General features: G+C 57.1%; 97 protein-coding genes and 1 tRNA gene (2 of these 98 only partly in view). 62 read left to right on the forward strand and 36 right to left on the reverse strand.

The genetic code is table 11. The features are described 5' to 3' along the window. The 11 genes from E9954_RS28445 to E9954_RS28495 form a co-directional block, all read left to right on the forward strand. On the forward strand, positions 1-270 hold the 3' portion of the coding sequence (locus E9954_RS28445; RefSeq protein ID WP_136082682.1) for a hypothetical protein. The gene continues 558 nt to the left of window position 1, outside the view; 270 of the gene's 828 nt are visible here — the last part of the coding sequence; the start codon falls outside the window, past its left edge; it ends in the stop codon at positions 268-270. Between the two features lie 75 nt (positions 271-345). Next, positions 346-421, forward strand: a tRNA-Thr gene (locus E9954_RS28450). Between the two features lie 657 nt (positions 422-1078). Continuing rightward, positions 1079-1375 (forward strand): hypothetical protein, encoded by a 297-nt coding sequence (locus E9954_RS28455; protein ID WP_136082683.1) that lies wholly within the window; start codon positions 1079-1081, stop codon positions 1373-1375. Beyond that, on the forward strand, positions 1376-3517 hold the full coding sequence (locus E9954_RS28460; protein WP_136082684.1) for a class I SAM-dependent DNA methyltransferase: 2142 nt from the start codon (positions 1376-1378) through the stop codon (positions 3515-3517). After that, entirely contained in the window at positions 3514-4728 is a 1215-nt protein-coding gene (locus E9954_RS28465; protein WP_136082685.1) for a restriction endonuclease subunit S, read from the forward strand. Before E9954_RS28460 ends, E9954_RS28465 begins: the two co-directional genes overlap by 4 nt. Beyond that, on the forward strand, positions 4725-7979 hold the full coding sequence (locus E9954_RS28470; protein WP_136082686.1) for a type I restriction endonuclease subunit R: 3255 nt from the start codon (positions 4725-4727) through the stop codon (positions 7977-7979). The genes E9954_RS28465 and E9954_RS28470 overlap by 4 nt, the downstream gene beginning before the upstream one ends. Further along, a complete protein-coding gene (locus E9954_RS28475; protein WP_136082687.1) occupies positions 7979-9850 on the forward strand; it encodes a DUF4209 domain-containing protein in 1872 nt (623 codons plus the stop codon). Before E9954_RS28470 ends, E9954_RS28475 begins: the two co-directional genes overlap by 1 nt. Further along, positions 9804-10946 (forward strand): nucleoid-associated protein, encoded by a 1143-nt coding sequence (locus E9954_RS28480; RefSeq protein WP_136082688.1) that lies wholly within the window; start codon positions 9804-9806, stop codon positions 10944-10946. Before E9954_RS28475 ends, E9954_RS28480 begins: the two co-directional genes overlap by 47 nt. Further along, complete coding sequence (locus E9954_RS28485) at positions 10897-12408, forward strand: hypothetical protein (protein WP_136082689.1); 1512 nt, start codon at positions 10897-10899, stop codon at positions 12406-12408. The genes E9954_RS28480 and E9954_RS28485 overlap by 50 nt, the downstream gene beginning before the upstream one ends. A gap of 14 nt (positions 12409-12422) precedes the next feature. Then, entirely contained in the window at positions 12423-12749 is a 327-nt protein-coding gene (locus tag E9954_RS28490) for a hypothetical protein (protein WP_136082690.1), read from the forward strand. After that, complete coding sequence (locus E9954_RS28495; RefSeq protein ID WP_187357971.1) at positions 12746-13735, forward strand: DUF4268 domain-containing protein; 990 nt, start codon at positions 12746-12748, stop codon at positions 13733-13735. The genes E9954_RS28490 and E9954_RS28495 overlap by 4 nt, the downstream gene beginning before the upstream one ends. Positions 13736-14365: 630 nt before the next feature. Here E9954_RS28495 and E9954_RS32805 read toward each other — a convergent pair. Beyond that, positions 14366-14509: a hypothetical protein gene (locus tag E9954_RS32805; RefSeq protein ID WP_168442664.1), complete on the reverse strand. Its 144-nt coding sequence runs from the start codon at positions 14507-14509 to the stop codon at positions 14366-14368. Positions 14510-15468: 959 nt separating this feature from the next. On the opposite strand from E9954_RS32805, the gene E9954_RS28500 reads away from it, so the two are divergent. Continuing rightward, a complete protein-coding gene (locus E9954_RS28500) occupies positions 15469-16833 on the forward strand; it encodes a tetratricopeptide repeat protein (RefSeq protein ID WP_168442665.1) in 1365 nt (454 codons plus the stop codon). A 107-nt stretch (positions 16834-16940) separates the two neighbouring features. Here the strand turns inward: E9954_RS28500 and E9954_RS28505 are convergent, their stop codons facing one another. The 7 genes from E9954_RS28505 to E9954_RS28535 form a co-directional block, all read right to left on the reverse strand. Next, complete coding sequence (locus E9954_RS28505; RefSeq protein WP_136082693.1) at positions 16941-17225, reverse strand: hypothetical protein; 285 nt, start codon at positions 17223-17225, stop codon at positions 16941-16943. Between the two features lie 36 nt (positions 17226-17261). After that, entirely contained in the window at positions 17262-18491 is a 1230-nt protein-coding gene (locus E9954_RS28510) for a hypothetical protein (protein ID WP_136082694.1), read from the reverse strand. Then, on the reverse strand, positions 18466-18714 hold the full coding sequence (locus E9954_RS28515) for a hypothetical protein (RefSeq protein WP_136082695.1): 249 nt from the start codon (positions 18712-18714) through the stop codon (positions 18466-18468). Before E9954_RS28515 ends, E9954_RS28510 begins: the two co-directional genes overlap by 26 nt. Then, entirely contained in the window at positions 18707-18988 is a 282-nt protein-coding gene (locus E9954_RS28520; RefSeq protein WP_136082696.1) for a hypothetical protein, read from the reverse strand. Before E9954_RS28520 ends, E9954_RS28515 begins: the two co-directional genes overlap by 8 nt. Then, positions 18981-19271, reverse strand: a complete 291-nt coding sequence (locus tag E9954_RS28525; RefSeq protein WP_136082697.1) for a helix-turn-helix transcriptional regulator — start codon at positions 19269-19271, stop codon at positions 18981-18983. Before E9954_RS28525 ends, E9954_RS28520 begins: the two co-directional genes overlap by 8 nt. A 104-nt stretch (positions 19272-19375) precedes the next feature. Further along, the gene (locus E9954_RS28530) at positions 19376-20158 is read right to left on the reverse strand and encodes a hypothetical protein (protein ID WP_136082698.1); all 783 of its coding nucleotides are present in this window, start codon (positions 20156-20158) and stop codon (positions 19376-19378) included. Positions 20159-20160: 2 nt separating this feature from the next. Next, positions 20161-21534: a tyrosine-type recombinase/integrase gene (locus tag E9954_RS28535; protein ID WP_136082699.1), complete on the reverse strand. Its 1374-nt coding sequence runs from the start codon at positions 21532-21534 to the stop codon at positions 20161-20163. A 516-nt stretch (positions 21535-22050) separates the two neighbouring features. Between E9954_RS28535 and E9954_RS28540 the strand changes: the two genes are divergently transcribed. The 5 genes from E9954_RS28540 to E9954_RS28560 all read left to right on the forward strand — a co-directional run bounded on the left by E9954_RS28540 (position 22051) and on the right by E9954_RS28560 (position 30131). Beyond that, positions 22051-23100: a LacI family DNA-binding transcriptional regulator gene (locus E9954_RS28540; protein WP_136082700.1), complete on the forward strand. Its 1050-nt coding sequence runs from the start codon at positions 22051-22053 to the stop codon at positions 23098-23100. Between the two features lie 106 nt (positions 23101-23206). After that, positions 23207-24304 carry a hypothetical protein gene (locus tag E9954_RS28545; RefSeq protein WP_136082701.1) on the forward strand — a complete coding sequence of 366 codons (1098 nt, stop codon included), beginning with the start codon at positions 23207-23209 and terminating at the stop codon, positions 24302-24304. A gap of 64 nt (positions 24305-24368) precedes the next feature. Then, positions 24369-26651 (forward strand): GH36-type glycosyl hydrolase domain-containing protein, encoded by a 2283-nt coding sequence (locus E9954_RS28550; RefSeq protein ID WP_136082702.1) that lies wholly within the window; start codon positions 24369-24371, stop codon positions 26649-26651. An 85-nt stretch (positions 26652-26736) separates the two neighbouring features. Next, positions 26737-29088: a GH36-type glycosyl hydrolase domain-containing protein gene (locus E9954_RS28555; RefSeq protein WP_136082703.1), complete on the forward strand. Its 2352-nt coding sequence runs from the start codon at positions 26737-26739 to the stop codon at positions 29086-29088. After that, complete coding sequence (locus tag E9954_RS28560) at positions 29088-30131, forward strand: glycoside hydrolase family 26 protein (protein ID WP_136082704.1); 1044 nt, start codon at positions 29088-29090, stop codon at positions 30129-30131. Before E9954_RS28555 ends, E9954_RS28560 begins: the two co-directional genes overlap by 1 nt. A gap of 14 nt (positions 30132-30145) precedes the next feature. Here the strand turns inward: E9954_RS28560 and E9954_RS28565 are convergent, their stop codons facing one another. From E9954_RS28565 to E9954_RS28585, 5 genes are all read right to left on the reverse strand, one after another. Continuing rightward, positions 30146-31333 (reverse strand): ATP-binding protein, encoded by a 1188-nt coding sequence (locus E9954_RS28565; protein WP_168442666.1) that lies wholly within the window; start codon positions 31331-31333, stop codon positions 30146-30148. Positions 31334-31419: 86 nt separating this feature from the next. Beyond that, the gene (locus E9954_RS28570) at positions 31420-33954 is read right to left on the reverse strand and encodes an alpha-L-rhamnosidase-related protein (protein ID WP_136082706.1); all 2535 of its coding nucleotides are present in this window, start codon (positions 33952-33954) and stop codon (positions 31420-31422) included. Positions 33955-34035: 81 nt separating this feature from the next. Next, positions 34036-34950: a hypothetical protein gene (locus E9954_RS28575; protein ID WP_136082707.1), complete on the reverse strand. Its 915-nt coding sequence runs from the start codon at positions 34948-34950 to the stop codon at positions 34036-34038. A gap of 25 nt (positions 34951-34975) precedes the next feature. Beyond that, complete coding sequence (locus E9954_RS28580) at positions 34976-35893, reverse strand: hypothetical protein (protein ID WP_136082708.1); 918 nt, start codon at positions 35891-35893, stop codon at positions 34976-34978. Between the two features lie 101 nt (positions 35894-35994). Beyond that, a complete protein-coding gene (locus E9954_RS28585; protein ID WP_136082709.1) occupies positions 35995-36678 on the reverse strand; it encodes a PEP-CTERM sorting domain-containing protein in 684 nt (227 codons plus the stop codon). A gap of 212 nt (positions 36679-36890) precedes the next feature. Between E9954_RS28585 and E9954_RS28590 the strand changes: the two genes are divergently transcribed. Further along, positions 36891-38354, forward strand: a complete 1464-nt coding sequence (locus E9954_RS28590) for a hypothetical protein (protein WP_136082710.1) — start codon at positions 36891-36893, stop codon at positions 38352-38354. Between the two features lie 63 nt (positions 38355-38417). Here E9954_RS28590 and E9954_RS28595 read toward each other — a convergent pair whose 3' ends face one another. From E9954_RS28595 to E9954_RS28605, 3 genes are read right to left on the reverse strand one after another with little or no spacing between them, the layout of a single operon-like run. After that, complete coding sequence (locus tag E9954_RS28595) at positions 38418-42146, reverse strand: carbohydrate binding domain-containing protein (protein ID WP_136082711.1); 3729 nt, start codon at positions 42144-42146, stop codon at positions 38418-38420. 11 nt (positions 42147-42157) lie between these two features. Beyond that, a complete protein-coding gene (locus tag E9954_RS28600) occupies positions 42158-43834 on the reverse strand; it encodes a sialate O-acetylesterase (protein ID WP_136082712.1) in 1677 nt (558 codons plus the stop codon). Further along, positions 43831-45420, reverse strand: a complete 1590-nt coding sequence (locus E9954_RS28605) for an MFS transporter (protein WP_136082713.1) — start codon at positions 45418-45420, stop codon at positions 43831-43833. The genes E9954_RS28600 and E9954_RS28605 overlap by 4 nt, the downstream gene beginning before the upstream one ends. A 154-nt stretch (positions 45421-45574) precedes the next feature. Between E9954_RS28605 and E9954_RS28610 the strand changes: the two genes are divergently transcribed. Further along, positions 45575-46771 (forward strand): glycoside hydrolase family 130 protein, encoded by a 1197-nt coding sequence (locus E9954_RS28610; RefSeq protein WP_136082714.1) that lies wholly within the window; start codon positions 45575-45577, stop codon positions 46769-46771. Continuing rightward, positions 46764-48257, forward strand: coding sequence for a sulfatase-like hydrolase/transferase (locus E9954_RS28615; protein WP_136082715.1), 1494 nt, complete (start codon positions 46764-46766; stop codon positions 48255-48257). The genes E9954_RS28610 and E9954_RS28615 overlap by 8 nt, the downstream gene beginning before the upstream one ends. A gap of 79 nt (positions 48258-48336) precedes the next feature. Here the strand turns inward: E9954_RS28615 and E9954_RS28620 are convergent, their stop codons facing one another. Continuing rightward, positions 48337-48912 carry a hypothetical protein gene (locus tag E9954_RS28620; protein WP_136082716.1) on the reverse strand — a complete coding sequence of 192 codons (576 nt, stop codon included), beginning with the start codon at positions 48910-48912 and terminating at the stop codon, positions 48337-48339. A gap of 202 nt (positions 48913-49114) precedes the next feature. Here E9954_RS28620 and E9954_RS28625 point away from each other — a divergent pair, with 202 nt between their 5' ends. The 5 genes from E9954_RS28625 to E9954_RS28645 are packed head-to-tail and all read left to right on the forward strand — an operon-like array spanning position 49115 to position 54844. Next, positions 49115-50725 (forward strand): MotA/TolQ/ExbB proton channel family protein, encoded by a 1611-nt coding sequence (locus tag E9954_RS28625; RefSeq protein ID WP_136082717.1) that lies wholly within the window; start codon positions 49115-49117, stop codon positions 50723-50725. Positions 50726-50729: 4 nt separating this feature from the next. Beyond that, entirely contained in the window at positions 50730-51944 is a 1215-nt protein-coding gene (locus tag E9954_RS28630) for a hypothetical protein (RefSeq protein WP_136082718.1), read from the forward strand. Positions 51945-51962: 18 nt separating this feature from the next. Beyond that, entirely contained in the window at positions 51963-53114 is a 1152-nt protein-coding gene (locus E9954_RS28635) for a PEGA domain-containing protein (RefSeq protein WP_136082719.1), read from the forward strand. A 15-nt stretch (positions 53115-53129) separates the two neighbouring features. After that, positions 53130-54206, forward strand: a complete 1077-nt coding sequence (locus tag E9954_RS28640; RefSeq protein WP_136082720.1) for a hypothetical protein — start codon at positions 53130-53132, stop codon at positions 54204-54206. Beyond that, positions 54203-54844 (forward strand): hypothetical protein, encoded by a 642-nt coding sequence (locus tag E9954_RS28645; protein WP_136082721.1) that lies wholly within the window; start codon positions 54203-54205, stop codon positions 54842-54844. The genes E9954_RS28640 and E9954_RS28645 overlap by 4 nt, the downstream gene beginning before the upstream one ends. A 223-nt stretch (positions 54845-55067) precedes the next feature. Here E9954_RS28645 and folE read toward each other — a convergent pair whose 3' ends face one another. The 6 genes from folE to E9954_RS28675 all read right to left on the reverse strand — a co-directional run bounded on the left by folE (position 55068) and on the right by E9954_RS28675 (position 61448). Further along, complete coding sequence (gene folE, locus E9954_RS28650; RefSeq protein ID WP_136082722.1) at positions 55068-55610, reverse strand: GTP cyclohydrolase I FolE; 543 nt, start codon at positions 55608-55610, stop codon at positions 55068-55070. Between the two features lie 80 nt (positions 55611-55690). Beyond that, positions 55691-57385, reverse strand: coding sequence for a carbon starvation CstA family protein (locus tag E9954_RS28655; RefSeq protein ID WP_136082723.1), 1695 nt, complete (start codon positions 57383-57385; stop codon positions 55691-55693). A gap of 46 nt (positions 57386-57431) precedes the next feature. Then, positions 57432-58433, reverse strand: coding sequence for an ATP-binding protein (locus E9954_RS28660; RefSeq protein WP_136082724.1), 1002 nt, complete (start codon positions 58431-58433; stop codon positions 57432-57434). Further along, entirely contained in the window at positions 58430-59437 is a 1008-nt protein-coding gene (locus tag E9954_RS28665; RefSeq protein ID WP_136082725.1) for a sensor histidine kinase, read from the reverse strand. The genes E9954_RS28660 and E9954_RS28665 overlap by 4 nt, the downstream gene beginning before the upstream one ends. Beyond that, positions 59434-60441, reverse strand: coding sequence for a sensor histidine kinase (locus E9954_RS28670; protein ID WP_136082726.1), 1008 nt, complete (start codon positions 60439-60441; stop codon positions 59434-59436). Before E9954_RS28670 ends, E9954_RS28665 begins: the two co-directional genes overlap by 4 nt. Beyond that, positions 60438-61448, reverse strand: coding sequence for a sensor histidine kinase (locus tag E9954_RS28675; RefSeq protein WP_168442667.1), 1011 nt, complete (start codon positions 61446-61448; stop codon positions 60438-60440). The genes E9954_RS28670 and E9954_RS28675 overlap by 4 nt, the downstream gene beginning before the upstream one ends. 139 nt (positions 61449-61587) lie before the next feature. Between E9954_RS28675 and gcvT the strand changes: the two genes are divergently transcribed. The 12 genes from gcvT to E9954_RS28735 all read left to right on the forward strand — a co-directional run bounded on the left by gcvT (position 61588) and on the right by E9954_RS28735 (position 72506). Then, entirely contained in the window at positions 61588-62664 is a 1077-nt protein-coding gene (gene gcvT, locus E9954_RS28680) for a glycine cleavage system aminomethyltransferase GcvT (RefSeq protein WP_136082728.1), read from the forward strand. 84 nt (positions 62665-62748) lie between these two features. Next, on the forward strand, positions 62749-64095 hold the full coding sequence (gene gcvPA, locus E9954_RS28685; protein ID WP_136082729.1) for an aminomethyl-transferring glycine dehydrogenase subunit GcvPA: 1347 nt from the start codon (positions 62749-62751) through the stop codon (positions 64093-64095). A gap of 309 nt (positions 64096-64404) precedes the next feature. After that, positions 64405-65253, forward strand: a complete 849-nt coding sequence (locus E9954_RS28690; RefSeq protein ID WP_136082730.1) for an FRG domain-containing protein — start codon at positions 64405-64407, stop codon at positions 65251-65253. Further along, entirely contained in the window at positions 65254-65805 is a 552-nt protein-coding gene (locus E9954_RS28695; protein ID WP_136082731.1) for a tetratricopeptide repeat protein, read from the forward strand. A 69-nt stretch (positions 65806-65874) separates the two neighbouring features. After that, a protein-coding gene (locus E9954_RS28700; RefSeq protein ID WP_407947718.1) for an IS3 family transposase occupies positions 65875-66995 on the forward strand; the annotation gives its coding sequence in 2 pieces (ribosomal slippage) (positions 65875-66138 and positions 66141-66995; 1119 coding nt in all). Continuing rightward, the gene (locus E9954_RS28705) at positions 66992-68767 is read left to right on the forward strand and encodes a tetratricopeptide repeat-containing serine protease family protein (protein WP_136082732.1); all 1776 of its coding nucleotides are present in this window, start codon (positions 66992-66994) and stop codon (positions 68765-68767) included. The genes E9954_RS28700 and E9954_RS28705 overlap by 4 nt, the downstream gene beginning before the upstream one ends. Next, a complete protein-coding gene (locus E9954_RS28710; protein ID WP_136082733.1) occupies positions 68768-69178 on the forward strand; it encodes a hypothetical protein in 411 nt (136 codons plus the stop codon). Further along, positions 69171-69362 carry a hypothetical protein gene (locus E9954_RS28715; RefSeq protein WP_136082734.1) on the forward strand — a complete coding sequence of 64 codons (192 nt, stop codon included), beginning with the start codon at positions 69171-69173 and terminating at the stop codon, positions 69360-69362. The genes E9954_RS28710 and E9954_RS28715 overlap by 8 nt, the downstream gene beginning before the upstream one ends. A 32-nt stretch (positions 69363-69394) precedes the next feature. After that, positions 69395-70843: an aminomethyl-transferring glycine dehydrogenase subunit GcvPB gene (gene gcvPB / locus E9954_RS28720; RefSeq protein ID WP_136082735.1), complete on the forward strand. Its 1449-nt coding sequence runs from the start codon at positions 69395-69397 to the stop codon at positions 70841-70843. 93 nt (positions 70844-70936) lie between these two features. Beyond that, positions 70937-71146: a hypothetical protein gene (locus E9954_RS28725; protein ID WP_136082736.1), complete on the forward strand. Its 210-nt coding sequence runs from the start codon at positions 70937-70939 to the stop codon at positions 71144-71146. Between the two features lie 106 nt (positions 71147-71252). Further along, a complete protein-coding gene (locus E9954_RS28730; protein ID WP_136082737.1) occupies positions 71253-71834 on the forward strand; it encodes a histidine phosphatase family protein in 582 nt (193 codons plus the stop codon). A 102-nt stretch (positions 71835-71936) separates the two neighbouring features. Continuing rightward, positions 71937-72506 (forward strand): metalloregulator ArsR/SmtB family transcription factor, encoded by a 570-nt coding sequence (locus E9954_RS28735; RefSeq protein ID WP_136082738.1) that lies wholly within the window; start codon positions 71937-71939, stop codon positions 72504-72506. On the opposite strand, the gene E9954_RS28740 is transcribed toward E9954_RS28735, so the two are convergent. The 3 genes from E9954_RS28740 to rsmI form a co-directional block, all read right to left on the reverse strand. After that, on the reverse strand, positions 72496-73950 hold the full coding sequence (locus E9954_RS28740) for a PP2C family protein-serine/threonine phosphatase (RefSeq protein ID WP_136082739.1): 1455 nt from the start codon (positions 73948-73950) through the stop codon (positions 72496-72498). The genes E9954_RS28735 and E9954_RS28740 overlap by 11 nt on opposite strands. 8 nt (positions 73951-73958) lie before the next feature. Beyond that, positions 73959-74495: an STAS domain-containing protein gene (locus E9954_RS28745; RefSeq protein ID WP_136082740.1), complete on the reverse strand. Its 537-nt coding sequence runs from the start codon at positions 74493-74495 to the stop codon at positions 73959-73961. A gap of 100 nt (positions 74496-74595) precedes the next feature. After that, a complete protein-coding gene (rsmI, locus tag E9954_RS28750) occupies positions 74596-75273 on the reverse strand; it encodes a 16S rRNA (cytidine(1402)-2'-O)-methyltransferase (protein WP_136082741.1) in 678 nt (225 codons plus the stop codon). A gap of 92 nt (positions 75274-75365) precedes the next feature. On the opposite strand from rsmI, the gene E9954_RS28755 reads away from it, so the two are divergent. The 7 genes from E9954_RS28755 to E9954_RS28785 all read left to right on the forward strand — a co-directional run bounded on the left by E9954_RS28755 (position 75366) and on the right by E9954_RS28785 (position 85890). Continuing rightward, on the forward strand, positions 75366-76667 hold the full coding sequence (locus tag E9954_RS28755) for an MFS transporter (RefSeq protein WP_136082742.1): 1302 nt from the start codon (positions 75366-75368) through the stop codon (positions 76665-76667). A 63-nt stretch (positions 76668-76730) separates the two neighbouring features. Further along, positions 76731-76964 carry a hypothetical protein gene (locus tag E9954_RS28760; protein ID WP_136082743.1) on the forward strand — a complete coding sequence of 78 codons (234 nt, stop codon included), beginning with the start codon at positions 76731-76733 and terminating at the stop codon, positions 76962-76964. 149 nt (positions 76965-77113) lie between these two features. Then, complete coding sequence (gene rsgA, locus E9954_RS28765; RefSeq protein WP_136082744.1) at positions 77114-78196, forward strand: ribosome small subunit-dependent GTPase A; 1083 nt, start codon at positions 77114-77116, stop codon at positions 78194-78196. A gap of 6 nt (positions 78197-78202) precedes the next feature. Continuing rightward, entirely contained in the window at positions 78203-78613 is a 411-nt protein-coding gene (locus tag E9954_RS28770; protein WP_136082745.1) for an acyl-CoA thioesterase, read from the forward strand. A gap of 211 nt (positions 78614-78824) precedes the next feature. Next, complete coding sequence (gltB, locus tag E9954_RS28775; protein WP_136083056.1) at positions 78825-83420, forward strand: glutamate synthase large subunit; 4596 nt, start codon at positions 78825-78827, stop codon at positions 83418-83420. Between the two features lie 23 nt (positions 83421-83443). Then, a complete protein-coding gene (locus tag E9954_RS28780) occupies positions 83444-84916 on the forward strand; it encodes a glutamate synthase subunit beta (RefSeq protein ID WP_136082746.1) in 1473 nt (490 codons plus the stop codon). 95 nt (positions 84917-85011) lie between these two features. Continuing rightward, a complete protein-coding gene (locus tag E9954_RS28785) occupies positions 85012-85890 on the forward strand; it encodes a transposase (RefSeq protein ID WP_136082747.1) in 879 nt (292 codons plus the stop codon). A gap of 4 nt (positions 85891-85894) precedes the next feature. Here E9954_RS28785 and E9954_RS28790 read toward each other — a convergent pair whose 3' ends face one another. Next, entirely contained in the window at positions 85895-86179 is a 285-nt protein-coding gene (locus E9954_RS28790) for a hypothetical protein (protein ID WP_136082748.1), read from the reverse strand. Positions 86180-86271: 92 nt separating this feature from the next. Between E9954_RS28790 and E9954_RS28795 the strand changes: the two genes are divergently transcribed. Further along, positions 86272-87063, forward strand: coding sequence for a dihydrodipicolinate synthase family protein (locus tag E9954_RS28795; RefSeq protein ID WP_168442669.1), 792 nt, complete (start codon positions 86272-86274; stop codon positions 87061-87063). A gap of 57 nt (positions 87064-87120) precedes the next feature. Here E9954_RS28795 and E9954_RS28800 read toward each other — a convergent pair whose 3' ends face one another. From E9954_RS28800 to E9954_RS28825, 6 genes are all read right to left on the reverse strand, one after another. Continuing rightward, positions 87121-87885: a transporter substrate-binding domain-containing protein gene (locus E9954_RS28800; protein WP_136082750.1), complete on the reverse strand. Its 765-nt coding sequence runs from the start codon at positions 87883-87885 to the stop codon at positions 87121-87123. Between the two features lie 61 nt (positions 87886-87946). After that, positions 87947-89245, reverse strand: a complete 1299-nt coding sequence (locus E9954_RS28805; RefSeq protein WP_222847358.1) for a hypothetical protein — start codon at positions 89243-89245, stop codon at positions 87947-87949. Further along, positions 89242-89595, reverse strand: coding sequence for a four helix bundle protein (locus tag E9954_RS28810; RefSeq protein ID WP_136082751.1), 354 nt, complete (start codon positions 89593-89595; stop codon positions 89242-89244). Before E9954_RS28810 ends, E9954_RS28805 begins: the two co-directional genes overlap by 4 nt. A gap of 40 nt (positions 89596-89635) precedes the next feature. After that, positions 89636-90418 (reverse strand): outer membrane lipoprotein-sorting protein, encoded by a 783-nt coding sequence (locus E9954_RS28815; protein WP_136082752.1) that lies wholly within the window; start codon positions 90416-90418, stop codon positions 89636-89638. A 71-nt stretch (positions 90419-90489) separates the two neighbouring features. Next, on the reverse strand, positions 90490-93444 hold the full coding sequence (locus E9954_RS28820; protein ID WP_136082753.1) for an efflux RND transporter permease subunit: 2955 nt from the start codon (positions 93442-93444) through the stop codon (positions 90490-90492). A gap of 68 nt (positions 93445-93512) precedes the next feature. Beyond that, positions 93513-93839, reverse strand: a complete 327-nt coding sequence (locus E9954_RS28825; protein WP_168442670.1) for an ArsR/SmtB family transcription factor — start codon at positions 93837-93839, stop codon at positions 93513-93515. Between the two features lie 219 nt (positions 93840-94058). On the opposite strand from E9954_RS28825, the gene E9954_RS28830 reads away from it, so the two are divergent. The 17 genes from E9954_RS28830 to E9954_RS28910 all read left to right on the forward strand — a co-directional run bounded on the left by E9954_RS28830 (position 94059) and on the right by E9954_RS28910 (position 112514). Continuing rightward, positions 94059-94589, forward strand: coding sequence for an RNA polymerase sigma factor (locus E9954_RS28830; RefSeq protein ID WP_168442671.1), 531 nt, complete (start codon positions 94059-94061; stop codon positions 94587-94589). Beyond that, positions 94579-95085: a glycogen-binding domain-containing protein gene (locus E9954_RS28835; protein ID WP_136082756.1), complete on the forward strand. Its 507-nt coding sequence runs from the start codon at positions 94579-94581 to the stop codon at positions 95083-95085. The genes E9954_RS28830 and E9954_RS28835 overlap by 11 nt, the downstream gene beginning before the upstream one ends. Next, the gene (locus tag E9954_RS28840) at positions 95078-95767 is read left to right on the forward strand and encodes a hypothetical protein (protein WP_136082757.1); all 690 of its coding nucleotides are present in this window, start codon (positions 95078-95080) and stop codon (positions 95765-95767) included. The genes E9954_RS28835 and E9954_RS28840 overlap by 8 nt, the downstream gene beginning before the upstream one ends. Before the next feature lie 279 nt (positions 95768-96046). After that, the gene (locus tag E9954_RS28845) at positions 96047-96292 is read left to right on the forward strand and encodes a hypothetical protein (protein WP_136082758.1); all 246 of its coding nucleotides are present in this window, start codon (positions 96047-96049) and stop codon (positions 96290-96292) included. 65 nt (positions 96293-96357) lie between these two features. Further along, positions 96358-97002: a DUF2202 domain-containing protein gene (locus E9954_RS28850; RefSeq protein ID WP_136082759.1), complete on the forward strand. Its 645-nt coding sequence runs from the start codon at positions 96358-96360 to the stop codon at positions 97000-97002. A gap of 152 nt (positions 97003-97154) precedes the next feature. Beyond that, positions 97155-97772 carry a DUF2202 domain-containing protein gene (locus E9954_RS28855; protein WP_136082760.1) on the forward strand — a complete coding sequence of 206 codons (618 nt, stop codon included), beginning with the start codon at positions 97155-97157 and terminating at the stop codon, positions 97770-97772. Between the two features lie 81 nt (positions 97773-97853). Next, positions 97854-98144, forward strand: coding sequence for a hypothetical protein (locus E9954_RS28860; protein WP_136082761.1), 291 nt, complete (start codon positions 97854-97856; stop codon positions 98142-98144). Between the two features lie 80 nt (positions 98145-98224). Next, positions 98225-99187: a hydrogenase small subunit gene (locus E9954_RS28865; protein WP_136082762.1), complete on the forward strand. Its 963-nt coding sequence runs from the start codon at positions 98225-98227 to the stop codon at positions 99185-99187. A 17-nt stretch (positions 99188-99204) separates the two neighbouring features. Then, positions 99205-100659 (forward strand): nickel-dependent hydrogenase large subunit, encoded by a 1455-nt coding sequence (locus E9954_RS28870; protein ID WP_222847359.1) that lies wholly within the window; start codon positions 99205-99207, stop codon positions 100657-100659. After that, entirely contained in the window at positions 100656-101123 is a 468-nt protein-coding gene (locus E9954_RS28875) for a hydrogenase maturation protease (protein ID WP_136082763.1), read from the forward strand. The genes E9954_RS28870 and E9954_RS28875 overlap by 4 nt, the downstream gene beginning before the upstream one ends. Further along, positions 101120-102913, forward strand: a complete 1794-nt coding sequence (locus E9954_RS28880) for an LVIVD repeat-containing protein (protein WP_136082764.1) — start codon at positions 101120-101122, stop codon at positions 102911-102913. The genes E9954_RS28875 and E9954_RS28880 overlap by 4 nt, the downstream gene beginning before the upstream one ends. A gap of 26 nt (positions 102914-102939) precedes the next feature. Beyond that, a complete protein-coding gene (locus tag E9954_RS28885; RefSeq protein WP_168442672.1) occupies positions 102940-104352 on the forward strand; it encodes a sigma-54-dependent transcriptional regulator in 1413 nt (470 codons plus the stop codon). Further along, a complete protein-coding gene (locus tag E9954_RS28890; protein ID WP_136082766.1) occupies positions 104349-105440 on the forward strand; it encodes a hypothetical protein in 1092 nt (363 codons plus the stop codon). The genes E9954_RS28885 and E9954_RS28890 overlap by 4 nt, the downstream gene beginning before the upstream one ends. A 14-nt stretch (positions 105441-105454) precedes the next feature. Then, a complete protein-coding gene (locus E9954_RS28895; protein WP_136082767.1) occupies positions 105455-106882 on the forward strand; it encodes a sensor histidine kinase in 1428 nt (475 codons plus the stop codon). Positions 106883-107069: 187 nt separating this feature from the next. Continuing rightward, a complete protein-coding gene (locus tag E9954_RS28900; RefSeq protein ID WP_136082768.1) occupies positions 107070-107531 on the forward strand; it encodes a hypothetical protein in 462 nt (153 codons plus the stop codon). Positions 107532-107629: 98 nt separating this feature from the next. Beyond that, complete coding sequence (locus E9954_RS28905; RefSeq protein ID WP_136082769.1) at positions 107630-109798, forward strand: beta propeller repeat protein; 2169 nt, start codon at positions 107630-107632, stop codon at positions 109796-109798. 166 nt (positions 109799-109964) lie between these two features. Beyond that, positions 109965-112514: a PKD domain-containing protein gene (locus tag E9954_RS28910; protein ID WP_136082770.1), complete on the forward strand. Its 2550-nt coding sequence runs from the start codon at positions 109965-109967 to the stop codon at positions 112512-112514. A 62-nt stretch (positions 112515-112576) separates the two neighbouring features. On the opposite strand, the gene E9954_RS28915 is transcribed toward E9954_RS28910, so the two are convergent. The 3 genes in view from E9954_RS28915 to E9954_RS28925 are tightly spaced (at most 40 nt apart) and all read right to left on the reverse strand, a layout consistent with a single transcriptional unit that may run on beyond the window. Next, positions 112577-113140: a peroxiredoxin gene (locus E9954_RS28915; protein WP_136082771.1), complete on the reverse strand. Its 564-nt coding sequence runs from the start codon at positions 113138-113140 to the stop codon at positions 112577-112579. 13 nt (positions 113141-113153) lie between these two features. Beyond that, on the reverse strand, positions 113154-114173 hold the full coding sequence (locus E9954_RS28920; protein ID WP_136082772.1) for an aldo/keto reductase: 1020 nt from the start codon (positions 114171-114173) through the stop codon (positions 113154-113156). Between the two features lie 40 nt (positions 114174-114213). Beyond that, positions 114214-115343, reverse strand: partial view of a TonB-dependent receptor domain-containing protein gene (locus E9954_RS28925; protein WP_168442673.1) — the 3' portion only. The gene runs 976 nt beyond the window's last position; only the last 1130 of its 2106 coding nucleotides appear in the window; its start codon lies beyond the right edge, outside the window; the stop codon is at positions 114214-114216.

Genomic DNA, 115343 nt, shown 5'->3' on the forward strand with positions numbered 1-115343 from the left:
GCCTACATCACCGAGGCCGACCTCAACGTCAAGTCCGGCACATTGATCAAGCGAAAGGTCATCCAAACCATCGCCAAATGCGGCCATGTCAAACTCGCCTCCGGCCGCGCCATGCGCGACTTCCGGTTGGAAGTGTTCCGCATCGAAGGCTCCGGCGTCGCCACCATTCTCGACATGGCCGACAGCAATGGGGAGTATCCCGAGTTTGCCACCGAAAACCTCTGGCAGGATCTCAACCTGAACCTGCACCAACTCTCCGAGCACCGGTAGCGGCAACAAAAAAGCCACAGATCCGAATTGACCCGGAACGCCCATTTTCGTAAACACGTTCCCTTCTTTCGAGAGGCCAATGTAGCTCAGCTGGTAGAGCAGCTCATTCGTAATGAGCAGGTCGTCCGTTCGAATCGGATCATTGGCTCCACTCTTTCCCTAATAAAATCCAATGTTTTCAGGGGTTTTGAGGTAAATCCCTCATTCCTATGTGTCTACTGCTGTCTGGACGTGTGCCTACCGTTGAACCCTTGATAGTGCATCCGTAATACATCCGAGATGTGTTATCCGGGGAATTTCCGGTGCTTTCGCTTAAACAACGGGCTCCTTTGCTGATGAAAGGCTATGGAATGCTTGCATGTGCCGGGAGAATTGGGAGCGTGGTGCATTAAAAAGTCTAAATATCCCTAAATGAGGAAATGGAGAAATGGATATTCCGGCGCACTTTTTTTACGATCGATTGGTAGCAACCAGAGACCCTATGGGGCACCCCCAAGGGGTAGCTCCCGGGCGGCACCATTTATGACGAATGGGTTTATGCGCTCTCCCCGTCCCTGATACTATAATTTCAGAGTATGCAAGGTGGCTAAGGGAGTTTAAGCCCGGGCATTAACCCTCACCGCTGAGCGGAAACGAGGATTTTGGCCAAACTGGATTGGTGGCACCCACCAGGCCGGGGCTCAGGTGGTGGCTGGTCTAGTAGAAAATACTAGTTGATTTCTTTTGAAGGGTTGCTTGTGAAGGGCGGATTCCAAGCCTATCATTTAAAGGTTATTAATGCGTGTAGTGATTTGCTGGGGGAAGCAGCATGGATTTGGAAATGCAGCGGGTGTGTGAGTGCCTGCAACGGAATAAGACCAGGGCGACGTATGGGGCTGTTGGGGAGTATACGCATACGCCCCACCGTTCCGTTAGCGGTCGGCTTGGGCGCAAATGCCCTCTGGCCTCTTGGGTTGTACGTGCTGACACAAAAAAGCCCAAAGGCTATGCCCCCACCCAGCTTGATACCGATTTAGAGAGCAAACCCGACATCATTACAACAGGTGATGAGCTGGGATTATTGATGCGGCAGGATTTTGAACAGCAACAACAGGAAGAGAATTAAATGGCGCAGTTAGAGAATATTGAGGCGATTGAGAAGCGGTTGTGGAGTGCGGCGGATTTGCTGCGTACAGGCTCCAACTATGCGAGTAATGAATATTTTATGCCGGTGATGGGCTTGGTGTTTCTGCGTCATGCCTATAGCCGCTTTCTGAATGTGAAGGATGATATTGTGGCCTCATTGCCGAGCCGGGGCGGGAAGACGCGGGATTTGACGAAGGCGGACTTTTCGCAGAAGGGGGCGATCTTTCTTCAGGAGAAGGCGCAGTTTGACTATCTGGTGTCGCTGTCGGACGACAAAGACCGTGCGGCTGCGGTGGTGGAGGCGATGGAGTCCATCGAGGCGGACTATGAAACGCTTTCGGGCGTGCTGCCGAAGGCGGAATACCACGAGCTGGATAACGAGGTGCTGGGCACGCTGCTGCGCACCCTGAACCCGGACGAGCTGAAAAAGGCTTCGGGCGACATCTTCGGGCGCATCTATGAATATTTCCTGACGCAGTTTGCCAACGACAAGGCGCATGACGGCGGGGAGTTTTTTACCCCGGTTTCGCTGGTGTCGCTGATTGCCCATGTGCTGGAGCCGGAGCGGGGCAGCGTGCTTGATCCGGCCTGCGGTTCGGGCGGCATGTTTGTGCAGAGCGCGAAGTTTGTGGAGCAGATGAAGGCCAACCCTTCGGAGCGGCTGACCTTCTACGGGCTGGAAAAGAATCCAACCACGATCCGGCTGGGCAAGATGAACCTTGCCGTGCATGGGCTGGAGGGCGACATCCGCAAGGCGATTTCCTACTATGAAGACCCGCACGAGCTGCTGGGCAAGGCCGACTATGTGATGGCCAACCCGCCGTTCAATACCGACGAGGTGGACGCGGAAAAGGTGAAGCGCGACCCGCGTTTGCCGTTTGGCCTGCCGGGCGTGAACAAGAAGGAGAAGGTTTCCAACGGCAACTATCTGTGGATTTCCTATTTCTATAGCTACCTGAGCGAAAAGGGACGGGCGGGCTTTGTGATGTCGTCGCAGGCATCGAGCGCAGGCGGCGAAGAGGCCAAGGTGCGGCAGAAGTTGATTGAGACGGGTGCGGTTGAGGCGATGATTGATGTGCGTGGCAACTTTTTCTATACCCGCTCCGTGCCGTGTCAGCTCTGGTTCTTCAACAAGGACAAACCCGCCGAGCACAAGGACAAGGTGCTGATGGTCGATGCCCGCAACGTCTACCGCAAGGTAACGCGCAAAATCTTCGACTTTACCCCGGAGCAGGAAAAGAACCTCAACTCCATCTTCTGGCTCTACCGTGGGCAGAATGAGCGGTTTATTGAGCTGGTGCAGTCGTATGTGGATCAGGTGTTGAACGAGGCGCATAGCTGCTTTGTGAATCAGGGCAACACGGTATCTGCGTCCGAGCCGTTGCCGGATTTCATCAAGGCGGTCAATAAGTTGTTTGATGCTATGAAGCCGTTTTTAGATTCGCTGCCGGAAGACGGGGCACAGGCCGAAACGGATTCCGAGCTGAGGAAAGCACTCGGTGATTTGGACAACCATGTCGGCGCATATGATGGATTGCGACAGGATACTCAGAAGCAATGGAACGAATCGGATTCTAATACAGTCAAGGAACTGCACTTTTTTGCCGATGAACAGAGCAGCCCAGCTCTATTGGCCGAGGGCAGTCGCGATCTGGTGAAGCTGGCCGACCATGCCTATAAGTTGGCGACGCGTTTGATTGAGCTGTGCGAAAAGGAATTGGATGCCAAGAGTTCCGACCTTTGGAAAAGTGCCGAGATCAACGGGGCACGGAAATCCAACCTTCGGAAAGAGGCGGAGGCAGCGCGGAAGGATGCGGTCGAGCAGTTGAAGCGGGTGCGTTATTTTTATAAGCAGGCGCATTGGCTGCTGTCGCGCTTTCCTGATGGCGAGCTGCGCGATGTGGAGGGGCTGGTTAAGCTGGTGAATCACACCGAGTTGGCTTCCAATGATTGGAGCCTCACGCCGGGGCGGTATGTCGGCGTTGCCCCGGAAGAGGTGGACGAGGATTTTGATTTTGAAGAAGCCCTGCGCGATATCCATGTGGAGCTGGCCGGACTTAATGAAGAAGCCGTTGATTTGGCCGCGAAAATTGCCCGTAACTTTGAGGAGCTGGGGGTATGAGTTTTCGTTCCGGGGCAATAAAGGATTATGCTCTTGGCATATACGATGGGCCGCACGCGACACCAAAGGAGTCCGATGACGGACATATTTTCTTAGGGATAAAGAACGTTACGCCTGATGGGCGGTTGGATTTTTCCGACATTAAATATGTTTCAGATCAAGAGTTCCCTCGATGGACGAAGCGCGTAACACCAACGGCTGGCGACGTTGTATTTTCGTATGAAGCAACGCTTCATCGTTACGGAGTAATTCCTGAAGGCTTCGATGGATGCTTAGGCCGGAGGATGGGACTAGTCCGCCCCGACCCAAAGAAACTCCTGTCACGCTATCTCCATTTCTATTTTCTCTCTCCAGGCTGGAAGTCGTATGCGGATACGAAGGTCATCGTCGGCGCAACGGTGAATCGTCTTCCAATAAAAGATTTCCCTGACTTTGAGGTAAAGTTCCCACCATTGGAAGTACAGCAGCGCGTGGTTGATGTTCTGGGAGCCTACGACGATCTGATAGAAAACAATCGGCGGCGGATTGCGTTGCTGGAGGAGTCGGCGCGGCTGCTGTACAAGGAGTGGTTTATCCATCTGCGCTTCCCCGGCCATGAGCAGGTCAAGGTGGTCGATGGCGTGCCGGAGGGGTGGAAGAAAGGAATTATATCTGACTTTTTCGATAGTACCTCTGGGGGCACACCGAGTCGAAAAGTTCCCGAATACTACACGGGAGATATTAACTGGGTTAAGACTCAAGAGCTTAATGAACTTTTCATTTTAGAGGCAGATGAAAAAATAACGGAAGAGGCTATTTCTAAATCTGCCGCAAAGTTGTTTCCGGTCGGAACCCTCCTTGTTGCAATTTATGGAGGAACAAATATTGGGCGAACAGGATTGTTGGCCGCCCCGTCAGCATCCAATCAAGCATGTGTTGCGTTCTTTCCGAGACGGAGGCTGGAAGACAATTTATTTCTTCAAAAATGGGTGCAGGAACATAGGGAATATCTAATTGGCCTGTCGCAAGGTGCGGCTCAGACGAATATTAGTCAACAAACGCTGAAGGCGCTCGACTTTATAATGCCAAAGCATTCCATGCTGGATGAATTTATCGACTACATCTTGCCTATCTATGACCAGATAAAAAATATAGTGGCTCAAAACCGAAAATTGGCTGAAGCCCGCGACCTATTACTTCCCCGCCTGATGAATGGAGAGATTGAGGTATGAGCGCGTACACCGAAGATACCCTAGTGCAGCAGACGACGGCAGACTATCTGCGCGATGATCTGGGGTGGCGTTCGGTGTTGGCCTATAACCATGAGACCTTTGGCGCGGGCGGTTTGCTGGGGCGGGAGAACGACAAAGAGGTCATTCTAAAGCCGTTGCTTCGGGAAAAGCTGGAGGAATTGAATCCGGACTTGCCGGAGCTGGCGTATCAGGATGCGGTGCGGCAGGTGGTCGAGTCGATGATCAGTCAGACGCTGTTTTCGACAAACCGCGAAAAGTATGAACTGCTACGCAACGGGGTGCGGGTGGCTTTCCGCAATGACCAGGGCGAGCAGAAGAAGCAGACACTGCGGGTGTTTGATTTTGATGAGCCGACGGAAAACGATTTCCTCTGCGTTCGCGAGCTGTGGGTGCGGGGCGATCTTTACCGCAGGCGGGCGGATATTATTGGTTTTGTGAACGGGATTCCGCTGTTGTTTGTGGAGTGCAAAAATGTGCACCGCGATCTGGAGGTGGCGTTCCGTGAAAATCTGGCGGACTATAAGGATACGATTCCGCATCTGTTCCACCATAACGCGATTGTGATGCTGGGCAACGGCATTGAGGCGAAGGTGGGGACGATTACGAGCCAGTATAACCACTTTGCGGATTGGAAGCGCCTTGAGGAGGATGAGCCGGGCGTAGTGGACATGGAGACGCTGCTGAAGGGTATCTGCGATAAGCGCAATTTCATGGACTTGATCGAGAATTTTATCCTGTTCGATGATTCGACGGGCAAGGCGGTTAAGATTCTCGCCCGCAACCATCAGTTCCTTGGGGTGAACCGTGCGATTGAGTCGGTGGAGCAGCGGGAGGAGCGCGAGGGCAAGCTGGGGGTGTTCTGGCATACGCAGGGATCGGGCAAGAGCTATTCGATGCTGTTCTTTACGCGCAAGGTGCACCGCAGGCTGGGCGGCAACTTTACGTTTGTGATCCTGACCGACCGGGATGACCTTGACGGGCAAATCTATAAGACCTTCGCGGGGTGCGGCGTGGTGAATAATGACCGCGATCCATGCCGGGCGGCGAACGGGAAGCATCTGGAACGGTTGCTGGGGCAGCACAAGTCGTATGTGTTCTCGCTGATCCAGAAGTTTAATCAGGATGTGGAAGAAGATGCGTTCTATTCGGAGCGCGACGATGTGATTGTGATTACGGACGAGGCGCACCGCACCCAATACGGCACGCTGGCGCTGAACCTGCGCAATGCCTTGCCGAATGCGAGCTATATGGGCTTTACGGGTACGCCGCTGTTTTCGGATGACGAAATTACGCGGCGGGTGTTCGGGGAGTATGTTTCGACCTATGACTTCCAGCGGGCGGTGGAGGACGGCGCAACCGTGCCGCTCTATTATGATGCACGGGGCGAGCGGTTGAAAATCGCCACCAACGATTTGAACGAGCGGATTGCCGAGAAGCTGGAAGAGATTGAGTCCACCATGGATATCAATAAGAAGCAGCGGCTGGAGCAGGCGCTGAAGCAGGACTATCATATTATCACCGCTCACGAACGGCTGTCTCAGGTGGCCGAGGATTTTGTGGAGCATTATTCGACGGGCTGGGAAAGCGGTAAGGCGATGCTGGTGTGCATCGATAAGATTACCTGCGTGAAGATGCACGAGCTGATTTCCAAACGCTGGAAGGAACGCATTGAAGAGCTGAGCGCACTATTGCCTACCGCAAAGGATGAGCAGGATGAGCTTTACCGCCTTCGTCAACTGGCATGGATGCAGGAAACGGAAATGGCCGTTGTGGTGAGCGAGGAACAGGGTGAGATGGAAAAGTTCCGCAAGTGGGACTTGGATATTACCCCGCACCGCCGACTCATTAAGGAGGGATTCAGTATTCCCGAAAAGCTGCGCGACCGCCCGGAGTTCATGGGGATGCAGCATCTGGATATGGATTCGGCTTTCAAGGAGCCTGCGCATCCGTTCCGCGTTGTGATTGTCTGCGCCATGTGGCTTACGGGCTTTGATGTACCGAGCCTTTCAACGCTCTATATCGATAAGCCGCTTAAAGCACATACGCTGATGCAGGCGATTGCGCGGGCAAACCGCGTGAGCGAGGGCAAGAACAACGGCCTGATTGTGGACTACTGCGGGATTCTGAAAAACCTGCGCAAGGCATTGGCTACGTTTGCGGGAGCGGGCGACGACGGACGCGGTGGCGGTGGCGGAGGTGCTGATCCGGGACGGCCTAAGGAAGAGCTGCTGGAGGAGCTGGGCGAGGCGATTGGTTTTGTCCGTTCGTTCCTTGATGAGCGCAACGCCCCGCTGGATGACATTAAGACCGCTACCGGCTTCGGACGCAACGCGGCGATTGTGAGGGCCAAGGAAGCGGCCAACGAAAACGATGAGAGCCGCAAGCGGTTTGAGATTATGTGCCGTGCGGTGTTCAAAAAGTTCAAGGCATGCATCAATGATCCGGGGGTGAATGCCTACCGCCCCGACCGCGATGCGATCAATGTGGTCTATAAGCATTTACAGAAGGACAAGGAGAGCGCGGACATCAGCGATATTATCCGCATCCTGCATGGGGTGGTTGATGAGGTGGTGGAAACCAAGCCTTCGGGATTTGGTAACGGCAAAGCCGATTATGAACCCTACGATATCAGCAAGATTGATTTTGAGCGGTTGAGGCAGGAGTTTGAACGCAGCCCGGCCAAGAAAACGACGGTGCAGTGCATGAGTGATATGATTGAGCAGCGGCTTAAAAAAATGCTCGAACGGAATCCTCTGCGGACAGATATGCAGGCGCACTATGAAAAGATCATTGCCGAATACAATAGCGAGAAAAGCAGGCTGACCATTGAGCAGACGTTTGCCGAGCTGCTGAAGAAAGTCCAGGAACTGGACGAAGAAGAAGACCGTGCTGTGCGGGAGGGACTGAACGAAGAGAGCCTTGCCATATTCGACCTGCTGAAAAAGCCGGAGCTTGGCGCGGCGGAGATCAAGCGCATTAAAGCCGTAGCCGAAGAGCTGCTGGAAACCCTCAAGGCCGAGGTGCTGAAAATTCACCATTGGCAGGAGAAGGAATCCACCCGCGATGCGGTAAGCATCACGATCCACAATTTCCTATATGACGGTGAGCACGGCTTGCCGGAAAATAGCTATACCGAAACCGATGTGAGCGACCTGACCTCTGCCGTCTACCGCCACATCTACCGCGCCTATCCAGAAGTGCCTTCGCCTGTTTATGGGGAGGTGGGGTGATGAGCGACCAACGCTATCCCGAGGACTTGATTGTAACGGCAGATGATTTCCAGTCATCAGGGTGGGAGGCAGCTATTGATGGTGCGGAAGACTACATGGACTATTGGCAAAAGCTTTCGCAGGTTGCTAGGGAGGCTATTGAGGCAGGAGAGAGCGCTAAGGGGAAAGTGCTATGGCTTATAGCAGATGCATGCGCAATGGATTTCAATGCTTCAAGTATTCATAATCCGTTCGTTTCTCGATGTGGAATATCAGTTGAAATTGCAACGGCAATACCTGAAATATTCACTGCCGAGGATGTGAGTTTTTTTAACGGTGTCATCCCTCAAGTAGATGATTGCTTTATCAAAGCCCGGCTCGCTGATGTGCTTTGGCTAATCGAAATTCCTAAGAATCCTGCCAACGCATTCACAGCAATTGAGGCGTATCAACAATTCCCACTCGATCAAGATTCTCTCGTTCGTGATAGCGAGAGTGCGTGGGAGCGGGCTATCCGCTTGTGCTATTTGCTGCGGAGAGGTTCTGAGGCTCATCTGGAAACAATTCGCGAAACATTATTTTCCAAACTTCAAGAACTTACATATGAGGGGCGCTACCAAGCTTTATGGATTGCTCAGTTACTTGGATTGGCATGTGTTGAAGTAGAGCAGTCAATAGTTGTATGTAATAAATTGGAAAGCATTGCTACGACGGCAAAAAATCAAAATGATTGGAATTGCACAAGGTCATACATAAAGCATTCGAGAGAGTGGCATACTAATTTTGATCGAATTGAAGAAAGCCGCGCGCTAACAGTAGAAATTGCTGAGAGCTGGGCAGAAGAAGGTGCTGCCCGATCAGCGGAGTTTATCGCGGTAGGCCATTGCTATGAAAATGCAATCCACGAATATCGAACTCTTCCTAATCGATTCAGACGCGAAAATAATATTGTAGACCGCCTGACAGAATTAAGACGATTGCTGAACGAAGCTAATGCAAATGCTGTGGAAGATATGCAGGCAACCATGATTCCAGGCTGTGATATTAGTGAATCGATAGAGTCTGCCAGACAATTTGTGGAAGGAAGAGAATTTCCTGATGTAATACGTGCATTCGTGAATATTTTTCAAGGAGCGGACGCCACCGCAATTCGAGCAACTGCTGAGCGTAATATGGGACGTTATGTTTTAAGCAGCCTCTTTGGCTCAACTCATCTTACGCATGATGGACGAGTGCGTGCGCGCTCACCGGGGATTGATATTTCTGATGTCGCTAGCGCAAACACACAATTAGAACTCAGAGCAAGTATGGTGCAAAACTATAATTTGCATATCGATCTCGTTATGCAAGGAGCCATTATTCCAGCCTTCCATATTATTCAGGAGGAACACCGTTTTACGGAATACTTGATGCGCTCTCTTTGCTCCAGCTCTTCAGCAGTGCCGAAAGATAGAGTTAGCTTGTGGGCTAAAGGTTTATTGTTCGGCTTTGAGGAGGATTTTGCTGCTGCAACCCATTTATTGGTTCCGCAAGTTGAGCATTTGGTGCGAGTTATTTTCAAGGAAAACGAAATCATCACAACTCGGCTTGATCCAGTATCTGGAATTGAAACCGAAAATGGTCTCGGAACTTTACTTGATAATCCGAGAGCGGCGGAAGTCTTGGGTGACAATATAGCTTTTGAGTTGAAAGTTCTACTGACGGATGAGTTTGGGGCAAATCTACGTAATCAGATAGCACATGGTCTTTTCAATGATGGAGCGGCAGCTTCCACTTTTTCTGTTTATGCATGGTGGTATTGCCTGAAGTTAGTAATTAACTCCATTCCTTGGCCGGATCGCATGCGTGAAGAAGATGCTGCTGAAGGCGGAGATGCAACAGAGCAGGAATAGAAAAAATAACCTAGGGGACAAGATGACCGATTTAGATATTAAGCACTCAGCATTTCACGCGATTGATTATCATAGGGCTATTGCGGATGTCCCGGAGGCATCATTCAATAATGCTGAAGTTAAAAACTACATTCAGGGCATTATTCCTTTTCTGCATAAAAAGCGAAATAACCGAGCGTTTCAATTCTCAAGTGATACTGGAGAGACATCTACTTTAACCAATAAATATGCATCCATTGCCGACTGTGATTTTGATGCAACCTCACTTGCTCTCGCGACTAGATTAGCGAAGGAGGAACAAAAGGCTAATCAGCGATATGGGCATCTCAACCAATTGCATGCTGGAGGCTTGGTTCAGGTGGTTTATGAGGCGGAAGATCAGTTTGTAATTTTAATAGCTAAGGTTGACTACAATAACTTTTTGGATAAGTCGGATTATACAAGAAGGTCGGGCTTACCTTTTGAGCGATACGTGCTGAAAGCTTTTACCATGACGTTCGATATTGATTCCGAAACTGGGGAAATGAATGAAACACCGACCCTTTCAGTCTTCGACACGAATGCTTCTATCTCGAAGTATTGGTGGCGTGAGTTCCTTGAGCTTGAAGAGTTAAATACTAATGAAGCAAATACTGTAACCGCACTTGACGCTCATTTGCGACTTCTTAAGCTTAAGCTATCCAGAAATTATAAAAGTGATTATACGTTGCTTCGGAATAGAGTGATTTCTTATTTCAAAACATGCTCGGATTATAAGCATGATGATGCTTTGGATATTATTTTCAGAGGGTATCATCCCCTGAATACAGAATTGCAAGGTGAGAAGTATGACCGTTTATTGGTGGCTGCCACAACCTTACCTGATCAAAAGGGGTTTGATCGGCAATTTTCAGTGGTAGCTGACAAGGTCAAAGCAAAGATGGGTCATAGAATCCCTCTTAGGCCCAATATGGAGCTGAGTTTGCTTGGAGAAATTGATGACTTAGAAAATGTTGTAACAGCCTCCGAGAGCGATGGTAGAAAATATATTACTATCGAATCTGAAAGTGGATTTGAGTATTTCAAGAAAAATGGAATCGATGCACCCAATTCGTAAACTAGAGAACTACTTAGGATTCTCCTCTAATGACTTAGAAGTTAAGGAGAGTTTGACCTTGCTCAAAGCCAAGGCTGAACTGTCATTTAACTCTTCCTGTGAGTGGGAACAGCTTGCAGAGAGTATTGCTACTTTTCCAAAGAGAGATGTGGTGTCTATTACGCTTAGTGTTGGTGAGTGGGAGCATACTATAACATCTAGCACTATCGATGCCGCTCAAAGTTTCCATGGTGAATATGAAGAAGCAGTTGGTGAGCATTCAGATCAGAACATCAGTCTCGCCCTTAGAGTCGATAAGAGGGTTGAAGATGGGGTGGTTTCTCTTTATTTTCCCATCGGTTATGGGAAGGCATTTTGTAGCGAGGATTTTTATGAGCGTCTACTAGAGCTTAATAATATGATTGGATCGCACAAGGCTCTTGCTATCCAGCTATTCGATGATACTCCGACTATTGCAACGGCCTCATTGAAATTTACATCTGTTCCCGCTGATCTGGAACCGCCCTCTTCAGATGTCGAAATGCGTGAATCGTTCATTGAGCAGCAACAGGAGTATTGCCATTTTGGGCAAGCTTCCATGCTCACAATTTCGCCATACGATTTGTGTCCTACCATTGTGGCAGATTCAGGAAATCCGATTATCGAAGCACTGCAAAAAGCATGCTTAGTTCTGTCTGCAATCTATCTGTTCGATGTTACCGAACTCTCTAAAGAAAAGCTTACATTTAAGCTGAAGGGGAAAAAGACTAAGTTCCACGATGTCATCCACTCTTCATGGACACCTTCTGAAGAGATGACCCTGTTTCGTATTTTTAAGTGGGCATATACAGATGGCAATCTGTCAGATAAGCTATACCTCGCAAGAAACATTATATCGATGCACATGCCGCATGATGCCGCTAGCGCGTTACTTGTGCCGGAAGATTGCTATTACTCAATTCAGTCCGGTTTTGCAATTTACCTAAAAGACAATGTCGCAGAGTACATTGGGCTAAAAAATTCGCTGTCGGAGTTTCTGCAAAAAGCGTTCAGGCAATCACTAGAAGTTGCTGATGGGATGGCCTCGTCCATGAAAGCCAACTTCTTTGCGATACTCACTTTTTTCTTTGGCGTTATCATCGCTGCATCGATTAAGGGTGCAACGCTAGGAAGCTTCTTTACTAAGGAGGCAGTTATTTTAACAGGCATTCTTGTGGCGGGTTCGTTCGCTCACCTTTTGGCTTCAAGTTGGGAAACCAGACGAAAGCAAATATTGTTTTCAGAGTCATACGCGAGGTTAAAGGCTCGTTATGATGACGTTCTGGATGGCGTGGATATGGAAAATATCACGGGTGACGATGCCGAGTTCAATAAGTGCGTTAATTACATTAAGCATCGGCGAATAGCATATTTCTTTATCTGGTTCAGCTTTTTAGCCCTCATCGGATTTTCGGTTCTCATGATTTACAGCGATGTTTGGTAGATGGAGAGATAGACATGCCATTCACAAGATTACACCTGATTGAACGGATGGGGTTGGATGAGCCTTGGGAGGGGGAGCCGGGGTATACGAAAACGGGCTATTGGGCGTTTACCAAGGAGCAGGCAGAGTCCTTTGTCGGGTGCTTCCTTTTTCTGCATAAAGGTCAGTTGGAGCCCGCCCGATACGCTGGTGAGATTGTGGATGTGTTCCTACAGACGGAAGGGAAATATGTCAGTCGTTTTGTGTTCAAGGTGAAAGATGAACCGCGACTGAATGGGATTGCGACCATGGTTGATGGCTGGGATCGATGGTGGAAAGCGGATGGATGGAGACAAGAATGAGTTTGGGTAGATTGGAAAAAGTTGAGTTGCGGGATGTGTGGAAAACGGAGGCGCAGGATTTTACGCCTTGGCTGGCGAAGGAGGATAATCTTGCTTTACTGGGTAATACCATTGGCCTCGACCTTGAATTGGAAGCGGTTGAAAAGAATGTGGGTGCGTTCAGGGCGGACATCCTTTGCAAGGATACTGCTACCAATGCCTGGGTGTTGGTGGAAAATCAAGTGGAGCGTACCGACCATACCCACCTTGGGCAGCTGCTAACCTATGCAGCTGGTCTGAACACCGTGACGATCGTATGGATTGCAAAACGCTTCACCGATGAACACCGCGCAGCGTTGGATTGGCTGAATGAGGTGACTGGGGATGATATTAATTTCTTCGGGATTGAAATTGAGCTGTGGCGCATTGGTGAGTCAGCCATTGCCCCGAAGTTCAACATGGTATCGAAACCCAACGAGTGGACAAAAGGAAAGGGTGGAACCTCGGCTGTTGTATCATCGGAGAAGGAGTTGTCGCCTACCCGGAAATTGCAGTTGGAGTTCTGGCAACTGTTCCGGGAATATATGGAGGACAACAGCTCCATTATGCGTCCGCAAAAACCAAACCCCTGTCATTGGATGAATTTCAGCATAGGAACAAGCAAGGCTTTTCCTGCCGCTTTGCTGAACATGCAATCGGGTCTTATTTCAATAAGCTTGCAGATCAATAAGGGCGAAGACCGTTTCGCAATTTTCAATTTACTCAAGCAGGACAAGGTTGCTATTGAAGAAGAAATGGGTGCTGCTTTGGATTGGGAGGAAAAACCGGAGAATAAGTGCAGTTATGTATTCTTGCGAAACCCCCAACTTGATCCGAAGAAAAAGAACGATTGGCCAATGCAGCACCAATGGCTGCTGGAAAATCTTGAAACGTTCCATGCCGTTTTCTCTTCCCGCATTAGGGATATGGACACGGGCGATTGGCAACCGGATGATGACGGGGAATGATAAGCCCGGCGTAGGGGCTATATTTCCGCACCCATCTCTATTGCCCCCCGTCCCCTCTCCCAGGGAAAAGTTCCAATGTCTGGAAGACCCACTTGCCCCGCAGGGCAGCCGCTGGGTGGCCGTTCCGTAGCGCGATACTGGAGAACCTGAGCGCGTGGAACTACTTCTCGGGCGGGGGCCGGGGCGTGACCAGCAAGCTTGCGAGATGGGCGCGCTTTGGCCGGGTGGGCGGGGGATGCGGTGGCCGGAGGCGATAGCCGGAAGCCCCCGCAACCACGGCCGCCCCGCCCGCCCTGTAGGTGTGGCATGAATTTGACACCGACACGAGCCAAGCTCGCATAATGACTTGTTATGTTGGGTGGTTGAAATTCTGATTTCCAAAACCCACTGAACATAATCAAGCATTATGCGGGTTTGCGAGCTTGCCCCCCGCCAGCGCGACCTTGGGAACGATGCCGGTGGCAGCAGGGAAGCATGGGACGTGCGAGGAACGAACCGCCCCTTGATTCCGAACTATCAGGGAGAACGCGCAGCGGGCGATGGAACAACCCGGCAAATTTTGCAGAGCGTTTCCGGCCACTCGGGGAGTCAGTCCGATAATCGTGCATCGGAGATGCCGCAGGCTCACGATTATTCGTACTGACCCCACTCGCTGAAAGCGGAAACGTGGCGAAACTGCCGCCGGGGTGCGGCCGAAGGCTCCATAGCCCCGCAGGGCAGGCCGTAGGCCACCGGAGGGAGTCCGCCCGGGAAGGTGATGCGACATCGAAGCATGACCTTTCCGGATCAGCGGGCGACCGGAGTAGGTAGAGCGCTTGAGCCGGGTTTGCGTGGAGCTCCCCGTAGGGCGAAGGCCGGGCAGGCTGGCGGGATCAGGCGATGATGCTTCCGAGCGCCGCGAAGGATAGCATCAGCGCCCCCGCCTTGGCTGGCCGGCGAGCGGAATGCAAAGGCGGCTGAAGCGCGACGTGGCGGTAATAGCCGCCACCCACACCGCGCTGACAAAGGAGAATTTGTGAAGGAAGCTGAATGAGGAGACCGGGAACGGACAGCGCCTTCCGGAATCATCGATCCCGGCTACAGCGACCGAACAAAGGACGGGGTGGAACCCGACCCTCCACTTGGCGGCGCTGGGAGTGGACGGATCGACGATTGAAGCTGGATGAACAATTTCTTCTTTGGCACTAAGCGCGGCGTACATCCCCCCGTTGCGGGGGGCTTGGGGGGTAACACGAAGCAGCGCGAGGTGAACTTTGTGGATGACGGTGAGCAAAGGGATGCAGGACGGCCATCGTAGATGATGTGGCCTGCTCCCGTCGCGAACCGGAAGGAACAAAGGGCGCCTGGCGGTGCGGCGTAGGTCAGCTGGAAACGTGACCGTGTTCTGCGTAGCAGGTTCTGAGCGCGTTTGCTGCGTAGGAGTGGGCAGAAAAGCAGGATGGCCGATATGCATTGTATTCCCAACTGCCGTGAACTGTACTCTTGATTCCGGTCTTTTTCGGCGTATGGTCATGACTTAATAAAACAGATAAAGACAATTTAGCATCAGAAGTATAGTCGCTCTTCAGAAATCGCCAGTTTCAATACACGCGAGCGAACCATGCGGAGGATGCGCCCACTCGGGCGCGCCTCCTGTGTTGTGTTCGCGTGTGGGCTCTGGCGAGCCTCTGGAGGGCATGGCCGGGGGGTTGCGCCTCTTTTTTGTGCCACGGGATATAACCGCAGGGGATCATATGAAAAAAACAGCATTCTTGATAGCAACCATCGCCCTACTCGGACTTCCTCTCTTGAGCTTTGCGGCTGACGACATCGCAACGCTTCAGCAAAAGGCCGAGCGTGGGGATGCAGAGGCTCAATGTTCTTTGGGCTCATTGTACTATGAGGGCAGCGGTGTATTGCAAAGCTATGAAGATGCCGCAAAGTGGTATCAGCTATCTGCCACACAAGGAAATGCGGAAGCACAGTTCCTACTGGGTCTATGCTATTCCCTTGGTTCTGGTGTTCCCAAGAGTAAGGAATTAGCGGGAGAGTGGTGGCATAAAGCCGCTGAGCAAGGACACGAGCGAGCACGAGACTGGTGGGATATAAACTTTGGGAACGAGAAAGAATTTTACGCGAGAACATTTGCTGACCCAGAGGCGGCAGAAAAACAGATTAGTTCTATTGCAGAAAGAATTGGTGCTCTCAACAGGCAAGAGTTGTTCACTGCCGCCGAAAATGGAGATCCAGAAGCCCAGTATGAATTGGCTGGACTTTATCGTGATGGGAAGGTGTTCGAAAAAGATCGCGACAAAGCCATAAAATGGTATCGGCTGGCGGCAGCACAACAACACAAAGAAGCATTGTTCGCCCTCGGCCTTATCTACTCGACATCTATGCAGGGGGGAGATGAGTCTGAAGCCACAGTTTATTTTAAACAAGCTGCTGAAGCAGGCCACACGGTAGCTCGGCGTATGATGGGCGCATTTTGCTACGAAGGGAGTTTGGTTCCACAAGATTATAAAAAAGGAGCTCGCTGGTTCCATTTGGCCGCTCTTGATGGCGATATGTTATCCCAACATTGTATTGGTCTGGCTTATCTATATGGAAAAGGAGTGCCACAAAATTCCTCAAAAGCAACTGCATGGTTTATAAAAGCGGCGGAGCAGGGAGACGTCAAATCACAGCGCTTTCTAGGGCATATCTACCGAGATGAGAAGACAGCAGCCGGGATCTCGCAGAACTACACAGAAGCGATAAGGTGGTATCTTAAGGCGGCTGAACAAGATGATCTAGAAGCTCAAATGGGGCTCATATTGATTTTTTCGGAATTGGAGGAGTTTGATAAGGCGATCCCATTTGCAGAAAAGCTTGCCAGAAAAGGGGTAAAAGAGGCTCAATATTTATTAGGGAGTGCATATGCCTTTGGAAAAGGCGGCTTAAAAAAGGATTTGGTTCAAGCCTATGCTTGGTTGAATGTTTCGGCAGCATTGGGACATGAAGGTGCGGCGGAGCTTCGAAGTGAATGCGCCATAGAAATGTCTATTGCTCAACTAGAAGAGGCTCAGCGTATTTCCAAGGAATACTACAAAAAATATGCCCACCCGATTGACTATTAATTGTATTAGTTGGGATGAGATCTTACAGAGCCCCGTTATCCGTTTCTATACCACAAAGGGAGAGCCTAAGCGCTTCTTCAGGGCGCGGCGGGATTGATTGAACAGCGCTAGACAATGCGCTGGATAACGATGACGGGCTCGCCGCGGTGGATCTCGTAGCGATGCACAAAATGGCAGTCCGCAAACGAGCCGGTATGGCGGCGGTTGTAGCGGCACTTTGCCTGGACAAGCCGCTTCCGGTTTTGCGGCGTGTCGGGATAAATCAGACAGTCGCCTTTCGTGCCGTCTTTCGAGCAGGTCAACCCAAGGAACTCTGGAAAAATTATGTGTCCCCTGCCCCGTGCATGGGTTTGGGGGGGTATCTGCTGATCGGGTATAATTTTGTGGTTCATTAGTCGTTCTCCGGATTCCAACGGAACAAACTCGGTTCAGGGCTCGGAGGGAGCGGGATGGGATAAAATCCATTCATAAACAGCAGCTTTACCTCTTATCAAATTTCCATTCCGGTCGGTATGGTGGCGAGTCCCTGGTTGTATCCGCCTGAGTATGCCTGCCGAAATAAACTTCTCGATTAGGCGGGCCACTTGTTGGGTATCAAGTCCCATTCGGTAACCGGTGTACGTTTGGGGTATCCCAAGGGTGCGGCCTTCGCTGCACTCGCAGAGCGATAGCCCCCGGCAAATCCGGAAGAAGGTTTGTTCCCGTTCATCACGGTTGTCATAAAAGGATCGTTCTCGTTCGCTCAATCTTTCTGGATAGCTTCGCATCATTCCGTTGTAGTGGGCGCGTGCGTCTTTCATGTGCCGCTCCAATGTGTCCTCGAACACATTTGCATGAAGCCGGTAGAAAAGCTCTGCAAAGGACATGGCGACTTCTTCACAAACTGAATCGAAGGCGAAGGTAACAAGAGCAACCAGTTCGGTATTGCGGCGGCCTTGCTCGGCGGAGACTCGGTGGGCTATCAGTTTTTTGTAGAGACGGGCAATTTCCGGGGAGGTCGTTTTGAGTTCATGCCATGCTTGACAGGCTCCCTCGTTTTCTCCCCTTGTGGTTCCCCTAAAAGAAGACTCTTCTCTATCTCTATGACATTGCCTTTCCTTTATGACATCTTGCCTGGCTATCCAATCGGTCAATGTTTTCAGGGGTATTCGCGAATTTGTGGCCTCCACTTTCTGGTCTGTTCTTTGGTCTCCGTCACTACGCACACCAAACGGCAACCTTGAGAAGCTTATTCGGTTGGTCAGTGGCTTCGGATCGGCTTTTGGGAAAATCAGCAAAAGGTCTCTTGCTATTCGCTCCCAAGTGATGGAATCGACATCTTCTTCTAGCCGAATGTAGGTATGGATCGACTTGCCGCCAGAAAACACCCGCAAGGTATGCGGCGTATCATCGAGCCGCCACATATCGCGCTGATGGGTAATCGGCATTTTTTCATCATGTTCAATGACCCAAGTATGCAGACGGACAATGTTGTCGCGGCGGCGGGTGCTACCGGCAGAGAACGAGTTGCCGATGCAAAACTGCTTCTTTGGCTGTACCGTAATTTTGCGAGCTAGGCGCATAGGCTTCTTCTCATACACGGTGTCGGCCAGTAGAATGTACTCATCATCATCCCACAACAGGCGGCGAACCTTAATCCAGTCGCTGGGTGTTTGCATGGATGGCTCCTTCGGCGCGGTCGCGCATCAGAGATTGGAAATCACGTTTTGAGATGTAGGGTCGCCCCTTGCGGCAGGCTCCGCACTCGGCGCAACAATTCCCGATCCCGGCAGCCAGGGCGGTCTTGAATGTTGTTCCGGTGTCGGTGCCGCAACGGTGGCACCATGCGCGGACGTGTGGTGCGGGGATATTTGGAACGGTCGGCTCCTGAAAATTATTCATGACAGCCTTCTTTGCCCTCTGTCTTTGGCCTATACGGGCGATAGGGAATTAGGGGACAGGCTGTGCCTGAACATTCGCGGATAGCGGCGGTATCGCAGGATGTGCATTCGTTGCATTTGGCCGTGATTGCTGCCCGCAACGAATTTCCTTCATAAGCGCGCTTAAAATGATTTAGTCGGCTTGGGTGATGCTCCGACACCACTTTGAGCATTGCTTGCTGTTGGAGAATCGTAGAATGCGGCTCAGGCGGGTTTTTTTGTGGTAATTTACTCATGGCCGACTCCTTCCCGTGCAAGACGCAATATTTCGGCCTCATCGAACCGGATACGCCTTGATGTGAATCGGATTTCACGGATCAAACCTTGTTGGATGTAGCGATCAACGGTTTTTGTTGAAATACCACCGAGAAGCTCAGCCACCTGACGGCGATTTATTAAACGCGGCCTGCGACCGCGTCCTTGTCGGCTGAGAACATCCAGTATTTCCTTGCGGGTGTCGTCGGGAATGGTCTGATCATTCTTGACCATCAGTTTGATTACTTCTGTATTTCCGGTCATCTCTCTATCTCCTGTCCAGATTCTGCTTTTCTAGGCGCAGAAAAATGCCCTCAGTTCTTGTTGAACTAAGGGCAAGATAAGACAGGAAGGACGGGACTCTCTATTTAGTCTGTCCCTGGTTTTTCATAGCCGCTTGTATGGCGCTGGATTGTTTTCAAGCTCACGCCGTATTCTGCGGCACAGGCTCTTTTCCCCTCAGTAATGCTATGCTTTGGATTCCGTCCAAAGTAATCATCAAGGAACGTCGGATATTTCTTCCATTCATCTTGACGGGGCTTGTCTTTCCGTTCCCGAAGTTCGGCATAGGTTGAGTGGATTTTATTTCCTGTAACAACCTTAGGCAACTTCTCTTCGAAAAGGACATCCCCCAATTTTTGCTCAACCGCCAAACATTTCTTTGTACCTACGAAGACAGGATCGGCTAACACTATTTCCATGCACGTTTTTAACAGTGAGGCTCTATCCCCTTCAGGATTCGGCATCCGATCAAATACCCGTTTCATATTTTGCTCCAGGAATTGCTCGATGCCTTCAAATGGGCTAGGTGATTTATCGGAGTTCCCCTGCGAACAACTCTTGGCTGCTCGCAACACCAAATCCGTGTAGAAACCTGTCTTTTCGTGGTTTGGTTGTATGTTTTGAAGCATAAAAACCTGTTCAATCAACAATCTCTGATCCCGTTCGCCTAAAGCTTCAAAAGCACTAATCAGCTGATCCAAGGCATCTTGATTAATGATACCATTGTTGCCGCCATGGTGCAGGAAAAATGCTTGATATGTGATTATTTGAATCGGTTCAATGATGCTATCTGTCAGATGCTCGTCATCTTGCTTCAGCAGTTCTTTTAGTTTCTCAATGGTTTCATCATTCAATCTATGCGGTTTCATGCTTAACCTTGGGCTGTCAGTTCATCTCGTATTTCTTCCCAGCTTTTAGCGGTCATGCTCTTAAGCTTTTCGAGTGCCCACTTGGGCAAGGGCTCCTTATTCTCTGGGGCTTGGATGAAGCCTTTGTTTCCGTTGGGGAGGGCGTGGGGGATGTTAGCGGCCAAGGATGCAACTAGTTTTTCATCGAAGGCGGTATAGTGGTCGATCATTTGTTCCGAAGTGTGGCCTGTGATTTTCATTATGAGGGCATCGGGGAAGCCAGCCAGCCGGGCAATGGTGACAAAGGAGTGCCGCAGGCTGTGCGCCCCGGTTTCGACTATGGCTTGTCCCGTTTTTATGTCCGTCTCTTTGTGTGCGTTCAGTTTGGCGGCATCAAAGATTTTGCGGATTCGTTTCGTGATGGCCGACCTGTCGCGGTCGTAGGCTTCCACGAGTTCGGGAAGGACGTAGCGGCCATTGTGCATGATGCTTTGCAGTTCTTCCCTCAACTGGGGAAGGATAGGGATATAGACCTGCTTGCCTGTGCGCTTGGCGGTCTTGGCGGGGGTAAGGGTTATGATGTTCTTTTCGTAGTCGATTTCCTTCCATTGGAGCTTTACGCCGTCCACAAGGCGCTGTCCGGTACATACAAGAATGATTAGAAGCGTCCTATAGTCACCCTCTGCCTTCTCAATGACCTTGTTGACTTCCTCCAAGGTCAATGCCCGCTTTTTCCGGATCGTGGCTTCTGCCTTGATGTTTTTGCGCTGTATGCCCGTTCTGCTCTTCTTGTCCCAAGCAAATGGATTCTGCGTGGTGCGGGCTTTCTTTTCGAGCACAGCCCAGACCATGGCCAAGGAGTTCAAATAGATGTTGAACGATGAAGGGGATAGCTTTTTTGATTCCAGATGGTCGGCATAGGCTTCGGCATGCTCTGTGCCGACTTCCCTCAACTCTTTGACATCGGGATAGCTCTCCTTTATCCAGTCATGGAAGGCACTAATGCAGGCCTCATAGCGGTGCAAGGTGCGTTCCCCGGATTTTGGGCGGTTGTGGGCTTTCTTGTATTCAGTCCAGGCATCGGCAATGCGGAGTGCTGGTTTTGCATCAATGATTCGTGCGGTCTCGCCCTTTGCGGCTTGAAGCATGGCCTCCAACTGACGCTCTGCATTCTCTGCTTGCAAAGGGGCTACAATGCGCATCTGCGCTTCTACTGCCTCTTCCTTGGTGTAGAGCTTGTTGCCGTGTTCGTCGGTGAGGCAAACCTTCTTCCGCTTGCCGTTGATTTTATACTCTAGATAATAGGGTGCCTTGACCTTTGACCCGGCAGGCAGTTCCTTACCGTTGCTGCGTTTGTAGAGTCTGCCAAGACCCTTCTTGGTTCTCGTCGCTGTCATGTGTGCCTCCTATGCATTTGTCCATTCCTGTCCAGAAAGGTAGCAATAGAAGGCCTGTGAACCAAGGATAATACATCCAAAACACATCATATATTCAATATACACCTGTAATACTGCAATAAATGCTCATTCGTAATGAGCAGGTCGTCCGTTCGAATCGGATCATTGGCTCCACTCTTATCTAACTTCTTATTAGAGGGTTAGATGATAATTCACTGTCTGTGCGATCCTTGAAACTGCCGCAAATCCTCCCGGAGGAAAGGTAGTAGAATGAAGATCGAACTAAGGTGGGCAACTCGTTTTCTTTCGCATGTCCATTCCCGCTGGTCTCAGAATGCATTTTGAGAACCGCAGGGAAATCTCCCAAAGCCAACGTAACGGCGAGGCTCAAGCCACACGGTGCAGCCCGACACTTCGCTCGATGTGCTGGAGCGCGCCTATCTCACCGCTCAGGCTTGCGGAAGCTATAGCTAAATAGGTACAGTCTGGCGTTTTGGGGTTGGAAGGGAGTTCGTTATGGCCAATATCAAGGATGTCGCGAAGCGCGCCGAAGTCAGTGTGACCACCGCCAGTTTTGTACTGAGCGGCAAAGCCGCCGAATTTCGGATCAGTGAAACGGCTGCGCAGCGGGTGATGGAGGCCGCCGATGCCCTGGACTATCGCCCCAACTACCACGCCCGCACCTTCAAGCGCGGCCGGTCGGACGTTTTGGGTTTTCCGATCGTCCTGCAGGATCCCAACCGATATCTTGTCGGCTTTTGGCAAGGCATGCTCACCGGCGTCGACCTCCGGGCGCGCGAAGATAAATGCGATGTGCTCATGATCGGCAGCGACACCCCGAAGGACACCGCCCTGCGCGCGTTCGAAAGCGTGCGCAAGTGCCAGGTCGATGCGCTGGTTGCGCCAGGTTTCATGACCTATTTCCTGAAGGATCGGCCGGGCTACAAAAAAATGCCCATCGTCTTTCTGTCGCCCGACCAGGTGACGGAGCATCCGAGCGTTCAGCTCGATCCGATGCCCGGCCTCCAGACGGCGGTGGATCATCTCAAAGAACTCGGACATGCTTCCATCCACTATGTCGCCGTCCACGGCAGCGACGAAACACCGGTTCGCGGCAACCTGCTCAAGGGCTTGGCGGAGCAGGCCGGATTGTCGTTTTCCATCGGAAACATTTGGTCGAAAACGCTCGGCAGGGAAACCGAGGTTTCAAGCTACATCGACCTGTGCCGAATAAACTATGCAGCCCAGCTCGATTCCGACCATCCGCCCACGGCGATCATTTGTCGGAACGATTTGGTTGCGATCGGAGTGCAGGCGGCCTTGCAGGATGTAGGACTCCGCGTGCCCGCCGACGTCTCGATTATCGGCTTCGACAACATCTACGCCCAGAGCACCTACCCCCGCATGACCGTCATCAGCCATATGCTCGAAGAGATGGGCGAGGTGGCCTGCGAGCTGGCGCTGAGCATGGTCGGCAAGGACAAGGTGTTCAAAGCGCTCCGCGGTCATGTTGCGCAGGTTCCTTCGGAACTCATCGTTGGAAAAACAACCGCTAAGGCTCGCTGACCCTGTAGCTCGCTTATCAGGAAACGCGGATCGGATATCCGCGCCACTTTAACGAACTAAACATATTTAGCTTGAGGCGCGAGCCGTTGGTTGCTAGCGTTTTGCCATGAATAAAAGATTCTTTTCGGACGATAGTTTTTGGAACCAGAAGGTGGGCGGGGAGGCAAAAATCCATCCCCGAAGCGGGGAGTGGATTGCGTTGCTGGAAAAGGTGGATGGAAACAGCGGTTTCTATCTCAACCTGAACGAATGGACGGTGCCCGTCTACGAAGCGACGGCGGATACGCCTGTTTGTTCCATCGAAAAGCGGCTGCCCCATTTCGAGTCGGGCTATGAATATTTTTTTCTCAATTCCAAACCCTATATCAGCGACGGCCATCCTGTTGGTCACGGCGAAGGGTTCGGCGAGGCGGTTCCGATTCCGCCCGAGGCGGAGCCGGACTGCTCCAACGATGCGCACATTGCAGTGATCGACCGCGAGCGGGGTATGGCGTGGGACATGTGGGCGGCACAGAAAAAAGACGACGGAACCTGGTGGTCGTGCACCGGCATGAAATACGACCTCTACGGATCGGGCGTGTTTAATCCAACGCAGTTCAAAATCCACAATGGGGAGAGCATCCATCTTTATGGCCCCTCACGCGCATCCGGCGTCCCGATCATTGCCGGCCTGATCATGCATCACGAAATTCTGGCCGGTCGCATCGAGCACAAGCTGGCCTTTGCCAGCGATTGCGCCGGGTTGCTGGAACATGTGTTCCCTCCGGCGGTTTGGACGGATGGCGGAACGCCGGGCGGGATCCCGGAAGGTGCAGTGCTGCAGCTCGATCCTTCTCTTGACCTCGATTCGCTCGGGCTGGGGGAGTCCGAAAAAGTGGTGGCGCGGGCGATGCAGGAATATGGATTGGTGCTGGTCGATGTCGCCGATGGTGCTTCGCTCTATGGCGAAGGGCTCTGGGGGCATGAAGGCCTTTCATGGGATGGGCTGTTGTCGCAGGAGGGACTGCGCGGGATTCCATACTCCAGTTTCAGGGTGATCGAGCATGGTATGTCGGTCGAAAAGGGCATGGTTCCCATGGCGCACCACAACATTAACCGCAACTACCATTTTTACACTGGCGTCCCGCACACCGACGGCACCATCCCGTCCGGCATGGAACGGAGAATAGAACCGCAGAATATCGAACAGGGAACCGCAGAATGATGAAGATTCTTATTTCGAAATTCGAAATTCCTTGTTCGGTATTCGATATTCAAGGGAACCGATTATGACTTCCATCGAACAGTATGGCCGCTTCATCCCGGAAGAGGGGTGCTTTGAGCTGACCGCTCCGCCGCCGCGCAAGTGGATCAACCTTCACTACAACCTAATCGGCGATAACGAAATCTATTCCGAGATCACCAACATCGGCGACGGGCGCACCGTCTGCCGAGACCACGCGGGCAATACCTGCGTGCTCGTCGATTGGGATCACAAATATTGCTACATCCGCGACGAGAAATCCGGCACCGTTTTCTGTCCCGGTGGCGAACCCGCACCGCAGCAGGTCGATAACGTCGTTACCAAATACTATCCGGCCAAGACCATCACGACCGGCGAGTGCATCGGCCTCAAGGTGGAACAGCGCGTCTTCGTTCCGCTCGACCATCCGATGGAAGTGCGCACGGTTTGGGTTGAGAATGCGACCGCTGAAGAGCGCGAGGTTTCCGTCTTCATGTATGCGATGTTTCAGCTCAATGGCTGCGATTCCGAAAGCAACACGGTTTGGAAAGACAACCTCTCCTTTATCGAACCGGAGATCAACGGCGTTCTGGTGGTGAATCGCCATGCGGATGTGCCGACCGGCCGCTACAAAGGCTATGTGGTTGCGCTTAACCACTACCATGGTGCCAGCGGCTACCGCGACTATTTCACCCGCTCCGATTTTTCCCTCGGCACGCCGAAAATTCTGTGGGGCTGGGATGCCGATAACAAACCGGGCATGGGCCCCGACTGTGCGGGCGTTGTGCAGGTGAAGATAAAGATCCCCGCCGGAGCCAAAGGGCGCGCCGATTTCCTGTTGGGGCAAACGTCCTCGCTCGACGAGGTGAAGGGCATTCTTCAGCAAACCAATGAGCAAACCGTCGATGGATGGTGTGCCGCGCAGGAGGCTGCCGAGGCCAAGCGCACCAATGCGTTTACGGTCGATACCGGCAACGAAAACTGGGATGGGTTGCTGAACACCTTTGTCAAAAAACAGCTCTATTCCTATCTGCTGAATAAGGCGGGTTTCCGTGACAACCTGCAATGCGACTGCGCATTGGCGCTGTGCGACTATGAAGCGGCGAAGGGCAACCTGTTGCGGGCGCTCTCTTCGCAATACGCCAACGGTTCCGTGCCGCACGGCTTCCGCCCGCTCAACGACCTGCTCTATTCCGACCAGCCGGCCTGGATTTTCCTGACGGTACCGTGGCTCATCAAAGAGAGCGGCGACTTCTCGTTGCTGGATGAAACGGTTCCATACCTTGGAAGCGATGAAACGGGAACAGTGTGGGATCATATGCTGCGCGCCATGCGCTACCTCGCCAACGACACCGGCGCAAACGCCCTGTGCGACCAGCACTATGCTGATTGGAATGACGGGCTGGAAGCGACGAAGGAAGCCGGCGACCGCGAATCGGTGATGGTGACGATGCAGTTTTGTTTCGGCATGAAGGAATTTGTGGAACTGGCGCAACGACGAGGCGATTCCGATGTGGCCGGGGAGGCGCAGGGCTATTACGACACCTTTGCCGCACGTCTGAACGATGTCGCCTGGGATGGCGAATGGTATGTCCGGACGATCTGCGGCGACGGCTACCGCATCGGTTCTGCAGCCGGCAAGGAAGGGCGGATCTTTATGAACACGCAGAGCTGGGCGGTGCTGGCCGGCGTTGCTTCAGACGAGCGGGCGGAATTGTGCATGGCGGCGGTGGATGAGCATTGCGAAAAGGAGGTCGGCTTCCAGGTCTGCGCACCGGGGTTTTCGAAATACGATCCGCGCGTTGGCCGCAACTCCGGCAGCCTGCCGGGCACCGGCGAAAACGGCGGGTGCTACAACCACGCCGCCGGATTCAAGGCCGTGGCCGACTGCATGATGGGGCGCGCCGAAGAGGCGTGGCGCACCTTTGAAAAGGTTGCGCCGGACAATCCGCTCAACCCGGTTTCGAATTCCGAGTGCGAGCCGTTTTCCTTCAACAACTTTTATGTGCAGGTGCCGGGGTTCATGGGCAAGTCGGGTTATCCGTGGCGCACGGGCACCTCCGGTTGGTTCACGATGCTGATGGTCGAATGGATCCTCGGCGCGCGCCGCCACTACGGCGGCCTGCTGATTGATCCGTGCCTGCCGAAGCACATTAAAAGCGCGGGCATCCAGCGCACCTATCGCGGAACGGTGTTCAACATCAAACTCGACAACACCTCAGGGCGCTGCAAGGGCGCCGTGGAGATCCGGGTGGACGGTATTCCAATGGTTGGAAATCTGCTGACGTGCATCGATGGCGGAACGCACGAAGTGCATGTGATGATTTAAGGCAAGTAGCTCGCATATCCGATGCGAGTTAACGCGGATCGGATATCCGCGCTACGGCGAAATGCAGAAACAATCTGAGGGAAATATGCAATACGGATACTTTGACGACGAAAACAAAGAATATGTCATCACCCGCCCCGATACGCCCAAGCCGTGGAGCAACTATATCGGCAGCGCGGAATTCGGCGGGCTGGTGACAAACAACGCGGCGGGTTACACCTTTTATAAATCGGCGGCGCAAGGGCGTCTGACCCGCTTCCGTTTTAACAGTCCGCCATCCTCGTTCCCCGGCCGCTATGTCTATTTGCGCGACCGCGAAACTTTCAAACATTGGAGCAATTCGTGGATGCCCGGCGCTCCGCCCATCGAAGAATTCGACTACGAGTGCCGCCACGGCACCGGCTACACGAAGATCAAGTCCGGCTTCCAGGGATTGGAAAGCGAAGTGCTCTATTTTGTTCCGCCGAATGCGACACACGAAGTGTGGAAAATCACGGTGCGCAATCCCGGCGATGCCGACCGCTCTGTCAGTGTTTTTCCCTTCGTGGAACCGCAATGCAATTGGAACGCCGAAGACGATGGCACCAACCTGCAATACACGCAGTACATTGCCGCCACGGCTTATGAAGATGGAGTGATCGATATCGGCTCCAACATCAACATGCCGACCGATCCCGAACATTTTGAAAATAAAGACCAGGCGCGTCACACCTTCTTTGCGTTGGATGGAGCCGATGTTGCCGGATTCGATACGGATCTCGAATGCTTCCTCGGTGCGCATGGCTCCTATGCCGCACCGCAGGCCGTGGTGGAGGGGGCGTGTCGCGGCTCGTTGTCTGCGGGCGATCTGCCATGCGCGGCATTCCAGGTTGATCTGGATCTGGCTCCCGGAGAGGAGCAAACATTTTCTGTTTGCTTTGGTGTGAACGAAGTGCCCCGCGCAATGGATATAGAAAACGCCTTTGCTGGCGTGAAGCAGCATTGGCATTCGCGCCTTGGCGAACTGAAGGTGGAGACGCCCGACGCCGGATTCAATTCGATGCTCAATGTCTGGGCACCGTACAACAATCTGATGACCTTTTATTGGTCACGTGCTGCGAGCATGGTTTATGCGGGCGAGCGCGATGGACTGGGCTACCGCGATACGCTGCAGGATCTGGTGGGTTCGGTTTCGCTGATTGCCGAGGAGTCGCTGGAGTGTCTGGAGCTGATGCTGACGGGGCAGTATGCCAACGGTGGTGCCATGCCGGTGGTGAAGCCGTTTGCCCACTCGCCGGGCAGCGAAGGGCCTCCGCCGCACTACCGCTCCGACGATGCACTATGGCTCTTCAATGCCGTGCCGGCCTATGTGAAGGAAACGGGCGACTTCGATTTCTACACCAAGGTGCTGCCCTATGCCGACCAGGGCGAGGCTTCGGTCTTCGGGCATCTGCGCCGCGCCATTGAATTCAACCTCGAACGCTCCGGCGCGCACGGTCTGCCGTGTGGGCTGCATGCCGATTGGAACGACTGCATCCGGTTGGGCGAAAAAGGCGAGACGGTCTTTGTGGCCCTTCAGCTGCGATATGCCCTGCGCGAATACGTTGAGATTGCCGAACGTTTAGAGGAAGGTGCCGAGGCCGGTTGGGCGCGGGAGCAACTGGCGAGCCTGGATAAAAACATCGAGGTGCACGCCTGGGATGGAGAATGGTATTTACGCGCCTACCGATACGACGGTCTTAAGTTCGGGTCACGCGAAAACGACGAAGGCTCGATCTTTATGAATCCGCAAAGTTGGGCGGTGCTCAGCGGGCATGCAACGGGCGACCGCGCGACGCAGGTGATGGAGTCGATGCACAACCAATTGGCCACCGACTATGGCGTGATGATTTGCACTCCGCCCTATGTGAAGACAGATCCCGAGGTGTGCCTCGGCCGACTCTTCAATCCGGGCATGAAGGAAAACGGCGGGGTGTTTAATCATACGCAGGGCTGGGCGGTGATGGCCGCCGCCGAACTGGGCATGGGTGACCGTGCCTGGGAATATATGCGCAACGTGATGCCTGCCAGTTATAACGACCGCGCCGAGATCCGGCAGGTTGAGCCCTATGTCGTTTGTCAGAGTACACACAGCCTGTTCAGTCCGCGCTATGGCGCCGGGCGGCTCTCCTGGCTTTCGGGATCCGCCGTCTGGAACCATGTGGCTATGACGTCTGCCATACTAGGCCTGAAGTCGGAATATGACGGCTTCCGAATTGATCCCTGCATCCCGTCCGAATGGCCGGGTTTCAAGGCCGAGCGCATGTTCCGGGGAAGGAAGCTAAACATTGAAGTCCGCAATCCCAATGGTGCGCAGAAGGGCGTAAAGGAACTCATGCTTAACGGCGAGCAGTTGAGCGGAACCCTGATTCCCGGTGATCTGTTGAAAGACGAAAACGAAATTGTTGCGGTGATGTAGTGGAACACCAACCGGTAAACCCGAACGCATCGGATTCCGCGAGGGAACTGCTGGAAAAACTATATGCTTTGCGCGGTAAGACGATCCTTTCGGCACAGCACGATTATATCGGTAGCGGAACGCGGTATAATGATCAGGTTGCTGAACTTGTCGGTCGGTCGCCATCGATCTTCGGCGGCGATTTCAGTTTTACCTATTGCGGGGAAAAACCGGAGGCCATTCACCATTGCGGCCCGGCCAACCTGACCGAACCTGGGCATGGGATTGACCAATGGGAGTACCGTCCCGAAAAGGTATTCGCGCCGGAATCACCTCCGCAGTTTCTGGATGTGGATTTGCGCGACTCGCGTCAGGCGCTGGTGGAACGCTGCATTGCATTGCACCGGGCGGGACGTCTCATCACGCTGATGTGGCATTGCCCGACGCCCGACAAGGGCGATGTGAGCGGCAATGCCGACCTTTGGTCGCACGGAGCTTTCGCGGAAGAAAAGTGGCAGGAAGTTTTAACACCGGGCACAAAGCTCCATCGCCAATGGGAAGAGCAGGTGGATCGCATGGCCGTTTATCTGAAACAACTGCAGCAGGCCGATGTTCCTGTTCTATGGCGACCGTATCATGAAATGAATGGTGGTTGGTTCTGGTGGGGGAACCGCTCGGACTTTTCCCGCTTGTGGCGACAACTCTATGTCCGCTTGACCGAGGTGCACGACCTCAACAATCTTCTTTGGGTGTGGAATCCCAATGCACCGCGCGATACGCCGGGTGATGAAGCCGGAGCTTATGCGGATTGTTATCCGGGTGGCGATGTGGTGGATGTGCTGGCAACGGATGTTTACCACAACGATTACCGCGACTCGCATTATACGGATCTGCTGGAGCTGGCAGACGGTAAGCCGATCGCATTGGGTGAAGTTGGGCATCTACCGGAGCCGGACTTGCTGAAGCAGCGACCGCTTTGGTCGTGGGTTATGCCGTGGGGCGGTCTCCTCTTCCGCTTCAACAGCGAGGAGCGCATTCGCGAAACTTATTCCGCGATCAGCTGACGGCGACAGAGCGGCTATAGTAGCTGGGAAAGCAGGGTTTGCGCAGGCACAACGGCCGGAGCTTTGACTGAGAAGCAGTCGATATCCTGATAGGGAAGATTGATTACGGCCTGCAAGGCGTGTGGTGCTCCGGTTATTTTCTGGAAATAATCAAGGTGCGGAGATAAATCCGTTTCAGATGTTTTTGCCTCCAGGAGAAGCCACGCTGCATTATCCTTCGTGATCAGGAAATCGACTTCCCGCTTTTCCTTGGTGCGTACATAGTGGAGGGAATAGCTGCCTAGTCCAGTATCGTTCCAACCTTCAACGGCCTTGAGCAATGAACAGGCAATGAAGTTTTCATTGCGCTTGCCTGGGTCGGCAATGGCAGACCAATCGCCAAGGTAGAGTCTGGGTTCCTTTGCGATAGAGCGTGCGATGTTCTTTGTCCAGGGGCGTATGGTAAAGCAGTAGGACAATTGTTGCAGCAAGGTGATCCATCGCTGAATGGATTCCACCGAGGCGCGAACGCTTCTCGCATAGGAAGAGTGGTTGAGCGAGCTCGATGCGTTTAGCAGGATGAGCTCGGCAAGTAATTCGATCTTTGCCAAATCATAAGCACCCCCCAATGTGCGTATGTCTTCCTGGAACAGTCGATCTTGGCGGGTACGCCGCCATTGCCGATGAAAACGTTTTTCGGCTTTCAGAAGTGGTTGGGGAAACCCCCCGAATTCCAGCAGGGCTTCCCATGCTTCGGCATCGATTTTTTCCGGCGAATGCACATCCTGAGGAGAGAACTCGGTGCGCGCCAGCTCGGCGGTGGAAAGTGGAAACATCTGAAGATGAAAGTAGCGCCCCAGCAGGCTGTCACCGCCTTTGCGATAGGTATCCAATCTGGTGCTACCGGTAACAATGGTCTTCCACGCAAGCGGCCGGTGGAGGTCGTAGAATCCTTTGATGAAGTTTTTCCAGTCCGCAAATTTATGGAGCTCATCGAAAACAATGGTCTGGCCGACCGAAGCTCCCAAACGATCGGACAAGTGCCTTTGCCCTTGGATAATGTCGGATCGGTCTTCCTGCACATCCCAATCCAGATAGAGTCCCTCCGTCGCAAATCCTCGTGTTGTCGTGGTTTTGCCCACCTGCCTTGCGCCTGAGATAAACAGCATCTCCGCATTGCGTTGGAAATGATCTGTTATGATGGATTCATATATCCGTTTCATGTCCGCCATTATTCGGCGGATCTGAAAATAGTCAAGACCAGGTTTCGATTGATCTTAAAATGGTCAAAGCACGGTTTGGCAATGTATTAGATGGGTGTGGATTCCACTTCTATTCCTCTAGGAGCGCTTAGTGAGATCTCAATCCTGCCATCCACCTTTTTCCACTCAACGCGGATGTCGCCTTTGGGGTGGGGGTAGGTGCCTCTTGCCCAGTCGATGGTTTCGACGTTGGGGGCGATGACCAGCTTGTCGGGATTGAGCGGGTCGCGTTGTCGGACGCCGAGGGTGTGGCGGATGGCGGTTACGAGCGGAGCGCCCGCCCAGGAGTGGCAACGGCTGCCGACCTGCCGCATGCCTCGGCTGAAGCATTCCCAAAGGGTACCGGAATCGTTTTCGAGCATGAGTCCCCAATGATCTCGGATGAGTTGCTCCGCAAATGCGGCTTCCCCGTTTTGATAGAGCGCTTCGAGGGCATAGAATAGAAAGTAGTATTCCGCCTGTCCGTTCTCTCTGGTCAGGTTTGTATTGAGTTGTTCTTTTACGTAACTGCAGACTTTCCGCGTGTCGCCAATGTTGAACAGCAACGCAAGGATGTTGGCGTGCAGGGCGGTCGTGCTTTCGCCAAGGCTCGGTGCATAGCGGCCTTCCTCTTCGATCCAAAGGTTTTTCACAAACGCTTCACGCACCACCAGGGCTTCAGAACGTAATTCGCGAGCGCGATCTTCCGGCGCTAGCGCGGCGGCGTTTTCCAATGCCCGGATGCGGAAGGCGTTGAGCGCTGCGTTGCCTTTGCCCCTGCGTTCGCCGGGAAGCACGCCCCAGTCGATGAAGAGGTTGAGATGATCGGCATTCCATAGCCCGGTTTCGTCTGCCTGCCATTCGGGGCTGGCGAGAATGGTTTCCACGGTTGGCCACAGTTCCTCAACCAGCGAGGAGTCCTGCGTCATGACCCAGTAATCGTGCAGGCAGAGGATCCAGATGAGCGTGTAGTCTTCCAGTGAAGTCTGCATCCACGACGGGGCGGACGAGGGCATCTGGCCGTTGCCAAACTGCGATTGCGCGAAGAGGCGGAGGAAACGGTTTTGTATGCGGGTGTCGCAGTTAAGCATGCGGTGCATGTGGATGTTGACGTAGCCGTCGCCGAGGTAGGTTCCGCGTTCGCGCCACGGGCAGTCGGAATAGGAATCCTCGGTGGAAACCTCCAGCGTGCGGGCGCTCATGTTCCAAACCTTGGAAAGGATGGGGTCGGAACACTCGAAACTTCCAATCATTGGAAATTCGGGATTGGCGCTGAGCACATGGACGTCGTTGATGGTGCCCTGGCCGGTGAGCGTTAGTTGAAGGTAGTGCCCGCCGCGCACATGAAATCCTTGTATCCGTTGTGTGCCGCCTTTGAGGATGTAGCGGTCGATGGTGTTAACGAACGGGTTGGTGCCATAGAGGTTGATGAGTCCATCATCGCGCAGCCAGTCGTCGTAGCCAATGTCGAGGATGGCACCTTCCGGGGCATCGACCTCCACCACCACGAAGCCGTCGAATTCGTTTTTAAATTCATAGACCCAGCTTTGAATGCCCGTTTCTTCTTTTTCAACGGGCAGATCCCACGCGCGTATCCGCGCAGGCAGTTGCGGCTCAGCATCGATAGGAACGGTTTTCCAATCGTTGGAATGACTGTCGGCGGAAGGCAGAAGCTCGGTATGGCGCAGGTCGCGGACGGTAAGGCCGGCGTTGCGGGGAATGCCGAGGAAAAATCCCCAAACTTCTTCGAGTTGTTCCACTTCGCCGTTCAGTTGATTCCAGCCTTTGGAAAGATGAAGCGTGGTGTTTTGACGGTTGCCGCGCCGTTCATCGTTGCGGCATTCGAGCGGTTGCCCGTTCAGGAAATGGTTGCCCCAGAAAATGCCGATTTCCACGGTCTGTTCTTCGGAGGAATGGATCTGGCATTCGTAGCGCGTCCAACGGCGCTCTTCGGCCTCAAGGTCGAAGGCAGGGTCGTATTGACGGAAGCCGATGATCTGTTCGTCGTTGGCGATATTGTATGGGCCGGTCAGCGCATCGGGTTTTAGTTTTTCAAGTGATGGGTAGGGCACCGAGCGCGGCTCACGTTTGCCCCAAAGCTTCTGGTTCCCGACCGGGCAGGGCGGATGCCATTCGTTTGAATCTTGTTTCCGTGTATCGAGGATTTCGGCGGCCCCGAGGGCAAACGTGAAAGCCGGGGCTTCGGAGTCCCAGGCATCGGATGTACTGCATTGCCAGTTGCCGGGCGTGGAGAGATCGATGCCGGCGACCTCGCCCCATGCGATGAATCCTGCCCGGCTATCGCGCGTGCTTTGAAAGGTGTTCGAGCCAAAGGACGTGACTTCGACCAGGATGGTATTGTCGCCCTCTGTGAGATGGGGGGCAAGGTCGTAGGTGTCGTACTCGGGGTGCGCAGGAACGAAGCGGACGGGGCCATAACCGATGAATGTGCCGTTGACCCATAGGCGGTAGCGCGAGTCGGCGAAGAGGTTGATGGTTGCCGAGTCAGAAACAGCATCCAGCTCAAACTCCTGTCGGAAGCGGCAAAACCGGTTGCGGCCGGAGCCTGAAGGTTCGTGCCAGATGAAGAGGTCTGTTTCCATAGTCGTAGCGCGGATATCCGATCCGCGTTTCCTTACGCGGGAAGACTCGTATCGGATATACGAGCTACCAAGGCTCTACGCCTAGTCGATATATTCAATGTTGAAGAATGCCCTTTTCGTGGCATCGTGGAGTTCGATATAGATTGAATAATCGCCGTCTACGATGGTGGAGTAGGCGAGGTTGGTAACCATGAACGGCCCGAAAGGACTTGCTGAATGCGCGATGCTTCCCCACGGATCAGTTGTTAGATTGGCTTTGCTTACGGGGTAGAGCGTGGATGGGAAACCATCTTCGGTTTGGATCACCATGTTGTAGACTTTTGTGGAATCGACGACTGTGGCAGGAACAATCAATTCCGGCACTATCGGGTCAACCTTATCTTCAACAGTGCCTGTCAATGTGATGGCCGAAGGTTTGGGCCATCCGGCGTCGTTGTTATCGCTGGATACGCCGGCCCAGAACCATTCGTTCTTCACGTCTGCCATGCAGATCCGAAACTCGAGATTGCCCGTAACCGTATCGAAGGCGGTTCCGCTGACATCGATGCTCGCAGAAATGTATGTTCCGCCAATAAGATCTGTGCCGGATGCGACCGGATTGGCAAAACTGTCGATACTGGAGTAGATCGCCCAGTCAGGCGTGTTTTCGGGGTCGGCTTGAACGGAAAAAAACATATCCAGTGTGGCGAGGTTAAGTTGCTTTTCTGGATCAATGCCTATGTTGAACGTTATGTATTCGCCGGAGGCAAGGGCGGAAGCCGGAGTCGGCTGAGTCCATCCCTGTGGGACGAAACGCTGATTGACTATGTTTGCGCTGAGTTCCGCCGATGCAGTGAGATCGCTGGTGGTCAGGTATGTGACTCCGGGCGCGGAGTTGGAGACCGAGGTTGCGCCCGGGGGAGTGGCCACGGTTCCGTAGTCAACCAGTATTTCTGCGGAGGCAGCGGCAGCTGTGAAAAGGCTTGCAACCAGAGCGATGGTGTAGATTGATTTCATGGCAGTTTCCTTGTGATTAAATGGGTTATCTCAGGTCGAGGCCGAAGGTCTTCGTTGCGCCTTCCCCCTGGACATAGAAGACATAGTCGCCACTGGTCTGGTCTGAATAGGTGAGGTTGGTCACCACGAACGGGCCATAGGGATTATCGGAGTGGGGTTCATCCGTCCAGGGGCCGCTGGCAGCGTTTTGGGTGCTGATGGGGTATAGGTTTTGCGGGGCACCCGGGGCATCGGTGGTCGTTACGATGAGTTCATATACCTGAATGGTTTGAACGCCTGATTCGACAATTATGAGATTCGTTGGTGGTTCGGGATCCGGGTCTACAGGGGTTGAGGGAGTAACCCATTCATCGCTGACCGTAAAGTTGGTAATGGAGGCGGCACCGCCCGCCGAATTGTATTCCTGTTCCACCAGAATTTTATCCACGGTGAAGGAAACAACCAGATTGCTCACGGTCACATCGGCCGTGCCTTCTGTTGCGTTGGTTGCGTTCGCCCCGATGAAGATTTCGGCGAAGCCTTTGTTCCATGCGTCGTTGGATAGCTTGATGACAAAGTCGAGGTCGCCGCCAGCCAAGGGCGTGAGATTGATCTGGGTTCCGGCAGCACCGACCCAGTAGCCCCAGTTTGCATTACCCCGCTGGTTCCCGAGCGAGACCACGTTACCGTCGAGACCGACTCCATCGTCGTCAATTAAGGAAATCTTGAAGCCGGCTTGCCACAAAGCATAGTTGGCCTGGATGGTTCCGGCATAATAGGTTCCAACGGTTCCGACGTCTGCGCTGTTTGGGTTGGTGAATATCCCGACACCGGAAAGATCGTTGGTCATGGAGACTGAAGCGTCGATCGTATACTCCCCGTTAATGGCAGGGATGTTATAGAGGGGGGCTGCTGTAACCTCTGCAACAACGAGCATAAAGGCAAATGCGACTATAGTTTTCATGGTAAAATTCTCCTGTTTCAACTTAGTGGATCCTTTGTAGCTAAATAAGTTTAGTCTGGCGATCAAAAAAAGCGCCCGATCTCCGGGCGCAGGTCAAATGATTAAACCATGAAGATTCTGCGGATGAACAGGATTCCACCACCGAACAGCCCGATCATACCCATGGTGGCCGGTTCCGGGATGGCCACCCATTCATCACCGACAGCGAAATTGGAAACCGTGGCGGTGTTGCCACTTCCGCTATTATAGTTGATGTCCACGGCAATGGATGAGATGCCGGAAATTACGAGGTCGTTGAGCGTAATATCCGCCGTTCCTTCCGAAGCGGCGGTTGCATTTGCACCGAAGAATATTTCGACGGTTCCTTTGTTCCATGCCTCGTTGGAGACTTTGATTTGGTAGTCCAGGTCGCCAGCTGCAACGGTTTGAGACAAATCTACCTGGTTGCCGGCTGTTCCTACCCAGTAGCCCCAGTTGTTATCGCCTCGCTGGTTCCCGATGGATATTACATTCGCATTTCCACTATTCAGAAGCTGCAGTTTAAAGCCTGCCTGCCAGGATGCCGGGTTGTAACCTGCGCTGATCGTGCCGGTATAATACCTTGCAACGGTACCGATATCCGCCGTGTTCGGATTGGTGAAAATTCCGACTCCACTTAGTGCAGAGGGTGTATTGCCTGTGGCATCGAGAGCGTATGTCCCATTGATTGCCGGGGTGTTATGGATAATTGTGGCCGATGCAATGGAAGCCGCCATTGCCGAAACGAGGATTAGTTTACCTTTCATATATTTGCTCCGCCCTTGGTTGAAATCGTGAAATACATCGAGTTCTGCTAGTTGTATAGCTAAACAGGTTTAGTCTTTCCAGAAAAAAGCGGAACTATTTAGCTCCCATGCGAATAGGGCATGGGTTGAAAGGTATCCCGAAATAAGAAGAACCATTAATAGACCAAGTTGAATCTTGTCTTTGCTATATATATTTAGCATGGTGCGGGGCAATGAACAGAACCTGTCCCATTTCAAGAAGGGTTGCGCTTGCCATCACAATGCTGAGCCTTGTTGCCGGCGCCGTTGCCCGCATGCCGATCGGTTCCAACTTCTGGAACATCAGCTGGCACCAATGGAACGATGTTTTTGCCAATGGCTGGAACAACGTGAGCGGCGATAATCCCTGGAACCCGCAGTTCCTCACGGAGACCGACTTCTACAAAGTGCTGCGTTTCATGGACTGGGATGAGATCAATAATTCCACCCGCGTCAACTTTTCCGAGCGCACGCTCAAGAGCGCATCATCGCAGAACCCGGTCGCCTACGAATGGATGATCGACCTTTGCAACCGCAACCGCGCCGATCTCTGGCTCTGCATCCCGCACCAGGCCACGCTCGACTATTCCCTGCAGCTTGCCCGCCTCGTGAAGTACGGCAGCAATGCCTCCGGCGTATCCTACACCTCGGCGCAGGCCGATCCCGACAACCCGCCGCTCGATGCGCAGCTGAAGGTCTACGTTGAATATTCCAACGAAACCTGGAACGGCGGATTCTCCCAAAACCCCTATTGCAGAACCATGGGCGTTGCACTTGGGCTTCCCGGGCAGAATGGGCAGCCGGTCAATGAATACTATCAGGGCTGGGCATACCACGTCTACCAGGGCATCCGCCACTTCGAACAGTTCGAGTCCGTTTTCGGCGCCAACAGCACCCGCGTGATCAAGACGCTGGCGGGGCAGGCCGGCAACGCAACCGTGGCCGAACACCATCTCTACTGCCTGACCAACTCCCTGTGCAATCCGAACGGCGTGTCCGTCGATGCCTACGCCATCGCTCCCTATTTCGGGAAGGATGTCGATGGCAACGACGCCGATGCCCTCGATCAACTGCGGGACGACATCACCAACGTTGCGCAACGTTGCGCCGCCCACGCCCAACTGCTCGAAGGCTCCGGTATTGAACTCATCTGCTACGAAGGCGGGCAGCACGTCACCTCCGGCTCCTACGTCGTCAACCAGGATCCCGAAATGCATTCCATCTACACCGACTATCTCGAAGCCATCGACGACTATGTCTCCGGCGCGTTCGCCCACTATGTGCACGTCGGCAGCGCCGGCCTCCAACACAGCTGGGGGGCCATGGAATACACGGGGCAGCCGGTAACCAACGCCCCCAAATATCACGCGCTCGTCGATTACTACAGCAGCGGCATCCAGATTATTTCGAACGCCGTCATGCAAACCCTGCCCGTCTTCAAAATGACCGTCCACCCCGGCACCAACCAGACGTCGGCCTTGCACCCGGTCTCCACCACTAATCTCGTCGATGGAAGCTGGACGGCTGTTGAACACGCCGACAATCCCTACGGTGCCTACACCATCACCAACCTAAGCCATTCCGTCTCCGATGAAGCCGGCTATACCATCTACCTCAAGGTTGAGGAAGATACCGAACTCTTCGGGGTTGCGAAGTAGCACGGATATCCGATCCGTGTTCCGTTCTTCCGGGATACTCGCATCGGATATGCGAGCTACTCCTCAATTCGCCATCCGCCCCGTCACGACGAGGTCGGAGCCTTCGAGCTTGCCGATGCCGCGGGGATCCTTGCCCCAGAGGTAGAGGCGGAATTCGACGGGCTCCTTCAGCTTTTGCAGCTCCTTGATGCCGCTGAGGTCGGCGATGGCCGGAACGCCCTGGCCGGAGTGAAAGGTGTGCCCCTTGATTTCGTCATGGGGTTGGATGTCAATTTCGCGGAAGCGGCCGCCGATGCTGTAGCGCAGCTCGAATTCCAGGGGTTCTTTGCCGAAGTTCCAGAGACCGATCTTCAGCTGGTCGAGCGCGAGCGCCATGTTTTTGCGCGGCTGAATCGTAAAGCCGATGTATTCTTTTTCATCGGCCTCGGTGGTTTCCTTCCAGAACTCCTTAGGCATGGCGGCGAGGCCGTCGTTGTTATAGTAGGGATTATCGGTTGGCAGAAATCCTTCGCCGAAGGAGAGCACGGGTTTTTCGATGGCGCCCATGAAGCGGGTGGCCGCCAGGGTTTCCGCTTTCGGGAGCCAGACGTCGGTTTTTTCCAAGGGTTGGAAATCCCATGAGGCGACGGGAATCTGTTTGCCTTCGGGCACGGTGTATTCCACCACGGCGCTCTGCCGTCCGCACTTGAGCGCAACGCTGCCGCTGCCGCTCATGTTGTCGACCGCTACATCGTAGACCGTGCCGTAGCTTCCTGGTACCGGCTCAACCGACGCCGTGCGGTTGGCGCCCGATGTGCCCGCCACCTGAAGCTCCTGCAAGTTGCCGCTCGGTAGCGCCACGCGGAAGCGGATCGGATCGGCCTGCGTCTTGGCGACCTGTCCGGGGGCAAGGTTTACGAAGGTCGCATCATCTCTCCACTTGAGCCATTCGACATCCTCAAAGACGTAGAGGAAGGTCGAGGCGGGCGGCAGGCCGCGCGCATCCGCGCCGGTCGTTTCGTTTACAGATAAGTTGGGGGAATAGGTTTTGGCATCAAGTTCAATGCGTTCGACCTTCACTTTGTCGGAATCGAGGTTGTGGTCGGCCGGCATGCCGGTGGTGCGGTAGAGCGTGATGCCTTTTGCCGAGCGGAAGGGGAGCTGGATCTGAACGGGGCTGAAGCCGTCGCTGTCGGTCTCCGGGTAGCCGTCGACCTTGCGCGAGAGCACAAACAGGTTGCAGCGGTTGCCGTCTTTGGTGGCATAGGCCGAAACCAGCGGATCGGTCAGCGACTGCACCATCAGGAAGTCGCCGGTTCCCTCGTTGTTGAAGAGCGAGAGCAGCTTCCACGAGGGATAGGCCTGCCCGCCGTTTTCCATGCGCGCGTGGCTCGTCCAATAGTTGCGGTTGCGCTCGAACGTGAAAAAGTTCTGCAGCTTGAATCCGAGCAATCCTTGCGCGAGGAAGGCGTCGAGCGTGGCGGTTCCGGCGGCGAGCGATTTCATCGTCTGCGCTTCCTGTTCGACCTGCTCCATCGTCATGTCCACGCCGTTGAGTCCATTTATGTTGTAGCCGGGGCCACCTTCGTAGGTGCCGAGCGCGGCTTTAACGCCGGCGGCTTTCATCGAGGAGTTGAGTGTGAGCGCGCGCGGGATGGACGCGCGCTCGGCAATTCCCAGCGCGTCGGAATAACCCTTCGGCCCCGGTTTGGCGGGCGGGGCGCCCTCGTCCCATCCGCCGTTGTACGCGGCAATCAGCACATGCTCCGAGCTGGGGCTGAAGCGTGCCGCCGCCTGGCCGTAGCCGTTGGTGTCGGTTTGCGATGCCCAGCCGCCCAGCACAAACTCAAACTTCTCTTCCGCTGTTTTCGACCAGTGCGGGCTGCTGCGGAAGAGGTCGATCACATATTCCTGGAAGAGGCCGTAGACTTCGCCGTTGATATATTTCCGCCCTGAGGCTTCGTCAACCAGGGTGACGCCGTTGAAGATCCATGGCTTGAAAATCGGGTTCCATGTTTCGTTGCCGACCTCGAAAATGATGCGCTCAAATTCATCGAGATAAGGTGCGGCCTGACCCTGCTGATGGCGTTTGAAAGCCCATGGTTTGGCATCGGCGGAATCCTTGGCGGGATCGAACGGGGCGCACATATATTCCACGAAGCCCTGCCACTCGGTTTCATCCATGCACATTTCAATCTGCAGCCATGGATCCAGCCCGGCCTTTTTCATGATGGCCAGCTGGTTGGGCAGGGTGTTGAAGCTGTTGGCCTTTTTTCCGCGCCATTCAATGCCGCCCGCCGGATTGGTGAAGCCGTCCATGCTGTAGCCGTGCTCGGTTTTGATGTGCGCGTGGGAGCGGAAGGCCGACATGCCCGATTCACGGAGCGCTTCGTAGTCCTCCGCCGGATAGTCCATGAAAGCCGTGCCTTTTTCATAGACGCGCCAGTTATCGATCCAAATCGTTCCGGGGCCATTGAAGGCCAGCGCCATCAGGCCGACGCCCGCCGCTTCGTCGCCCTGCAGTTTTTCCGCCACGCGGAATTCGCCGGTATGTTTTTTCCAATCATTGGAAAGCGGATATTCCAGCGGTTGGAAACTATCCTCCAGCGGCCCATCTAAACGGAAGGTCGCCGACGGCTTTGCGAGGCCGTCATGCTTTGCCCAGAATTCGACCACGTATGTCTTTTCGGGGTCGAGCACGGGATACCAGTTTTGCTTCAGGCCGGCATGGTTGTGTTTGCGCAGCGCCAGCTCCTCGGAATCCTCCACCTCGATGCGGACGCAGGTGCGGCCGGAGTGTTTCAGCTCCTCGGGCGCGTCGGCGCTGTGCGGCTCCAGTTTCCAACGGCGGGTCGGCGTATCCTTGAAGTAGGGCTGTTTGATCTGTTCCGGGATGGCGTCGAGCACGCGGTTGCTCATCATCTTGTCGCGGTCAAACTCAAGGATTTCGTGGTCAACGAAAATCAAATCGTCGGTCTTGATGTGCTGGGCCGGATCCGCCGGGGAGGTTTCGAGGTAGATATGGTTGCCGCGGTGCGTGGCCGGGTTGTAGTCGGTCTTGGCAATCTGGTAGCCGATAAGGTTTGGATCGGAGACAGCATCCCACTTCATGCGGATTTCGCCGGTGGCCGGATTGAGCTGCGCGCGGAAGTTGGACGGGGCGCCCGGAACGGTTGCGCCGACCGGCTTCCAGGGGATGCGCTGGGGAGCAATGCGGTTTTGCGGTGTTGTTGGCGTTGAAGGATAATCTTCCGGAATTTGGATGCGAACGGCGTTCGATACAGGTGAACGGTTGCCGTCCTTGTTGACTGCCACAACGGCGAACCAGGCATCGCATCCCTTGCGCGACCATTCGGCGATATGGGTCGAAGCCTGGGTGGCGGAGGGGGCTACCAGCTTTCCGGCATAAAGGCCTTCGACCCCGTAGTTCCAGTCTTCGACCACATATTCCTTCACACGGTCTTCGCGCACCTTCATGAGCTTGCCGTTGCGCACGCGGTAGATGCGCACCTTCGCGCCGTCATAAAACCCCGTGTGCTTCGAGTCGTAGTAGCTCATGATGTTGCGGTCGATCCGGATATCGTTCGGCGAGTCCGCCAGCGCGTGCCATTTGGTGCGTAGCGAGATCGGCTCAAAGTTGCCGCACTTGAGCAGGGCATTCACGGGGCCTTCCGCCACGGTGAAGGTGTAGGCGCCCGGATTTTCCGCCACCACCATCGGCAGCACCCGGAACCGCGCTTCCGAGGTGGTTTCTGCAATGCACGTCGTTGCCAGCACACCCGCAAGTGCGCCGGCCGAATACCATTTGCTCATGCAAAACTCCTTTAGGGCTGGTGGGTTTTCACCTTGTAGAATCCAGCCGATTCCACGCTGTGAACCGTATCGGTGTAGATGTCCGTTGGGAAGGCCAGGTTGGAGGCAATGCAGCTGAACGGATCTTCCGCAAGGTCGCCCGTCCAGTAGACATCGAACACCCAGTTCGACTTGGCTGTCCAGCCGATGATGCCGGCGGAAACAATGGTAAGGTCAATTTCGGGCGCAACGACGTTGAGGAACGGTGCGGCCAGGCGGTTGCCGAACGTGATCTGCCCTTCGCCGTCGAAGTGCCAGGCATCGGTCATGGGGAGATCGTCCGTATCAACCCACGTGGTATCGGCAAAAGCGGTTTGCGCGGCGCGGATGTCGGCCAGCTGCTGGCTGTACCAAATGGGGCCGCGTAACTGGGTGTCGGAAATATAGTCGCCCTGGGTGTAACCGCTGCGGTCGACGCCGGTGGGGCGGATGACGGAGGGGTCGAGCTGGAAGCTGGTGCGACCCAATACAATCGGAAGGTCGGGAGTGCCCAGTTTGGTGCGGACTTCCGCGAAGAGGTTGGTGGTATTATTGATGTAGGCCGCGTTGCCCTTGAGCGTGCCGTTGGAGTCGTCTTCGCCCTGCATCCAGAGGAAGCCGCTCCATTCATAGCTGTCGATGTCGCCGGCGGTAACCTGCGCATTCAGACGTGCCTCGATATCGTCGATCCGATCCATCAGCGCGAGGTAGCCCACGTGCTCGCCCCATTGGCCGGCAACGGCACCAGGAGCCCAGTAGGCGGATGATGTTCCGCCTTTGAACACTTTTACGATGGCGATGCGGTTGGAAATGAACGAGCCCTGAATGGCGGTTGCAAACGACATTTCGGGCCCGAAGGTTCCGCCCGCGACTTCCAGCTGTCCCCAGTCGGTGGCGGCGGTGCCGTTGGTGATGGCGGGCACGGAGGCTTCGTCGTACCAGATGGTTGACCGGGCATCGACCAGCGAAGGATCGGTGAGGTCGGCCGCATGGCCGTGGCCTTCCATATTGGACTGGCCGGCCATCAGGAACACCTTCACATGTTTCGGGTCTTCGCCGCCGGGGCCTGCAAGATCCACGGTGCCGTGGAGCGTTGCGGCGGACGGCTTTGGCCAGCCCACAAAATTGCCATCGGTCGAGAGCCCCGCCCAAACCCATTGGTTCACACCGCCGAAGGCCACGCGGAACTCAAGCGGAGCGGTTATGGCGTCAAAGGCCGGCGCGCTTAGATCAACGTTTGCCGTTGTGTAAATGATGGTTGGGATATCCGTGCCCGATGCGAGTGCGGTTGTGAAGTTGTCCGCGCTGCTGTACACCGCCCAGTCGGTATTTCCATCCTGAACGGAGAAGACAAGATCGAGCGAGTCGAGATCGAGCTTGTAGCCGCTGTCGGGCGTTACGGTGAAGGACATATATTCGCCATTGGCGAGGGCGGCGGCGGGGGTGGCTTGCGTCCAGTCCACGGCAACGAAGCGGTTGGCCACCTTGTTGTTGTTTGCCGAGGTCATGGTGAGGTCGCTGGCGGTCATGTTTGCCGCACCGGCGGTGTCGGAAACGGAGGACGATCCAACAACAGTCGCTCCTTCGGTGTCGTAGCGGGTCAGGGTGTCGGCCTGGGTGGTGGAGAGGGCAAGCAGTCCGGCGAAGAGGGTTTGTATTATTTTTTTCATGATGCGGTTCCTTCGGTTTTACGTTTGGCAAGTTCAGCTTTTATCTCCTGCATGCGCGCGGCGGTGAGGGGATAGTTGTGGAGTACAAGCAGGGCGGTGGAGAGCATGACGGCGGGGACGATGCTGTAGAGAATGCGCATCCAGAGGAAAACACCGTCCGCCTGGGCCGTTCCTGCTTCGGCATTGAAGCCGGTGGCAACGAGCACCGCGCCGGCTGCAATGAACTGCAGCGAGCCCATGCCCTTCATCATAAAGGCCATCACCGCGCCGAACATGCCTTCGCGGCGGGTGCCGGTGGCCAGCTCGTCCACGTCGGTGACGTCGGCCATGAGGGTGCTGAGCACGGTGTAGACGCTGGAGATGCCAAGCGAAAAGAAGAAGGGCAGGATGTATTGGTATTCGGGATGGTCGGGATTGATGGCGTACCATTTGAGGGCGGAACCGATGATCATCAGCACGATGGCGGCGCGCAGGGCGTTGTGTTTCCCGACCTTTTTGCACATCCAGGTAATGAGCGGGATGGCGGCGAATCCGAGCGCCCAGCCGAGCGTGCCGATTTTTCCGGTCATGGCGGCACCGCCGAGTTTGTCGCCGTCGAACACATAGTAGATGTTCAGGAAGATGCCGAGCTGCATGAAGATGCCGATGGAAAACTGGAAGATCAGGTAGAGTACCAGGATTTTCAGGAAGTGGACATTCCTGAGCGTGAGACCGATGGATTTGAAGATTCCGATATGGTTTGCATCCGTCCGCTTCGGAGGTGCCGCGTGGGTACGTTCCTTCGAGAAGCGGAAAAGCAGCACGGTGGTCAGAGCCATGATGCCGGCGGCGATCATGGAGAAGGCCGTGATGCCCCGGATCGCGTTGGCGAAGAAGGGCAGCATGCAGAACGGCAGGATCCATGGGTTGATCAGCCCGGCAATCTGCTGGAACGCCGCGCGCCAGGCAACCACCTGCGTGCGGCCGTGGTAGGAGGGGGAAAGCTCGATGCCGAGCGCATAGTAGGGCACCGAAAAAACAGTCTGTGCGGTGGCCAGCAGCAGGGTGGCGAAGATCATATAGAGGATGACCGTGCGCTCGGCTTCGGTACTTTCCCCGAAGGCGCCGAAGCCTTCGGCCGTCTTTGTCCAGACCGATTTGCGACCGGCCTGTTTCGGCGCGGGTTTTTCTGCTGCCGGCTTTTCAGTTTCGACCGGTTGTTCGGCGGCCACCTGTTCGATGACGGGTTCCGGCTTTTCGTTCGGTTCGATCTGGATGTCGCCCGTCGGCAGGAAGAGCCAGATCAGCATGAAAATGACCGACATGGAGAGGCCGCCGCCGAGAATGAACGGGCGCCGACGGCCGCGCTTGCTTTTGGCATTGTCGGAAATGTAGGCCATCACCGGATCGGTCACGCCGTCCCATAGCGTTTTGAGGGCAATAATCAGGCCGACGAGCAGGGGGTTGATATGGAGCGCAATGATCAGGATCGGGGAAACGATATAGAAGAAGTTCATGCAAAGCTGGTTGCCCAGCCCGCCGACTCCATAGCAGATGACCTCTTTGCGGGGGGCGTCCTGCTGCTCGATTTTGGTCTCTTCAGTCATGCATAATCCGAATTTGCTAAAATAGTTTAACTTGACTATGTGTACGGTCTGGATATGGTCATTGCAAGCTAATTTAAACGAACTAAACAAATTTAGTTGAACAATGCGCCGTTTCGGCCTACAACGTTTATTCAATCGCTAGACAGGAATATTTATGGATCTATTCAATCTGCCATTCGAGGAAAAACGGGCTCTCTTGAAGGCCGGGCACAAGAAGCTGCTTTCATGTCCGAACCGCTTGGACGATTCATTTTATAACGGCATCTACCAACGCTTTAAAAACCCGGTGCTGACCCGCAACCATGTTCCGCTGGAGTGGCGCTACGATCTCAACCCCGAAACCAACCCGTTCCTGATGGAGCGGCTCGGCATTAACTGCGTATTCAATGCGGGCGCCATCGAGCACGAGGGGAAAATCCTGGTCGTCACCCGTACCGAAGGCAACGACCGCAAATCATTTTTTGCCATCGCCGAGAGCGACAGCGGGATCGATGGCTTCCGTTTCCGGGACGAGCCGGTCGACCTGCCGGAAACCGATGTGCCCGATACCAACGTCTATGACATGCGGTTGGTGAAGCACGAAGACGGTTGGGTCTACGGCCTCTTCTGCACCGAGCGCAAGGATCCCGCCGCTCCGGCGCACGATACCTCGTCGGCCGTGGCCATGTGCGGGCTGGTGCGTACGCGCGATCTGAAAACATGGGAACGGCTGCCCGATCTCGTTTCGGAATCGCCGCAGCAGCGCAACGTGGTGCTGCACCCCGAATTCATCGATGGAAAATATGCGCTCTATACCCGTCCGCAGGACGGTTTCATTGAAACCGGTTCCGGCGGCGGCATCGGCTGGGCGTTGTGCGACTCCATGGAAAATGCGGTCATCGGCACCGAGAAGGTGATTGAAGAACGCGTCTACCATACGATCAAGGAATCGAAGAACGGCCAGGGGCCGGCTCCGCTGAAAACGGCCGCAGGCTGGCTGCACCTTGCGCACGGTGTACGCAACACCGCCGCCGGCCTGCGCTATGTCCTCTACCTGTTCATGACCGCGCCCGACGATCCATCCCGCGTCATCCACCGCCCGGGTGGGCATTTCATCGCGCCGCTCGGAGTCGAGCGCGTTGGCGATGTTTCCAACGTGGTTTTTTCCAATGGTTGGATCCTGCGCGATAACGGCGAGGTGCTGATTTACTATGCGTCGAGCGATACCCGCCTGCATGTGGCCGCTTCAACCATCGACCGGCTCGTTGACTATTGCATCAACACGCCGGAGGATCCGCTGACCACGCGCGGCTGTCTGGAGCAGCGGCAGGCACTGATCCGCCGCAACCGGGCGGGAGGGTTCTGTGAATAGGCGGGCGAAAAATCTGATCATCCTGCATTCCGATGAGCTGCGCGCCGACGCGCTCGGCTTCATGGGCAACCCCGATTGCAAAACGCCGAACCTCGACCGCTTTGCCCAACGCTCCACGGTATTCAACCGGCATTTTTCCGTCTCGGCCAAGTGCGTGCCCAGCCGGTGCGCCATGATGACCGGGCGCTACGCCCACGCCGACGGCATCCGCACGGTCAACGAAACCAACCTGCTGCCGCCCAACCGCCCGAACCTGTTGCGCCGCCTTTCGCTGGCAGGCTATGAGACGGCGGTGTTCGGCATCAACCATGTCTGGGAAAACTTTTACGGCGACAATAATAGGAAGAGCTCCGGCGTCGTTGATTACCAGTCGTTCGAGCCCAACGATTTCAAGCCGCTGCTTTCCAAATCCTGGAAGGTGCAGCAGCCGACCGAAGAGAGCCGGTCGATCACCGTGAACGGCGGGGCGGTCAACCTCGAGGTCTACCGCCGCACCAAGCCGCTTGAATACTTTTGCGACGACAACCGCGCCGAGCAGGCCGTCCATTACCTGGAAAATGTACGCGACCGATCCAGGCCGTTTTTCATGCAGCTCAACATCAGCGCACCGCATCCGCTTTACGAAGTGGAGGAGCCGTATTTTTCGATGTACGATCGCGAGGCCATCAAGGCCTACCCGCATGAACTGCCGGAGAACCCGCCGCTGTGCATCGAGAAGATGCGCGAGATCCGTGCCGGCAAGCATGCCTCCGAAGCCGACTTCCGGCAGATCCAGGCCGTCTACTACGGCATGGTTACCAAGGTTGATGAGCTGATGGGGCGCGTGCTGGACGTAATCGAAAAGCAGGGCCTGCTCGATGATACCGTTGTTGTGTTTACCTCCGACCACGGCGACTTTGCCGGGCAATACGGTCTGCCTGAAAAATGGGATACGGCGATGCAGGACTGCCTGCTGCACGTTCCGTTCGTCATGCATGTTCCGGGCATGGAAGAGGGCCGGCGCATTGAAAGCATGAGCGAGCACGTCGATTTTACACCGACCGTGCTGGAGCTGTTGGGGCTGGACGGCGACTGGAATATCCAGGGCGAATCGCTGCTGCCGATCATCGCCGGCGAGAAGCGCAAAGAGGCGGTCTTTGCCGACGGCGGCCATGAGGCGCCGATGCGCGAACGGTTCAACGTGCCGCTGACCGAGGCGCACGACGGCATCGAACGTCCGGCCACACAGGGCAAGCAGGAAACCTATTCCAAATATCCCGACACCATGGCGCGCACCCGCATGATCCGCACCGACCGTTGGAAGCTCATCATGCGCGAGACCAACGACTCCGAGCTCTACGATCTCGAAAACGATCCCGACGAACTTTCCAACCTCTGGAACCGGCCCGGCCTCGAAGCTGTCTCTCACGACCTGCTCGTGAAACTCCTGCGCTGGAGCATCCGCACCGCCCCCGAGGGCCGCTACCAGGAAGACGTCGGCGCCTAACCCACTTCCGCGGTATAAAACAAAAGCCCGCAACCGATCAAGGTGGCGGGCTTTTTCGTGTTGCGTGGTTCGGGGGAACCTATTCGGCGGGATTCTTGGGTTGTTTCTTTTTCTTGGGAGCGTCTTTTTTCGGCTCCTTCTTCTGCTCGGCCTTTTTCTTCTTGTCGGCTTCGATCCTGGCCTTTTTCTTTTCCGCCTCAAGCTTGGCTTTCACTTCGCGGTCGCGTTCCGCCTTGTGGCGTTGCATCAAATCCGCATACCGCTCCCGCTGGGTCTCGATCAATTTCTGGCGTTCCATGTGGTGTTTCTCGGCTAGCTTTTGGTGTTCCATTTGGCTTTGCTCCACCATGAGCTGGCTCTGCATCTGCTGGCGTTCAGGGGTGGAGAGCTTTCCGTCGCGGTCGAAATCGAAGCGGCGCAGCATTTCCCGCTGGTTCTTTTCGGCGGCGGCCTTGCGCTTGGCACGTTCCTGCTGTTCGCGTTTTTCACACTTTTCGCAAACGGATTTCCCGGCATGTTCCTTTTTCGCATGCTCTTTCTTGTTGGGTGCGTCCTTCTTCCCTTTCCCGTCCTTGTCGCCATAGGCGGTTGGGATGGTTCCGGCGAATGCCGTGAGCAGGGCGGTTGCCACGATGGTTTTGCATACTTTGTTCATAGGGTCTCTCCTTGGTTGACTGTGTCTATACAACGTCCAGGCGCCCGGGGTGTTGGACACGGCCGGCCGGCGCTTTCAGATCTTAACAAATATTGGATTTATCATGGCAACAAGGATTCATTCTGCCATAGTGCGCGGCATTGTCGTAGTGTGGCGGCGTGTGGCGCGGCATGGCTCACGCCTGTAGAAGAGAGGTTGATACATGGCGAAGAAGAACGTTTCCCCGATCATGACGTGGACTTTCTGGAGCATCCTGGTGCTCGCGGCTTTCCTGCTGATTACCTGGGATCACTTTGTTGAGGCATTCACGCTGGACTCGAGCAAGATCACATGGCTGATCATGGGCTTCTTCATCTATGGTTTCGGCTCCTCCTTCTTTGTGGCGCTCTATCTCCAGTCGGAATTCAAGGCCCTGCTGGCGATGGACGATGCGCAGCACATTGGCGATGCCAATTCATCCGATGTCGCCGCCATGTTCGATTCCGCCATGGAGCGCATCCGCCGCAGCGAGCGCATCGAGGTGCGCACCCTGGTTTCGGCCTATGGCGCCAAGATCAAGGCCAGGGTCGACAACATCCATGTGGTGGCCAGCATGCTCATCACCATCGGCCTGCTCGGCACCGTGGTTGGGTTGATCATGACCGTCAACGGCCTCGACCAGGTGCTGCAATCCAATAGTGCCGATTTCGCCACCATGAAGATGGGGCTAACCGATACGGTTTCCGGCATGGGCACCGCCTTCTACACCACCTTCATCGGCGCCCTGCTCGGCGGCGTGGTCTTGAAGGTGCTCGGTTCCGAAATGCGCAAGTCGGGCCTGAAACTCGTGGCCGACACCCTCGCGTTCAGCGAACTGTTCATTTCCCCGCAATTTGCCAGGAAGGCCTCGGAATCGCTGGTTGAAATGGAGGCGCGCATCTCCACCCTCGGCGAACAGCTGGGCAAACTGGGAACCAGCCTCGGCAGCACCATCGAAACGCTCGATTCCAAGCAGGCCACCCTGGCCGAGGGGCTGGGCAATCTGGTTGAGACGGTCGACAAGACCAGCCGGCAGGCCAACGAAAGAACCGAGGCCCTCGTGGCCACCGTGGCCAGCTCCATCGAAGAGACCTCCCGCCGGGCCGACGAACGCCTCTCCACCATCACCACCGCCCTCGCGGAATCCAGCGCGAACAACGCCGAGAGCACCCATGCCCTGATCACCGCCATCGCAGAATCCGTCGAAGGCACATCGCGCCGCGCCGACGAGCGGCTCGGCACCATCTCCACCACGGTCGGCGGCGCGATCGAGCAGAGCGCGCGCCACGCCGCCGAACAGCTGGAAACCATCGTCGGCTCCGTCCAGGAAAACTTGGCCGCCTCCACCGGCCGGATGGCCGGGCAAGTCAAGGAGCTGGTCGAGGCCAGCAAAAGCACGGTCGAGGAAACCAGCCGGCTCGCCGACGAACGCGCCACCGCTACCGCCGAGCGCATCGGCGCGATGGTCGATACGGCAAACCAGCAGGCCGACGAGCGGATCAAACTGCTCGCGGAAACCGTTGGAAAGAACGCCGACGAAGCCAACCGGCTTGCCGACGAACGCCTCCAATCACTATTGAGCTCCATCCGCGCCACTCACGAGGAGGCCGACAAACAAATGGCGGGCTTCGTGGAGAACGTCGAAAAAGCGGTCGAAAAAACCCGGCAAGATGCCGAGCAGCGCCTCAATGCCAAGGCCGCCGATCTGGCCAACAAGTTGAACGAAGCCGCAACCATGCTCTCCGGACTGGTGGCCGCCACCGCGGAAGAGCCCAAGGAAGCCAAAGGGGAATAGGGTCGTGATCGACGAGTTCTCAGACGAACAGGAGGACGGCTCCATTTTCGAGTCGTTTTCGGATATTGCGCTTTGCACGCTGGCCGTGGCGTTGCTGCTGGTGACCTTGCTGGCCATCAGCATTACGCAGAACGTCAACGTACAGATCAACCGCAGCAAGTTCAGTGGCGGCGTGATGCGCCCCTCGCTGCACCTCGAGTGCACCGTGCCCGACTTCGGCCAAACGACCACCGAGTCGCTGGCGGTCGAACGCATCCTGTTTGCCGGCAAGCCCTACGTGGCGGTGCACCTCTTCAGCCCTTCGCTGGCGCTGATTGCCACCGATGTGCGCGAAGGGGGCACCGTTGCCCTCGGCGAAGACCAGACCTTTGCCCTGCAGCAGGACCTTTCGCTATACCAATTCATGCAGCTCGCGCCCGGCATCGAGCCGGGATCGTTCGAGGCCGACGGCCAGGAAACGGCGCTGCTGCTGCCCTCCATCCTCGACAAGCAGATGGTCTACGAGCCGAGCAAGGACAAGGGCTACCGGGTCAATGCCGACCGCTACCTGACCAAGCAGTTGCTCGCCTCCCTCTGGCCCGTCTACCGCAAGCCCACGTTCGCGATGCGCCGGCCGGAGGAATACAGCAAGGCCCGCACCCGCGTCTTCGTGGAAACCCAAACCATCGACCGCGGCGAAGGAAGGGAGGACCACTATGTGGTGATCGGTCATTCCGCCTACAAGCTGCCCGATGCCCTCGACGATGGATCGCTGGCCTGGCTCGGCGGCTTTTCATCCGGCCTGACCGAAATTGTGTTCCTGGGCGAAACCTGGAGCAACGCCGACCGCCGGACCAACAAGCGCATCGAGTTTTTCGAGGCCGAAGGATTCCGCGCGGCCGCGGATGCCTACCGCGACTATGCGTTCCCGACCATCGGAACCCCGGAGCTGACGGCGGTCTACGCCAAGCTCATCGAGGCCGGCTATTCCCGGGAACGCGCGGAGCAGCGTTCCCGCTATGCCATGGCCCAGCTCAAGGTTTCCGAAGCACTGCTCGCCGGCGAGCTCGAGGCCGCGCCCGGCGAACTCTATCCGCCCCTGCTCGCCCATCCCAATGCCTGGAAATCCTATGTTGAACATTTCGAGAAAGAACAACCCGATCCGCCAAAATGGTTCTATCGGGAATTCCTCGACCGGCTCGGCTTCGACCGGATGGCCATCGAAGCCACGATCCAGTAGGGGGGGGGGGAGGTTTTTATGAAAGAAAAAACATGGAATGGCTTGGTTCGCGGCGCACTGCTGCTGGCATTGCTGGGGACGTTCGGTTGCACGTCGTTCGTGCTCACCTCAACCCCGAGCGCCACGATCTACGAAGATGGCCAAAAGATCGGGCAGACCCCCTATAGCTTCAACCTGATGTCGGGCTACCGCGCCTTCACCCTGAAACGGTACGGCTATGTGGAGGAGGAGTTCACCGTAACCTCGCTCGACCCGAAGACGCTCCACTTCGACCTCCAGTGGGTGGGCCGAACGCGCATCGACTCGCGCCCCCCCGGGGCCCAACTGCTCCGCAAGGAGGATGGCGAAATCCTGGGCACTACGCCCTGCGGCCTCCACCTGGCGAGCGGCGAGCGCGTGGTGGTTCAGCTGAAGGGCTACGAGACCGTCGAGCGCGACCTGGTGCCGAACGAAACCTATATGGTTGAGCTCAAGCCCACCTCCGGATACAAATCGGCCTACTACAAGGATATCATGTTTGTCTCCGATCAGGGGTCGGTCTCCATCTACGACCGCGTTGCGGGCGAGCGCATCGGCGTGACGCCAGCCCGGCTCAATGTCGAGGCCGGCGCGGCCTTGGAATACCGGCTGCCCGGGTTCCGTTCAAAGTATGCGCTGGTCAGCCGCAATGCGCCGCACCGCATCGTGATCGAGCTGGAGCCGCTCACGCAGGTTACCATCTCGGGGCCCGCCGGGGCACAGGTCTACCGGGCCGGCGGCATCGAAAAGCTCGGCGAAGTGCCCTATACCGTCCAGGTTGATGGCGATGCCTTGTTCGAAGTCAAAAAACAAGGATGCTACGACCGGTCGGTGGCGGTGTCGGCAGACTCCCCTTCGCGGCTCTTGGTCGACCTCGAAGAGGTTCCATACAAGACGATTGTCACCGATCCGCCGGGGGCGGATGTCTACCGGCTGGGCGGGCTCGAAAAGCTGGGAACGTCCCCCTTCACGACCGTGATTGACGGCGAGCGCGTCTTCGAGATCAAGAAAAAGGGCTACCGCCCCTACGTGATCGGCATGGGCCCCAGCTCGCCCCAACAGTTGAGTGTGCCGTTGTCCCAAGTCCCGCGCGACGACCCCGACGCCGCCGCCATCGGGACGATCGACAGCGATGTGGTCGAATCCTTCTAGCTCCGGAAAGGTGGCATGAAACGAACGATTGGAATGGTACTTATCGGCCTCGCCCTTATTGTACAGGCCTCACCGCGCACTTGGACGAGTCTGGATGGGAAGACCGCCGAGGCCGAGTTCCAGGCGCTCGAAGGCGGAACCTTGGTGCTCGACCGAAACGGCAAGGCCATCCGGGTTCCGCTCGAAACCTTTTGCGAGGAAGACCAGGCCTTTGTCCACAAGCACCTGGAGGACCTGAAGGCCGCGCAGGCGAAGCTCGCGCAGGAAAAGCGCGACCGGATGAAGGCGTTGCTCGGGCTCCGTTCCGGCGCACCCATCACCGAGCGCCGCTGGGCGGATTGGAAGGACTATTACTCCGAATCATCCTGCGGGAAAAAGGTGCTCGATTTCTTCAAGAACGAAGCCAGTATTGTCGATGTGCGGGATCAGGGCGTGTTCGTTTCGCCCGAGCATGCGGTGCGCCCGCCGGACTATCGCCCGACCATGTTCGCCTATTGCCCGGAGGAATACACCGGCGAGGAAAAACTCGGCGTCTACATCCATATTTCACCCGGCAACAAAGGCGTTTCCCCCAAACCCGGCTATCAGGCCATGATGGACAAGCATCGTCTGGTCTATGCTTCGCCCAATGGCGCCGGCAACAAGGAATCGGATATGCGCCGCTGCGCGCTGGCCCTCGATACGCTTGCGCAGTTGCGGAAGGATTTCAACATCGACGAACGGCGCGTCTACATCGGCGGCACCAGCGGCGGCGGTGCGGAATCAACCATCGCCACGTTCCTTTATCCCGGGGATTTCCGTGCGGCGTTCAACTCGGTGCGCAGCTTTTCGCTGACCTCCTCCACCTGCTTGCCGTTTGCCGACGAAGGCGACATCGACGATGTCCAGGACCATGGACAACCCTATGCCTTCATCAGCGGACCCGGCGACTTCAACTATAAATACATGCCGCGCACCGTACAGAGTTTCGAGGAGCACGACTTCGTTGTGCGCTTCTTCGATATTCCGGACATGAAGCACCAGATGGCATCGCCCGAAACGTTCGACCAGGTCATCCGCTGGGTCGAGGCCAATAATCCCAGGCTAAAATGAAACGACCCCATCTTTTCATCCTGCTGGCGGCCATCGCCGCCTCGGTGGCGGCCGCCAACGACTTTTTCGGAATCCCGATCCTGGCCGAACCAAAGGATGACATCAACGCGATCATCCAAAACCTGATCAAGGGGGAGTCCGAAAAAGCATCGCTCCACTTGAGGCATCTGGGCAAGACCGCACCCCAGCTCGCCAAGAAGATTAAGCTTTCCGGTCTCACCATCCCGTGTGCCGACTGCTCCGCCGAAAAAAAACCGGAGTGCGAAGCGTGCAATGGAAAAGCCCAACGGCTCGATCCCCACTCGCTGCGCTACCTGCAATACAAGTTCGATACCGCCATCGAGGGGCATCTGCCCGTGGAAAAAGCCTGGGCCGGCTCCATCGCCGCCTTCAATCTACGCAAGAAGCAGGTGCCGGAGCGGGGAATATTCCAGGGGCGGATCATAGAGATCGGGCAGGTTGCCTTTGTGATCAAAGGCGAGGATGGTGAAATCTTCAATCTCATGGGATGCGTCACCAATGGCGCCCGCGTGGGGCAACCCTATATGGGCTACTACTGGCCCATGCCCCAATGCCCGCACACCTACCAGGGCAGGAAGATCAAGTCGTACACCCTCAACCTTTGGTGGGACTACTGATCCCCGTTCCAGACGGGATGGCCCAGAGCAAAGGGAAAGGGGGAATTGGAACAACAGTCAGGAACCGACGTTCCCCTGGGGATTAATTTCACACATTTAAAGGTGTGAAATGTAATAAAAGTCACATTTTAGAGGCATTTATTGAATATTAATTCACACCTTTAAAGGTGTGAGCACAAGAGTCTGTATAGATCTTGAGGCGGATGTTCTTGCCGAAGGGGGGCTATTTCCCGATGAGTTTTAGGAATTCGTTGCGGGTGGAGGATTCGCTGCGGAAGCTGCCGAGCATGGCGGAGGTGACCATGCAGGAGTTTTGCTTCTCGACCCCGCGCATCATCATGCAGAGGTGCTGTGCCTCGATGACCACGCCGACGCCTTCGGGGGCGACGGTGTCCATCAGGGTGGTGGCCACTTGGTTGGTGAGGCGTTCCTGAATCTGGAGGCGACGGGCGAAATGGTCGACGATGCGCGCGAGCTTGCTGACGCCGAGCACCTTGCCTTCGGGGATGTAGCCGATGTGGCATTTGCCGAAGAAGGGCAGCATGTGGTGCTCGCACAGGCTATAGAGTTCGATGTCCTTGACGATGATCATGTGGTTGTCTTCCACGGTGAAGATGGCGTCGTTGATGACATCTTCGAGCTTTTGGCGGTAGCCTTTGGTGAGGAATTCCATGGCCTTGGCCGCGCGGTTAGGGGTGTCGAGCAAGCCTTCGCGTTGCGGGTCTTCGCCGATTTTGGTCAAGAGGTCTTTGTATAGGTTGTTCATGGGGAGCTCCGTTACGTACTGCGTTTTACCTATGCCGAACGTACGTAGTTCTGGAAGCAATACGCAATACGCAATACGCACTATTTTAGCTTCAGCCGCACAAGCACAATGATGCCTTCGGCTACCATCCAGGCCTGAAGGAGGCTGATGATGGCACCGATGCCGAAGAGGAGCCATTGGGCGTTGGCATGGAAGTCGACGAGGTTGATCTTCATGGCCCAGGCGGTCATGGCGATCATGAAGACCATGGGGATTGCGGTGAAGATGACGGGCACTTTTTTCTTGGCGAGCCATACGGTGATGACGAGCAGGGCGAGGCCGCCAAGCAGCTGGTTGACGGCGCCGAAGAGCGGCCAGAGGGCGAGCGCACCTTTGCCGTCGCCCCCGCTGGAGAAGGCGAGCAGGAGGGCGGTGGACACGGCGATGAAGGTGGCGGGGTGTTTCTTGCCGAGGGCGGGGACGTTGCAGCTGTTGGCGATTTCCGAGACGATATAGCGCTGGAGGCGGGTGGCGGTGTCGAGCGTGGTGGCGGCGAACGAGGCGACGAAGACGCCCATGAGGGTGAGCACCACTTCCTTGGGAAGCCCAAGCCCTGAAACCATGTTGGCGGCGCCGGTGACGAAGGCGGCGATCTTGGCGCCGAGCCCCTTGGCGGTGGCCCAGCTGGCGTATTGCTGGTTGAAGGCTTCGACGCCGGTGTAGAGCGTGCCGTCTTTTTCGAGGCCCAGCCCAATGCCGGCGCCGCAGGCGATGATGACAATGACGGCGAGCATGCCTTCGAGCAGCATGCCGCCGTAGCCGATGGGCTGCGCGCTGGTTTCGAGGTCGCATTGCTTGGAGGAGGTGCCGGATGAGACGAGGCAGTGGAAGCCGGAGATGGCGCCGCAGGCGACGGTGATGAAGAGGATCGGGATCAGGTTGGGTGCGCCTTCGGCCCCGAGGTTGGCGACGGGGGCGACCATCGGCGGATGCGTGACGACGATGCCGAGCAGCAGCAGCGCCATGGCGATGCAGAGTTGGAAGGCATTGATGTAGTCGCGCGGCTGGAGCAGGACGGTGACGGGCAGGGTGGAGGCGACGTAGGCATAGATGAGCAATAGGATTACCCAGATCCCGACATCGCTCAGAAACCCGAGTTCGGGGAGTTTCACGGGCAGGTATGCGCCGAGCATGATGGTGGCATACATGAGCACCGTGGCGATGATCCCGAACGTGATGTGCGATTTTCCTTTCTTGTAGACCATGAAGCCGAGCCAGATGGCGATGGGGAGCTGCAGCCAGACGGGGATCACCGATTCGGGGAAGATGCTGAAGACGGCGGCGATCACCACGCCGAAGATGGCCACGACCAGCCAGAGCGCGAAAAAGATGATCAGCATGAAGAGCGATTTGACGCGGGGGTTGACGATGTCGCCGGCGATGTCGCCGATGGTGCGTCCTTCGTGGCGCAGGGAAATCATCATGGAGCCAAAATCGTGGACAGCTCCCATGAGGATGGAGCCGACGAGGATCCAGACCAGCGCTGGCGCCCAGCCCCAGATAATGGCGATGGCCGGGCCGACGATGGGGCCGGTTCCGGCGATGGAGGTGAAGTGGTGGCCGAACAGGACGGTTTTGTCGGTGGCGACGAAATCGATCCCGTCGTGGTGGGTTTCGCTCGGGCATTTGGCGTTGGGATCGACCTTGAAGATTTTCCGGGCGAGGAAGCGGCCGTAGGTGTGGTAGGCCACGATGTAGAGGACGGCGGCGAGAGCGGCGAGGATCAACGAGTTCATGGCGAAGGTTTTAAGGGTTGGGCCGCCGGGATGGAAGTTTTTTATGTTAAGCGGACTTCTTTGGGATTTTGCATTCGACCCGGGTGTTTTTTTCGTTGGTCGAGTTGATGGCGAAGGTGGCGCCGATCTTGGATGCCCTGTAGTGCATGATTGGCAGCCCCATGCCATTGCTTTCGCCGGCGTTGAAGGGGGTTCCGTTGTTTTCGATGTAGAGCGTTGTGGCATCGGGGTCCTGCTCGACGCCGATTTCGATGCGCGATGGTTTCGCGTGGCGTATGGCGTTTGAAACGGCTTCATGGACGATTTGGCAAAGGTGATGGTTCTTCCCTTCTTCAACCTCCGTCCAGTTTTCGGGTGAAACCAGTTCCACTTCGACCTGTGAAAGGTCGGCGAGCTGGTTGACGAGGGTTCGGATGAAGTACTCAAGCCCTGCCTCGCTGGCGGTGTCGGGCAGCGCATGTTTTTCAAGCGTTTCGAGATTGGAGATGCAATCTTCGACCACCGCGCCGATGTGCCCTGCTTGCCCCGCTTGGTTGTGGCCGGTGGTTTCGAGATGTTCGGTTAACAGCAGGCTGATGCTGCGCATGGCCCGGAGCTCGGCGAGCGGGGTTTCCAGCAAGGACTCGAGAATGTCGGAATATTCCCGTTTTTCGGTTTCCATTAAATGGTGGGTTAATTCCTGGAGCTCGCTTGTGCGTTCCTTCACGAGATCCTCCAGCGAGTTGTTGAGCAGGAGGTAGCGGTCGCGCGTGGTTTTCAGCAGGGCGGCGCTGTGCCCGAAGATGAGCTGGGAGCCGAGGCCGAAGGGGTTGATGGTTTCGAAGAGGATGGTTCCTCCGTCGGTGTGGTAGAGGAGCACGGCAAAGTGGTAGGGGATGGTTAGGGCAACGGTGGAGATCACCCCCTGGTGCCGGCCCAGCCAGCCGGCTAGCATCGCGAGTGGAATGGAGGCGAGAAACACGGTGATACTCAACGCAGGGAAGAGGAAAAAGCTGAACCCGATATAGGCCAGCCAGGCTCCCAACAGAATGGCTTGGCTTTTCTTCATGCCGCCAGGGTCCTTTCGGGGTGCGGGGCTTCGAAGACGAGGCTCTCGGTTTTGGGGCTGGTGTGCATGATTTCCATGGTGCCTTGGATCTGAAGGAGGCGATAGTCAATAAGCCGCCCTTGTGTTGAATCCGCCATCTGCCGCGCAATCGACGTTCCATTGTAGCTGATTGAAAGGGTAATGGAGGATGGGGTGGTGTCAATGCCGATGTAGATGGTCTTGCTTTGCGTCTGGTTGAGTATGAGGAGCAGGGCGTCTTGGCAAATCCGGAAACACTGCAATGCGGTCTCGTGGGAGACCTCGGGTTCGCAGAAGGATGCAACCGTGATGCGGACTCCCCTCAAATCCTCGAAACCTGCCGCCAGTTCGCGCAGGGCGGGAAGCAGACCGACCTCCGGGATCTGAACGGGGAAGAGGGAGCGGGCCGCCCGGCGGACGAGGTTGTGGGTTGTTTGGGCCCGGTTGCTCAGGGCCCGCGCCATTTCGGCACATGGGCAGTGTTCCGAGCAGAGTTGTTCGGCGAGGGATGCAACATAGAGCTGGATGCCGGTGAGTTGCTGGCCAATCCCGTCGTGGAGCTCCTGCCCAACCAGGGTCCGCATGCTTTCCGAGTGTTCCAGGAGTTTCCGCGCAACGGCCGATAGCTCCAGGTTTCTTTTGCTGACGGTTTGGTCGAGGCGCTCATTGGCCTCTTTGAAGGCTTCCAGGTTTTGCCTAAGGGTTCCGATGAATAGGACGGCAACGATATATATGGCGACTCCCGGCAGTTTGGCCATGGGATAGCGGGCGAGGTCGGCATGGATTCCGCTCAAGAGGAGGGCGTTGAAGAAGAGGGCGGGGATAATCAGCAGGAGCCCGCGCGTGCGTCCATAGAGCCATGCGCCGGTTCCCAGGAGCGGTATGGTTGGTATGAACGTGTTCTCGTGCCAGACCGGGAACATCGTGAAGGAAAAGGCAAAGAAGAAAAGCCATGCCAGGCAATAGGGCAGGGTTGTTGAACTCATGCGGCCATCCCCCCCGGCGTTTTGGGAATTGCGATATTCAGCGTTTGGATCTGGTTGTCGCCGGTTAGGATTTCGATGGAGCCATTCACCTGCATCAGCCGGTAGTTGATCAACCGGGCTTCGTTCGAGCCGTCCCGGATGGCCGCGGCGGGGTTTCCATCGTGCTCGACCGAGAGTTGGAGTGCGGAGGGGAGCACCGAGACCCCGATGCCGATCCGCTGGGCGTGGGACCGGTCGATGACGAGCAACGCGGTTTCCTGGCAGATGCGGAAGAGTTGAAGGGCCGTGGCCGGGGGGATCGAGCTGATGTCGCCTTGGGTATTGATGCCCACTTCAATATTCTTGATAACGCGCAGGCAGGAGGCCAGCTCGTCGAGGGCCGGGCGGAGGCCGACTTCCCGGATCTGCATCGGGTATAGAGTACGGCAGGCATGGCGGATCTTGTTGTGGACGATTCGTGAGCGGGTGGTGAGTGAATAGGCCAGCGATGCGCCGACGTTTTGTTCCGCGGCCAAGCGGTCCGCCAGCGAGGTGGCGTAGAGCTGGATGCCCGTGAGCTGCTGCCCAATGCCGTCGTGCAGCTCCTGTCCGCGGGAGATTCTGAGGGTTTCCAGGTGTTCGATCAGTTTTTGGGTGAGGTTGTCTAGTTCCCGGGTGCGTTCCAGGACGGCAAGGTCGAGCCGGGTGTTGACCGCGCGGATGGACTCCAGGCTATCCTTGAGCGTCCCGACGAGGGCGATCGCGGAGAGGTGGATGACCGTACCGATGACTCGGTCGGTGTAATAGATGTATTCATCCGCAAAATATTCGAACAAGGCGATTTGGTGAATGAGCATGGGCAGCAAAAGCCACAGGCCGGTCGACCGGCCGAAAAGCCAGCTTCCAACCCCCGTGAATAGGATGGCAGGGAAGCCCACGTTGCTGTTGAAGCGGGGAAACAGTACGAACGTTGCCACGGCGTAGAGGGCCCAGGCGACGATGAAGAGGATCGTTCGTGCCTTCATCCCGCGGTCTCTTCCAGGGTTTTGGGGATCGAAACCTTCAGGGATTCGAGCCGTTCGCCTTCGCGCCGGGATTCCATGCTTCCATGGATCTGTGCCACCCGGTAGTCGATCAACCTCGCTTCCGTCGAGTTGGCCAGTGTGTCGGCGGTAGGAATTCCGTCGTGCACGACCGCGAGTTCGAACGAGGAGGGGAACGATGCAACCTTGATGCTGATCCGTTTTGCGCGGGATCGGCTGATCACCAGCAAGGCGGTTTCCTGGCAAATCCGGTAGAGCTGGAGGGCGGTTGAGGCAGGGACGGAGTCCACGTCGCCTACGGTTTCGGCCGACGCCTCGACGTTTTGATTGAGCCGTAGGCAGGAGGCCAGCTCATCGAGTGCCGGGCGGAGTCCAACTTTCCGGATCTGCATCGGGTAGACGGTGCGGCTGGCATGGCGGATCTTGTTGTGGATGATCCTGGAGCGGGTGGTGAGCGAATAGGCCAGCGATGCGCCGCCGTTTTGTTCTGCGGCCAGCTGGTCGGCCAGCGAGGTGGCGTAGAGCTGGATGCCCGTGAGCTGCTGCCCAATGCCATCGTGCAGTTCCTGTCCCCGGGAGATGCGGGCCGTTTCCAAGTGCTCGATGATTCTCTGGGTTAGGCGGCCGAGCTCCTCGGTACGCACCAGAACGGCTTTGTCCAGCCGTTCATTGGCCTCCTTGATGCCGTCGAGGTTGTTGCGTAGCGTCCCGCTTAAGCCCACCAGCGTGATGTAGAGAAAAGGCCCCACCGCGCGTTCTTCGAAATGGGCATAGTCGGCGGCGAAGGTTTGGTAGAGCAGGAATTGATGGGCGAGGGCCACAAAGCCGATGCAAAAGCCAACCGTCCGGCCAAACAACCAGCCCCCTAGCCCCAGCAGGATTACCGAGGGAATCAAAACGTTGGTATTTAGGTATGGAAATAGGCCGAACGTAAAAACAATGTACGCTATCCAGGCGATGGTATAGAGAATGGTTGTCCGATGGCGCATTCGACTGCCGCAATTCCTCATTTTTTGCCGCTCACTTTATTACGCTTAGTTCCATATGGGAAGAATTTCGTCGGACTTCCGCTAATAAGACGAAATTCCAATTGCGGCAGGCAGGGCGTTTTCGTAAGGTGCGCGAATCATGAATAAAACTCCGCTGCACACGCAGCATCAAGAGCTTGGCGCACGCATGGGCGAATTTGGCGGTTGGGATATGCCGATCCAATATGCGGGCATTCTCGATGAACACACCCAGACCCGCACAAAGGCTTCCGTTTTCGATATTTGCCACATGGGCGAGTTCGAACTCCGCGGCCCAACCGCCCAGGCGGATCTCGAAAACCTGCTCACCTGCAACATCCGCTCGCTGGCCGTCGGGCAGGTGCGCTACGGCTTCATGCTCGACGACGATGGCGGAACCATCGACGACCTCACCGTCTACCGCATGGATGCCGACCGCTACATGCTCGTCGTCAATGCCGGCACCGCCGAAAAGGATGCCGCCTGGATTAAAAGCCGCATTTGCGAAACCACCTCCTTTTCCGACCTCTCGGCCGCCCTCGCCAAACTCGATGTGCAGGGGCCGAAATCCCGCGATGTGCTTGAAGATGTGCTCGGATGCCCGTTGCCCGACCTCGGCTATTTCCGGTTCAACGAACTCGAGTCCTGCATCCTCAGCCGCACCGGCTACACCGGCGAATGGGGCTATGAAATCTACCTGCCCAACGCCGCCGCCGGCCCCTTGTGGGAAAAGCTGGTTGCCCACGGCCTTTGCGAACCCGGCGGCCTGGGCGCGCGCGACACGCTCCGCCTCGAAATGGGCTATTCCCTTTACGGCCACGAACTCTCCGCCGCCCGCTCCCCCGCCGTCACCTCGCGCGGAATGTTCATCGACATGGAGAAGGATTTCATCGGCAAGCAAAACGTCGCCGCCGACCTCGACGATCCCGAAGTCCTGCTGGTCGGGCTCAAATTCGATTCCAAACGCGCGGCCCGGGAGCACGACAAGATCTACTACGAAGACATCGAAATCGGCGAGGTCACCAGCGGCTCCGTTGCCCCCAGCCTCGGTGTTGCCGTCGCCATGGCCTTCGTCGAACCCGAATTCGCGGATTATGGCCGCACCCTCGAAGTCCAGATCCGCAACAAGCGCTTCCCCGCCGAAGTCGTCGATCTCCCGTTCTATAAAGAAGGAACAGCAAGAAAGTTGAACCACTAGTCTGCACTAATTTGCACTAATCGCATTCCTGCGGGAATTAGTGGGGATTAGTGTTAATTAGTGGTTGGAAAAGGTAGCTGAGAAATGAAAAAGACACCGTTTTGCGCAACGAGCGAGCAGGATCAGGACGCGATGTTCCAGGCACTGGGCATTGCCGACTTCGATGAGCTTTTCGCCGCGATCCCCGACCACCTGCGCTCCGCCGAGCTGGATATCCCCGAAGGCCTCTCCGAAATGGAGATGATGCAGCATATCCGCAAGATCGCCCGCAAAAACTCCACCAACCTCGTCAACTTTTGCGGTGCCGGCTTCTACGACCACTACATTCCGGCGGCGGTCAACGCCCTCTCCAGCCGCGGCGAATTCTACACCGCCTATACCCCCTACCAGCCCGAGGCCTCCCAAGGCACCTTGCAGGCCGCGTTCGAATACCAGACCGCCATCTGCCGCCTCACCGACATGGAGGTCGCCAATGCTTCGCTGTTCGATGGCGGCACCGCGCTGATCGAAGGCATCATGATGGCCCTGCGCCAAACCCAGCGCAACAAGGTGCTCGTCGACGAAGGCGTCAGCCCCATCTACCGCAAGATGCTCCGCTGCTACACCCAGAACCTGTCGGTCGACTACCAGGAGATCCCGCTCTCCAAAAACGGCGTCGCCGACCGCGCGGCGCACATCGGCGCGCTCGACGATTCCGTCGGCGCCGTCGTCCTGCAAAACCCCAACTTTTTCGGCTGCCTCGACAACCTCGCCGAGCTCATCGAAAAGATCCACGAAGTCAAGGCGCTGGCCATCATGTCGGTTTATCCGGTCGCGCTTTCGCACGTCGAAACACCCGGCGCCATGGGCGCCGACATCGTGACCGGGGAAGGGCAAAGCCTTGGCCTGCCGCTCAACTTCGGCGGCCCCTACCTCGGTTTCATGGCCACCAAAAAGAAATATGTGCGCAAGATGCCCGGCCGCATCGTCGGCGAAACCGAGGATGCCCAAGGGCGCCGCGGCTATGTGCTCACCCTCCAGGCCCGCGAGCAGCACATCCGACGCGAAAAGGCCACCTCCAACATTTGCTCCAACGTCCAGCTCTGCGCGCTGCGCGCCATCATCTATCTCTCGCTCGTCGGCCGCGAAGGCTTCCTCGAAGTCGGCCGCGAGTGCATGGACCGCGCCTCATACGCCTACCACAAGCTCACCGCCATCAAAGGCGTCGAACCCGCCTTCAACCGCCGCTTCTTCAACGAATTCGCCGTGCGCCTGCCCAAGGACGCCTCCGAAGTCGTCAGCGCCCTCGTCGACCAGGGCATCGCCGCCGGCTTCCCCGTCGGGCGGTATTACAAAGGGATGGAAAACGTCCTGCTGCTCGCCTTCACCGAAAAGCGCACCAAAGAGGAGATCGACATCCTCGTCGCCAAACTCGAAAGCGCCCTATCGTAGACGAAGCTTCCAGCTTCGTTGCGGTTGAACGGGAATTCATGGCCACGAAAAAGCACAAGAGGCACGAAGACGAGGAATTGAACTGTGGAGGGCGAGGCTCTGTCCGAGCCGCGGGCAACCGGGAACGGTTTTGAGGAAAGCGTAGAAGCGACGCCCTCGTCGCTTGCCGCACGCAAGGAACGCGACGAGGGCGTCGCGTCTACAGTTGGGTGGGAATGGATTTGGTATGAGGGAAGGAGCAATGGAGGGCGACGCTTCGGCGGAGCCATCAGGTCATGAAAGGGCACGGCGTCCGAAAGGATTGGGAAAATGAACAAACCTGCAACAAAAGAGATTTCAGTGCATTCATTGGCAGAGTTCGTGAAGCATGTATGCGATGTCGAATCAGACTGGAATGGCAATGATTGGAAAATCTGTTGGTTTCGGGGTTGTGGGACAAACCATAGCTTGTTGCCTAGCCAATATCGGCCGGGATACAAAAATGATGTTCATGATGAAGAATCAACTTTTCTGGAGTTTAAGCAACAGGCTAGGGGATTTCTGGATAGAGAGCTGAATGACTGGGAAATGTATTTTCTAATGCAGCATTATGGCGTTCCAACACGGTTGCTGGATTGGACAAGTAATTGCTTGGTTGCCCTCTTTTTCGCTCTCTTGACCAATGAAAAGGATGGTGATCCTTGTGTGTGGATGTTAAATCCATTTCTTTTCAATCATCATAATGCGCCTATCCAAGAACCTTATATTATGGTTCCACCAAATTCAGTGAATGAAAGGTATTCCGAGAAAGGGCAAAGGCAATCCCTACATTGGATAAACCATCTACATCCTTTGAGGTTTAATCAAAAACAAGATTCCAATGGAAAAGACAGAAATATAGAGCGTCCTATTGCGATCAGTCCACCTTTGTTGGATCGTCGAGTTGTTGCTCAAAGCTCGTTCTTTACACTGCATGGGGGCCTTGAAAGGTCTATAGATGAGAATTGTATGGATTGTGATGAGTCTTCACATGTTAATTTTATCCGCAAGTTTGTGCTTTCTGTCGATAGGGAAGTCATGCTCAGGCAGTTGACTTGCTTCGGAATCACTCGGCAACGCGTATATCCTGATTTGGATGGGCTGGGGCGCGAGCTAAGGCATCGGTTGATGGATATATAAATGGAGCGAATGATGAAAAGCTTTGTTCTTGTTTGTTCTTTCGCTTGGAGCACTTTTTCGGTGCAGGCGGTCGGGCAATTTACTACTGCTATGGAGCATTTTGAAAAGAAAGAATATCAAAAGGCTGAACTTATATTTAGGCAGGAGGCAACAAGCGATAATGTTGCTGCATATTATTATCTAGGTAAATGTTGTTCCGAAAGTGATCGTCTAGAGGAAGCTGTGAAATGGTATCAAAAGGGGGCAGAACTCAAGGATCCTGCGGCTCAAAATGGATTGGCGTGGTGTTATCAGAATGGATTGGGGGTGTATGTTGACCTTTCTGAAGCAATTAGACTGTACCGTCTCTCTGCGGAGCAGGATTTCCCAAAGGCAATGTCTAACCTTGGTTATTGCTACTCGAATGGAATAGGAGTTAAGGAAGATCATAAAATTGGTTTCGAATGGTTTAGTAAAGCTGCGGAAAAACACAATCCATATGCAGAATATGCTATCGGTTTTGCATATTTTTATGGACTAGGTGTGGAGGAAAATCGGGAGAAATGCGCTTAACCCCGATTTTCGGACCACCGGCTTAAGTGGAACCTGCGTCCTCAACATGGTACAAAAGGACGCATGGAAATGGGAAGAAAACGAAGAACATTCACGGACAAGTTCAAGGCCAAGGTGGCGATTGAGGCCATCAAGGGCGTGAAGACATTGGCGGAGCTGGCATCGGAATATCAGGTCCATCCGAACCAGATTTCGGATTGGAAGAAGCAGTTGCTTTCGAATGCGCCGGATCTTTTTGCATCGGGGAAAAAGAAGCAGGCTCAAACGGAAGAAGAGCTTACGGCTCCACTTTACGAAGAGATCGGGCGTCTGAAGATGGACGTGAAGTGGCTCGAAAAAAAGCTATGAGCCTGCCGCTTTCAACGCGCCGCAGCTGGGTGGAGCCCGGCACCGATTATTCGGTTCGGCGGCAGTGTAGGCTCGCAGGCGTCCCCAGATCGGGCTTCTACTACGACCCCGCCCCGGAAACGCCGGAGAACCTGCTTCTGATGCGTTTGATCGACGAGCAGTATCTCCGGCATCCGGAGTTCGGCTATCCACGCATGACGGACTGGTTGCGTGATCAAGACTATGATGTCAATCACAAGCGGGTCGCCCGCCTCATGCAGCTGATGGGGATTCAGGCCATCACGCCCGGTCCGCACACGAGCAAGCCCGCCCCGAGGCACAAGATCTACCCTTATTTGCTGCGCAATGTGGACATCGAACGGGTGAACCAGGTTTGGAGTACGGACATCACCTACATCCCGATGCGGCATGGATACATGTACCTGACCGCCGTAATCGACTGGTACAGCCGCTATGTGCTCGCCTGGGAGCTCTCAAGCACCATGGAGAGCACGTTCTGCGTTGATGCGCTGGAGCGTGCGCTGACGCAGGGGAATCCGGAGATATTCAACACCGACCAAGGAAGCCAGTTCACCTCGAACGCCTTCACCGGTGTCCTGTTAAACGAGAACATCACCATCAGCATGGACGGGCGAGGCCGGGCGTTGGACAACGTATTCATCGAACGACTGTGGTGGTCGGTGAAGTATGAGAAAATCTATCCCGCATGCTATGCCGACGGGCATGCGTTGCATCGGGGCCTTGACAGCTATTTTAAATATTACAACCACGAGAGGAAGCACAGCGCTCTGGACAAACGCACCCCCGCCGAGGTATTCATGGAAGGAGCAGTCAGAACATGATCGCAAGTGATGCCGTCGCTGCGCTCCGCCCTCGGCCCTCCGGGCCGCCCCTTCGGGGACGGGCTCCGCTCCGCGACGGCATCATGGAAGGGCGGCTCGTTGGCCGCCAGAACACGGAACAGGGAACCGCAGGTTCCACCTTAAGTTCACCGATCCGTGGTTTAAGATTGGGGGTAGGCGCAAAAGCATTTTTTTGGTATGAAAAGGCTGCGGCACAAAATTATGCCCAAGGACAGTATGGGTTGAGTGACTGTTATCTTTACGGTTATGGAGTTGAACAAAATTTAGCCGAAGGAGCAAGATTGCTACGCCTTTCTGCTGAGCAGGAGTTTGCTGAGGCGGAGGCGTCACTTGGTCATGCACTTTATTACGGAAACTTCGGTTTTAATAAAAATCCTGAAGAGGCTGTAAAATGGTTTTTATCTGCCGCCGACAAAGGAAATGCGGAAGCTTGCGATTGGTTGAGTACGGCATATCGAGAAGGGCTAGGGATTGAGCAAAATGTTCAAAAATCGCATGAGTGGCTTATAAAAGCGTTGGAACTGGAACCTGAACGTCCATCTCTCGCATATGATTTAGTCATGTACAGGATGCTGGCGGGGGATTACGAGTTAAGTGTGCCGGAGTTAACGTTTAAGCTACATAAACATTTTGCTGAGGTTGAATGTAAAGATTATGCCCAATTTCACCTCGCTTATTGTTATTTGGCTGGCAAGGGAGTAACACAAAACCATCCCGAAGCAGCACGGTGGTTTCAGAAAGCGGCAGATCAAGGGATTGCGGCTGCTCAGTTTAATCTTGGGCTTATGTCTTCTAAAGGAGGGGGACTCGTTAAGAATGAGCGTGATGCGGTAAAGTGGTATCGGTTGGCGGCGGAGCAGGGACATGTGGATGCACAGCTTAACTTAGGAGTATATTATTGGGATGGCAAAGGTGTACTTGAAGACTATGTTGAAGCCTATGCTTGGCTTGCTCTAGCCTCGATGAATGGCAGTTCTTTGGCTCAGAATAATAAAGAAATCTTGGGTCAGAAATTAAGCTTCTCTCAGATTGCTGCCGGACAGCAACGTGCAAAAGAACTTCAGGCTCTCATTGAACGGAAAAAAGCGATTGCTGAATCAGAATCGGACAAGCCTATTGAATCCGACATTGCCCCATCCGGTTTTGGCAGTGGCTTATTTGTCAAAGGTGGATATGTCCTGACCTGCTGGCATGTGGTGGAAGATGCGGAGCGGATTTCGGTTTCGCTGGAAGGTAAAGACCATCTTGCCTCGGTTGTTCAAAAGGATGCGGCCAACGATATTGCGGTTTTGAAGGTGGGTGATGTTTCCGGTGGAGCTGCATTAAATCTTACCGACGATGCGAAGCTGGGGGAAAAGGTATTTACGCTCGGTTATCCTCATCCGGATCTCCAAGGTTCGGACGTTAAATTCACAACGGGTTCGATCAGCAGTCTGACGGGAGTAGGAAACAGTCCGCTCTATTTCCAAATCAGCGCACCGTTGCAGTCGGGAAATTCCGGCAGTCCGCTTTTTGATGAAAAGGGAAATTTGGTTGGCATTGTCGCCGCCAAGCTCGATTCGTTAGCAACCCTTGCCCTGACGGGTGACCTTCCGCAAAACGTGAACTATGCCATCAAGGCTGACTATCTCGAACCACTGCTGAAAACTGTTCCGGGATTGGAAATCGAAAAAGAGAAAACCAAGGATGTGAACCTGTTGGAACTTATCGAGGAACTGAAGCAATCGGTTGTGATGATCAAGGTGTATTAGATGTTTAGGGCATTTCAGTTCATGAATTGGCATCCGGCTTTGCGTGGAGCAGGCGGGCCGCCTGCGATACGGTTGCCGTACCGCCCGAATCTTGCGGACTCCGCCGCCGCCACGATGGCGGCGATGCAAGTTGTACCGCAGGCGGCTCGCCTGCCCGTGCGCAAAGGAAACCATCGCGTTCAGCAGCGTGTGGAGTCCGGCGGACACGATATTCCCGCCGCTGCCATCGCCCGACGTTACACCCGTACCGTATCCAATTTTCTAAATGTGTTTATCCCGCTGTGCGACGCGACTTTCTGCTATGACAACTCGGCTCCGATTCCGATTTTGGCTTTTGAGCAACAAGATGAAGAGAGATTCGTTGTCGATCGGGAGCGGTATGAAACAATTTTAAGGAGTATCGATGAATAAACAAAAACCAAGCAAACAGGCGGAGGAAGCTCGTGTATGCATGGGAAAGGCCGTGCACGATGAGTTGGTAAAAAAAGCGAAGCTCGGGCAGGATGTCATCATCAACCGCAATGGCGAACCATACAAGATTCCAGCGGCGGAAGCCCTGCGCATCCAGGAAGAATCTCCCGAGTACAACGCCTAGCTATACGAATTACGCAATACGGAGTACGAACCATGAAACTGATCTATGAAAAATCATCGCCGGGGCGTCCCGGGGTGCAAATGTCCTCGATCAAAATTACGGCAAACGAGGAGATCCCCTCCAACTATCTGCGGAGCAAGCCGGCCGAGCTACCGGAGGTTTCGGAGGCCGAGGTGGTGCGCCACTTCACGGCGCTCTCCCGCCTGAACTTTTCGGTCGACACCCATTTTTATCCGCTGGGTTCGTGCACGATGAAATACAACCCGAAGGCGTGCGAGGCGGCGGCCAACCTACCGGAGTTGACCGAGGTGCATCCGCTCTGGCCGCAGCTGCGCGGCGGGGGACTGCTGACCCAGGGGTCGCTGGCCATCCTGTACAACACGGAACGCCTGCTCTCGGAGGCGACCGGCCTGGCCGAGTTCACGCTCCAGCCCATGGCCGGCGCGCATGGCGAGCTGACCGGCGTGATGATGATGGCCGCCTACCACAAGGATCGTGGCAACCCGGAAAAGGATCACATCATCATTCCCGACTCGGCACACGGAACCAATCCGGCCAGCGCCCAGGTGGCGGGCTACAAGGTGGTGACGGTGCCGTCCGATGAAAACGGCGTGATGGATTTCGACCTCTTCATGGCGGCCCTCAACGAAAAGACCGCCGGTGTGATGCTCACCAGCCCGAACACGCTCGGCGTGTTCAATCCGCGCATCAAGGACATCTGCGATGCCGTGCACGAGGTGGATGGGCTGATGTATTACGACGGCGCCAACTTCAACGCCATCATGGGGCGCTACAAGCCTGGCGACATGGGCTTCGACATCTGCCACCTCAACCTGCACAAGTCGTTCGCAACGCCCCATGGCGGGGGCGGCCCCGGTGCCGGCCCGGTCGGGGTGGTGGAAAAGCTGCGCCCGTTCCTGCCGATCTCCCGCGTCGAGAAAACCAAGGACGGCACCTATGCGCTGAACTACGACGAGCCCAAGAGCATCGGCTACATCGCCCCGTTCTACGGCAACTTTGGCATCATTGCCCGCGCCTATGCCTATATCCTGTCGCTCGGCCGCGACGGCATGCTGGGCACCAGCAACCGCGCCGTGCTCAACGCCAACTATCTGCAGGAAAAGCTCCGCCCGTTGTTCGGCGTCGAATACAAAGGCCGCTGCATGCACGAGTTTGTCTTTTCCGGCGAAGTCCTCAAGCAATACGGCCTGCATACCCTCGACCTCGCCAAGGGGATGATCGACCGCGGCATCCATCCGCCGACCGTCTATTTCCCTCTCAACGTTCCCGAGGCCATCATGGTGGAGCCGACCGAAAGCGAAGACCGCGATACGCTCGATCATTTCGTTGAAGTGATGGAGGAATTGTTCGAATTGGCAAAAACCAACCCCGAACAACTGCACCAAGCTCCGGTTTCCACCCCGGTTGGCCGGTTGGACGAGGTTAAAGCCGCCCGCGATATGCGCTTAAGTTATACGTGACAAACCTGATTCAAATGGTACTATTTTGAACGTTATTCGATCGGTATGGTCGTTAACCTCAGTTGGAAACAATAAACCTATAGGAGTCCCAACATGAAGAGAATGATGAGTATTGCCGCAATTGCGTTGATGATGGCCGGAACCGCTGCCTATGCCTGCGACAGCTGTGGCTGTTCCGCAAAAAAGGCAGATAAGAAAGCCGAATGTTCCGCCTGCACCAAAGGCAAGCAAGCCGATGCCAAGAAATGCGGCGCCGATTGCAAAAAGGCCTGCTGCGCCAAATCCGAGTGCGCTAAAAAGTAAACCGAAATTCGGTTTATCTGCAAAAGCCTCTCCGTTTGGAGGGGCTTTTTTGCGTATCGATTCTGTCGCCTTGCGCGTATGCCATACTTCCGCTTAAGTGGTCCCTATGCAAAAGGAAGTGCTTAAAAACAGATATTACGCCTTTCGCCATGGCGAGAGCCTGGCAAACGTGGAAGGGATCATCGTGAGTGATCCTGCCGTTGGAACCCTCAAGTATGGCCTTTCCGAGACGGGGCGGCGGCAGGTGCGCGAAAGCATTGGGAAGGCCGATGAATTCGATGACCAAACCTTGGTGGTTTCCTCCGACTTCAAGCGCACCGCCGAAACGGCCGAGATTGTCCGCGAAGTCCTGGGCGCCGCGCCGGTCGTGTTCGACACGCGGTTGCGCGAACGTTTTTTCGGAGGATGGGAAGGCGCCTCGCATGAAAACTATTCACAGGCCTGGAAAAAGGACGCCTACGATCCGGACCAGGTTTTCAACGGTGCGGAAAGCACCCGTTCGGTAAGGGAGCGCATGTGGGCGGTTGTCGAGGCGCTGGAGAAGGCCCATTCCAACCGTAAAATCATATTGGTCTCGCATGGCGATCCGTTGATGTTGCTGAACACGGCCTTCGAAGGAATGGATGCGCGGCGGCATCGCTCCCTTCCCTACTTCAAGACCGCCGGTTGGCGGCTGCTCAACCCATGAGTCGATCTCAGATCTTCAAACCTTTAAAGGTTTGAAATATATAAAGAAAATACTGACGTTTATCGCAATATACTGATATACACACCTTTAAAGGTGTGAAGTATGGCGGAATTACATCCAACGTTGTGGAGAACGTGCAGGGTCATCGCCAGTGAAACGCGTCTGCGGTTGCTTTGGTTGCTGTTTCGGTTTGGCGAAGTGTCGGTTGGCGAATTGGCCGCCTTGGTTTCCTTAAGCCAGCCGAACGCCAGTATTCAACTTCGGGCGCTTCAGTCCAGGGGATTGATTTGCTCCTGCAGGGATGGGCGCTTTGTTCGCTACTTTGCAGAGGCGAACCTTGCCGTGGAACATGCCTCGGATTTGCTTGAAGGATTGAGGTGTTGCCATGCGGATGGGATTTCGTTCGCGGCAATCATTAAAGATTCAACGGCATTCACCCATTCACGGCGCATTGACATTGTGCGTGCGCTTGCGCTGGAGAATGGCGGTATGCCGTTTGCTCGCTTGTCGGTTGTTGCACAGGTTCCTCCTGCATCGCTTTTACGGCATTTGAACAAGTTGGTTGATCGCAGGTGCGCAAAGATTCGCGGCGAAACGGTGTTGCCGGGAGAGCCGAAAAGTGATTTCGGGAGGTTGTTGCTACACATTGCCTGCGATGGTGTCAGCCTTTGATTTTGAGGGCCAGCATCGTCATGTCGTCGGACTGACGATTGTCGCCGGTGAAACCGAGCACTTCGGTGTGGATGTTTTCGAGGAGATCCGGCGCAGAGGCATTGGCCATCCTTTCCACGGCTTTGATCAGGTTTTCCGTTCCCCATTCGTCGCCGGCGCTGTTCATGGCTTCGGTTACGCCGTCGGTATAGCTGACCACCAGGTCGCCGGGCAGCAGGGAAATGTTGTGTGTTTCGATCACAGCCCCAAACGTTTGGTTATCCACGAGTCCGATCGCGATGCCGGAGGTTTCGACCTGTATGGCCTTGGGCTCGCCGCTGCGGATGATGATGGGCGCTTCGTGCCCGGCGCGGGCGTAGCTGAGTTGGTGGGTGTCGAGGTTGAGGACCATGTAGAGCATGCTGATGAACATGTCGTCGGCCAGGTTGCTGCTTAGTGTTTGGTTGAGGGAGCATAGCATGCTGGAGGGATCGTAGACATTCTCGGCGTTGATGCGCAGTACGCTGCGGCAGACGGCCATCATGAGGGCGCCGCCGATTCCCTTGCCGCTGACATCGGCGATGGCCAGGCCGATGTGCTTGTCGTCGATGTTGATGAAGTCGTAGTAGTCGCCGCCGATATCCATTGCCGGATGGTTGAATGCGGCCAATTCGACGGAGGGTAGGGCGGGTAGCTCCTGGGGCAGGAGGGAGTGCTGGATCTGCTGGGCAATCTGCATGCCGCGGTCGAGCTCCCGTTTTTCCTCGAGGGTTTCCTGCAGGCCGGCGTAGTGGATCGGAACGGAAGCCTGTGCCGCTAGCGCCTGCGCCAGGTTGAGGTCGGAAAGGGCGAATTGCTCGCCGTTGGTTCGGTTGACCAGCGTCATGACGCCGATGGTGTGGTTTCCGAACCGCATGGGTACGATAAGCAAGGTGCGGATGCGCAGGAACCCGACCGGGAGTTGCGGGACGCGGGAATCCATCTCGGCATCCTCCACCAGGATTGAGTTACCGAGGACAGCGGCTTCCCCGATCAGGCCCTTTCCAAGGGCTAGCGGGGTTTGCTGGACTAGTTTTTCGAGGTGGAGGGTGGCATCCTGGTCGAGATCGAGATGCTCGATGTTGACTTCGAAGGGGGGTGGAAAAACGCCGGAGATGGAGCGTGCTTCGAGCCGTGAGGTTTTGGTGTTGACCAGATGGACGGCGCCGGCGCTGGCTTTGCAGGTGCGCACGGCGTAGTGGAGAACGCGGGCAAGCAGGCTGGTCATGTCCACGCTGTCGGAGTCGGCGAAAACCTCTCCAACGTTATGCACGAAGCCGAGCGCGGCCTCTTTTTCCTGTAGCAGAATGTCGCGTTCGCGGCGCAACTTGATTCGACGGCGATAGCTGATGTAGAGCAAGGCACCGAAAATCGACGGGAGCAACAGGTCGAGAAAGATGGTTAACCAGAGTAGAAAACCATGCATGGGTTCGCCTACTCGTGGCTGAGGTTGCGGACATCGTCCTGGAGGAATTCGAGGACGGACTTGAATTTGTTGAAGTTGTCGGGATTGATGTCGACGAGTGTTTCGTGGGCTTCGAGTGTGGTTTTGGCGGATTCGAGCTTGTTGGCAAAGTCGGGTTCGAGGGTCTGGGCTCCGGTGGCTTCGTGGGTCATCACGGCGCGCTCTTCGGAGGTGGCCGACATGGAGAAGTCCACCACGCGATCGACCCCGAGCGTAACGAGAAGCTTCTTGTTCTTGTCGGATAGGTTGATGAGCTTGAAGCTGTAGTCCGGCTTGCTTTTGATGAGGCACGCCAGCCCGGCCACGACGCCCATGAACGTGCTGTCCATTCCGGTGCAGTCCGACATATCGATCCAGATGCGGCTGGCCGTTTTTTGGTCGATGACCTGGTGGATGAACTGCTTCATAGGCGGGCTGACCTTGAAAGACCCTCGTCCTTCAACGCGAATGACCGCAGTCTGGTCAATATATGCCGCCGTTAGGTTGTCGTTGTTGCCCGAACCCATTATTTCTTGAACCCCTCGAGATTTCTCCGAACCGCCTTGGATAGTAGCACCGCCCGAATTGAGTTCAACGTGAATAGTTAGGAAAAAGCAGGGGAATGCCCTATTGCGCAGGTTGGACGATGACCACGCATTCGCCCTTGACGGTACGGCCTTCATAGCGGGCGAGGATTTCCGCCGGGCGGCCCGTTGAGAGCTCTTCGAACTTCTTGGTCAGTTCGCGGCCGACAAACACGGTTCGGTCGCTACCGAGGTGTTGTTCGATCTCGCCGAGCAGCTTAAGCATGCGGTAGGGCGATTCGTAGAAGACCACCGGGAGGTCGGCTTCCTTCCATTTTTCCAGATCCCGTTTGCGTCCGCCGCTTTTGTGGGGCAGGAAGCCGGCAAAGATGAATCCCTTTTCACCGAAGCCACTGAGTGCCACGGCGGTCGTGACCGCCGCCGGGCCCGGCACCGAGGTGATCGGTATGCCGGCTTCGTGGCAGAGGAGGACAACCCGCGAGCCTGGGTCGGAAATGCACGGCATGCCGGAATCGGTGACCATGGCCACCGCCTGCCCCTGCTGGATGCGGTCGATGATCTGTTCCGCCCGCTGTTTTTCGTTGAACTTGTGGCAGCTCATCAGGTGGGTGTTGATTTCATAGCGCTCCGTCAGCCGCCGCGTATGGCGGGTGTCCTCGGCCACGATCAGGTCGGCTTCCCTCAGGGTTTCCAGCGCCCGGAAGGAGAGATCGCCCAGGTTCCCGATCGGTGTGCCGACAATGTATAGTCCTGAATCCATGGCGCGGACAGTAGGGGATTGTTCCGGTACCGCCAACCTGAATCGTTGCGAACAGGCTTGCAAGGGCCTTTCTTTGCCGACACCATTTCCCGATGCTTTCCGACCAACAGAGAAAAAGGGCGTTCAACATCATTATCGTGACCCAATGCCTGGGCATGCTAACTTCGGCGTTTTTCCAGAATGGGTTTTTTCTGAACTATTTCACCAAGCTCGGCATCTCCAGCGCGGCCATCGCGTTCCTGTTTGCGCTTCCTCCCCTGGTGGGTGCGTTCCTGATGCTGCCCTTTGCCTTTCTCGCCGACCGGAAAGGAATCATGAAGCAGGCGCTGGCCGGGCAGGTGATGGTGGTGGGAAGCATGTTGCTGATGATGGGCGCGGGTTGGGGGAATGCCCGGTGGGCCATGGGGCTCGTCGTAGCCGCGATTTTGCTCTTTTCATTGGGGGGCAGCATGCAGGGTGCGAGCTGGTTCGCGCTTTTGAACCCGATCGTCCCCAAGGAGATCCGCGGTCGTTTTTTCGGGCGGCTGCGCGTCACGTTCCAGATGGTGACCATCCTGTTTTCGCTGTTGATCACCCGGGCACTGGGGATCTCCGATGCCATGGTCACGTTCCAAATCGTTATCGGGTTTGTACTCGTGGCGCATGTGATCCGTTATTTCACCTATGCCCGGATCCCGGAGTTGGAAAAGGCGCACTCCAATGGCCGGGCGCGGCATTCGTTCCGGCAGGCGCTCGCCTCCGTGTTGCAGGTTCCCGGCTTTGGCCAGTTCAACAGCTATATCCTGCTCATTACGCTGTTCACCGCCGGCGTGCCCATCGTCTTCGGCCTGATGCAGAAGGATGTCTTTGGCTTTACGCCCGCACAGATCACGCTGATGGGCACCCTGTTCCTGGCGGGGAGCGTGGCCGGCAACTTGCTCGGCGGTTGGCTGGTGGATCGCGTCGGGACGCGGATCGTGTTCCTGATCTCCCATGTTTCCTATGCGGTCGTCATTCTCGGCATGCTGGCGCGCCATTGGATGCCGTGGCCGCTGGTGGTGCACGTGGGATTGTGCGCGTTCCTCTTCAATATGCTGGAGGCAACAAAGGGCATCGCCGTCACGTCCGAGATGCTGGGGCTGATCCCTTCCGCCAACAAATCGCTCTCCACGGCCGTCAGCATGACGCTCTTCAGTTTCGGGGTGGCGGCATCCGGCATGTTTGTGTCGCGCTCCATCAGCTGGAACATCCTCTCGCCGCAATGGCACATGCTGGGCCGCGAATTCACGGCATACGACTCCCTCCTGCTTGGCTTTGCCACCATGATCCTGCTGATGCTCGCCTCCATTGGCCTCGTGCCGAAAATCGTGAAAAAGGCGCAATTGATGCCCGGTAGCGGATATCCCCGCATTTGATCCAGGAAAATGTTGCTAAATCGCCCGCGCGGGGTTATATAGTCCTCTGAGAGGTAAAGGGTTATGAAAAGACATGGCATAGATGAAGAAGTCATTGTCCACCCGGTTGACGGAATGCAACTTTCCGAAGGCTACATCCGCGGGGATGAGGCCACCTGCTTCAAGGGCTGCCTGCCCGGTATGGAGCCGGAAGCGGGCGACACGCTCGACGAAGTGCTCGCTCGGCTAGAACGGAAAGCCAAGGCTTTCTATGGCGATGATGTGATTGTGGAAATCGCTCCGCACGCTGTTGCCTAAGTTCCGCAACCATTCGAGATGACACGTTCGCAGCGCGGTGTTACCGCGCCGGAGCATTCCTGCACACTTTTAAAATTCGCGTTTATTTGCATTCATGCGCGATTCCAATCCATGGTAATGCTTTTCACGGTTGAAAAAGGAATCTTTGAATGACGCTTGAGGAATTTGGCTACAGTGCATGGTTTTCTGAACAGATCGATCCGGAGACGGAAGCGGATCTGGCCGTCGCGCGCGTCACGGCCATCCACAAGGGCGAATGCGAGGTCTCCAACGGAGAAGAGACCAACGCCGCCAAAATGACCGGCCGGATGCGCCATCAGGCCACGTCCAAGCTCGACTATCCCACCGTTGGCGACTGGGTGCTGGTGAAGGATTTCGAAGACGAGGAGCGCATTGCCCGGATAACCCGCGTGCTCGGGCGCCAGTCGGAGCTCAAGCGCAAGAGCTCCGGACGCACCACCCGCTACCAGCTGATCGCCGCCAACATCGACACCGCCTTCATTATGCAAACCCTCGGGCCGGGCTATAACCTCAAGCGGCTCGAGCGCTATTTGGTGATGGTTAACGAAAGCGGCATCGAACCGGTTGTGCTGTTGAGCAAGACCGACCTGCTCAAGCCGGAGGAGCTTGCGGTCAAGATGGCCGAGGTCGAGGAACGCATGCCCGGCATCCGGGTATTGCCGTTCAGCAATGTCGACCAGGCTGGCCTGGAAGAGGTCACCGCGCTCTTTGAACCGGAAAAAACCTACTGCGTCATCGGCACCTCCGGCGTTGGGAAAACCACCTTGCTCAACAGCATTCTCGGGGAAGAGGATTTCCTGTTCACGCTGCCCGTCCGCGAATCCGATGGCAAGGGTGTGCACTCGACCACCTGGCGGGAGCTCATCACGCTCGGCAACGGCGCGCACGTCGTCGATACCCCCGGCATGCGCGAGCTCGGCAACCTGGATGTGAACGACGGAATCGAGGAAACCTTCGACGACATCATGGCGCTCGCGGGAGCCTGCAAGTTCAACGACTGTTCCCATGTACAAACCAAGGGGTGCGCCGTCATCGCCGCCGTCGAGCGCGGCGAGGTATCCGAGGCGCGATACAACAACTATGTGCGCCTCATGAAAGAGGCCGCCTTCCACGAACAGTCGGCGCTCGACAAGCGCGACCACGACAAGAAACTCAGCCGCTTCTACCGCTCGGTCATGGTCGAAAAGAAAAAGAATTCGGGAAAGTATTGAGTGGAGATGGAATATGTATTCGAAACGCAAATGATGGTGCGCGACTACGAGTGCGACCTGCAAGGCATCGTCAACAACGCCGTCTACCAAAACTATCTCGAACACGCCCGCCACGAATTCCTCCATTCCGTCGGCATCGATTTCGCCCAGCTCTGCGCCGACGGCATCGATGCCGTCGTGACCCGGATCGGGATCGACTACAAGTTCCCGCTCCGTCCTCGCGATGCCTTCGTCGTTAAGGTCGGCATGCACAAGCAAGGCAGGGTTCGCTTCGTCTTCGATCAGGCGATCTACCGCACATCCGACGAAAAGCTGATCATCGAGGCCCAGGTGACGGGCGTCCTCACCCGCAAGGGCCGCCCCATCGCCCCCGATCTGTTCGATGCGGTTTTCGCGGCCAAAGGCTGGGAATTCTAACGGGATTACCCGCATTTGGAAACCCGTAGCCCCGACCCGCATTAATTCGGCCAAATTGCCTGAATTGCTTGTTGAACGCCTATTTAGACGCGCTGAGGGGTTGACTTGAATCGACTCCCTAGGCAAATTACCCCGCTATTTTATCTGAACCCCATATCGAGGTTTTTTTATGAACGAAAAAACGACCCCTTATAAGGAAGAGAAGCTGAACATGTTCGGGATGCCCGAAGGGCAGGGCATGTACCGCGCAGACTACGAGCACACCAGCTGCGGAATCGGCTTCGTCGCCAACCTGAAAGGCCGCAAAAAACACGCGGTCATCACCGATGCCTTGGACATGCTCGAGCGCATGGAGCACCGTGGCGGCACCGGCTTCGACATCAAGTCGGGCGACGGCGCCGGCATCCTGTTCCAGATCCCCCACGAACTTTTCATGGAAGAGTGCCCGAAGCAGGGCATCAAGCTCCCCGCATTCGGTGAATACGGCGTTGGCATGACCTTCTTCCCGAAGGACGAGCGCCAGCAGGCCGAGTGCAAGGACATCATCGAACGCAACCTCAAAAAAACGGAACTGCCCTTGCTCGGCTACCGCATCGTGCCGGTCGACAACTCCGATCTCGGTCGCGATTCCGCCGAGACCGAGCCCAGCGTCCAGCAGATCTTCATCGGCAAGCCCGAGGGCATGTCCGCCGAGGAATTCGACCGCAAGTTGTTCGTTTTCCGCAAATACACCGAGCGCGTGGCCAACGAAACCGTGGCCGGCATCAGCCCGGCCGGACTCAACATTATTTCCTGCTCCTACAAGACCATCAACTACAAGGGGCAGCTCGTCACCGCCCAGGTGCCGCGCTACTTCCTCGACCTGCAGAACGAGTCCGCCGTCTCCGCGATCGCCCTCGTGCACTCGCGCTTCTCCACCAACACCTTCCCCTCGTGGAAGCTCGCGCAGCCCTTCCGCTACATCGCGCACAACGGCGAAATCAACACCAACAAGGGCAACATCAACTGGATGCGCGCTCGCGAAATCCTGCTCGAATGCACCGCCTTTTCGAAGGAAGAGCTCGAGATGATCTTCCCGATCTGCGACGTCAAGGCATCCGACTCCGCCAACCTCGACATGGCCATCGAAATGCTCGTGCTTTCCGGCCGTTCCCTGCCGCATGTGCTGATGATGCTCATTCCGGAAGCCTGGCAGAACGACAAGGACATGGACCCCGCCAAGCGCGCGTTCTACGAATTCTATTCCGCCATGATGGAGCCGTGGGACGGCCCCGCCTCCGTCTGTTTCACCGACGGCGTGCTCGTTGGCGCCACCCTCGACCGCAACGGCCTGCGCCCCTCGCGCTACTGCGTGACCGACGACGACATGCTGATCATGGCCTCCGAAACCGGCTGCATCGACGTGGACCACACCAAGGTGAAAATCCGCGGCCGCCTCCAGCCCGGCAAGATGTTCGTGGCCGACCTCGAGCAGGGCCGCATCATCTCCGACGAGGAGCTCAAGGCCGACCTTTGCTCGCGCCAGCCCTACCAGAACTGGATCAACCAGACCATGGTGCACCTCAAGGAGCTGCCGTCGCCCGCCGACTTCGAACTCAAGACGCCCGATGCGCAGACGCTGTTCAAGCGCCAGCAGACCTACGGGTTCTCCTACGAGGACATCAAGGAAATCATCCAGCCGATGGCCACCGGCGGCAAGGAGCCGCTCGGCTCCATGGGCGCCGACAATCCGCTCGCGGTGCTTTCCGACCGTCCCGTCCAGCTGTCGCACTATTTCAAGCAGCTCTTCGCGCAGGTCACCAACCCGCCGATCGACCCGATCCGCGAACGCATCGTGATGGACCTGCGCACCTATGTCGGCGGGTTCAAGAACATCCTGACCGAGTCGCCGGAACACTGCCGCCGGATCGCGATCCCGCAGCCCGTGCTGACCAACGAGGATCTCGCCAAGCTCATCCACGTCGATACGAACCACTTCCAGACCAAGCGCCTGGATATCGTGTTCCCGGCCAACGGGAAACCCGGCGTGCTCGAGCATACCCTCGACCGCGTCTGCCGCTATGCCGAAGACGCGATCGATGAAGGCTACTCCATCATCCTGCTTTCCGACTTCGCCTGCGATTCCGACCACGCGCCGATCCCCTCCGTGCTGGCCGCCGCCGCGGTCCACCACTACCTCATCCGCGCCGGTAAGCGCGGCAAGGCCGACCTCATCCTCGAAGTCGGCGATGTGCGCGAAGTGCACCACTTCGCCACCGTGCTCGGCTTCGGCGCTTCGGCCATCAACCCCTACATGGCGCTCGATACCATCCGCAACATGGAGAAGGAAGACCTGCTCAACGGCCTCGGTTCCGATGTGGCCATCCAGAACTACATCAAGTCCATCAATGGCGGCCTGCTGAAGATTTTCTCCAAGATGGGCATCTCGACCCTCGCCTCCTACCAGGGCGCGCAGATTTTCGAGATCGTCGGCATCAACTCCGCCGTGGTGGAAAAATACTTCACCGGAACCGTCAGCCGCATCGAAGGCCTCAGCCTCGACGACATTGCGAAGGAAACCCTGCTCAAGCACCGCAAGGGGTTCCCGACCCGCGGCGGCGCGCAGAAGGTGCTCGACCCAGGCGGCGACTATTTCTGGCGCAAGGACGGCGAACGCCACCTGTTCAACCCGACCACCATTCGCCTGCTGCAGGAATGCACGCGCGACAACGACTACGCCAAGTATAAGGAATACTGCAAAACGGTCGACGACCAGAACGAAGCGGCCTTCACGCTGCGCGGCCTCATGGACTTCAATTCCGACCGACCGTCCATTTCGCTCGACGAAGTCGAACCCGCGAAAAACATCCTGAAGCGTTTCGCCACCGGCGCGATGTCGTTCGGTTCCATCTCCTGGGAAGCGCATACCACGCTGGCCATCGCGATGAACCGCATCGGTTCCCGCTCCAACTCCGGCGAAGGCGGCGAAGATCCGGTGCGCTACCACAAGCTGCCGAACGGCGACGACATGTGCTCCGCCACCAAGCAGATTGCCTCCGGACGTTTCGGCGTGAACAGCTACTACCTCTCCAAGGCCTCCGAACTGCAGATCAAGATGGCGCAGGGCGCGAAGCCGGGCGAGGGCGGCCACCTTCCGGGCCACAAGGTGAACGGCTGGATCGGCCGCACCCGCGGTTCCACCCCGGGCGTGGGCCTCATCTCCCCGCCGCCGCACCACGACATCTATTCGATCGAAGACCTGGCGCAGCTGATCTACGACCTGAAGAACTCCAATCGCGATGCCCGGGTCAACGTCAAGCTCGTCTCTGAGGCGGGCGTCGGCACCGTTGCCGCGGGGGTCTGCAAGGCGAAGGCCGATGCCGTGCTGATTGCCGGCTACGACGGCGGAACGGGCGCATCGCCGCTCAGCTCCATCAAGCACGCCGGCCTGCCGTGGGAGCTCGGCCTTTCCGAAACCCACCAGACGCTGGTCCGCAACCGCCTGCGCAACCGCATCGTGGTTCAGGCCGACGGCCAGATGAAAACCTCGCGCGACCTCGCCATTGCCACCCTGCTTGGCGCGGAAGAGTGGGGCGTGGCAACGGCCGCACTCGTGGTGCAGGGCTGCATCATGATGCGCAAGTGCCACTCCAACACCTGCCCGGTCGGCATTGCCACCCAGCGCGGCGAGCTGCGCGAAAAGTTCGATGGCAACCCGGACCACGTGGTCAACTTCTTCGAGTTCCTCGTCGATGGCCTCCGCGAAATCATGGCCGAGCTCGGCTTCAAGACCATCGACGAAATGGTCGGGCAGTCGCAGTGCCTGAAGTTCCGCGACAACATCGACCACTGGAAATACAAGAACCTCGACCTCTCGCCGATCCTCCACAAGGAAACCATCGGCGCGGACGAGGGCGGCACGTTCCATAGCAAGGACCAGAACCACATGCTCGAAAGCGTGATCGACTGGAAACTGATCGATGCCGCCAAGGCCGCCATCGAAAACGGCGAAAAGGTTTCGGCGGAGTTCGACGTCATCAATACCGACCGCGCGGTCGGAACGATCCTTTCGAACGAGCTGACCAAGGCCACCGAAGGCAAAGGCCTGCCGGACGGAACCATCCAGTTCAAGCTCACCGGTTCCATCGGCCAGTCCATGGGCGCATTCATGTGCAACGGCATCGAGCTCGAACTCGAAGGCGATGCCAACGACTATGTCGGCAAGGGTCTCTCCGGCGGCCACCTCGCGATCTATCCGAGCAAGGGCGCCCAGTTCGTGGCCGAAAACAACATCCTCGTCGGCAACGTTTGCTTCTACGGCGCGACCGGCGGCAAGGCCTACATCCGCGGCGTGGCGGGCGAGCGCTTCTGCGTGCGCAACTCCGGGGCGGAAGTGGTGGTTGAAGGCATCGGCGACCACGGTTGCGAATACATGACCGGCGGCAAGGCGACCATCCTCGGCAAGACCGGCCGCAACTTCGGCGCGGGCATGTCGGGCGGCATCGCCTTTGTGTACGACGCGGACGGCGACTTTGCCGAGAAGTGCAACATGGAAATGATCGAACTCGAAAAGGTCCACGCCAAAAAGGACATCGCCGACCTCAAGTCGATGGTCGAAACCCACCAGCTCAAGACCGGATCCACCGTTGCGGCCGGCCTGCTGGAAAAGTGGGACGAGTCGCTCGCCAAGTTCGTGAAGGTGATTCCGACCGACTACAAGCGCATGCTCAGCTATATCGAGCAGGCGCGCGATACCGGCGAGTTTGAAACCGAAGAACAGATAATCGATGCGGCGTTCGATATGCACATCGCGGCCCTCAACGCCTAATGGATTGGTAAGGAGATTTAGTCATGGGAAAACCAACTGGATTTTTGGAATTTGTAAGGACTACCAACCCGATGCGCCCCGAAGAGGAGCGCGTTAAGGATTGGGACGAAGTCTACATCCTGCGCGACGAGCAGACCTGCCGCGAGCAGGGTGCGCGCTGCATGGATTGCGGCGTTCCGTTCTGCCACCGCGGCGAGATGATGGAGGGCGGCGCAAGCGGCTGCCCCATCAACAACCTCATTCCCGAGTGGAACGACCTCGTCTTCCGCAACCGCTGGAAGGAGGCGCTCGACCGCCTGCACCACACCAACAACTTCCCGGAATTCACCGGCCGCGTTTGCCCGGCTCCGTGCGAAGCCGGTTGCGTGCTTTCGATCAACGAGCCTGCCGTCACCATCCACGACAACGAACGCACCATCATCGACAAGGGGTTTGAAAACGGCTGGGTCGTCCCCGAACCGCCGGAAATCCGCACCGACAAGACGGTGGCCGTCGTTGGCTCCGGCCCCGCCGGGCTCGCCTGCGCCGCGCAGCTCAACAAGGCCGGCCACAACGTGACCGTCTACGAGCGCGCCGACCGCATCGGCGGACTGCTGATGTACGGCATCCCGAACATGAAGCTCGACAAGGCCGTCGTCCAGCGCCGCGTCGATATCCTCGCCGCCGAAGGCATCGAATTCAAGACCGGCATCGAAGTCGGCAAGGACATCGCGGCCAGCGAACTGCAGAAGCAGTACGACGCCGTCGTGCTCACCACCGGCGCCACCAAGCCGCGCAACCTTCCCGTTGAAGGCCGCGACCTCAAGGGCGTTCACTTTGCCATGGAATTCCTTGGCGCGAATACGAAAAGCCTGCTCGATAGCAAACTCGAAGACGGCAACTACATCTCCGCCCAGGGGAAGAAAGTAATCGTCATCGGCGGCGGTGACACCGGCACCGACTGCGTCGGCACCTCGCTCCGCCACGGATGCGAGAAGGTCACCCAGCTCGAAATCCTGCCGCGCCCGGAGGCCGACCGCAACCGTGTTTCCAACCCCTGGCCGCAGTGGCCCGCCAACCTCAAGACCGACTACGGCCAGCAGGAGGCCATCAAGCTCCAGGGCGAAGACCCGCGCAACTTCTCCGTCATGACCCAGAAGTTCGAAGGCGATGCCGACGGCAACCTCGTTGCCATCCACACCGTCGAGGTCGAGTGGGTTGACCGTGCGCCGAAAGCGATTGCCGGCACCGAAAAGCGGACGGAAGCGGATCTCGTGCTGCTGGCCATGGGCTTCCTCGGGCCGGAAGATCCGGTTGCCGAGCAGCTCGGTCTCGAGCGCGACCCGCGTTCGAACTACAAGGCCGACCACGAAGTCTACAAGACCAACGTCGATGGCGTCTTTGCCGCAGGCGATTCCCGCCGCGGGCAGTCCCTCATCGTCTGGGCCATCAACGAAGGCCGCGGCGCCGCCCGCGAGGTGGACACCTACCTCATGGGCGACACCGTCCTTCCGTAAACGGTCTTCAGCCGAATACGACAAACCCGGAGCCTCCGCAAGGAACTCCGGGTTTTTGTTTTCAATGATTGAGCGAGTGCATATGCTCGGAATCCATGAGCGGTGCGGATTTCAAGAAGAGCATGTCGCAGAAGCTGCGGATGGAGGGGCGCGACTATTCGAGTTCGGGGTGGTATTTCGTAACGCTGGGTGCCGACTACCACAGGAAGCTCTTCGGCGAGGTTGTGGGCAGCGAAATGCAACCGAATGCGCTGGGACAACTGGTGGAAAGGTGCTGGCTGGAAATCCCGCAACATTATGCCCACGTAGAGTTGGGTGCATGGCAGCTGATGCCGAACCATTTTCATGGGATTGTGCGGATTGTCCGTTCTGGCGAGGCTGGTTTGGGCGAGGTGCTGAACCTGTTCAAGGGTTCGGTCACGCGGGAGGCGCGAAAATCCGGAATAGTAGGCTCTCGCCATGGCGAGAAAGCACGGGTCTGGGCACCGAACTATTACGACGTGATTTGTTTTCGGGATGAGGAGTTGGAGATTCGCGAGCGGTATGTTCGCGCCAACCCGGTGCGCTGGGCGCTGAGGAGTGTTCCGGTGGGGCGAATCAAGCGGAGCCGCTTCAAGGGGAATGTGGAATTGCTCAAGGCGCAGCAGCGCCGCGCTTTGCGTGTTTCGCGCAAGGCGAGCGAAGCTCAGGTTGAGGCTTTAAAGAAGGAATTGGCGGGCTTCGATGGAGTGGTGTGCAGCACCTTCTTTTCGCCTGGGGAGAAGGTTTGCTTGAAGGTTTTGCTGAAAGGCCGGGCGCGGATTGTGTGGATTGTGCCGATGGCCATGCCCGAGAAGATTCCGACCCAATGGGCGGAGGCTTTTTGGGAAGGGCGGGCACTTTGGCTTTCAGCCTTTCCCGACGAACAGACCGAGGCGACGCGCGATAGCTGCGATGCCGCCAATCGATGGATCGAGCAGTTTTGTGGGCAATGATTGTTTACGGATCGTTGGCGTGGAGGTCTTCCTCGGCGGTGACCGCCACCCTAATGGCGCGGAGCTCGGCCTCGATGAGCTGGTCGATGGTGGTGTTGGGGCATTGGCCCAGCAGGGTGGATAGGTCCTCGGTCTTTTCGAAGATGGTTTCCGGATGGCCGGAACCGGGCGCGGTGCGGCGAACCTCGAAGCGGTATTCGTTTTGCGCGCCGTCGCTGGCGGTCACGAACAGGTGATGGTCGATGCCCTGGTGCAGGAAGCGCTCCTCGGCGATAATGTGTCCTCTCATGATAACCTCCGTTGATGCAGGAAGTGTACTCCGCTTGGCAAAGGTTGGAAAGTTGGTTTTCCAATCTTCGGGAAACCGCTACGTTCTTCCCCATGAGCGATGAATTAAAGGGTTTGATTGTGCCGGTGCTGACGCCGTTCGATGATTCGGGGGCGATTGACGAGGATGCCTTTGTCCGGCATCTGGGGTTTTTGGAACAGCACGATGTGAAACGGATCATGGTGAACGGGACGACGGCGGAGTTCCATTCGCTGTTGCCTGAAGAACGGAAACGGTTGCTGGTGCTGGCGCGGAAGCACTTCCCCGGGCTGATCGTGCTCCATGCCGGGGGACTGGGGCTGGAACAAAACCGGATCGAGGTGCAATGGGCGAACGAGCTCGGGGCGGATGCCGTGGTGGTGCTCCCGCCGATCTATCCGGCGGGATTGCCCGAGGAAGGTCTCGTTGAATATTTCAAGGCGCTGGAGGCCGGGGCCGAGGTTCCGTTCATCCTCTATAACTTCCCGAAGCATGCGGGCAACGCCATCACTCCGGAAGTCCTGAAGGCGGTTCCGCACTTCGCCATCAAGGATTCCGCGCAGAATTTTGAACTGATGGAGCACACGCCGCGCTATTTTGTTGGCTCCAGCACCAACATCTACGAGCCGATCCAGCAGGGCGCGGCGGGTTTCGTGGCCGCAACGGCGAACGTCCGGCCGGAACTCTATGCCGCCATGGAAATGCTGGTGGTTGCCGCCAAGGTGGAGGAGGCCGCCGTGATGCAGCAGGAGATCAAGGCCTACAGTGCGCCGTTCAGCGCAGGCGGCGTGGCCGCGCTCAAGCAGGCGCTGGCAAGAAAGCTGGATGGGTATCCAACCCAAGTGCGCATCCCGCTTAAGGGCTGATTTACAGGATGATTAGGATTCATAGTCCTCTTATCCCTGGTCTTGTTAAACGGGGTTCTACATCCCGAAGTTCGGGATCCAGTTTTGGATGATCTTCCGGCTGGTGCCGTCTTTTTCCCATTTGGCCAGCTGGGCATTGACATCGTCCAGCAACGCCATGTTGTGGCGGCCAACCGCCCAGGCGATCGGTTCGACGTTGAACACTTCCTGGAATGAGACGAGCAGGCGCTCGTTGACTGCGGATTGCCACCAGACCATGGGGGCCCCGCCCACGAACATGTCGGTTTCCTGGTTGATCAGCCCCTCCACGGCCTTCACCGAGGTGTCGTAGCCGACCAGTTCGCCGCGGGTGAAGCGTTGCCGGCAGAAGAATTCGCCGGTGGTGTTCTTGACGTAGCCGATACGCCGGCTCTGGTTGCGGATGGTGCTGCCAACCAGGCCGGAGGGATCAAAGTTGTTGCGGCGGAACATGGCGCTGAGGCCGGACTGCAAATAGGGGGTGCTGAAGTTAACGCGTATGCTGCGGGCGCCGGTAATCGTCATGTTCGACATGATGATGTCGGTTTTGTTTTGTTCCAGATCATCGATCTGCTGGTCCCAGGGAACCTCGACGAACACGACCTTGCGGTTCAGGGCCTGCCCCAGCTTTTGGGCAAAATCGGCTTCGATCCCCATGATCTGCCCGTTCTGCTTGAAGATCATCGGTTGCGAGCGGGGCGAGACGCCGACGCGCAGGATGGATGGATCGGGCTCGACGGTGCTCGTGGTTTGGCAACCGGCCAGCAAGGCGGCGATGGAAAAGAGAAATGCAATACGCTTCATGAATAACCTCCGTAGATTTCGGGAGAGTATCCCAACCCATCCGACGCTTTGCAAGCGTCCGCTAAAAACTATATCGCACACCAAGGTTGACGTTGCTGTTGTAGCGGAACTGGCCGAAGAAGGTGTGGTCGTCCTCGCCGATGAACCAGTTGCCGTTGGCGGAGACCGTCCAGTGGTCGTTCACCTTGTAGGAGGCGACCGGGCGGAAATAGGCGTCGTTGTCGGACGGCGAATAAAAGGTGAAGAGGCCCAGCATCAGGTTCTGGTTCATCAGCATCTGGGTCAGGCGCAGGGTCAGCACATGCCGGAACTCGTCGCGGGCGGTGGCGGTTGTGCCGAACATTCCGTTGTAGTTCTGTTCGTAGCCGTCGTGGTCCATCATCCATTCGAGATAATATTGCATCCCCGCCGTCAAATCCTTGGCCACTTCGCGTTCGTAGCCCATCAGGAAGCGGAACTCGTCGTTCGGTACGCTTTGCGTGGCCGAGGAGTCCTCCCGCGAGTCGTAGTAGCCCAGCTCCAGGTTGGCGAGGCCGCTACCAAGCGAGCCGCGCACACTGCCGCCATAGGCATTCATGCGCGGGAAATAGGCGTTGCCGGTCGCGAAGTTTGCGCCCATCGGGCTTTTCCAATAGCCGTGGTAGGCATACAGCGCGGCTTCATAGCTGAGCAACGGACGGTAGAACCGGCCGGAGATTTCGTGGTCCTTGAACCACTCGTCGCGTTGCCCGGCATCGATGACCGCGTTCTGTCCGGCAATGCTTTGCAAGCCGGGGTTCCAGTAGGAGACGCGGGAGCCGTCGATGTAGCGGTCGGCATCCATGCGCGGCATGTAGGCCACGTCGAAGCTGCCAATGGCCGGGAAGAAGCTGGCGAAGAGGGCGTCCGAAGGCGCCTTCAGGTATTCTTCGTCGCGCCCCAGCAGGAACGAGTTCCAATCCTTGGGGAACAAGTCGTTGATGAACAGCAGGTCGCCCGTTCCCCACGTCAGGATCTGCCGACCGATCTTTACATCCGACCAGTCGACCGGCGTGAACAGCAGGTTGAGTTCGCGCAGGTCGAAAAACCCTTTTCCGGTGTTCAGGTCGAGGTCGTCCTGGTCGGTGGCGAGGTCGTCATAGACCAAATCGCCGCGCGCATTGAATTCGCCCCAGTCGAAGTAGGTCTTCGAATCGAGCTGCAGGCGCAGCTCGGTCAGGCTGCGGTCGTCCTCATAGGGATCGTTCTGCGTGCGCACCCCCGCGCGCCCATCCACAAAGCCGTGGAGCTCCGTATCGAGGGCGAAGGTTGGTGTTGCCAACGCGATGGTGAGGAAGAGAAGCGGGATGCTTGATGCTTGATGCTTGATGCTTGGTTTCATTTCAACGTGCTCCTGATGAATGCATTTAGCTTCGGGCCGAGTTCATCGATGATGGCCTTGTACGCGTTCACGTTTTCCTTGGCAATGAGATTTCGGCGGGATGCTTTGCGCAACCAACATTTGGTTTCCTCGAACGATCCTCGGGAATACCGATAAAAGTTGGCTTTGTCCTTGGATGAGTAGCGGCCATAGCCTTCCGCGAGATTGGCCGCGATGCTATCAGCGGAACGTATGACTTGGTATCCGACAGTGCGTTGGGCTTTCTCGCTCCAGTGGTCGAAATCATCCCAAACCATGTCGGAAAGTTCCTCGGCGAGTCGATAAACATCCAGTTCGTAAACTTCGCGCATTCTTCTCTCCTGTTCCTGCCAAGCATCAAGTATCCAGTATCTATCTCGTCACTTCGCGGGGCGGCCGGCGGAGGAAGCGCTCGGTGAAGATATTTTCCTTGAGGCCGATATCGTACTGGATGTTCTTGAAGGTGTTGACGGTGGAGCCTCCGGAGTTGAGATCCTTCACGACGGATTCGGTGACGGTCGGGAAACCTTGGATGGTTTCAACCTTGGTGGCCTCGACGGTGCGGTAGTGCTTGCCGTTCTTGTCGAAGTATTCCGCATGGCGCGGAAGGAAGGTCTCCTTGTCGATCTTCACGATATAGTGGGAAAACTCAACGCTGCCCGCATCCTTCGGCGTATTCTTGATGACATACTGCGTGGCGGTGGTTTCGACCAGTTCGTGGTTGTCTTCCTTCAGGTTGCGGCCGGAGACGTCCTCGTAGACAAAGTCGGAGCCAACGAACGAGGTGCGTTTGTCGCCCGGGGCGATTTCGCGCTTGAGGTTGAGCGCGGGCAGCCACATCCAGCGCGAGTCGTTCTTGCCTTCGGCGGTTTCCTTCCAAACCAGGAAGACCTGCTTGTAGAGGTCGGCGGGTTTCTTGAAGTAGACGTAGAATTTTTGGTTCCCGCCCTCGGTGTTCATGCGCAACAGCGAAAACTCGCGCGTGCGTTCGGAGCCGGACTTATCGATGATCTTCATCTCAACTTCGGCGCTTCCGTCGTTGCCGGCATAATACGCGGCATCGTTCGCCTTCGTTACGATTTCATCAACACTCAGTTCGGCATAGACACTCGATGCGATTGCTACTGTTGCTATTGCTGTGATCAACTTTTTCATTGTTCTGTCTCCTATTCTCTAACCACTAATCTTCATTAATTGGCACTAATCGGATTCTTGATTAGTGAAGATTAGTGTGAATTAGTGGTTTCGTTGTTTTTAAATAACCATTTCTGAAGCCCGGTGATGAGGGCGGCGAGGATGAAGAGGGTGGCGATCCACGACACCGCCATGATGGTGGCGAGGAAAAAGCCGACCGTCTTGTAGGGCACCAGCGGCGCAAACAGCAGCGGCGTGAAGCCGATCGAGATAATGATCGCGTTGCGGCTGATCGCCATCGCGGGTTCCTGGAACATGTGCCAGACCGCGTCCTTCCAGCTGCCGAACTTCCGGGTCAGTTCGCGCGACCGTTCGAGGAAGTGGATCGCGAAGTCGACGCTGAGGCCCAGCGTCAGCGACGAGAGGACGGCCACGGGCATGTCGTAGTCCTTGCCCGCCCAGCCGATCAGTCCGTAGATGAAGGTGATGGTCACGGTCAGCGGGATCATGGCCAGCAAGCCGAACAGGAAGGAGCGGAACAGCACCATCATCATGATCAGCACCACGACAAAGGAGCTGAGCAGCGCATTCATCATGCCGGCCACCATCTTATCCTGCCAGACGACGTTGAGGTAGGTCAGTCCCGCCCAGCCCACATGGAGTTCGGCCGGCGCCGGGTTGTCGGCCATCCAGGCCTCGATCTGCCCGACGACCGCCACCATGTCGGTGTTGTCGCCGCTCTTGAGCTGGATCCAGACGTTGACCTCGTTGTAGTCCTTCGTGATGAGATGGAAGAGGCTGTCCTTCTTCTTCATGCCTTCGAGCTGGGCAAAGACCTGGCCAACGGCGGACGGGTTCGGCGGAATGGTGTTGAACTCCGCGTTGCGGTCGGCGGGGGCCTCGGGGATATAGTTGAGTTCAAAGTTGGCCTTCTTGAGCGAATCGACGGCGGAGCTGGATTTTCCAATGCCCGGGATGGTCGACATGAACGCCTGAAGACGCTCGACATAGGTCAGCATTTCCGGGCGCTTGAAGGCCGGCGCGGCGGAATCGGCACGCGCTTCGAAAAGGAAATCCTCGAACGAGAGCGCCGCATAGCCATCGATGATGTCGAGCGACTTGTTCTGCAGCTCTTCCCCCGCCAGCGACTCGAACGGCTTCATGCGTTCCGCGAAAACCTTGCGGGTGGCTTCGTCGCCGATGTTGGCGGTGGCGGCGGTTAGCTTGGCATAGGTCAGTCCCTCGGGGTCGAGATAGTTGATCTCGTCGCCGAGCGCGTTCCATGCGCCGGAAACCTGTTCGTCCAATCCCTGAGCGGTTTCAACGAGATCGACGAAGCAGCGTTCGATGTCGGCATTCTTCAGCGCCTGGAACTTGGCGTTGGTGTCGTCGAGGATCGCGAGGAAGGTGGCCGAGGCATCCGGCAGGGTGTCGCCGAAGCGCTCGATGGCGGCATCGCGCATCATCTCGATGCGCTCGGCGCACGTCAGCGTCATGATCTGCGCGGGTTTGAGCGTGAGGTAGGCGGTGTAGGTTCCGCCGAAGTGGTCGTTCAGCACGCGGTCGGCCACGCGGATGCGGTGGTTCGCCGTGAACCATTTCACCGGATTGTCGTTCACCTTGATCTTCGAAATGCCCACCACGGAGACCGCAAGTACGGCCATCGTGAGGGCGAGGGTCAGCTTCCAGCGTTTGTACGAAACCTGCCCCAGGCGGCCGAGCGTCCGGCCGAGCAGGCCATGGTGGTCTTCGGCTTCCACCGGCTTCAATTGGTCGAGGGTTTTCTTGGGGACAAACAACATGATGTAGGCGGGCACGAACGTCATCGTCAGCAGCCAGGCGAGGGCAACGCCAAAGGCAACGTGCAAGCCGAACACCTTCACCGGCGGAATCGGCGTGGTCGCCAGCGAGGCAAACCCCGCGATGGTCGTTAGCGACGTGTAGAGCATCGGCATGAAGAGGTGCCCGACCACATGCTTGATGGTCTTCGCCTTGTCGCGGAACTGGTGGTAGGAGTCGAAGAACTCGGAGAGGATGTGCACCGAGTCGGCCACCGAGATCGGCATCAGGAAGATGGCAATCATGGAACTCATGATGTGTACGTCGAAGCCGAGCCCGATCAGCAGGCCCATCGTGGCCACCACGCTGACGATCGCCACGAGCATGGGCGCAATAATGAGCGAGAAGCGGCGGAAGAAAAAGAGCAGCAGCAGGAAGATCGCCAGTCCGGCCAGCGGGGCGGAGGTGGCCATCTGCACCAGCATCTCGACGCCGAACGTATCCTGGGCAACGGGCTGGCCCGTAATGTAGACCTGGTCGGCTTCATCCCAATCGGCCGTCAGGTTTTCAATGAGGTTGGCGACATTGTACGAAAAGGTTTTTTCCGTGATCGGGATGTAGAGCGCAATCGCCTTTCCGTCTTCGGAGACCAACGTGCCCTTGTAGAGCGGGTTGTTCATGGCATCGGTCTTGATGGCGAGCGCCTGCTCGCGGGTGGTGGGCGCTTCTTCCATCAGGTATTCGATGGCCAGCTGCCCGCGGTCGGCCTGCTTAATGTTGTCGACCACGCTGGGGCTGATGATTTCCGGCGCGATGATCGCGGAGGAACCGTCTTCGGCAAATAGGCGGTTGACATCGTTGCCGAACACCTTGGCGAGCCCGCGTTCCCATGCGCTGTCGGATTCGAGCGCCGGGGCATAGGGCTGTCCACCGCGCATCACTTCCGGTTTGCCGTCGGCGTTTTGGTGCAGGCTGATCAGCTCGTGGGTGAGGGCGTCGATCTTGCCGAGCGTCCCGACGTTGAAGATGCCGTCCTCGTGCTCTTCGTTGACGATGCCCACGATGACGAAGTCGTAGAGGTTGTAGCGCGCCTTCACCTCGTTGTGGAAAACGCGGATATATTCATCCTCGGCCAGCATGTTTTCGGGATCGTTATCAAACGAGACCTTCGGGAACTGTGCGCCGAAGAAAACGGTGATGGCCAAGGCAACGACCATGATGATCCAGGGGAATCGAACACTGAAAGTGGTCATTTTCAAACGTTTCATTCTTCTACCTCTCGGTTGGTTTGGCCGCTGAAATCGGAAAAACCTTATAAAGCAACCGGTATTAATGTCTATTCATTTCTTTCGCAACAATTGCAAAGGCAGTTGAGCAGGGCGATCGGGCGCGCATCGGCAATCGAATACCAAACCTCCTTGCCGCGCCGTTCGGCTTTCACCAAGCCAACCCGCCGCATCTGGTTCAGGTGCTGCGAGGTCGCCGCCTGCGCAATGTCCAGATGCTCGGTGATCGCGTGCACCGAGAGCTCGCCCATCGAGTTCAGCGCATCCACGATGCGCAGCCGCGCCGGGTGCGCCAGCAGCCGCAGCATATCCGCCGCCTGCCCCACAAATTCCGGCGCCATCTTGTCCAGTGCGCATTCTGTCTGTTTCGTTGCCATGGGGATTAACATATGCAGATATTCAAATATGTCAATAGATTAAAATATAAAAACTTTCTAATGTGTCGCTGGCGAGCTGAAACGATGGTTGAGGATATCCTTCGTAAGCGTTTTTTTTGCAATCCATGGTTTTGTAACTGTTTTTTTAGCGGCATAATTGATTATTTGCTGAAGCAGACGTTTCAATGTGACCTGCAATCACGGAAAAGTGTATGGCTTATGAAAGATGAACGGACAGACCAGGAGCTGGTGGCAGTTTGCCTGGATGGAAACAGGGACGCCTTTGCGGAACTGGTCTGCCGTCATCAGGACTCGGTCTACGGTTTGGCCGTGGGCATGACGCGCAACCATGAGGACGCGGCGGATATGGCGCAGGAAGCTTTCATCAGGGCCTATGCAAAGCTGGAACAGTACAATCCGGACTATTCCTTCAAGTCGTGGCTGTTGCGCATCTGCGCCAACCAGACGAAGAACCTGTTCCGAAAGCGGATGCGACGGAGACGGGTGGAGGAAAACTATCTAAAGGAAGAGACCGTTGCCGGGGATGCCGCACCGCCCGACTACCAGCCGTTGGAGGAGGCGCTGGCGCAGCTGCCGCCCAAACTGTGCGCGCCGTTGCGGCTGAAGTTCATGGAAGGGATGGCCTACGAGGAAATCAGTTCGATCCTGGGCATCGGGGTCAGCGCGGCCAAGATGCGCGTCATGCGGGCACGGAAGCAGTTGGCGGAGATGTTGAACCATGGAAAATAAAGATCCCATCGCAGAGCAGTTGAAGCAGCACCGGACGCAGGCCCCGGAAGGCTTTGCCGACCAGGTGATGGCCGCGCTGCCGCAATGGCGCAAGACGCAACCGCGCGGCTGGTGGCCCTCGAACGGGCGCTGGATTGCGCCCGCATTGTCCGGCGCGGTGGCCACCGTGCTCATTCTCCTTGCCATGGGCCGTTTCCAGCCCGCCAAAATCCAGGGGCGCGTCGGCTTCCATTTCGAACTCCACGCCCCCGGCGCCGACAAGGTCGAGCTGCTCGGCACCTTCAACAACTGGAAGATGGGCGACATTGTGCTCAACGGGCCCGATGCCTCCGGCCATTGGACGGCGAGCGTCGAGCTGCCGGAGGGCCGGCACGAATATATTTTCCTGGTCGATGGCGAGCGCTGGGTGGCCGACCCCAAGGGGGCGACCCACCGCCCCGATGGCTTTGGCCGGGTAAACACCGTGATCAACTATTATGAGGACGACAATGCATAGGTGGATCGTTTTCAGTCTACTGCTTTGCGACCTGGCCTGGGCGAGTCCCGTCGAGGCTCCTTCGAAAAACTGGCAGGATCTTCGCGAGAAAAACCTGCGCATGGGCTTTACGGAGGAGCGGGTCGGCCGGGCCATCGCCGCCTGCCGTTCCGCCGGCCTGAAGGTGGCCGAAGCCGAAGACCTCTTCTGCCCGGTCTATGCCGCCCACGACGAAGAACTGCCTTCCGACTGCATTTTCCTTAAGATCGAGGAGGGGCTCGCCAAGCATGTTGCCTGGAAAGAAGTCCACGGTGCCGCCGACCGGCGCCTGGCCTGCATGCGGCAGGCCGACCAATTGATTATGGCCGCGCGGAACCACCGCGGCGGGCAGCACGCCCATCTTGTCATGCACACCTGCATGGCGCTGGAAAGCGGGCTTCCCGCCGACGCGCTTGAACAAACCTTTTCCCGGCCCGGCCGCTTCCGCTACGGCCGCCTCATCCATGTGGTCGAGGCCGGCGAAGCGCTCAAGCTCGCCGGCTTCGCCAACCCGCAGATTGTCCACATCATGAACGATTGCCTCGATCGCGACCTCTCCGGCGCGGAGGTCTTCCGCGTCGTCGATCTCCTCCAGGCCGGGCTCCGCGAAGGCAAGGATTTCGAAACCATCCACGCCACCCTCTGGGCCTCCGCCGACAAGTAGCCGGGTTCCACCCCGCCGCCCCGCCCTTACTCCATTACGACATTTCACGCATTAACCACTTTCACATAGGAACAGGTATCTTCCTTGCAGGGATATCAACCACGAAGGCACGAAGTACACAAAGTTCGGACTGTAGCTTTGAGTTCTTCGTGTCTTTGTGGTTAGCGCCTTTGGAATTCGTGAGGGGAACATTCAATCCCCTTCCTTTGGTTGTGACGAATCGGCGTGGCCGGGTGTACTGCTTCCATAACCAATAAACACCAACCAAGGAGCAAGGTTATGAAGCTGAAATACATCATCGCACTCGCCGCATGCATCACCCTTACAACCGCAATGGTCGAAGCCAAGGGCAACGGCACCTGCAACGGGAAAGCCGCCCAGGAATGCGCCAAGGATTGCGACCAGGTTTGCGGCGAAGCATGCACCTGCGATCAAAAGAAAGCGGATTGCACACAAGACTGCGCCAAGGACTGCGAGAAGAAGCAGCAGCGCAAAAAGGCCGGCAAGGGGTCTTGCGGCGCCTAATGGGTCCACCGGGAAAAACCGCAGGGCCATAGTGCCCTGCGTCAACCTTAACTAAGGAACATGCCATGAAACCGCAAACCACCCTCGTTTTAGTCCTCCTCCTGTCGGCTTCGTTTTCCGGAGCGAAACAAAACCGGCATCGCCACGGGAGGCAGGCGGACGCCTGTGGCCAAGGGTGCGCGGCAACACCGGCCGTGAAGGCGGATGCGAAGTTGACGGAAGCCGATGCCAGGCATCTGCTCTATCTGCGCGAGGAGGAAAAACTCGCGCGCGATGTCTACAACGCCATGGCCAAGCTCTACGACCAGCGCGTGTTCACCAACATTCCGCGCGCGGAGCAGCACCACATGGATGCCGTTCTAGGGTTGTTGACCGCGTACGGGCTGGAAGACCCTGTGAAAGAAAAAGCAGGCGCGTTCAGCGACGCCGAACTGCAAAAGCTTTTCGACGCCTTGGTTGAGCGCGGGTCAATCTCGCGCATGGATGCCTATCTCGTTGGCGCGTTGATCGAGGAGGTTGACATCCTCGACCTCCAAGAGGCCATCGGGCAGACGCAGAACGAAAACATTCGCTCCGTGCTCGAAGCGCTGGAAGGCGGATCGAAAAGGCATTTGAACGCCTTCGTTCGAAACTATGAATCCGTCTCCGGGAAAACCTATGCGGCGCAAAAGATGCCGCAGGCGGAGGTCGATGCCATCCTCGGGAAATAGCTGGGCGTCAGCGCCCGACGCCGCGCAGTTGCGGATGGGCGATGCCGCCCATCCGGGGGCGCGAAGTTCCCCAAACCCCAGTGAATTGCGCTTGGCACACCCCGTGCGTTAGCACCGTGTTGGAACCGTCGAGAATTGTTAGGAGAATCACCATGAACAGAAGCACATTATTGGCAATTATCGTGGGCAGCATGATTACGGGTTGGATGCTCGAACCCGTGGTTGCCGCAAAGGGAAAAGGCAAAGGGGGCGGCGGCACGGTGCCAGCCCTTACCGAGGCGGAGGCCGACGACCTGCTGTTCATGCGCGAGGAGGAAAAGCTCGCACGCGATGTATACCTTACCTTCTACACCCTGTGGGGCACGCAGGTGTTCGACAACATTTCCCAGTCGGAACAGCGGCATACGGATTCGGTGCTGGCTTTGATTCAAAAGTATGGCCTCGTCGATCCCGTTGGAGACAATGGCATAGGAGAGTTCGAAAACGAGGAGCTCCAGCACCTGTATGACGACCTGGTCGCCATTGGCGGGCAGTCGGAGCTCGAAGCCCTTTACGTGGGCGCCCTGATCGAGGAAGTCGATATCGAGGATATCTGGCTGGCCATGGAACGCACCGACAAGAGCGACATCGACAATGTCTATGCCAACCTGCTGGCCGGATCGGAAAACCATCTGGTGGCCTTCGTGGGCAACATCGAAAACCATATCGAAGGGTTGTACGAAGCACAGTACATCTCGCAGGAAGAAGTCGACGTCATTCTTGGACGCTGACCGGAAATTTAAAAGAGGAGGTTCCAGCCATTGTTGATTCTCCTTTCAATGGCTGGCTTTTTTATCGTTATGAAACCGCTCATGTACAGGCACCGTCCGGCTTTCCCCGCACTTGTGGGCGCGGTCGTCTCACTGCTCGGCGGGATATTTTGTTTCGGCATGATCTATGTGCGGGTGAAGAGCGGGGAGATCGGCGAGGAAAAGCTGAAGGCCCTCATTTTCATTTCGGTGGCCACCTCGCTCATCTTTTTGGTTGCCGCATTCGGGCGCTATCAATTCACCCATCTTTGGATGAAGCCGCGCCCCAACAAGAAACCTGCGCCGCGCCATCGGAGAAGGCCGCGCAGGTTCAACGATGCGGAGAAGTTTTAAAAGGCACCGATCCGCATGTGACCTTCGGGCGGCGGGCGGTGTAGGTAACCATAGAACAGGTCTATTAACAGGGGCATACGATGAATCTATCCAGGCGACGATTTCTAGAATACTGCGGCGTTGCCGCCGGCGTCATTGGCCTAACGCCGGGTGATTTAGCCGGGTTGAACGAGGCCCTGGCCGATCCGAATGCACCGGAAGTCATCTGGCTGCACGGGAGCTCCTGCACCGGCTGTTCGGTATCCTTCCTGAACTATATCTCCGACACGGCGCCCGAAACCGTGGTCGAGGTGCTCGCCGGAGCCATCAACCTCACCCACCACGCCACCGTCATGACCTTTGCTGGCGAAAGTTGCGGCGCGGTGCTCGAACATGCCGCCAAGCGCGGCAACTATATTCTCGTGCTCGAAGGCGGCGTGCCAACCGCCTTCAACGGCCACTGCTGCGTGGCCTACAGCTATAAGGGGCAGGAGATCACCTATGCGGATGCCGTCACCGAAATGGCGGCGCATGCCTCGCACGTGATATGCGCGGGAACCTGCTCCAGCTTCGGCGGCATCCCGGCGGCTGGAAGCAATCCCTCCGGCGTCATCAAGGTTTCGGAGCACATTGGAGCGGACACCATCAATATTTCCGGATGCCCGGCCAATCCCAACTGGGTGGTATGGGCCGTCGTGCAGCTGCTCCTCGGCAATACGGTCGATCTCGATGCCGACCAGCGGCCCGTTGCGCTCTACCAGCAGCCCCGCCAGGGCGGCGGCGGAGGAGGCTCCGGGGTTTGGGAAACCATCCACCAATCCTGCCCGCGCAAGTCGGCGTTCAACACCAATCGGGCAACGGACTTCGACGATACCGACGGAAAGTGCCTCGTCGACCTCGGTTGCCGGGGGCAGTGGACGAAGGCCAAGTGCGATAGCTGCTGGAACGGAACGGAAGGCAACGGCCATTGGTGCATCGGCGTCAACTCGCCCTGCATCGGTTGCGTCGAACCCGAGTTTCCCGATTCGCAATCCTTCTTCCAACCCTACAGCAACCCAAGCTAGTCCAGCGGAGATTTGCCATGCCCATCATCACAGCATCCATCGATCCCGTCACCCGCATCGAAGGCCATCTGAAGGTCGATGTTGAAATCGATACCATCGACGGCGTCCAGCAGGTGGTCGATGCCCATTGCGTCGGCACGCTCTTCCGCGGCTTCGAAAAAATCATGGAGGGCCGCGACCCGCGCGACGCACCCAACATCACCTCGCGCATCTGCGGCGTCTGCCCCACATCGCACGGCATGGCCGCCGCCCTCACGCTCGACAATGCCTTCGGCGTAACGCCGCCGACTGCCGGCATCATGATGCGCAACCTGGTGCACGGCGCCTGCTTCCTCGAATCGCACATCCTGCATTTCTACATCCTCAGCCTGCTCGACTACATCAAGGGGCCGGCCATGGCGCCGTGGCAACCCGGCTGGGACACCGGCCGCCGGCTCGATGCCACAACCGAGGCGCGCCTGCAAGGGAACTATCTAAAGGCCATCGAACTGCGCCGCAAGTGCCACGAGATGGGCGCGATCTATGGCGGCAAGCTGCCGCACACCCCGTCGTTCATTGCCGGCGGATTCACGGCGGTTTCGACGCAGGACGACAAAGATGGCTTTCAGATCTTGCTCACCGAAATCACCACGTTCATCCAGGGCACGCTGCTTCCCGATGTCGAGCTGCTGGCCTCGCTCTATCCCGACTATTTCAGCATCGGCAAGGGCTACGGCAACCTGATGTCCTACGGCGTGTTCGACAACGAATCCGGAAGCGGAACCCTGTTTGAGGCCGGCCTGATCAACGACGGCTCGGCAACGGTTCAGGCCCTCGATACCAACAACATTTCCGAACAGGTCACCTATTCGTGGTACGACCAAACCACCGACGGCAAACATCCGTCGGTCGGCGACACCATTCCAGTGCATCCGAAGGGCGAGGCCTATTCCTGGCTCAAGGCGCCGCGCTATTCCGGCGTCAACTATGAGTGCGGACCGCTTTCGCGCATGAAGGTCAATGGCGACTATGCGGGCGGGGTATCCGTGATGGACCGCCACCTTTCTCGCGCCCAGGAAGCCCTGAAGATTGCGTTGGCCATGCAGGGTTGGCTCGATGCCGTTGGCGTGGACGCCCCCGGTTATTCCCCAACCGCTGTGCCGGCATCCGCCAGCGGCGTCGGCCTAACCGAGGCCCCGCGCGGCGCACTGGCGCACTGGATCGGCGTGGAGTCCGGCGTGGTCTCGCACTACCAGGTCATCACACCCACCTGCTGGAACTGCTCGCCGCGCGATGCCGAGCAAAACCGAGGCCCCATGGAAGAAGCCCTCATCGGCACGCCGGTCAAAAAGGCCGACCAACCGGTCGAAGTGCTGCGCGTGGTCCATTCGTTCGATCCCTGCCTCGATTGCGCAACGCACGTGATGCGCCCGGACCGGAAGGGCAAGGTCTATATTGTTGATCGCTACGGAACTCGGATCGAGGAAGCATGATTGCCGAACAACGAAAACGCATTGCGGTGGTCGGCATGGGCAACCTGCTCATGTCGGACGATGGCGTGGGGGTGCACGTTTTGCACGAGCTGCAAAAACGCGGGCTCAAGGGCGTTGAGCTGATCGATGCCGGCACCGCCGTCATCCATACCGCCGACTGTCTGCGCGGGGCCGACCACATTGTTGTGGTCGATGCGTTCAAGGCCGGACGCAAACCCGGAACGGTCTATCTGATCTCCGGCGACGACATATTCGAAAACGACTACACGCTCTCGGTGCATTCGCTCGGGCTGAAGACGGCGCTGCGGTTCCTGGAACCCGGCGAAGATATGATGGATTGGACGCTCGTCGGCGTGGAGCCGGCAACGCTGGAGCACGGCATGGAATTGTCGGACGCGGTTCGGGAGGCCGTCGAGGGCGCGGTGCGAACCGTCGAAAATCTGATTGAGGAGTGGCAGGCATGAAAAAAGGACAATGGCTTTTAGTTGGACTGTACGCGGCCGCGACCGCGTTGGGCAATATTGGAGGGTTCTGCGCGGCGGTCGACGCCGATGGCACCAACGCCTATGTCGGGGCGGGGCAAATCCTGCTGCACGTCGATGTGTCGGACGCAGCGGCGCCCCGCCTGGTTTCGACGCGGGCTCTGCCCGGATTGATCGAGGATATTCTCGTGGACGGCGCAACGCTCTACGCGGCGTGCGGCGAGGCCGGCGTCCACAAGGTTGAGTTGCCGGGAATGGAGCTTTCCGCAACGTACGATTCCCCGGGCCATGCCTATGGCCTCGCCCGGGGCGGTTCTTCCCTCTATCTCGCCGACGGGGTTTCCGGACTGCAAGAACTCGATGCCGCAACGCTCGCCTCGACCGGCGGCTTCCTCACCAATGGGCCGGCCATGGATGTGGTGGTGGAAGATTCGGCCGTGTATCTGCTCGACCACTTTAACGGGGTGATTGCGCTCGATGCTTCGCTGGCCGTGACCGGAGGCTACGACTTGGTCGCCTTCGGCAACCGCATGGCGTCGGACGGCAGCACGCTTTACGTGGTCGATGGCCTGGGCAACCTGACCCAAGTCGATAGGGCCACCATGTCGGCCACCACCAACGCCCCCGCCATCCCGACCTTCGGGATCGCGGCGGGGATGGCCATCGAGGGCGACCGGCTCTATGTCGCCGAAGGTTTCGGCGGCCTTTCGATATACGACACCACCACCGAAATCCTGCTCGGCACCTTTACCGGCGTGGCGCGTAGCCGCTCGACGGCCATCGCCAACGGCCTGGCCTACGTGGCCGCCGGCAACCAAGGGGTGCGCATCTTCGACCTGTCGGACTTTTCCCTAGTGGCATCCGTACCGGCCAGCAACGCGCTCGACGTGGCCGTTGCGGGAACCACGCTCCTCGTTGCCGATCCGCTCGTGGGGCTGGAGCTGTTCGATCTGTCCTCTCCGGCTGTCCCGGTGCATCTGGGCACCTACACCCCATCCTCCCCCGGGGCTGTCCGATGCGTCGGGGCAACCGATTCCTTTGCCTATGTTGCCGAGGGCTACACCGTCCGCAAGCTGGACATCTCCACTCCGGCAACGCCGGTCGTGGTCGATAGTTTTGTTTCGGCCAACCATGTTTTCGACCTGGATGTCTGCGGTACCAACCTCATCCTGGGCACCGGCGCGGTACACTCCGTTGCGGTGGATGGGACGCAGGGCTTGCTGGATTGGAACCTGGTCGATCTTTCCGATCCGCTGACCCCGGTTTCGGTCACCAACCTAACGCCGCTGGTGCGCGCCCTGCGGCTGACGCTTTCGAGCAACGTGGTCTATGCTTCCGCCGACGATGGCGGAACGGCGGTCCTCGCCTTGCCGCCTATCGCGAACGATTCCGACGGCGATGGACTCGAGGATTCGTTCGAGCAAATGATCATCGATTTTGATCCGGGCGATGGCTTTGTTGATTTTGATAGCGTCGACCCCGACGACGACTTCGATGGCGACGGTCTCTCCAACCTTCACGAACAACTTGCCGGAACCTCCCCCGTCGATCCCGACTCCATATTCGCCATTTGTGGCCTCGACGGGGAGGCAACCGGTTATGCCGTAAGTTGGTACAGCTCCGCCGGCCATACCTATTCCGTGCACAAGAGCACCAACCTGGTGGAAGGCTTCCAGGTGCTCAAGTCAGGCATCCCTGCAACCGAACCCATCAATACATATCTTGATCCTCATTCCAACGAGTGCGCCATGTATATGATTATAATTGACTAAGTGTTTTAATCATGTCTGGTTATGCCATGGAAAATGGAAATGAAACATCGCTTGCCGGACTCAGTGTATTGGTGGTCGACGACGAGGCGCTGCTTCGTCGCCGGTTGATTGCCCATTTGAAAAACCTCGGCGCGGAGGTGGCCGGGGCGGAAACGCTGGAGGCCGCCCGACACAAGCTTTCCGATACCGAGTTTGATTTCCTGTTGCTCGACATCCACCTGCCGGACGGTATCGGGCTCGATCTCATCCGCGAAGGAACCGTTCCGGAAAGCACCGGCGTGGTGGTGATGACCGCCCAGGGCGGGGTGGAGGGGGCGATTGATTCCATACGCCTTGGTGCGCTGGATTATCTCGTTAAGCCATTCGATCCCGGCCTGCTGCCGCTGGTGATGCGCCGCGCGCGCAAGATGCGCCAGTCCTCGCGGGCGGCCGAGCACGAACGCGAAACCGAGGATGGGTCCGGCTTCTATTTCGGCGACTCGCTGGCTCCACTGCGCGAGCGGCTCGATAAAATCATTGCCGCCGACAACCGGTTGGGTATCCACCTGCCGCCGGTGCTGATTGCCGGGGAGACCGGTTCGGGCAAATCGACGATTGCGCGGTGGCTCCACCGCAACGGGCCGCGGGCCGACCAGCCGATGATCGAGGTGAACTGTTCGGCCCTGCCGGAATCGTTGGCGGAGTCGGAACTCTTCGGCAGCGAGAAGGGGGCCTTCACCGATGCGCGCGCCACGCGCCAGGGCCTGTTCGAGGCGGCGCATGGCGGAACCCTGTTCCTCGACGAGATCCCCAGCCTCTCTTCCGGCATCCAGGCCAAGGTGCTCACGGCGATCGAAGACCGCAACATCCGGCGCATTGGCGGCACGCGCCAGATCGAGATCGATGTCCGCGTGATTGCCGCCACCAACCGCGACCTGCGCGTTGCAGTGGAGTCGGGCGAATTTCGCGAAGACCTGCTGCACCGCCTCGACCTGTTCCGCCTCAACCTGCCGGCGCTGCACGAGCGCGGTACCGACATTCTCCAGCTGGCGGAGCGCATGCTCCAGCAGCTCTGCAAGCGGCACCGGCTGCCCCTCCGCCAAATCACGGAAGAGGGCAAGCGGCGCATGCTGGCCTACCGCTGGCCGGGCAACGTGCGCGAATTGGCGCACGAGCTCGAGCGCGGCCTGGTGTTCGACGATGCCGCCGTGCTGGATTTCGCCCATCTCACCGGGGGCGGGGGGCAGGGCGCTTCCGCCGCCACCGATCCGGGCGACTGGCTGAACCCGGCCTACGATTTCACCAAGGAAGAGTTTGTGATGGAGGATGCCATCAACCGCCTGGTGCAGCTTTCCCTCAAGCAATCCGGTGGCAATGCCTCCCAGGCCGCCCGGATGCTGGGCGTAACGCGCGACTTCATCCGCTACCGGCTGCACGGCGACCGGAAAGAAAAGCCATGAACCTTCGGCGCATCATTGCATTCGCTTCCGTTGGCCTTGCCTGGTCGGCCGGGGCGCAAGGCTCCAATCTGTCTCCGGTCGTGATTTGGGAGGCGGAAGGGTCGGTCTCGGCTGCCGTGGGCCATCGGGACAATGTCTTGCGTTCGAGCATCGCGACCGAAAGCAGTGCGTTTTTCCAGTCGTCGGTCGATGCCAGCCTCATTCGCTATTCCGATTCGGGTTCGCTTTTCATGTTTTATATTTTTGGCGAGGACACGCGCTATGTCGATGCGCCTTCGGTGGATTATGAGCAATTCATCTCCGCCACGGTGCAGCTCATCGAGCCCGTCGGCGACCGGAACGAGACGGGGCTGGAGGCCAACTATCTCTACCAGCACCAGATCCTCGATGCCTCCGTGACCGAGGTGGATGTGAACCGGGTGCTGGTGCTGGGGCACAGTGCCTATCTGCGGCCATACTGGATGCACCGGATGGGCAAGTGGGAGGCGCAGGTGGAAGCTTCCGTGCTCCGGCAGGTGTTCGAGCACACGTTGGACGACTATTGGGAAGCCGAGGCCGAGGCCCGCCTGACCCGCAACTATGGCAACCGTTCGGAGGTTTCGGTGGGCTATGTTCCGATGTGGCGCCTCTACGACACCCGCGAGCAGTACGACAGCGGGGGTTCCAGTGTGCCCGGCACCGAGCTGACCTACCTGCAAAACGAGGTCGATGGCGAGTGGCGGCACTATTGGGACCAAGACCGCCATTGGCGAACCACCAGCCGGGTGAGTTTCATGGCGAGCCGGGACAATGGTTCGGGCTATTTCGACTATGACCGCCTGTATTTCCGGGAACAGGTCTGGTGGAGCAAGGGGAATTGGGAAATCAAGGCCGCCGCGCGTTTCGGCTGGTACTACTACCGGGAGCAGCTGATCGACAACGAGCACCGCTACCGCTCCTATGCCACGCTGGACTACTCGATTACTCGTTGGCTGGGCGACCACTGGAAGCTGTTCACCGCCGGCGAACACGAATGGAACATGAGCAACGACCCGTTCGATGAATACCGCAGCTGGATGGTCAACTGCGGTGCAGGGTATGAATTCTAGAACGTTGGGCAACCATGACCGAAGCCATCCATCTCGATAAATTCATTCCGCGTTCGCGCCGGGCGTTCGCCTGGGGGATCGCCATTGCCCTGGGGGTGCTGGCGGTCACGATTGTGTCCGGCCTGTTCTTCGTGCGCGATCTGGTGCGCGAGCAGATGATCCGCCGCGATGCCGAAGCGCTCCACGCCACCACGCTCATGGAGCAGCTCGACCTGGCCCCCGATGGGGAGGACATCCGTACCGACATGCAGATCGGCTTCGATTCCGCCGTACGTGCATCGCGCCTGCGCGGGGTGATGGGCATTCGCTTCTTCGACAAACAGGGCGACTTCAGCGACACGTTCCCGGCCACCATCATGCCCCAGGCGCTGGAGGAGGAGGCGTTCGATTCCATCTGGGAGCTGGAACCCCACGGAAGGTTTTTGCCCCATTCGCCGATGGATTCGGTTTTCATCTATCTCCCTTCGTTCTCCACCGGACGGATTTCGAGCGTGCCCGTGCTGCAGGTCACCATTCCCTTGCATCAGCGCGACACCGAAAAGCTGGCCGGAGCGGCGCAGTTCATCATCGAGGGCCAAAGCATGGCCGAAGAGTTTGCCCGGCTCGATTCCCGGTTGGTGCAGATCGGTGCCACCACGTTTGCAATGGCGGGGGTCCTTTTGGTGGCCATGCTGTGGCCGGCCTTCCGGCGCGTGCAAAAACTCAACTGGCAACTGGCCCGCCATGGCGAACGGTTGCAGCGGGCCAACGATGAGCTGGCGCTAACGGCGCGCATTTCGGCGGTCGGCGCCATTTCCGCCCATCTGATGCACGGCCTGAAGAATCCCCTGGCCAGCCTCTCGCACTTTGTTTCGCGCAACGACCTCGGTTCCACCGAGGCCGACCTGCAGGATTGGGAGGATGCGCTCACGGCTTCGCGCCGGATGCAGTCGATGGTGGAGCACACGCTCGAAGTGCTCTGCGATGCCCGCGGCGAAGCCACCTACGAGCTTACCGTAACCGAGCTCGGCGACGATGTGCAAAAGCGGGTCGCCGCCACCGCCTCCCAGCGGAACGTGATGGTTGCGTTCCAGGCCGAAGGCAATTGCACGCTTTCGAGCCGTACCGCCAACCTGGCCAGCCTGATTCTGGTCAACCTGCTCGAAAACGCCATCGAGGCAACGCCGCCCGGCGGGGGGGTGTCGCTCTCCGTTTCGCGCCGGGACGACATCCTTTGCTTCCGCGTGCGCGACGGCGGAACCGGGTTCCCCGACCATCAGCTCGACCACCTGTTCCTGCCGGGCAAATCGACGCGCGAGGGCGGAAGCGGCATCGGGCTGGCGATCTCGAAGCAGATTGCCGATTATCTGGAGGCCTCCCTGGAACTCGAGGAGTCCACCCCCGCAGGCTGCGTTTTCCTGCTGGAGCTCCCGATGGACGTCTGCCTGGACCCGCCGGATTAGGAAGGCCTGGGCGGTGCCGCCCGGACCGCCCGTTTTTGTGCTGGGTGCCACCACCCGAAACGGGACTCCGGTTTTTGGTAAAGTCCGTTTTACCTAGTGTTTTTGGACAAAAGTTGGTTGGCACACTGCATGCAATAGGGGGTGGCAGGCATAGAGCCGTCGAGACCCAATAAAAGGAAGTAGCATCATGAAGACTAAATTGATTATCGCAACCGTGGCAACCCTGGCATGTGCAAGCCTGACCATGGCAAAAGGTGAAGGAGCCGGCGAAGGAACCGGCCCGGTCAAAGACCAGATCCAGCAGCGCGACCAGTTGCAGACCTGTACGCCCGATCTCGAAAAGGATTGCACCAAGCTCAAGGAAGGCCTTCCGGAAGAAGTGAAGGAAGCCGTCAAGGACATGACCCAGGCTCGTGAAAAATACCAGGAGCAACTGAAGGAAAAGCAGAAGGAACTCGCTGAATGCACCAAGGAAGACTGCGATGCCCTGCGCCAGCAGCTCCGTGAGCAGCTCAAGGATGAATCCGGCGACCGCCTGCAACTGCGTCAGCGCCTCCAGGAAATGCGCAAGGAACTGCCGACCCACGACGAAGTCATGGAACAGGCTAAGGAACAGGTTCGCGATCGCACGCGCCGTGGCGACGACTAATTCCTTTGAACGATAATTCCCCTTGCGGGAATCGACAATGCCTCCCTTGCGGGAGGCATTCTTCTTCGAACAATCCACAACCCACCCGGATGGCCAGCATGAATAAAACGTGGCAGATCAGCAGACAACGACAGCAAAAAGCATGCGTTCCATCCGCTATCGTCATCGGCTGCCTGCTGGCCCTCCTTTCCCGGCCCGTTTCCGCTGAAGTGCGCGATGAACGCTGGCGCTGGTCGAACCCGTTGCCGCACGGCAACAATGTCATGGACATGAAGGTCTCGACCGATCTCTCGGTGCAGGTGGGCGATGGCGGATCGCTGTATGTCCAGCGCTCGGACGGTCGATGGGCCCCGGCGAACACCGGAACCGAAAACTATCTGCGCAGCACCGCCTTGCTCGGCGACCGCATCATTGCCACCGGTGAGAGCGGAACCATTCTTTGGTCGGACGACGGTGTTGATTTCGAGCAGGCCTCCCTTTCCCCCGCACTCGTCTACGACGACTGGTTCGAGGGCGTCACGGTTTCCGGCCAGCGCGCTGTTGCCGTCGGCGACTGGGGCATGATCTACACCAGCACGAATGGCTCAAGCTGGACTTCCGCCACCTCCAATACCGAGGAATGGTTGCGCGGCGTTGCGGCAGGCAACGGCGGCTTTGTTGCGGTAGGCGAAAACGGAACCATTCTACGCGCATCCCAAGCCGCGGCGTCGTGGAGCCTGAAAACCAGCAACACCCCGGAACACCTCAACCGTGTCCGTTTCCTGGGCACAAGCGGAAGCGGCCAATTCTATGCCGTCGGCAACAAGGGAACCTTGTTGAACAGTGCCGACGGAATCTCTTGGTCGTCCATGGCCAGTGGTTCAACCAACGATCTTTATGATGTCGCAATGAACAACGCAGGGTTGCTCCTCGTCGGAGACCAGGAGATGCGAACCAGTATCGATGGCGGGGCAAGCTGGGTGGACCAGATCAATGATCTGCCCACCAATACACCGCCCGCATGGGTCTATCTTTCGGCCCATGGCAAAGCGAATTCGTGGCTCGTTGCGGGCCGCACAGGACTTTTAATGGAAGGCGCCTCGACCAATGGCATTGATTGGGCATGGCAGCCTTCCCCAGACGATTCCTCCCACGCCTGGCTCTGGGACATGACGGTGCAGAACGGGATCTACATCGCAGTCGGCGACCTGGCACACATAAAAACCAGCCTCGACGGGATTCTATGGGACCAGGAAGTGGTTCCCGTCTCGCACACGAATACCGTGTTGCTGGGCGTGGGGGGAACCTCCAATCTATTGGTGGCCGTCGGCAACGCCGGCAACGTCCTGGTTAGCCAGGCGGGCCTGCAGGAACTATCCGTCACCAACGGGGCCGTCGCCACGAACATCGTGGCCCAAACCTATGGCGTCGTCTGGACCAACCTGGCGTCGTTCACCACGAATTCGCTGCAGGGTGTTGCCGCAACCGATGGCCTTTTCATTGTAACCGGCGAGGCCGGCATCGTGTTCACCAGTCCCGATGGCACCAATTGGACGGAGCGCGCCACGCCAACGGCGAACTTCCTTTCCAGCGGCGCCATCGGCTCCGGCGTGTGCGTTGCCGTGGGCAACGAAGGCACACTGATTCGTTCAACAACGGATGGTGCTTCCTGGAGCGCGATCCCCATGGCCACGACCGATTGGCTCTACCGCGTCCGGTGGATTGAAAACCAATTTGTGGTGGTTGGCGAAAACGGAACCATCTTCACCAGCCCGGATGGTTCAACATGGACACCCCGCGCCAGCGGATCGACGCGTTGGCTGACGGATGTTGCCTATGCGGATGGCCAATGGTTTGTTTCCGGCTACCAGGGCACATTGCTCACGAGCACGAACCTTGCGGATTGGTCGGAGCTTCCGTTGCCGACGGGCAAGTCGTTGTTCTCCGCCGCAACGAAGGATGGGCAGCTGGTGCTGGCCGGCATCGAGGGCGTTACGCTGCGCAACCGGATCGTGCCGCAAACCACCCCGGTGCTGCTGCTGGACTACAGCCAGAGCATCGCCGTCGATACCAACGCGGTGGATACCGTCTATGAATTGTTCCTTTTCGGCGGAGAGCCGGATCAGTTCTTCGACTTCCAATCCAGCACCAACCTCACCGGCAGCTGGACGAACCTCAACGGCACGCTCGAAATGTACGATGCCTCAGGCACCCTCTACGCCATCCGCACCCGCGATGCCACCAACGCCCCTGCCGCCGAATTCTACCGAACCGAACTGGTGGATTAGTTCGGATACATGAAACCGAGTCACCTGTTTTGTTTCAAGCCCAGCGTTCCAGCCCGAAAAACAATAGATGACTCGCGGCTAATTGAATCGTGCCTTTGGGCTTGGTAAATAGGTATTTACATGCCTGAACGGCTTGATATCCTCTCTCGCATTCGGAGGTGCGGATATGAAGAAGGCCTTGTTGGTGCTCATGGTTTTTGCGGCCTCGGCGCAGGCGCAAAAATGGCAGGTGATCGGGTGGAACGACCTCGGCATGCACTGCATGGACGGAACCGACTTTTCGGTCTTCTCGATCCTGCCGCCCTATAACACGATCCATGCCCATGTGCTGCTTGACGGTGAACCGGTGGGCGATGACGTCGTGGCCGTGACCTTCGAGGCCGTCGCCGATCCCGCAGGCTCGATCAACACCACCGCGGCCGACAAATGCAACTTTTGGGAACACGTTGCCGATATGTTCGGTGCGCAGCCCTCCAACGATGTCGGGCTGGCGGGCGTCGCGATGCCGGGCACGGCCAACACGCCGCAACCGATGGTCTATGAGCCGGCGCACCAGTGGTTCACCGGCGAGGGGATTCCCATCACCCCCTTCGACGATGCCGGCAAGGTGAACTATTATCCCATGATGAAGATCGTGGTGCGCGATACGTTCGGAACGGAGCGGGCATCGACCAAGATCGTGCTACCGGTCTCCGACGAAATGACCTGCTCCGCCTGCCACCAGTCCGGAAGTGCGCCGGATGCCCGCCCGTTGCTCGGCTGGCGGTGGCATCCCGACCACGACAAGGACATCAAGCTCAACATCCTGCGCCTGCACGACGAAAAGCAGGTGGGGAATCCGGCCTATGCGCAGGCCTTGCTGGAGGAGGGGTTCAACACCAATGGGCTCTACCCAACCGTGGTGGCCGACCAAACGGCGATCCTTTGCGCCCGCTGCCACCACTCCAATGCGCTGCCGGTGCCGGCCAACACCAACGTGGTGGCGACCATGACCCAGGCCATGCATGCGCACCATGGCCAGGTGAACGATCCGGCTTCCGGGTTGGTTCTCGATAGTTCGCTTAACCGCGACTCCTGCTACCGGTGCCATCCCGGCTCATCCACCCAATGCCTCCGCGGCGCGATGGGCGCTGCGGTGGCCGCCGATGGCGGGCTCGCCATCGAATGCCAAAGCTGCCATGGGCAGATGAGCGATGTGGGTGCGGTCTCGCGCAATGGCTGGTTTGACGAACCAAGCTGCCAGAGTTGCCACACCGGAACGGCCACCGACAACAACGGGGAAATCCGATACCTGTCCGTCTTCGAGCCGGGCGGCGCCGAGCGCGTGGCGGTCAACAGCACCTTCGCGCATCCGGCCAATACGCTCTATCGGTTTTCGACGGGGCATGGTGGGTTGCAGTGCTCGGCCTGCCACGGTTCGCCGCACGCGATCTATCCCTCCGCGCACACCAACGACAATATCCAGAACATCGACATGCAGGGGCACAAGGGCACGGTGATCGAGTGCAAAAACTGCCACGTGTACGATCCGCTCACGTTCAACGGCGGCCCGCACGGCATGCACCCGGTTGGCGACACGGCCTTTGCCAGGAAGGCTGATGGCCGTCCGGAGGAGTGGTTCCACGGCCAGGTTAAGGAAGATGGCAACATTGGTGTTGCATCGTGCAAAGCCTGCCACGGGACGGATTTTTCCGGCACGGTGCTCTCGCTGGCCCAAGGGGAACGCCAATTCGTTTTCGGGGACGGCATTGGGCCCATCCATTTTTGGAAAGGCTACCGCGTCGGCTGCTACACCTGCCACAACGGCCCTAACTCGGAAGCACCCAATCCGAACAGTCCGCCGGTGGTTGTTTCGACCAGCGCAGCCACAACCGCAAATATGCCGGTGGCCATTCCGCTGACAACGGACAAGGGCGAGCTGCGGATCGTATCGCAGGCGCAGAACGGAACGGTCGGTTTGTCTGGCTCAACCGCCACCTATTATCCCTTTCTGAACGTTACCGGAACGGACTCGTTCACCTTCGCGGCGTGGGATGGCGTCGGCAGGAGGGATTCCAATTTGGCAACCGTCACCGTATCCGTGGCGGAGGGGGCCTGCATACTCGTTTGCGAATCGCTCGTTCCATCCAACGCCGTTGCCCGCACGGCGCTTCCGTTCTGGGCATTCGCCACGGTGTCGAACGGTACCGATGCCGTTTCCTATGCCTGGGACTTTGGCGATGGGGGCGGTTCGACCGCTGCCTTGGCACAACACGCCTATGGCAAAAACGGAACCTATCCCTGGAGCGTGATCGCTTCCGCAGGGGGCTTTATGGTCACGAATTCGGGGGCAATCACGGTCGGCAATGTTCAACTGGATACCGACGGCGACGGCATCGAGGACGACTGGGAATGGGAAACCTTCCAATCCTTGGAAACAGCCGGCGAAGACTCCGACTTCGACGATGATGGCCAGAGCGACAAGGCGGAATACCTGTGCGGCTCCGATGCAACGGATGCCGGTTCGAACCTGGCGTTCAACGAGGTGGCGCCGAGCATCGTCCGCTGGGCAAGCGAGCCCAACCGCATCTACACCATCAACGCCACCACCTCGCTGGTCGCCACCGCTTTCACCCCGCTCGCCACGGGCATCGCATCGACCCCGCCCGAAAACACCTACACCGACCTAACCGCATCGGACGAGTCGGTCAAATTCTATCAAGTGGAGCTGGAGTGATCACCTCCGGAGGTTAAATCCAGATAGTCGATCGTGCATTTGGATGTCACTCCGCATGGGATTTATTTTTTGGCCTTCAGGAATGCGAGTACGTTGTCGAGATCCTGCACGGCTTTGACCTGGTCGTTTCGGTAGACGATTTTTCCGGATGGATCGATGATGAATGTCCAGCGTGCGGTGGTGGCGCTGCGGACCAGCTCCACCTCCTTGCCGTCGACCGTGCGGGTGATTTTCTTTTCCCCGGATGCGACGGGCACACCAAAGGCCTGCGCGATCTTGCCGTCCGGATCGGATAGGAGGGTGAAGTTGAGTTTTTCGGCCTGCTGGAAATATTTCAGGTTCCGGGGGGCGTCGCCGCTGATGCCGACGATTTCAAATGCCGGGTCCTTGGTCTGCCCAATATGGTCGCGGTAGCTGCAGGCCTGCTTGGTGCATCCGCCGGTCATGGCGGCGGGATAAAAATAGACCACGATATGTTTCCCGCCTAGATGATCCTTCAGCGCCCAGGCGTTGCCGTCTTGGTCGACCGTCTCGAATTCCGGTGCCTTTTCGCTGACGGTAATTCCGGCGGAAGTTGACGCCACGACAAGCGCAATGGCAGTCAGGCAGATATTTTTGAAATGCATGGTGGCTCCTTTTCTAGCTTCGTAGATCCTTGTTCTTGTAGTACTCGACCTCGCCCTCCTCGGCAAAGGTGGCAACCTTGTTGGTTAAGGCGAGCCGTTGTTGTTCCGAAAGATCCGTAAAACGGTTGACCATGGCGGCCTTCTCTTCGACATATTCCGGATTCTCCGCACCGGTGATCAGTACGGAGACCGGTAGGGAGAGCGCGAAGTGGATGCACTCTTCGATGGAAAGCGCGTTGGGGACAACCGGGTTGCCGGAAGTCCACTTCACCTTGCCGTTCATCTCCTTTTTCGCGAAGAAGCGGCCGTCGGCCAAGGTTTTCATGGCCAGGATACCGATGTTGTTTTCGAGCATCCGGGGAACCGTGTGGCGTATGAAGCTGTGCTTCGATGCCGCATCAACGGGATTGATCGGGAATTGGCAGGAGATGCAGGCATCGCGCACGGCCTGGTGTTCGGTCATGCGAACATGGGCGTAGGGCGAAGCGTGGCCGGTGAAACCGATGTGACGCACCTTGCCTTCGGCTTGCGCCTTGAGTGCCTCGTCCAGTACGCCTTTTGCGAGCCGGTCGTCGGCGTCTTGCGGATTGCTTAACGAATGGATCTGCCAGAGGTCGACGACCTCCGTATTCATTCGTTTCAGCGACCCTTCCAAATGCTCCCGCGCGGTGGCGGCATCCTTGGCCTGGGTCTTGGTCATCAGGAAAATATCGTCGCGGTATTTGGGGATGAGGTATTTCCCGTAGCGCTCCTCGCTGCGCCCCTTGCCGTAGCTCTCGGCATTGTCGAAAAAGCGGATGCCGACTTCGAGCGCCTTTTCAATGGTGGCCTGTACCACGGCTTCGTCCTCCGGCCAGCCGATGTGGTATCCGCCCAATCCAAGGCACGTCACCTTCTCCCCGCTTTTTCCGAGTGTCCGGTGTGGAAGAACCGTCCCGAGCCGATCCGACCGCGATGCGCCCGCTTTGGCGACGGGGGGCGCGAGCACCGCGCCGGCAATGGCCAGCTGTTGCAACAAGTCTCTTCGTTTCATGCCTGCATGCTACGGCAAGATTCGGGTGATTGAAAGCGTTCTACATCGCCCAGTTGACGGCGGCGTAGAAATAGCGGCCGGGCATGGGGATCTTTTCGCCTTGGGCCAGGTCGCCGGCGGGGAGGGCGGCCGTGCGGTTGAGGTGTTCGGCATAGTCCTGGTCGAAGAGGTTTCCGATTCCCGCTTCCAGGCTGAAGCCGGCGGGCAGCTGGATGCCGCCGCGCAGGTCGACGACCTGGTAGCCGGGGGTTTCGGTTTCGGGGAATTGGGGATCGATCCGCTCCTGCCTGGAGGCGGCGCGCAGCATGGCCTCCGCCCAGGGGCGCACGGATTTTTCCCACTCCCAGCGAATGCCCACGTGGCCGTTGAACGGGGGGATCAAGGGTAGGTCGCGGTCGTCGGACACATTGCGGCCGCGCACGTAGGCCATGGCAAAGGGGATGCTCCAGCTTTGTGAAAGGTTGATGCGGCCCTCCAGCTCGCCGCCGGCGAGCAGGGCATCGGTATTCACGAACCCGCGGATGAGGTCGTCGGTTCCATCGCCGTTGACATCGTCGGTTGCAATGCCGGTTTCGAGGATGTAGTTCCACACGTAGGCGCAGTAGAGATGGGCGCCCAGCTGGAGCCAGCCGCCATGGAGTTCGGCTCCGGTGTTGAATTCGGCCTTGGTTTCGGGATCGAGCGAGGGGTTGCCGACCAAGTATCCGCCGGGGGCGGGGGCGAAGGAATAGAAGCGCTCGGTCACGCTGGCAGCGCGCTGCATCCAGCCGGCCCCGGCAAACCACAGCAGGTTGTCGCCCTGCGGAATTTCCCAAAGCGCATTGCCGGCGGTGGTCAGTTCGTTGCGGTCGGTATCGAGCGCATCGTCGCCATAATAATAGGCATACGCATCGCGCACGGTGGGGGCGATGGAGCTGGTGGGGGGATCGAGCGGCTCGTCGCCTTTGCCGATGGCACTGAAGACGCCGTCGATGCGGAGCCCCAACCGGAGGCGGCTATCGTGTGCCAGCTGCGAGGTGCGCTCGGCGAAGACGCCGGCCTGCCCCTGCGAGGCATCCGGCCAGATGGGATCCTGGAAGGTCTTGTCCGGCGTCACCATATACCGGGTGCGCAGGGCGTCGCGCGTGAGATAATGGGTATCGACGCCAATGCTCCAATCGGTGTCCGGAT

The organism is Pontiella desulfatans, assembly GCF_900890425.1.
Classification (GTDB): Bacteria; Verrucomicrobiota; Kiritimatiellia; order Kiritimatiellales; family Pontiellaceae; genus Pontiella; species Pontiella desulfatans.

Excerpts from the sequence above, each read along its gene's own strand:
- E9954_RS28455 (WP_136082683.1), top strand. The coding sequence starts at position 1,079 with ATGGATTTGGAAATGCAGCGGGTGTGTGAGTGCCTGCAACGGAATAAG.
- E9954_RS28460 (WP_136082684.1), top strand. The coding sequence starts at position 1,376 with ATGGCGCAGTTAGAGAATATTGAGGCGATTGAGAAGCGGTTGTGGAGT.
- E9954_RS28465 (WP_136082685.1), top strand. The coding sequence starts at position 3,514 with ATGAGTTTTCGTTCCGGGGCAATAAAGGATTATGCTCTTGGCATATAC.
- E9954_RS28470 (WP_136082686.1), top strand. The coding sequence starts at position 4,725 with ATGAGCGCGTACACCGAAGATACCCTAGTGCAGCAGACGACGGCAGAC.
- E9954_RS28475 (WP_136082687.1), top strand. The coding sequence starts at position 7,979 with ATGAGCGACCAACGCTATCCCGAGGACTTGATTGTAACGGCAGATGAT.
- E9954_RS28490 (WP_136082690.1), top strand. The coding sequence starts at position 12,423 with ATGCCATTCACAAGATTACACCTGATTGAACGGATGGGGTTGGATGAG.
- E9954_RS28495 (WP_187357971.1), top strand. The coding sequence starts at position 12,746 with ATGAGTTTGGGTAGATTGGAAAAAGTTGAGTTGCGGGATGTGTGGAAA.
- E9954_RS32805 (WP_168442664.1), bottom strand. The coding sequence starts at position 14,509 with ATGCTTCGATGTCGCATCACCTTCCCGGGCGGACTCCCTCCGGTGGCC.
- E9954_RS28500 (WP_168442665.1), top strand. The coding sequence starts at position 15,469 with ATGAAAAAAACAGCATTCTTGATAGCAACCATCGCCCTACTCGGACTT.
- E9954_RS28505 (WP_136082693.1), bottom strand. The coding sequence starts at position 17,225 with ATGAACCACAAAATTATACCCGATCAGCAGATACCCCCCCAAACCCAT.
- E9954_RS28510 (WP_136082694.1), bottom strand. The coding sequence starts at position 18,491 with ATGCAAACACCCAGCGACTGGATTAAGGTTCGCCGCCTGTTGTGGGAT.
- E9954_RS28515 (WP_136082695.1), bottom strand. The coding sequence starts at position 18,714 with ATGAATAATTTTCAGGAGCCGACCGTTCCAAATATCCCCGCACCACAC.
- E9954_RS28520 (WP_136082696.1), bottom strand. The coding sequence starts at position 18,988 with ATGAGTAAATTACCACAAAAAAACCCGCCTGAGCCGCATTCTACGATT.
- E9954_RS28525 (WP_136082697.1), bottom strand. The coding sequence starts at position 19,271 with ATGACCGGAAATACAGAAGTAATCAAACTGATGGTCAAGAATGATCAG.
- E9954_RS28530 (WP_136082698.1), bottom strand. The coding sequence starts at position 20,158 with ATGAAACCGCATAGATTGAATGATGAAACCATTGAGAAACTAAAAGAA.
- E9954_RS28535 (WP_136082699.1), bottom strand. The coding sequence starts at position 21,534 with ATGACAGCGACGAGAACCAAGAAGGGTCTTGGCAGACTCTACAAACGC.
- E9954_RS28540 (WP_136082700.1), top strand. The coding sequence starts at position 22,051 with ATGGCCAATATCAAGGATGTCGCGAAGCGCGCCGAAGTCAGTGTGACC.
- E9954_RS28545 (WP_136082701.1), top strand. The coding sequence starts at position 23,207 with ATGAATAAAAGATTCTTTTCGGACGATAGTTTTTGGAACCAGAAGGTG.
- E9954_RS28550 (WP_136082702.1), top strand. The coding sequence starts at position 24,369 with ATGACTTCCATCGAACAGTATGGCCGCTTCATCCCGGAAGAGGGGTGC.
- E9954_RS28555 (WP_136082703.1), top strand. The coding sequence starts at position 26,737 with ATGCAATACGGATACTTTGACGACGAAAACAAAGAATATGTCATCACC.
- E9954_RS28565 (WP_168442666.1), bottom strand. The coding sequence starts at position 31,333 with ATGAAACGGATATATGAATCCATCATAACAGATCATTTCCAACGCAAT.
- E9954_RS28570 (WP_136082706.1), bottom strand. The coding sequence starts at position 33,954 with ATGGAAACAGACCTCTTCATCTGGCACGAACCTTCAGGCTCCGGCCGC.
- E9954_RS28575 (WP_136082707.1), bottom strand. The coding sequence starts at position 34,950 with ATGAAATCAATCTACACCATCGCTCTGGTTGCAAGCCTTTTCACAGCT.
- E9954_RS28580 (WP_136082708.1), bottom strand. The coding sequence starts at position 35,893 with ATGAAAACTATAGTCGCATTTGCCTTTATGCTCGTTGTTGCAGAGGTT.
- E9954_RS28585 (WP_136082709.1), bottom strand. The coding sequence starts at position 36,678 with ATGAAAGGTAAACTAATCCTCGTTTCGGCAATGGCGGCTTCCATTGCA.
- E9954_RS28590 (WP_136082710.1), top strand. The coding sequence starts at position 36,891 with ATGAACAGAACCTGTCCCATTTCAAGAAGGGTTGCGCTTGCCATCACA.
- E9954_RS28595 (WP_136082711.1), bottom strand. The coding sequence starts at position 42,146 with ATGAGCAAATGGTATTCGGCCGGCGCACTTGCGGGTGTGCTGGCAACG.
- E9954_RS28600 (WP_136082712.1), bottom strand. The coding sequence starts at position 43,834 with ATGAAAAAAATAATACAAACCCTCTTCGCCGGACTGCTTGCCCTCTCC.
- E9954_RS28605 (WP_136082713.1), bottom strand. The coding sequence starts at position 45,420 with ATGACTGAAGAGACCAAAATCGAGCAGCAGGACGCCCCCCGCAAAGAG.
- E9954_RS28610 (WP_136082714.1), top strand. The coding sequence starts at position 45,575 with ATGGATCTATTCAATCTGCCATTCGAGGAAAAACGGGCTCTCTTGAAG.
- E9954_RS28620 (WP_136082716.1), bottom strand. The coding sequence starts at position 48,912 with ATGAACAAAGTATGCAAAACCATCGTGGCAACCGCCCTGCTCACGGCA.
- E9954_RS28625 (WP_136082717.1), top strand. The coding sequence starts at position 49,115 with ATGGCGAAGAAGAACGTTTCCCCGATCATGACGTGGACTTTCTGGAGC.
- E9954_RS28635 (WP_136082719.1), top strand. The coding sequence starts at position 51,963 with ATGAAAGAAAAAACATGGAATGGCTTGGTTCGCGGCGCACTGCTGCTG.
- E9954_RS28640 (WP_136082720.1), top strand. The coding sequence starts at position 53,130 with ATGAAACGAACGATTGGAATGGTACTTATCGGCCTCGCCCTTATTGTA.
- E9954_RS28645 (WP_136082721.1), top strand. The coding sequence starts at position 54,203 with ATGAAACGACCCCATCTTTTCATCCTGCTGGCGGCCATCGCCGCCTCG.
- folE (WP_136082722.1), bottom strand. The coding sequence starts at position 55,610 with ATGAACAACCTATACAAAGACCTCTTGACCAAAATCGGCGAAGACCCG.
- E9954_RS28655 (WP_136082723.1), bottom strand. The coding sequence starts at position 57,385 with ATGAACTCGTTGATCCTCGCCGCTCTCGCCGCCGTCCTCTACATCGTG.
- E9954_RS28660 (WP_136082724.1), bottom strand. The coding sequence starts at position 58,433 with ATGAAGAAAAGCCAAGCCATTCTGTTGGGAGCCTGGCTGGCCTATATC.
- E9954_RS28665 (WP_136082725.1), bottom strand. The coding sequence starts at position 59,437 with ATGAGTTCAACAACCCTGCCCTATTGCCTGGCATGGCTTTTCTTCTTT.
- E9954_RS28670 (WP_136082726.1), bottom strand. The coding sequence starts at position 60,441 with ATGAAGGCACGAACGATCCTCTTCATCGTCGCCTGGGCCCTCTACGCC.
- E9954_RS28675 (WP_168442667.1), bottom strand. The coding sequence starts at position 61,448 with ATGCGCCATCGGACAACCATTCTCTATACCATCGCCTGGATAGCGTAC.
- gcvT (WP_136082728.1), top strand. The coding sequence starts at position 61,588 with ATGAATAAAACTCCGCTGCACACGCAGCATCAAGAGCTTGGCGCACGC.
- gcvPA (WP_136082729.1), top strand. The coding sequence starts at position 62,749 with ATGAAAAAGACACCGTTTTGCGCAACGAGCGAGCAGGATCAGGACGCG.
- E9954_RS28690 (WP_136082730.1), top strand. The coding sequence starts at position 64,405 with ATGAACAAACCTGCAACAAAAGAGATTTCAGTGCATTCATTGGCAGAG.
- E9954_RS28695 (WP_136082731.1), top strand. The coding sequence starts at position 65,254 with ATGGAGCGAATGATGAAAAGCTTTGTTCTTGTTTGTTCTTTCGCTTGG.
- E9954_RS28705 (WP_136082732.1), top strand. The coding sequence starts at position 66,992 with ATGATCGCAAGTGATGCCGTCGCTGCGCTCCGCCCTCGGCCCTCCGGG.
- E9954_RS28710 (WP_136082733.1), top strand. The coding sequence starts at position 68,768 with ATGTTTAGGGCATTTCAGTTCATGAATTGGCATCCGGCTTTGCGTGGA.
- E9954_RS28715 (WP_136082734.1), top strand. The coding sequence starts at position 69,171 with ATGAATAAACAAAAACCAAGCAAACAGGCGGAGGAAGCTCGTGTATGC.
- gcvPB (WP_136082735.1), top strand. The coding sequence starts at position 69,395 with ATGAAACTGATCTATGAAAAATCATCGCCGGGGCGTCCCGGGGTGCAA.
- E9954_RS28725 (WP_136082736.1), top strand. The coding sequence starts at position 70,937 with ATGAAGAGAATGATGAGTATTGCCGCAATTGCGTTGATGATGGCCGGA.
- E9954_RS28730 (WP_136082737.1), top strand. The coding sequence starts at position 71,253 with ATGCAAAAGGAAGTGCTTAAAAACAGATATTACGCCTTTCGCCATGGC.
- E9954_RS28735 (WP_136082738.1), top strand. The coding sequence starts at position 71,937 with ATGGCGGAATTACATCCAACGTTGTGGAGAACGTGCAGGGTCATCGCC.
- E9954_RS28740 (WP_136082739.1), bottom strand. The coding sequence starts at position 73,950 with ATGCATGGTTTTCTACTCTGGTTAACCATCTTTCTCGACCTGTTGCTC.
- E9954_RS28745 (WP_136082740.1), bottom strand. The coding sequence starts at position 74,495 with ATGGGTTCGGGCAACAACGACAACCTAACGGCGGCATATATTGACCAG.
- rsmI (WP_136082741.1), bottom strand. The coding sequence starts at position 75,273 with ATGGATTCAGGACTATACATTGTCGGCACACCGATCGGGAACCTGGGC.
- E9954_RS28755 (WP_136082742.1), top strand. The coding sequence starts at position 75,366 with ATGCTTTCCGACCAACAGAGAAAAAGGGCGTTCAACATCATTATCGTG.
- E9954_RS28760 (WP_136082743.1), top strand. The coding sequence starts at position 76,731 with ATGAAAAGACATGGCATAGATGAAGAAGTCATTGTCCACCCGGTTGAC.
- rsgA (WP_136082744.1), top strand. The coding sequence starts at position 77,114 with ATGACGCTTGAGGAATTTGGCTACAGTGCATGGTTTTCTGAACAGATC.
- E9954_RS28770 (WP_136082745.1), top strand. The coding sequence starts at position 78,203 with ATGGAATATGTATTCGAAACGCAAATGATGGTGCGCGACTACGAGTGC.
- gltB (WP_136083056.1), top strand. The coding sequence starts at position 78,825 with ATGTTCGGGATGCCCGAAGGGCAGGGCATGTACCGCGCAGACTACGAG.
- E9954_RS28780 (WP_136082746.1), top strand. The coding sequence starts at position 83,444 with ATGGGAAAACCAACTGGATTTTTGGAATTTGTAAGGACTACCAACCCG.
- E9954_RS28785 (WP_136082747.1), top strand. The coding sequence starts at position 85,012 with ATGAGCGGTGCGGATTTCAAGAAGAGCATGTCGCAGAAGCTGCGGATG.
- E9954_RS28790 (WP_136082748.1), bottom strand. The coding sequence starts at position 86,179 with ATGAGAGGACACATTATCGCCGAGGAGCGCTTCCTGCACCAGGGCATC.
- E9954_RS28795 (WP_168442669.1), top strand. The coding sequence starts at position 86,272 with ATGAGCGATGAATTAAAGGGTTTGATTGTGCCGGTGCTGACGCCGTTC.
- E9954_RS28800 (WP_136082750.1), bottom strand. The coding sequence starts at position 87,885 with ATGAAGCGTATTGCATTTCTCTTTTCCATCGCCGCCTTGCTGGCCGGT.
- E9954_RS28805 (WP_222847358.1), bottom strand. The coding sequence starts at position 89,245 with ATGAAACCAAGCATCAAGCATCAAGCATCAAGCATCCCGCTTCTCTTC.
- E9954_RS28810 (WP_136082751.1), bottom strand. The coding sequence starts at position 89,595 with ATGCGCGAAGTTTACGAACTGGATGTTTATCGACTCGCCGAGGAACTT.
- E9954_RS28815 (WP_136082752.1), bottom strand. The coding sequence starts at position 90,418 with ATGAAAAAGTTGATCACAGCAATAGCAACAGTAGCAATCGCATCGAGT.
- E9954_RS28820 (WP_136082753.1), bottom strand. The coding sequence starts at position 93,444 with ATGAAACGTTTGAAAATGACCACTTTCAGTGTTCGATTCCCCTGGATC.
- E9954_RS28825 (WP_168442670.1), bottom strand. The coding sequence starts at position 93,839 with ATGGCAACGAAACAGACAGAATGCGCACTGGACAAGATGGCGCCGGAA.
- E9954_RS28830 (WP_168442671.1), top strand. The coding sequence starts at position 94,059 with ATGAAAGATGAACGGACAGACCAGGAGCTGGTGGCAGTTTGCCTGGAT.
- E9954_RS28835 (WP_136082756.1), top strand. The coding sequence starts at position 94,579 with ATGGAAAATAAAGATCCCATCGCAGAGCAGTTGAAGCAGCACCGGACG.
- E9954_RS28840 (WP_136082757.1), top strand. The coding sequence starts at position 95,078 with ATGCATAGGTGGATCGTTTTCAGTCTACTGCTTTGCGACCTGGCCTGG.
- E9954_RS28845 (WP_136082758.1), top strand. The coding sequence starts at position 96,047 with ATGAAGCTGAAATACATCATCGCACTCGCCGCATGCATCACCCTTACA.
- E9954_RS28850 (WP_136082759.1), top strand. The coding sequence starts at position 96,358 with ATGAAACCGCAAACCACCCTCGTTTTAGTCCTCCTCCTGTCGGCTTCG.
- E9954_RS28855 (WP_136082760.1), top strand. The coding sequence starts at position 97,155 with ATGAACAGAAGCACATTATTGGCAATTATCGTGGGCAGCATGATTACG.
- E9954_RS28860 (WP_136082761.1), top strand. The coding sequence starts at position 97,854 with ATGTACAGGCACCGTCCGGCTTTCCCCGCACTTGTGGGCGCGGTCGTC.
- E9954_RS28865 (WP_136082762.1), top strand. The coding sequence starts at position 98,225 with ATGAATCTATCCAGGCGACGATTTCTAGAATACTGCGGCGTTGCCGCC.
- E9954_RS28870 (WP_222847359.1), top strand. The coding sequence starts at position 99,205 with ATGCCCATCATCACAGCATCCATCGATCCCGTCACCCGCATCGAAGGC.
- E9954_RS28875 (WP_136082763.1), top strand. The coding sequence starts at position 100,656 with ATGATTGCCGAACAACGAAAACGCATTGCGGTGGTCGGCATGGGCAAC.
- E9954_RS28880 (WP_136082764.1), top strand. The coding sequence starts at position 101,120 with ATGAAAAAAGGACAATGGCTTTTAGTTGGACTGTACGCGGCCGCGACC.
- E9954_RS28885 (WP_168442672.1), top strand. The coding sequence starts at position 102,940 with ATGGAAAATGGAAATGAAACATCGCTTGCCGGACTCAGTGTATTGGTG.
- E9954_RS28890 (WP_136082766.1), top strand. The coding sequence starts at position 104,349 with ATGAACCTTCGGCGCATCATTGCATTCGCTTCCGTTGGCCTTGCCTGG.
- E9954_RS28895 (WP_136082767.1), top strand. The coding sequence starts at position 105,455 with ATGACCGAAGCCATCCATCTCGATAAATTCATTCCGCGTTCGCGCCGG.
- E9954_RS28900 (WP_136082768.1), top strand. The coding sequence starts at position 107,070 with ATGAAGACTAAATTGATTATCGCAACCGTGGCAACCCTGGCATGTGCA.
- E9954_RS28905 (WP_136082769.1), top strand. The coding sequence starts at position 107,630 with ATGAATAAAACGTGGCAGATCAGCAGACAACGACAGCAAAAAGCATGC.
- E9954_RS28910 (WP_136082770.1), top strand. The coding sequence starts at position 109,965 with ATGAAGAAGGCCTTGTTGGTGCTCATGGTTTTTGCGGCCTCGGCGCAG.
- E9954_RS28915 (WP_136082771.1), bottom strand. The coding sequence starts at position 113,140 with ATGCATTTCAAAAATATCTGCCTGACTGCCATTGCGCTTGTCGTGGCG.
- E9954_RS28920 (WP_136082772.1), bottom strand. The coding sequence starts at position 114,173 with ATGAAACGAAGAGACTTGTTGCAACAGCTGGCCATTGCCGGCGCGGTG.